We start from the raw sequence: 115,343 nt of genomic DNA on the forward strand, positions 1-115,343 counted from the left end.
TTAGGGTTTTAGTGTATCGTATCATTTCCATTGTTTAATGAGTGTTTAAATCAATTGTATGGTGCTGAGAACTTTCCATCTGTTACCGTCAGATATTCATCTCCGGCTAATAACCTGAGTTTGCCCGAGAATGTGCCTTTTACGCCCCATTTGGTAAGGCTGGTGATGGTCATGGTAAAGCTGCTGCCCTCCAGGTCGCCACCATTGAATATGGTGGTACCAACAATTTTTCCGTCTTTCATTTGCTGTATGTAATATTTACCTGCAAGCAGTAAGCCGGGCGCGCTGTTAGAAACGTAGGTGCCTTCCTTAGCCCCTTTATCAATCTGCATATCAATGCCAAAGCCGGTAACCATATCCGGCTTTTCCCAGCCGCCAATAACTACAAAGTGTTCCGTATCGGTAGCAGGTTTATCATTAGCGTTAACGCCGTAATTAAATTCGTGTAGTGTTCCATTGATCTTGCAGGACATATAGGTTTCCTGTCCGCCGTTTGAACTACCGCTGCCTTTTTTACAAGCCGATAAACCGCTCAGGGCAAATACAAGCATGGTTATGCAGACAAAAAGTTGATGTGATAGCTTATTTTTCATATCAGTAGTGCATAGTGATACCCGGGCGGCCAGTAAAATGCCGACCGACCAGGTATCTGATAATAAAAGTTTAGGTATAATTAATTTAGCTTCACGGATATTTCCCCATCGTCCATTCCGTCGATATTCTTTTCCGCGAAAACATCAGGAGCGGCTTTTTGTAGCGCTTTCAGGATATCAGAAGTGGTACCGGTATGTTGTAAAACAATAGAAGAGCCGGACGCGCTGTATTTCATTTTGGTGCTTTGTACACCCTTTGCCGATTGCAGCTTATCATTAATAGCCTTTAGGGTAGAAAAATTAGCTCCGGCAATTTTTACGGTTGTTTTCTCGGTAGAGGTTCCATCTTTCTTTTTGCCAAAAAAGCCTAATATCTTTTCTCCGGTGCTTTTACTGCGGTCTGCGGTATGGCCTGCCCGGTCGGCCTTGTCAGTTGCCCGGTCTACTTTGTCTAAAATCGCCTGTGCCCTGGTAATCATCGGGCTAAAGAACAGCAGGCCTGCACAAATGATCATGATCTTTTTCATAGTTAATGGAGTTTTGGTGATAAATGTATTTTTGAAATGATTGAGTCTTAATTAATGATTGAGTCTTAATTAATAAGTATAATCCTTTGTAAGATCCGCTGACTTGGTAACCGTAAAGTCTTTAATGTCTTCCTTTACCTCTCCATTGACCTCGGCCTTGTAACTCACCTTATAAGCTGCGTCGCCCGGACTTAGGCATTGGATTCCTGCGCTGATAGTGGTAAGCGGTTTTATAGATTCAATTACATATGTATTGGTACTTCCGCTGAAATTGTTTTTACCAAGACTTATCGTACTCTGGTTATTTTGTATGGCCCCATTTACCTTCCAGACTGTGGCATCAGAGGGGTTATTGGTTAACCCTACCGTTACAAATGATAGATAGGCTGATTCAGGCGCGCCGGTAACGATTATTGTAAACTTCGCGGTACGCCCTCCGTTTGAAGGGTTATTCTCATTACTGTCTTTTTTACTGCATGCCGCCAGTACCGAAATAAAGCCGACCAAAGTGATGGCCAGTAACAAGTATTTCAAATTTGTTTTTTTCATGGTTTTCAAGTTAGATGATAGATAGACTGCAAAACTATCGGTTATAAAAACTTCATAAAATCCCCCAAATGGTGGCATTTTATCTACCCATTATTAGGTATTTTTTGGCTATTGTTGGCCTTTTTTAAGTTATTAGGCAGATATTTGAAACACACCTGCTATGCTGCCATGAAAACGATACTGTTATACTTGTTCTCTTTTTTAACCTTTACCGCTTTGGGGCAGCAACAGGTACCGCTGAATGAGAAAAAGCATGTTGATAGCCTGGAAAACATATTGGTATCAGGAAGTAACGATAGCGTAAAGGCTGTGGTCAGCTTTATGCTGGTGGAGTACTGGAAGTTTAAAGATACCACCAAAAGCAAAGCCTGCTTAACAAAGGGTAAACAACTTTCCGGAAACTCACCTTATTTAAAGGCCTTATCATACTTTTACGAAGGGCAATACTACTTTAACTGGAACACTACGAAAGCATCCGCGGCATTTACCGAAGCGCAAAAAGCGCTCGCCGCTTTTCATACGCCACAAGCTTACGCTAAGCTGGCCGCAGCATGGTATAATTATGCCATAATGAACAGAGGTAAGGGCTATGAGTTTATAGCAAGCATCACCACTCAAAAGGCACTCCCCTATGCCGAAAAGGCAGGTGATCAATCGATGATCGCTTTTTATTATGGCCAGCTATCAACTATTTTGATGAATAATTATCAGTTTGCCAAAGCTGATGATTACAATAGAAAAGCCATCGCTTTGCTGGAGAAGAAAGACCCTAAATCAACCAACTTGCTTTTTGCTTATTTGAACGGTGTGAGCATTAACTGTTACGCGGTAAAGTCTGCAGTTGCTAAACAACTACTACAGAAAGCCAAGGCCATGTTAGCGCCATATCCGGGTTCATTAAACTACACTTTGTATTATTATAACGAAGCGCTGTATTATGCCACTATTCAATCATACAAAGAAGCTATTGCCAGCGCCGATAAAGGGATTGTCCTGGCAACTAAATACAACCAGAAACAGTTGCTTCAGCAACTTTTGTTTCGCAATTATGAAGCTTATGTTTACTTAAAAGAATATGCTAAAGCCAAGGCTATTTTGTTGGGTATTGTGAAAGAAGGCACCATGCTGACAAGTGCGAATGATAAAGCGATGGTATATGGCGAACTGGCCAAAACCAATAAGCTCATGGGGAATTACCGTGACGCTTATGAATGGCAAAACAAACAACAGCTATTAACAGATAGCATGCAAAACAAGCAGTTGGGGCTTAAGATAAACGAACTGGAAACTAAATACCGCACAGCAGAGAGCCAGAAAAAAATCGCTCAACTGCAGGCCAGGAACCGGCAGGCTGAATTACGAACAAAAAACGAAAAGCTGTTTAACTGGCTGCTTGGTTCAGGATGTTTAACCTTAGTGGCTATCCTCACCATGGTGATATTAAACGCGAAAAACAACCGTAAACTGGCCGCCCAAAAAGAGATCAACTACCGCCAGCAATTGCTCGATTTGGAGCGTAAACAACAACTTAAAATTACCAAAGCCATATTGGATGGTGAGGAAAACGAGCGTGAACGGGTGGCTCGCGACCTGCATGATGGGCTGGGCGGTATGCTGGCCGGCCTTAAAATAGGCCTTACCGGTTTAACCGGTACTAAACAGGATTTTGCTGATGATAAAGACCTGTTACGCATTATTGGCCAACTGGATTCGTCTGTTACCGAGTTACGACGCATTGCAAGGAACCTGCTACCCGAAACTTTACTTAAATTTGGTTTGGAAGTAGCCTTAAAAGATCTCAGCGAATTTTATATGCGCGATGACCTGCATATTGATTTTCAGACCTTCCATATCAAAAAAGATATTCCTCTTAATGTACAGCTCAACATTTACCGTATTGTACAGGAATTACTCTCAAACGCTGTTAAACATTCCGGGGCTAAAACTATTCTGATACAATGCAGCCAGAACGACGGTGTATTTTTCATAACCGTGGAAGATGACGGAACAGGCTTTGAGCCTGAAGCGCTAAATACATGCAAAGGCATGGGGCTTGAAAATCTGAGAAACCGTGTTAGTTATCTGAATGGAAAATTTGAGCTGCAATCTGTAATTAATGAAGGTACTATTGTTAATATAGAACTCAACACCAATGCCGATGCCTAAACTAAAAACCGCTATTGTTGACGATCACCCGATTGTGATTGAAGGTTTGAAATCTTTACTTTCAAACGAAACGAACCTTAAGATAGTTGGTGGCTTCTATTCCGGTGAGGCGCTGTTGAGCTATTTAGATAGCCATGCGCTTGACCTCATCCTTTTGGACATTACCCTGCCCGATATGAACGGGATAGAGCTATGCCAAAAGATAAAGGCGGTATCATTAACTACCTGCATTTTGATATTAAGCAACCATACCGAACGCAGCATTATTATGCAGGCTATACAAAATGGCGCGAGCGGATACCTGCTCAAGAACAGTTCAATAGAAGAGTTACGCCATTGTATCATCGAAGCGGTCAATGGCCAAATCTGTTACAGCAGGGAAGTAATGGAGATCATCAGCCGGCCTTCTAAAAATGAACTATTGGGCTCGCCAAGGCTCACACGCCGCGAAAAAGAGATACTTGCGCTAATAGCGGCCGGTAAAACAAGCCAGGTGATAGGACAGGAATTATTTCTGAGTCCGCTAACAGTAGATACACACCGCAAGAATCTTATCCAAAAATTTGGGGTTAAAAATGTAGCCGAATTGATTATGGTGGCAGTACAGCAACAGATACTATGAATGCTTTATGATTTAGCTACTGTTCTTTAATGATCCGGTTAGCATAAGCCAGCCACTATTATTTGGTTAACCATTAAGGATTTCCTACCTTAACAAACCATTATTTGCCTTATGAAAAACTTCTTGTTGCTTATTAAATCAGCTTTGATATTCTGCTGCTTGGGGCTAACGGCCTATGCCCAGGAAGCAAACAAACTGCCCGTTTGGGCATTGGGCGGTTTTGAGCGCGAAACCACACTTAACCCCATCATCTCGCCGGATAGCACTACACGCTTTTTTGACCCTGTGCTAAAAAAATATGTTGGCTGGGAATCTAACGATACATTTAACCCCGGTGCGGCGGTGTATAAAGGCAACGTGGTGGTGCTTTACCGGTCTGAGGATAAATCCGGCGTTGGTATCGGCTACCGTACATCGCGCTTAGGATACGCGGTGAGTAAAGATGGTTTGCACTTTAAACGAGATAAAGCACCGGTATTTTACCCTGACAATGATAGCCAGAAAAAATACGAATGGCCGGGCGGCTGTGAAGACCCTCGTGTGGCGGTAACTGCTAACGGCACCTATGTGGTGTTTTACACGCAATGGAACCGCGATGTGCCCCGCCTGGGCGTAGCGACTTCGAAAAACCTTAAACACTGGACCAAACACGGGCCTATATTTGAAGATGCCTACAACGGCAAATTTTTGAATATACCGCACAAATCAGCATCTATTCTTACCCGGATAGTTAATGGCAAACAGGTGGTAGCCAAAGTAAAGGGAAAATACTGGATGTATTGGGGCGAGCTACATGTTTATGCCGCAACCTCAACTAACCTGGTAGACTGGACACCCGTGGTTAACCCTGATGGTAATTTAACAGAACTTTTCTCGCCCCGAAAAGGCTATTTTGATAGCGAACTTACCGAATGCGGCCCGCCAGCCATCCTTACCGATAAAGGTATTGTACTGCTTTATAATGGTAAAAATAAAGCCGGCGACGAGGGCGATAAACGTTTTACCCCTAATAGTTATTGTGCCGGCCAGGGCTTATTTGATAAGAATGATCCATTAAAGTTTATTACCCGGTTAGATGTACCCTTTATGCGGCCAATGGCATCATTTGAAAAAAGCGGCCAGTACCCGGCTGGTACGGTTTTCCTGGAAGGGATGGCTTATTTCAAGAAGAAATGGTTTTTATACTATGGCGCGGCAGACTCCAGGGTATGCGTAGCGGTTTATGACCCTGCCAGGCCCGCAAAACCGGATCCTATCAATTGAATAAACCTGCCTGATTGAGTTAATTGGCGATGCCCATAATTGGCCATAAAACTATTTCACCTGTCGTTATGTTGCTTGAGCATGCATCAGTCAGCAGTTACCCTCATTTTTCCACACCAGTTATTCAAGAAGCATCCGGCTGTTAACGCCGACAGCCCCGCTTACCTGGTGGAGGAACTACTTTTCTTTAACCAATACAATTTTAACAAGAAGAAACTGGTGCTGCACCGAGCATCCATGCAGTACTATGCCGACTATCTGAAAGAAAAGGCTATTAAAGTAGAATATGTTGAAGCGACTGAAAAGCATTGCGATGTACGCAAGCTCATCCCCCATTTAGCTAAACAGGGTGTTACTACTATTCACTATGCACACGTGACCGACGACTGGCTGCAAAAGCGTATTACAGCAGCATGCGAAAAGGCGGGCATTACGCCAAAAGTTTATCGTACACCAAACTTTCTTAACAGTACAGAAGATGTAGCGGATTATTTCGACAAGCGGAAAACCTATTTCCAAACTGACTTCTACACGGCACAACGCAAACAGCGCAATATTCTATTAGAAGGTAAAGACAAGCCCCTCGGCGGCAAATGGACCTACGATGTAGAGAACCGACAAAAGTTCCCAAAGAACGAAGTGGTGCCGATGCTAAACCCGCCAGACGATAACGAGTATGTTAAAGAAGCCTTAAAGTGGGTTGACAAGCATTATCCGGATAATTATGGTAACACCGCTTCGCCTTTCGGGAACATCGGCGGCTTTTACCCGGTTACCCACCAGCAAGCCGGGCTTTGGCTTCAGGATTTCCTGAAACACCGGTTTCAGAAGTTCGGCGTTTACGAGGATGCCATGGTCACCGGCGAAACTTTTTTGTACCACTCTATCTTATCCCCATTAATAAATACCGGCTTGCTGGACCCGCAGGAGGTGATAGACAAAACGCTCGACCATGCAGCCGAGAACGACATCCCGCTTAATTCACTGGAAGGTTTTATCAGGCAGGTAATGGGTTGGCGCGAATTTATTCACCTGGTTTATGAGCGCGAAGGGGTAAAACAGCGTACCAGGAATTACTGGGGCTTTAAACGCCGCATTCCAAAAACTTTCTGGACAGGAGAAACCGGCATCGTTCCGGTTGATACTGTGATCAAGCGCGTGCTGCATACGGGCTATAGCCATCATATAGAGCGCCTGATGGTTATGGGCAACTTTATGCTATTGTGCGAATTTGACCCTGACGATGTGTACCGCTGGTTTATGGAAATGTATATTGATGCCTACGATTGGGTAATGGTTCCTAACACCTACGGCATGACCCAATTTGCAGATGGTGGTTTGATGATGACCAAACCTTATATAAGCGGAAGCAACTACCTCATGAAAATGGGTAATTGGCCAAAAGGTGACTGGCAGGATACCTGGGATGGCCTGTTTTGGCGTTTCATGGATAAGCATCGCACGTTTTTTACGCAAAACCCAAGGCTGGGTATGCTCGTGAAATCATTCGACAAAATGGATGAAACAAAAAAGAAACGCCTCCTGCAAAATGCCCAAACTTTTCTAAGCGAATTGGATAAGCAGCTTCACTATTAAACGCTATCCGCTTCTTTATTCTCAGTAAGTAAGGATGCTGATAGTCCGGCGAGTCCAACGGCTAACAGTGTATTACGAGCCTGCTTGTTTTTGCTAAAGCCAAGCAACCAGGGCGATGCAGCCGCAAATATGCTTACGGTTAGGTCAATAGCTAAATGTGCTTTAAAAGGCAGGAGCTTTATCAACCCCCATTCTGCTTTTGTTAGCGCGGTATACGCCAGGGCACCACCGCCTAACAGCCTGCATAGCACTCTGGCTTTCTCATCTTTGTCAAAATCTGCTAACTCTGGCATTAGCGGTACCAACGCAGCATACATATAGTCGATAGCACCGTGCGCTTGTCTTGAAATTGGCTTTTTTCATCGTTTTCACTTTTTAAATTAACCCATCGCTACCACCACTGGTTTTTAAAATAAACTTTCAAAAAGTTTTGAAAGTTTAAAAATACACTTACCTTTGTACATGCAATTACCAGAAGCAAAGCAAAAGTTTATAGAAACGTGGGGCAAGTTAGGTTCTGAGTGGGGTATTAACCGCACTATGGCCCAGGTACATGCACTCCTGCTGGTAACGCCCGATGCTTTAACTACCGAACAGGTAATGGAGGAACTGAGCATCTCTCGCGGTAATGCCAACATGACCCTACGCGACCTGATCGGCTGGGGCCTGGTAGAAAAGCAACTGAGGCCAGGTGAACGTAAAGAATACTTTTATGCCGATAAAGATATCTGGAACATTGCCCGCCAGGTTGCCAAAGAGCGCCGCAAGCGCGAACTGGAACCGGTATTGAAAACACTGGAAGAACTGATACAGGTAAAAGGCGATAAAAATGACCCGGAGTTTAAAACTTTTCATAAATCCATGACGGACATCAACAAAATGTCTAAAAACGCTGACCGTATGCTTGATACCATGCTTCAAGCAGATGAAAGCTGGTTTTGGGGATCGATATTTAAAATGTTCAAATAGGACATTTTTTTTGCTCACTATATTTCATTTTTTACTGAAAATTCAAAATTTATAAGTAACACTATATATCATGAAAACCCTTGGCAATTACACTATACTTTACGATGCCGAATGCCCCATGTGCAATATCTACACTAAAGCATTTGTAAAAACCGGTATGCTTGATAATACCGGCAGGGCGCCTTACCAGGAGTTGGCATCTGATGACTGCCCGCTCGTAAACCGCCAGCGGGCGGCAGATGAAATAGCACTGGTTAACCGCCAAACCGGAGAAGTTACCTATGGTATAAAGAGTTTATTTAAAATATTGGGTAATGCATGGCCGGTTTTTAAAGGCTTATTTAATTCCGCTCCTTTTGTTTGGCTAATGAGCAAAGTGTACGCTTTTATCTCTTACAACCGCAGAGTAATTATCCCGGCAAGAAACGAGAGTTATATTTACCAACCTACCTTTAAACTCCGCTACCGCGTAGCTTACTTGCTTTTCACCTGGTTTATTACTGCTTTTATACTTACCCGCTACGCACCCTTATTACAAGACATGGTGCCGGTTGGCGGTGTCTATCGCGAATATCTCATTTGTGGCGGCCAGATCCTATTTCAGGGTGGTATTATCAGCCTGTTGGTCAAACAAAAACGTTGGGAATATCTGGGTAACATGATGACCATTTCTTTTGCGGGTAGTATATTATTATTGCCAATTGTATTGCTTAGCGCTGCTATTGGCATGCATCCGCTATTCTACACCCTTTACTTTCTGTTGGTAGCCGGCCTCATGCTCCTCGAGCATATCCGAAGAAGCAAAATCATGGGCATAGGCTGGCGGCTAACCATTACCTGGGCAATTTACAGAGTAGCGGTGTTAGGTACTATTTTGTTTATTTAATTCTATTATCATGAAATTTGATAAGATCATATTAGCCGGAGGCGCCGGTAGCCTTGGCACTACACTGGCGCGTTATTATAGCGACAAAGCGCGTGAAATAATTATCCTAAGCCGCAAACCTAAAGCCGCGCAGGGTAACATACGCACCGTTGTTTGGGATGCCAAAACAGCCGGTGATTGGGTAAAGGAATTGGATAATTCAGACCTGCTTATCAACCTATGCGGAAAAAATGTGAATTGCCGTTATACCGAAAAGAACAAGGCTGAGATATTAAGTTCAAGGCTGGTGCCTACCCGTTTGCTTGGTGACGTGATAGGAAAATTACAAAACCCTCCCGCCCTTTGGCTCAACGCGGCATCAGCAACTATATACCGGCACGCTGAAGACCGCCCTCAGGACGAAGAAACCGGTGATATTGGCTACGGCTTTTCAATAGACGTCTGCAAACAATGGGAACACACTTTCCTGGAACAGCAAACGCCTCAAACACGTAAAGTTGCGCTACGCATAGGCATTGTGTTAAGCCAAAACGGCGGGGCTTTCCCAGCACTTTGTAATTTGGTTAAGTTTGGTCTTGGTGGCAAACAGGGCAATGGCAACCAGTATGTAACCTGGATACATGAGCAGGATGTAGCCGCCGTTACCGAATGGATCTATGATCATCCGGAATTGACAGGGGCCATTAACGTAACATCACCAAACGCTTTAAAGAATACCGAATTCATGCATGTCATTTGTAAAGCTTATGGTATCTCATTTGGCCTGCCCTCTCCTAAATGGTTGTTAGAAATCGGCGCGGCAATCATCGGTACCGAAACCGAACTGGTGCTAAAGAGCAGATGGGTCTACCCGAAAAGACTTTTAGATAGCGGTTATCAATTTCAATATCCAGAGGCAGCCCATGCTGTAAATGATTTAGTAAGTATATATTAGTATTTAACTATTCCTTATCATGACTCATACAATTAAAGGATTTGTTTTCCCAAACCTGCTTGGCATAGCAGTTATTGGCATAACCAAGTATTTCATCACCTACCACAGCAATGTAGGTGGCATATTCATTTTTTCAGAATTCGTTATCGTCCCTTTGCTCATGGGTATCACCAGCGCGTGGTTCTGGCGAAAAAAAATATTAGGAAGAACCACCTCCGCGCTGTGGGCTCTCTACAATACATTAATAGCATGCCTGCTAAGCGCTATATTTTTGGGCGAAGGTTCTATTTGCCTGGTTATCGTTTCGCCTTTACTTTTTGTATTTATATGGTTGGGACAATTAGCAGGCCAGGCCATGTTCAAGCGAAATAATCAAAAGCTTAATTCCAGCATCATTTTAATACTTTTCGCCATTTTCGTGACAGACTCACTATCAAAACACAGTTATGAAAACATGGTAGCTGATACCATGGTGATAAATGCCCCTCCGGCAAAAGTATGGCAATACGTGGTAGCCTATAAGCGTATTGAGGCTAAACCTAAATTCTGGCTATTTAATATCGGCATGCCCAGCCCGGTGCAGTCAACCGCAAGCGGGTTTTACGTAGGTGCCAACCGTAAATGTATATTCAGCAATGGCTATGTATTCGATGAAAGGATTTCCACCTATGACGAGAACCGCAACCTCGTTTTTGACATTACCGAGCAACCCCGTGATCCGGAAATAATGGGTCATATTGATATCCTGCGAGGCCAGTTTCTTCTAAAAGATAACGGCGATGGAACTACCACCCTAACCGGTAACAGTTGGTATAAATTATACGTTTTCCCGGTTTGGTATTACGATATCTGGGCAAAGAGTATTACCCGGAATGTTCATCTTCGCGTAATGGAACATATTAAGCAATTAAGTGAGGCCAATTAATGTTCCTGTTTATAATCAAATATTTCGGTTTTCTTAAACATGTCCCGGGGCTGCCACATGTATTTGATGGTTTGCTGAGGCTCTACACGCTATTATTTAATTTCCGCTTATTGGAGGCAATAGATGAAATTGAGGCCGAGTTGGTCACGTGGGAAAACGTCACTACATCATTACACAAATACGGAGGCTTACAGTTCAATTATAATGGTAAAGAGCTTGGACATATTCACAGCAACGGTTTACTGGATATGCCGCTTAGCCGTATTGTTAAGCAGCGATTGATGCTACAAGACAAACGTGTAAAAGATCACCACAGCTTTGTTAATTCGGGTTGGATAAGCGTTTATATGAACAGCCCCAAAGACAGCGTATTGGCGATAACGTTATTTAAAACAAGTTATCAGCAACTTCGAGATAGAGATCTATGTTTAACGCAAAAAGAAACGCCCTGCTAATTAGCAGGGCGTTTCTTTTATTATTTTGATAGGCGCTTGCCCATCTGGTAATCGTAAGGCGGTTTAAGGCCCAAAAGGTTTTCTACAAAGTAATCCCAGCGGCGGCGCATCATGTAGGGCGAATACACACCGTAACCGTGCGCGCTATTAGGGAATATCACCAGGTCGAAGCTTTTGTTGGCTTTTTCCAGGGCTTCTACCACCAACAGGGTATTATAGGGCGGAACGTTATCGTCCATCATACCGTGTACCAGCATCAGTTTACCTTTCAGGTTCTTAGCCCAGGTTTGGTTGGCCTGCGCTTCATAGTCTGAGTTTTCAACCAAACCATTGTAGCGTTCGCCCCAATCGTCCTCATAGTTACGGTTATCGTGGTTGCCCGATTCTGAGATACCTACCTTAAAGAAATCAGGGTAGCGGAACATAGCCGTTGCCGTTGCAAAACCACCGCCCGAGTGCCCCCATATACCTACTTTAGTAGTATCTATAGGATATTTGGCTGATAGCTGCCTGATGGCTGTGATCTGATCCGGCAGGGTATTTTCGGCCATGTTACCATAGCTCATATCATGAAAGCTTTTTGAACGCAGCGGGTTGCTGGTACCCTCAATAGCTACTACAATAAAGCCCAGTTCGGCAAGTGCCTGGTTATCGTTACGTGATGGCCCAAAAGACCAGTTGCCTATACTCCCGCCCTGAGGACCAGGGTAGATATAATCAATCACCGGATATTTTTTACCGGCTTCCATTTTGGTTGGGGTAAAAACCAGGCCGTAAATATCGGTAGTGCCATCATGCGCTTTAACTTTTACAGGGATGGGCGCTTTCCAGCCGGTGGCAACCAGTTTTGATATATCTGCCTTCTCTAAGTTACTGATCAGTTTCCCGTTCAAATCACGCAATACGCTTACCTGCGGCACATCTGGCTGTGAGTAGGTATCTACAAAATATTGCTCATCGGGCGAAAAACTGATCACGTGGTTACCAGCCTCCGGCGTAAGCAGGGTTAGTCCTTTTCCGTTAAATCCTATTTTGTACAAATGCGCGAAGTAAGGGTTACCCGGTTCGCGGCCATCGGCCATAAAATAAAGTAAGCGCTTTTTCTCATCAACTTTAAGCAGTTTGGTAACTACCCAGTTGCCTTTAGTGATCTGGTTCTTTAACTTACCGGTTGTAGCATCGTACAAATACAGATGCCCCCAGTTATCGCGCTCAGAAAACCAGATAATTTCTTTTGAAGCAGGTAAGTAACGCCAGTTGATGGCACCCCAGCCCGATTCATATTGTGTTTTTACGGTTTCCTCAAATACATCACGCACAACGCCGGTTTGTGCATTGGCAATGCGGAACTTCTCGTTCTTATGATCTCTTGATGTAGAAACGAAGGCAAACTCGGTGCCATCGGCTTTCCAGTCGACATCATCCAGGTTGCCGCTGCTGGCAATATCATCGCTCAGGGTAGCGCGGTGCGGGTCAGGTGCTATGTTAAAACGTACCACCTTCGGATTCTCTACATCAATGATCACGCGCTCGATCATGGTGATGTCCTTATCTCCCGGCAGCGGATATTTCCATGCTTTTAAAGTTGGTTTGCCTACGTTGGTAGTCACCAAATACATATCGCTTGATTTGCGCTGATCCTGCTGAAAGGTGGCCACCTTTTTTGAATCAGGCGACCATGAAACTATGGGGCGGTCGCTGTGCGTCCAGCCGGCATTATCAGTGGCGTAGCCATAATCTTTAACGCCATCGGTAGTTAATTGGGTAGCGGCATTGGTAGCCACATCGCGTACCCACAGGTTGTAATCTTTAATAAAAACGGCTTTCTTCCCATCTGGCGACAATACTTCATTACCGCCGCCGCGCGCCGCACGCCCGCTAAGGCGTTCCGCTCTGCCTGTAGCATTGGCAGTAGTATCTGCGCTTACCTGGTTGGTTTTTTCATCATACATCCACTTCTTACCGTCAGCGGTAAAGGTAACATACCTGCCATCTGCACTATATCCAATCCTGTCGAAAGGGAGTTTATCACCATTATATGTTTTACCGGTGGCTGATGATAACGCGCCAGCCAGCTTGGATGCATCAAATGCTTTACTGCGGGTTTTCTTAGCAGGGTCTACCAGTACAAACTCAGGCCCATTGGCGGTATTTACCTTGTACCAGAATTTCCCGTTAGGCAGCCAATTGGCCGTAACGCCAGCCCGGTAAACCAAAGGCATGGTATTATAAGAAAGAAAGGACTCGGCATGCTCGTAATCTTTAGCTGTTAAAGCCCCGCCTTGTTGGGCTTTAACGCTTATACCAAGCGCAATAGCTGCAGTAGTTAATAAATATTTATTCATTATACGGTCTGATAGTTTAGACCTAACAAAGTAAGGAAAAATCTTACTTTATTGCAGTTACGCTTCGTATAATGATTGTTACAACCCGCTACAGTTGCTTTACAAAAGCAAAGCCCGCCACACCATTGGAGTAGGTGGGCATAATAAGACTGGTTTTATGTTCGTCTTTGCTTTTAAAAAGTTTGTTGCGGAACAGCGGATAAATAAGATATGCCGCCTTGGTAGATAATATACCGAAACCGGCCCCGGCTATAATATCACTAAACCAATGGTCGCGGTTGTAAACCCGTAAAATAGCGGTAGCGGTGGCAAAAGAGTAACCGGCGATACCATACCAGATAGATTTTTCGCTGTACTCCTGCGCCATAAATTCAGCCGCGGCAAAAGCATTACCCGAATGGCCCGACGGAAAAGAATAATAATTAGAACCGTCCGGACGTAAACGATGCGATATTTTTTTGATACTGAAAGTGCTTAAAGCCATAATGCCTTCAGACATACCAATGAGTATGGTACGGTCGATAAAGGTATTTTTGCCATGGATACCGGCCAGGTTTAACCCGTAAACCATTACAATTGGCGCATATTGAAAGTAGTTTTCAATATGATAATGAAAATTGGGCGAATCTTTTATCAGATCGTCATAAATGCTGTAATCCAGGTTACGGATAGCTTTTACCGGGAATGATAAAACGCCATAGGTGACAAATACCGCCGGCGGTATAAACGATTCCAGCTTACTATGCAACTTTCGAACAGTATCGGGCAGTGCCAGAATACTGGCTGAATCCACTTTGGCGGTATCTGTGCGTTGTGCCCTTACTTCGGTAAATGAACACCACAGCAATAACATTATGTATATAAACTTTCTCACGATTTAAATTTACAATATATTAATACATAATGTTTTGGTGAGGATGAAATAAAAAAGGAGGATCCTTGCGATCCTCCTTTTAAGATAACCAAATATGAAGTAAACTATTAGAACCTGTAGCTGATAGATAAACGATAGTTACGCGGCGCTTCTGCCTGGTAATAGTACGATTGCAGATAGGCATAATAAGACCCGCTGTATAAATATTTATTCAGGATATTGAAGGCGTTAGCTGTAATACGCATTTTGCTTCCCTCCCAGAATAAGCCACCATCCAGCTTAAAATAGTCGGCCATTTTAAGCGGTGCAGGCGCATCTGTTGTACGGTCGCCCAGGAAAGTGAAACCACCCGCTACCCCGGCGCCTTTTAAGCTACCTGCAAGCAGTTTATAGGTTAACCAGGCGTTAGCGGTATGCTTGGCAAATGAAGGTACGGTTACGTTGGGGACTACAGCGCGTGTTACTTTTGAATCAGTATAAGCATAGTTAGCCGTTACGTCAAAGCCGGGGGCTATCTCGCCACGTATATCAAACTCAATACCCTGGGCGCGTTTCTGGCCTAAAACAACGCTTAAACCTGCGTTAGGGTTAGCATTAGGGTCGGCTGTGATCTCATTATTTTTTAATATGCGGTAAACGGCTAAAGTAGTATTCCATTTGCCATCGGCCCAGTCTCTTTTTATACCAAACTCCAGGTTATTACCGGTAAGCGGTTTTACAGTACCCGTTGCCAGCCTGCCAACCTGAGGGGTAAAAGCCTGGTCATACAATCCATAAACGGCAGTTTGATCGTCTATTGACGCACTCAGGCCAATGCGAGGAGTAAAGTGCTTGGCTGTAGGCTCGGCACCACCATAGTTAGAGTTTTTAATATAAGTGTAACGCCCTGCCAGGGTTAAACGCAGTTTGTTTTCAAAAAAGCCCAGTTCATCCTGCACGTATAAACTACTGTAATTGCTTGCAATATTCCCAAACCCTGCCGCGGCGCGCGCCTCAAGGTTAAGGCTGCGGTCAAAAGTAGGATAGCCGTTTGGCGGCACACCCAGGTTAGGGTTACGCGGGTCAAACATCTGGTTTTTGTTGTCTAACTGCCGCGACTGGTTATAATCGGCGTTGTAAACTTTATTGCCTAAATCTATACCCGCCAAAATTTTATGTACCACCGAGCCGGTAACCACTTTACCGTTTAAGAACGCCTGCCCTAATGACATGGTACTTTTAGCATCCCAAATACCTACGCTACGGATATATCTTCCATCGCGGCCCACACTATCGGCCCACATAGAATAGCCGTTTTGGCCATAATAATAGTAGGCTGCTTGTGCGGTAAGTTTCCAGTTGTCACTCAACTGCGTTTGCATATTCAGTGTAACGCTATGGTCGTTGATATTGGTTGGTGGCAAGCCTGAGGGTAAAGCCGTAAAGCTTTGCGGATATTGCGCATAACCATTAGGGCTAAATACATAGTACGAACCTACGTTAGACATGTTGGCACGCTGGTAAACATACTCTGCGGTGAGCTTGGTTTTATCATCAACCTGGTACGATACTACAGGTGCTACCACATAACGGTTGTTAAACTCATTGGCACGGAAAGAACCTTTGTTTTGCCCCGAAAGATTTAAACGATAAAGCAGCTTGCCATCATTACTTAATTTACCATCCAGGTCAAGCGTAGCACGGTTTAGGTTATAGCTGCCGGTGGTATAGCTAAATTCGCCTTTGGTTTGGCCCGTAGGCTTTTTGGTTACCACGTTGTATAAACCGCTTGGATCGCCGCTGGAAAGCATAAAGCCTGCCGGGCCTTTTACAAATTCAATATGGTCAACAAAGCTCATATCTTCGGTAAGCGGCCCCCAAAAGGAATTTACTACGTTAAAACCATTCCTGAAAGCCTGCACCTGCGAACCACGCATATTAATATTAGTATAAAGATCGCCCCAATGCTCCAGCCTAAAGGCGCCGCTCACGTTTCTTACCAGGCCATCGCTCATACTGATGATCTGCTGTTCTTTTAAAGACTGGCTGGATACCACCTGAATATTTTGTGGAACCTGCAGCAGAGGCTCCTGCAAACGAAGCGACTGTGATGGGTTATCCATTTTAACGCTGTTGCTGCGCGCGTTGATCATTACCTCTTTTAATTGCGAGGTACTGAGGTCAAGATTAAAATTAATGCTGGTATTTTGCCCGGCGACTACAGTTACATCTTTTTCGCGCGGCGCCATGCCGATAGCTGAAACCACTGCCGTGTAAGTGCCGGGATTTACTCTTGTAATGCGATAGTGGCCCTTATCTGTTGTTGAAGCGCCATACGATGTACCTTTTAAAGCCACAGTTACATACGCTACCGGGCTACCATCAGTAGCGGTTATTATACCGCTTATGCTGCCATGTTGTTGCTGCGCAAATGCGGCAGCGGCTATTAATATTGCTGAGAGGAGGGATAAAATTTTCTTCATGCCTTATTTTGAATGATTCTAAACAGCGGCAAAGAAACATCAAAATAAGATGAATGTCAATAGTTATTTGTAATTAATCTAAATAAAATCAAAGTAGGTTATAACCCCGCGTTGTTTATTTAAAAATCAATCATGCGGCCCGCTAACAAAATTAAACTCCTTTTCAGCGTCAAATGGTACGTATACACGTCGCCATGGGTCGTTGCCACGCATTTTCCATATATGCCCGGTGCCGGTAGTATCCATGGCTACCAGTACCTCGCCGGGGTTAAGTGTAAAAGTTTCGCCGGTATGGGTAGTAAAATCAAGTACGCCTGCAAGGCAAATAACATATTGGTTGGTGGGCGCGGTATGCCAATCAAGAAACGAATGCGGAGCGGTTTCTTTAAAACTGATGCTGTTAGCATCATACGCAACCGCGTCTGTTAAATGACCGGTTTGCACGTGGGAATGGCCGTCTTCGCCGGTAGTAAGTAGATAAGCTCTGATCATGTTGGGTTTGTTAATTATCCGTTGGCTAAAGCCAACGGCAATGATTATTAAAAAGCCTCGTTCAGCCCCAAAAATAAACCATGAGCGCCATATTTACCCCATGCATAATCTATACACAGGTTGGTACGGGTAGCTTTATTAAATAACACCCGCAAGCCTGCGCCACCGCCAGGTTGCCAAACACTAAATAGCTTGGTGCCCAAATCATCATTTGCAGTTTGAAGGCTAAAAAAGGTAACGCCACTTAAAAATTTATTCCGGAGGATAGGGAATCTATACTCTACCTCCGTATCCATGTATTGGGTACCTTTGAAGTACGTTACGGTATAGCCCCTGCCGCTCCTGAAGTTAGGGTCGCGGCCAGTACCTGGTAGCTCGAGGTAAGGCAAAGCGCCGCCTACTACAAACGTACTCCAGTTCCAGAAAGCGAGCACATGCTCGGGATGGCTCGACGATAGACTGAAATACTTACGAAAATCTGTTGTAATGATGGCCGCATTGCGTGTACTGCCCAGCCATGTTTGGTTAAGCCTTATGCCGGCATCAACGTACATGCCTTTGTAAGCACGATTCTGGTTATCGCGGGTAGTGTATTGGATATTAGCCAGGAAACCATTAGCCGCGTAATGGTCATTATCGAAACCATTACGGGCATTGTAAATACGATAAGGTGTCAGCACAGAATCGGCGTTGAATTTATCATATATCTTACGCCGTATATCAAATGATACCCCGGCGCCTACAAATAAGCCTTTGTCTATCTGCTTATATACCTTTTCACGAAAGCTGTAGTACTGCGCGTTTAATACATAAGGTTTACGCCCCGGGTTACTCAGCACCAGGTTTTCGGTAGTGCTGTTATCGGCGTTACCTATGCCAATGCCAAAGTCGGGTGTTACGGTTTTAGCTGCTACCAGGCTACCCTGAAAATTCCACTTATTGCCCGGTGTATAAACGTTATGGGTAAGGTAAAAATAAATTATATTTTTTGTGGTGATGGATGCCGAAGTAGCCGCTACGGAAAGTAAAGTATTAGGATCACTACCCAATACTTTTCCCGCCACGGCCTTAATACCTATTTGTGTACCAATACTGGGGTTAGATGCCAGGTTGGGGATGATGGTAATACCAGATGATTTCTTTTTTACGCTATCAGCCTTTTTATGAGGGTGAAGAATGGCTTTTACCAGGTCGCCAAAATCATACTGTCCGGCGGTGTTGTCCGGCTTAATTATCTTTTTGCCTTGCTTTCCCAGCGAATCAGCCTTTACCGTATCTGCGGGTGTAACCTGGGCATAACCCTTATTCCCTGCTATTAAAAACAGGATAATACAACAGCTTAAAAAATATCTGAAAACTTTATCCAAAATAGTATATGTTGATGAGCTGTTATTAACAACTTATCCTGCATAAAGTTAGCTGCAATTTTATTTTAGACATTATCCCGACAAACAGGTAAAATTTATCGGCGATAATTATCCTATTCAGCAACAACCAACTACATCTTGGTTTGGTTTATAGCCAAACACCTGCTCGTTATAAAGCAGGTGTTAACATGGGCATTTTTACCTTGTAACGATAACCGCCGGGCAAGGCGTCTTCTTCTTTTAAAAACTCATGGCCTTTTTTACTCAGCCAAAATGTTTGTGTAAAACGGGTGCCCGCGTGTTCGCCTTCGTTTACCAGCTTCCAGCAATCAACCTTATGCCCGTCATAAGTAGTTAACACTTCGCTGCCCGTTACCTTGTATAAAACATATTCGGGTTTGCCGAAACCGGCATCGTAAAAATTAATGGCAAAACTTTTTCCGGCGGCAAGCGGCAGCATCTCAAATGTTTCAATATCCAGGTTCCAGTTAAAACATGGCTCGTTAAAATCCATCTTAAAATCTTTTTTGGTGTTATTGGCTACTGTATCAGTGCCTGTTATAGACATGGTGCCCCAATTGTAGGCTACCTTTTTACCGTTAATCGTTTCTGAATGATATATGGCAGAAAAATCGCTCATACGATTTAATGAGTAGCCGGTACGATAGCTAATGGTATCGCTGCCGTACCAATGCTGGGTAGTGGCAAACACCTTTTCGTTATTGCGCGTGATGATCTGTGTGTTTCTGAGCCATAGCCAAAACCGTAATACTTTAGGGTTTCTGTCCGTTTTAAAATATACCATGTACTGCCTAAGTCCCGGTTTAAGGCTGGATGTATTTAAACGATGATCCTTAAGCCTGATGGTATCTACCTTTTGGGCGAATGAAGAAACTGGCCGGGCCGCTAAAAATAGAGTACCAATAATTAACAATAACGAAGTGGTGAGTGATCTGTACAACATAATGATATGGATTAATGATGTACAAAGCTGCATGGAGCAGCCTTCTTTCGCATATTCCGTTCAATACTTTCCTGCTTATTTTTAATTGGCACTGGCCGTATTTCAATAATCGCCGTGACTGTGTTATAAGGCTGATTTTTAGTGATCGGTTGAAAAAATAGCACGGATCGTTTAAAAGCGCCTTTGAAATATAAAAAGCTTAGTACTTTTAAAGATGACTGTAAAGTTTAAACCCTCCTTAGTGCAGATGCAGTGGTTAGTGTGGGTAGTGATCTACCTCATGCTATTCCTATCGCTTACCGCTATGGATGGCGTTTTCCAGGCCGCGGTATACGCGCTGCTGAACACTGCTTTTTACGCTGCCATTATTTACGGCAATATTTCATGGCTCTTTCCCAGGCTGTATCAAAAGGGGAGCATTGTATGGTATGTGCTTTCTGTTATTGCGTTTTTACTGGCCGTAGGATTAATAAGGGCTGTGTTAACAGTAAATATTTACAACGCTCTTTTTGCCGCCAAGCCCGAACCCATGAGCATGAAGGCTATCACCAGCTTTGTATTGGGCGGCATAACGGTCTTCTTCTTCAGCTTTGCTTTTCGCCTGGCACTGGCATACTTTACGCTGAAAGAACAAGCTGCTAAGGCCATGGCGCAAAAGGCCAGCGCGGAGCTGGACCTGCTTAAATCACAAGTGCAACCTCATTTTTTATTTAATACACTCAACAACATTTACTACGAAGCATACATGGAAGCCCCGCGTACAGCCGCCCTGATTGAGCGACTGGCAGATGTTATGCGGTATTTTGTTGACGAAAGCCCGAAAAGCCTTGTAAGCCTGAACACCGAGGTGCAATTCATAGAAAACTATATAGCGCTGGAGAAAATAAGAATACGGTATGCTTTAAATATTTCATTTGAAAAGCAATACAGCCCAAACCTAAGCATCCCCCCTATGCTACTGATGACATTTGCGGAAAATGTTTTCAAACATGGCATTGATAAAAGCAGCAACGACAATAGGGTGTCTTTATCGCTAACAGAAAGTAACGGGCGTTTGATATACACCGTAAGTAACACGATGCCACAACAGGAGATACCCAGCCTTAAAAGTGGATTGGGTATAGCTAATCTGGAAAAACGCTTAGCCATTTTGTATAGTAACAATTTCGAGTTGCATACATCAAACAACGGCGAAGTATTTACAGCTACACTTAACATCCCGCTGGCATGAGTTTGAAGTATATTATTGTTGATGATGAACCAAACGCGGTTAACCTTTTAGAAGTTTTGCTTGGCCAGGTAACTGACTGGCAACTGCTTGGCAAGTGCTATAACGGTATAGAAGCGCTGGAAATGTTAAAGCATCACAAGGCCGATCTGATCTTCCTGGATATTAATATGCCCCACCTCACCGGTATAGAATTAGCCGGACTGCTGCCACCCGAAATCAAAATTGTATTTACTACCGCTTACTCCGACTACGCGGCGGAAAGTTATACCTTCCAAACAATTGATTATTTACTTAAGCCTATCACCCTAAAGCGTGTTTTAGCAGCCAAACAAAAAATAGAAGCGGCTTTTGCCAAAGCTATGCCGATTGCTCCCAAACAGGAAACAGGGCCCGAAGCCAACTATTTTTTTGTAAAATCGGGGAAAACTATACGTAACATCCTGCTGGATGATGTGCTGTACTTTGAAGGCGAAAAGGAATATGTAAGGCTGGTTACACCTACAGAACAATTGCTTATTTATCGCCGCCTAAAGGATATTGAAGAACAGCTATCCCAGCCTTTTATGCGTGTACACCATTCGTACATCGTAAATACCCGCCTTATTACCAAAGTGCAGGATAATCATATTTATATAGGTGATAAACAAATACCCATTAGCACCAAGTTCCGTGACGACTTTATGGCGCTAATAAAAAAGCGGATGTTTTGAGATTAAGACTCTGTCAGTTCGCCGCGGAGGTCTTTCTCCAGACAACGCCGTACCTCGATAGGGTCATTGATCTCTCCAAGCAGATACATCATTTTGGTAACAGCCGCCTCAAAGGTCATGTCATAACCGCTGGCAACGCCAATATCTTTTAACTGCTTGCTGGTTTCGTACCGGCCAAGTTCAACCGTGCCCACCTTGCATTGCGAAATATCCAGGATAACCTTACCGGCATCAATAGCGTTTTTAAGCAGGTCAACAAACCATTGGTCGGTAGTAGTATTACCGGCGCCAAAGGTTTCCATCACAATACCGCGTACATCGGCGCCTAAAATTGTTTCTACCACTTTAGGGCTGATACCCGGGTACAATTTAAGCACGGCCACATCGCTTACCAGATGGTTATGTATCTTCAACGGGCCTTCTCCCGGCTGCCTGATATCATTTGGGCTAAAGCGTAAATGCACACCCGACTCGGCCAGTATAGGATAATTAGGCGAGCGGAACGCCTCAAATTTTGATGAATTGTATTTGAACGCCCGGTTTCCCCTGAAAAGCTTGTAATCAAAATAGATACATACTTCAGGTACCCGCGAACGGTCGTTCTTTTTAGCTTTCGCTATCTCAATGGCTGTCATCAGGTTTTCCTTCGCATCGGTACGTACCGCGCTTATGGGCAACTGCGAACCGGTGAAAACCACTGCCTTGTTCAAGTTTTGCAGCATGAAGCTCAGGGCTGATGCTGTAAAGGCCATGGTATCCGAACCGTGTAAAATAACAAAGCCGTCCACCTCATTATAATTAGCCTCAATAAGTGATGCCAGCTCGCCCCATATCTCGGGGTTCATGTTAGATGAGTCGATAATATGCTCGAAAGAGTGCACCTTAATTTTACAATTAAGTTTCTCCAACTCAGGCACATTATCCATTATCTGCTCAAAATTAATGGGAACTAATGCTTTGGAAACAGGGTCGCTCATCATACCTATTGTCCCTCCGGTATAGATGATCAAAATCTGGCTCATGTAGTAGGATTACTGGTGTTACAGCGTCAAATATAATTATTTAAATGCCAAAAACGGCCCTTGAGTTACGTGTTGTTACCTCGGCTACCTCTTCTATAAATAAGTTTTTAATGTCCGCTACCTTCTGCGCTACGTAAATAAGGTAGGCGCTCTCATTGGGTTTCCCCCTGTAAGGCACAGGTGTAAGGTATGGCGAATCGGTTTCCAAAACAATGTGTTTCAGGTCGATATCCGCGACTACCTTGTCCAAACCGGCATTTTTGTAGGTAACCACACCACCAATACCCAAATAAAAACCCAGGCCGGTAATTTTTAGCGCCTGTTCTGTTGTGCCTGAGAAACAATGAAAAATACCGCGGAGATTATCGTCTTTTTCTTCCTGCAATACCTGGTATACCTCATCAAACGCGTCGCGACAATGGATTACTATGGGCAGGTTAAGTGTTTTAGCCCATTTGATCTGCAGCTTAAAGGCCTGTATCTGCTCGTTAATAAAGGTTTTATCCCAATACAGGTCAATACCTATCTCGCCTATGGCATAAACCGGGTGGCGGTGCAGCGCGGGTTGTATGACGGCCAGTTCTTCTTCCCACGTTTCCTTTACGGAGCAGGGATGCAGGCCCAGCATGGCATAACAATTATCCGGGTAGGCGGTGATCAGATCAGACATTAACGGCACCGAGGCAACATCCACATTAGGCAGGAATAAACGTTCTACACCATTTTGCAGGCATCGTTGCATCATTTCCGCCCGTTTAGCGGCATCTGTTTCATAATAAAGATGGGTATGCGTATCTGTTAGTACCATGGTGCAAAAATAACAAAGCCTTCCATGAGGGAAGGCTTTGCTGTGTCATTTTAATTTTTCTTTCTGGTAGCGGTACGCTTTCTGGTGGTTGCTTTCTTTTTAGTTGCTTTAGTAACAGGCGCGTGTTTTACCCGCACTACCTTTACCAACTCAACATCAAATATCAGCGGTGAGTATGGCTGGATATCCTGCCCGGCGCCGCGCTCGCCATAAGCCAGTTTTGAAGGTATGAGGAAAGTTGCCTTTGAACCTTCGTTCAGCAGCAATAAACCTTCATCCCAACCTGGTATCACCCGCCCTGAACCCAGCGCAAAGCTGATAGGCTCATAGGTACGGCCTGGCTGCTGTAGGCCGCCTGCTTTGGCATCCGCTTCAATGCTGCTGTCAAATACTTTTCCATCCAGAGTGCGGCCGGTGTAGTTAACGTATACCGTATCGCCATTTAAAGGCTTAGGCTTGATACCCTTGCTTTTAATAACATATTTTAAGCCCGACGTGGTAGTAACCGGCGCAAGCTTATTGGTGGCGATATATTTGTTCAGGTTTTCCGCTTCGGCAAGTTTAAGCTTTTCGGCCTCGACTTTCAATTTAGCCATGGCCGCGTTGCGTTCTGCCATAGCTTCTTCCAGCGTTTGCGCCTTTAATATTTTAATGTTAAAAAACACATTGCCGCCTTTAGTGAAGATAGCCGGCATTTCGGTTTCGTGGCCTTTGAAAATCGAGTCGACAGGTACCTTTACAAAGGCGCTATCGTTTACGCTCATCAACTGGAAAATATCCATCAGGTCGGCAGGGTTGCTGCTTGCCCTTATCTGCGCTTTTACCGGCTGGCCTTGTTTATAGGTACTAAATAATATTGAATCCTTATCGGTTTTTTGTACCGCCTGGAAGCTGATCACATCATTCACTGCCAGTTTGCGGCCCGGTTGGGCAGGAAAAATTTGGTACTCTACGCCATGAGCTGCTTTTTTTAACTGAGCCGATGCGCTAACTGCCGTTAAGGCAAAAATTATGGTATAAAGGGTCTTTTTCATGATCACATAAAAAAGCCCCCCGGCAAAAGCCGGGAGGCTATGTATACATTTATAATATTATCTGGCCTGTGGCATCATCATTGGCTGTGGCCTCTTAGGTGCATTAGGATCAGTTTTTATAATATTTACTATCTCGATATCAAAAGTAAGCGGAGCAAATGACGGGATAATACCGTTGCCTATACCCTGCTCGCCATAACCTAATTCTGATGGGATAACAAAAGTAGCTTTCGCGCCCTTGTTAAGCAATAACAAGCCTTCATCCCAGCCGCGTATCACGCTGCCCTCGCCTACTTTTACTTTAATAGGTTTGTACTCGCGGCGGGCATCATAGGTTTTAGCCTGTTTAGCATCTTCTTTAATGCTGCTGTCAAATACTTTACCGTTAAGCAACCTGCCGGTGTAATTAATTACGGCAGTATCGCCTGCAACGATATTAGGGCCCGAACCCGGCTTGGTGATCTGGTACTCTAAACCTGAAGCAGTTTTAGTTACATTCAGTTTTTTATCAGCAACAAATTTTTGCATTTCTGCAGGCTCTTTTTTAGCAGCGGCTTCTTTTAAAGCTTTGAAATAATCGCTGATGTGCGCCTGGAAAACCGGATCGGTAGTGCTGCCTCTTGGTATTACTTTTTCAACCTTAATTTCGTAAACGATGTATTTACCTTTAAAGCCCGGAGGTTTAGGAGCGCCTTTTTTAAACATCGAATCAATGTTCACTTTAATAGTAGCGCTATCGCCTTCGCTTAACATTGGGAATATAGAAGTAATATCACCTTTATTTGGCGATTTTTGATATACCAATGGTGCAGGCCTGCCCAGGTCATAGGTGCTGCCGATCACTGAATCCGCTTCGTTTTTTAGGATCAGGTTGATGCTGGCAAAGTCGCCGGGTTTAATGTTAGGTCCTGATTTATCAGTACGGATATTGTAAAGCAAACCGCCATCGGCCTGTTTAAAACCGCTTTTGCAGCCCGCAAATCCTAAAGCGGCAACAGCCATGATCATTAAGTTCTTTCTCATGTTTTGTTTAAATGTTATTGTATTAATAGTTTTTTATATTCGGGTAGTATCAATTTCAATTGGGCAACGGTATCATCCAATGATTTATCGGAATGGCCGCCGGCCGCGTTTCTGTGGCCGCCACCATTAAAGTATTTTTTACAGATCTCATTAGCCGGGAACTCCCCTTTTGAGCGCAGCGACAGCTTTACCCTGTCAGTACGTTCAACCACAAAAGCGGCAAGGCGCACGCTGGCGATAGATAAAGCGTAATTTACAATCCCTTCCGTATCGCCGGTATTAACATCAAATCGTTGCAGATCTGCTTTATTAACAGAAATGATAGCGGTATTGTACTCGGGCAAAATCTCCAGGCAGTTGGCCAGGCAGTGGCCCAAAAACTTAAGCCTGTTTTCTGACGCGCTGTTGTAAACCAGTTCATGAATGCGCGAGTTGTTGGCGCCGGCGTCAATAAGATCGGCCACAATGCGGTGTACCGCAGATGTAGTATTAGGTAAGCGGAATGATGCCGAATCCGTCATGATACCGGTGTATAAACAAGTAGCCACATCTTTATTGATCAAAGCCTTGTTGTTAAGCTGATCGGTGATAAAGGTGTACACCAGTTGCGCGGCCGCGCAGGCATTTATATCCCAGTGGCGGTAATCGTCAAAATCTTCGGGTTCCAGGTGGTGGTCTATCATCACCTTGTAAGCGCTGCTTTTACGTACTTCTTCGCCCAGCTCGTTTATACGGCTCAGTGAATTAAAATCAAGGCAAAAAACCATCTCCGCTTCGGCAACCAGCCGAGCAGACAGTTCCTGGTTGGCAGTGTAAATGATCACCTCTCCATTTCCGGGCATCCAGCTCAGGAAATCCGGGTAGTCTGTAGGCGTTATTACATGCGTGTGGTGCCCCTGCTGTATGAGATAGTTATATAAACCCAACGAAGAGCCCATAGCATCCCCATCCGGTTTATGGTGGGTAGTGATCACTATTCTGCGTGGCTGGGATAAAAAATCTGTAAGCGAGGCTAAATCCAACATCAAATATTAAAGCTTTGCAAAGCTAAATAAATTAATGATATACACATACAGTATTTTAAGGCGCAGGTTTTAAGTTTCAGTTATAAAACGCTAATTTTGCGCCTCTTAATTAAAGCACATTATAATGGCAACCAACAGAACTTTTACCATGATAAAGCCGGATGCAGTTGCAAACGGCCACATAGGCGCAATTATTGACCAGATCACTAAAGCCGGTTTCAAAATTGTAGCCCTTAAATATACCGCTCTTACCCCTGAAAAAGCCGGTGAGTTTTACGCGGTACACAAAGAGCGCGGCTTTTACAACGACCTGGTTACCTTTATGTCATCAGGCCCGATAGTAGCGGCTATTCTTGAAAAAGAAAACGCTATTGAAGATTTTCGCAAGCTGATAGGTGCAACCGACCCAACTAAAGCCGAAGAAGGCACTATCCGTAACCGTTTCGCTAAATCAATTGACGCTAACGCTATACACGGTTCAGACTCTGACGAGAACGCCGCTATTGAAGGTAATTTCTTCTTTTCAGCTTTCGAGCGTTTCTAAGATTGTAAAACAAAAAAAACAGGCCGCAAGAAAATAACGGCCTGTTTTTTTGCTTTATACATAAACTTGTCTATCTTTACAAAACACAGATAATCTGTGTTTTAATCATCCTCAAAAAGCCATGAAAACTGTATTCAAGTACATTATCTACGCCATCATCATCATCGGCATTGTAGTGGCTTCAATGGATGTTTTCAGAAATCACCCCGAAGCACAATTCGCTTTTATTTTCCCGGGAATATTCCTGCTCGCTTTTTCTCAGATCATGGATGACAGTATGCGTAAGGTTGGCCATCGCCTGCGTTACTCGCGCGGCAGGTAACTTCTATAAAAAGATAATTTCCTCTATCAGCACTGCCTTCGCCTCGTCATTTATTTTTTGAATGATCTGGCTGCGCATCATTACCAGCTCGTTTTTTATTACTGACGACTCAATCCGTACAAAAAGCTTTCTATCTCTTATAAAAATCTCACTCGTACGGTTAGCTACACTTTTACCCACAAATTCTGGCCAGGCCGCAATAACATGGGTTTCGTCATAACGGCGCTTAATTTTATACACGTTAAGCATTTGCTCAATGGCTTCTTTAAGCGATTTATCGTTGGCCTTACGCATTAATATTTCCCTCCGTTACCTTAAATATTTTAACGTTTACATTTATCTTATTAAATATGCCCTGCACGCGCTCCATGCTGGTATCGGTGATCAGCACCTGCCCAAAATCGTTATTAGATACCATTTGCATCAGCTTGGTAACACGGCTATCGTCCAGCTTATCAAAAATATCGTCAAGCAGCAGCAACGGTTTAAAGCCCTTTTGCTGATCCAGGAAGGTATATTGCGCCAGCTTAAGGGCAATTAAAAAAGATTTTTGCTGCCCCTGTGAACCAAACTTTTTCATCGACATACCATGTATATTAAATTGCAGGTCATCCCGGTGGACGCCCAGCGTGGTACGCTCCATGATACGGTCGCGCTCTGTATTCCTTTTTAGCAGCGCCCCGAAACCCTCGTTCAACAAAGGCGATTCATAAGCCAATTCAACTTGTTCCGCGCCATCGCTTATAAACTGGTAATGCCGGTTAAATATGGGCGTAAAGGCCTCCATAAAAGCACGGCGCTTTTCAAATATCCTGGTGCCCGATGCTGCCAGCTGTTCATCAAAAATGCTCAGCAATTCAAGGTCATAACGGCCGGTATCGGCAATTTGCTTAAGCAGGCTGTTACGATTGGCTAAAACCTTATTATAAACAATCACCTCGTCCAGGTACCTGGCATCCGTTTGTGATATCACATTATCTATAAACTTGCGGCGCTCTTCGCTCCCCTCAATAATAATACTGATATCATAAGGCGATATCATTACGAGGGGCAAAAAACCTATATGGTCAGCCAAGCGCTGGTAGTCCTTTTTGTTTCGCTTAAATTGCTTCTTTTGGTTACGTTTAAGTCCGCAGGCTACAACCTCCTTATTGCCGTTCTTCTCAAAAACCCCATTGATCATAAAAAAGTCGGCCCCTTGTTTGATCTGCTGGCTATCAATAGGGTTAAAATAGCTCTTGCAAAGAGACAGGTAATGCACGGCGTCGAGCAAGTTGGTTTTACCAGCCCCATTATTGCCTATAAATGCGTTCACCCCTTCGGCAAGCGAAATTTCAGCTTCATTATAGTTTTTAAAATTGATGAATGAGAGTTGCTGCAGATACATAGTAACAAAGCAAATTTACGCTTTTTAATCGGTAACAGCATTAAGGCAATGCATCATGCCGCAAACACAAACTATGGTTTTTAAGTTATCCGAATATTATTTTCAATTGTTACAAATTAAACTTTGTTACCGTAATACCATCACATAATAAAACTAAGTACTATGAAAAAATTATTTCTATTAGCCGCCATTCTTGTTACCACCGCGGGTGCTTTCGCGCAAACTGCCGACCTGCGTCGTAAGATAGAGGTTACCGGCATTGCCGAACAGGAAGTTACCCCCGATATTATTAACGTAAGCATCGCGCTTAAAGAATACATGAATGGGAAGACCAAAGTAACCATTACTCAACTGGAACAACAACTGGAAAAGGCCGTTGCCGAAGCAGGTATACCGAAAGAGGATTTCACTATCAATAGCCTTTCATCGTGGAACTATGCTACCGAGAAAAAAAAGAACCCCGATTTTTTAGCAAGTAAACAATACGGCATCAAATTCAGGGATCTGAACAAGTTTAACCAGCTTATCAGCAAGATCGATCCGAAAGGCATACAGTCTACCAATATCGACAGCTACGATTATTCGAAGATAAACGAATTAAAAAACAAGCTTAAACTGCAGGCCCTGCTATCAGCACGTGATAAAGCCACCTTCCTGGTGAACGGCCTTGGCGATAAACTGGGCAGCGCCTTAAGCATCACAGAAAGCGATAACAGCAATTTCCCGCAGCCGCGTACGGTGATGTACATGGCCAAAGCTAATATGGCCGCAGACAGCGCCGTGCCTGAATCTGATATTGACGTTCGTAAAATTAAACTGAGCTTCCAGATCAACGCCGTGTTTGAAATAAAATAACCACCTCCTTATAAATTGCAGAACGGCAGGCTTAATAAATCTGCCGTTTTCTTTTATACAAACATTTAAAAATCGCGGGCGTTGTTATTTTAGTGTACATTTAATTATTACCAAAATGAAAGCATTGAAATTTATAGCAGCAATACTGCTCATATCGGCATCATTAACCGCGTGTGGCGACCGCAGCAAGGCCACCCTTGGCGGCACCCAGGATACTGTAGCTAAAGCAGGTACCGGTGACCCTAACAACACTCATGCTAATGACTCAACGAAAACCGACAGCATGAACAAAGTAAACAAAGGAAACGCTCAACCCGAAGGCCACAGCGGCGTAGATACCGCTTATGAAAGGCCGGTGCATTAAGGATAACTATTTGGTTATTAATACGTATTAAGGTTGATATTGTAAAGTTTACCTTTTAACTTTGCAGTACCCCAAATTAATTGACCATGATACGTTCACGTTCCAAAAAAGTACTTTTGGTAGCGCCCGATAGCTTTCCCTCCCGGCTATTGGACCAATATGAAAACGTGAACCATATTTCGGCTGTGACAGCTATATTCCCGTCTATACATGAGTTTAAACCAGATGTGATCCTGTTTGACCATGCCCATATGAACGAACATATGGAAAGGGTATTACGCAGGCTGCGTTCAAACGTGTTTTATAAAAACATCAGGATATGCTGCTACAAACACACCGAAAGTGTGCGCAACGATGCCACGCTTAAGGTACTGGGCGTACATCACATGATCTATCATGATGACCTGCAAAAGGTATCAAAAAGTAAACATGCTTTAAACGCCATCAACCAGATTATTGATACTTCCCTGCTTAAATGGCTGGATGGTGTGGGCAATTAAATACGCGTTGCTTTCTATCAATCATTTTACATCCCTGTAACACATTTATAATAAATAGCTGTTAAACTTGCATGCTTTTTGGCATAATTGTTTACCGCTTATTAACAGCTTGTTAGCCAATAATCCCAGACTGCTTAAATCTATCAGCATCTATGAAAATAGGAATTGTTTGTTATCCTACCTTTGGCGGCAGCGGCGTTGTAGCTACAGAACTGGGTAAAGCTCTTGCCGACAGGGGCCATCAAATACATTTTGTTACTTACAACCAACCTGCCAGGCTCGATTTTTTTTCGGAGAACCTGTATTACCATGAGGTTTCTGTAGCGCAATACCCTTTGTTTGATTATCCCCCATATGAAATAGCGCTGGCAAGCCGGCTGGTAGATGTGATAAGGTTTGAAAAGCTGGATATTTTGCACGTACATTACGCCATTCCGCACGCGTCAGCGGCGTTTATGGCTAAACAGATACTGGCTACCTATGGCATCAGCATCCCGGTAATTACTACGCTGCATGGTACCGATATTACACTTGTAGGGCAGGATAATACCCTTAAACCGGTGGTTACGTTTTCTATCAACAAGTCTGACGGGGTTACAGCGGTATCAGAGCACCTTAAGGCTGATACCTATAAATATTTTAAGATTGAGAAAGATATACGCGTTATCCCCAACTTTATTGACATGAACCGCTTTAGCCTTAAACCTAAAGATCATTTCAAAAAAGCGATAGCGCCCAACGGAGAAAAGATACTGGTACACACCTCTAACTTCCGTAAAGTTAAACGCACGGAAGACGTAATAAAGATGTTTGCCAAAGTGATTGAACAGATCCCGGCGAAATTGCTGATGGTAGGCGATGGCGGCGAACGCTCGGCCTGCGAAAAGCTAAGCCGTACTTTGGGCATAAGCGAGCATGTGCGCTTTTTAGGGAAACAGGATGCCATTGAAGAAATATTATCTGTTGCCGATCTGTTCCTGATGCCATCCGTATCGGAAAGCTTTGGCTTGGCCGCCTTAGAGGCGATGGCCTGTAAAGTGCCAGTAATAAGCAGTAACGCCGGTGGCCTGCCCGAACTTAATATTGATGGTGTTACCGGTTACCTGTTAAATGTTGGTGATGTGGACGCGATGGCCGAGAAAGCCGTATATATCCTTGAAGACGAAGAACGCCTTGCACAGTTTAAAGAAAACGCCCTTGAGCGTGCCAAGCAAATGGAGCTAAGTAATATTATGCCGGTGTATGAAAGCTATTACGAAGAAATTATTGCAAATAGTAAGCTATAAATAATAACTTTTTGGCTTGATTTATGTTTATGCAATTATATTAAACATATTATCATATATAAGTTATGAAAAAAATATTCCAAACAGCAGTTGCTATATTAGCCGTATCCTTTATTTTTTCGGCCTGCTCATCCACCCAAAACACTCAAACAGGTGGTACATCCGCTATGAACGTGTCCCGGGGTAAATTTGTAGGCACCTGGGTTTGTAATAGCGTAAGCTATAACGGCCTTCTTCCGGGTGCAGTTCAAAATGTTTTTGACCAGGCGCCTCCGGCAGCGTTTGAAGGCAGTACCTGGAAGCTTACCAATAGCGGTAACGGCATGTATTCGCTAACCAACGGCCAGTCACAAACTATTTTTTGGTCGGTATACAACGGTAATGGTGCCACACAATTCCAGTTCAAAAAAATATACCAGGGCGATAAAGCAAAAAACGTTCAGGAGGGGTATCGCTTAAACGTTGGCGCCATGACTGGCACCAACATGACCTTGTTATCACCTGTACCAGTAGGCAACGGCATCGGCTACATTGTATATACTTTTACCAAACAATAATAAGAGCTTAATTTTAGCCAGCAAAAAGCCCGGAGCGCATAAACGTTCCGGGCTTTTTCATTTAACGTGAACCTCGTTACTCTGCCGATGCGAATTTGAGGCAAACCGGATTGCCAATTTCTGCACGGCTAACTACCTGCATAATTCTACCTGTTTCAGGGTCAAGCTTAAATACAATAATGCTGTCAGAATTTTGGTGGGCCACTAAAAGAAACCTTCCGGTTGGGTCTATCACAAAATTACGCGGCCCTTTGCCACCCGATGGTTGCCTTTGAAGAAAGGTAAGTTCACCGTTTTCCTGGTTAATAGAGAAAACAGTAATATCATTGGCATCGCCTCTGTTGCTGGCATACAAAAATTTGCCATTGGGCGAAATATGGATATCCGCGGCGCCGGTTTGGCCGGTAAAGCCATCAGGCAGCAGGGTTATTTCCTGGCGTTGCTTTAATTTACCATTATCGTAATCAAATAATATGACTGAGCTACCCATTTCTGTAATGAGGTACAGGTATTTCTTGTCATTAGAAAAAACAAGGTGACGCGGACCATCGCCCGGCTTAACCTTTACAAATGGCGGGTTGGCAGGCATTATCGGGTTATCTTTACCCCCTTTATATTTAGTGATATTTACTTTGTCTGTCCCCAGGTCGGTATAGAGCACGTATTTTTCATCGGGCGATAAAACAGCCGTATGTACGTGCGCCTTCTCCTGGCGGTCTTTGTTTGGTCCATGCCCATCATCACGAATGGTTATTACCGCCTGTTCAATAGACCCATCCTTTTTTAATGGCAACACGGCGATATTACCACCTGAGTAATTAGCTACAAACAGGTTTTTTTGATCCTTATCAACCGAAATATAACAAGGCGCCCCACCCATGGTAGACTGCTTATTAATAAAGTCAAGTTTGCCTGTTTTGGGTTCGAAATGAAACGCGCTTACTTCGCCCTGATCATTCTCGTTTACGGCATACACAAATTTATTGTTGTTTGACACTGTGAGATAAGAAGGATTGCTTACTCCATCAATTTGATTGAGGTAAGCCAGCCTGCCGCTCTCGGTATAAAAACGGTAAACACTTATCCCTTTGCTTGTACCGCTGGTGTACGTACCCACAACAAGATCATATGACTTTGGCCCCATATTCTTTTTCTGAGCAAAAATTAGCCCAGGAGCAAGTGCCAAAACAGTTAACAGTACTTTTTTCATAGATGCCTTTATTTAAAATGCCGTTTAATTAATGCAAGGTACTAAAATGCGGTTATTAATTTTAACCTGCAGAAATCCCTATAAATAATTAAAGCGCCCATTAGGCGCTTTAATTATTATACTAAATGTTTTAACTGTATTATTTCCTTTTCTTCCAGGAATCTCCAACGGCCCCTCGGGAGATCTTTTTTAGTAAGATTGGCGTAAACCGATCTATCCAGCTTTACTACCTCGTAGCCCAGCGATTCGAATATGCGGCGAACAATACGGTTTTTACCACTATGTATTTGTATACCTACTTCGCGCTTGCTGCCACCTGTAACGTACGATATACTGTCAGGCTTAATAAAGCCATCTTCCAGTTCAAGGCCGAACGATATTTTATTCAAATCGCCCTGGGTAAGGCTCTTATTCAACTCCACATTGTAAAGCTTAACAATATTATTACGTGGGTGCGAAAGTTTGTCGGCCAATTCACCATCATTGGTCATCAGCAATAAACCGGTGGTGTTCCTGTCCAAACGGCCAACGGGGTAAATGCGTTCGCGGCTTGCTTTTTCTACCAGGTGCATCACGGTACGGCGCTCCTGCGGATCATCAGTAGTAGTGATGTAATCTTTAGGCTTGTTCAAAAGCACATACACCATTTTCTCACGTTTAAGCGGCTCGCCATTATAACGTACCACATCCTTAAACGGATCAACCTTGTAACCCAATTCTGATACCACCTCACCGTTCACGCTGATCACACCTGCTTCTATCAGTTCGTCCGCTTTACGGCGGCTGCAAATGCCGGCGTTAGCGATGTAACGGTTCAGCCTCATCAGGCCATCATCCTTAGCTTTCGCAGCAGGGGCGTTTTTACGGCCACGCATGGTTCTTGATGCACCTTCGCTTTTATCGCTAAAGTCCCTATCCTCACGTTTCCTGTAGCCCGATGTTGTGCTTTTAAAATCTTTTTTACCGGTGCTGTTGGTGTAACCACCACGGTTTTCGCCAAAAGAGCGGCGTTCGCCAGTTTGGGGCTTGTCACCGAATGGCTTGCTTTTACCAAATCCTTTTTTGCCACCGGCTTGTTCGCCGTAGCTACCGCGATTGGTACGTACACCCTCGGCATTACGTGTACCATAAGGGCGCTCGCTACTTTCAGGTTTCCCGCTGTAGGGCTTCCCTTTTGGTGCAAACGATCTTCTGTCGCCTGATGACGATGCATCAAAGCTTTTCCCCTGTTCGTTATCTCCGAACGAGGCTTTGCGAGAAAATGGTTTTGGATTGGTTGAAGTTTGCCTTCTGTCGCCGTAAGGCTTTTTACCTGCATCACGACTTCCATAGGGAGCGGAAGAAGAGGTTTTTTTGTTGTTATCGGCACCACTTTTCGAGTGTCCCTGTTGCCTGTTTGGCCTGTCTTCGCGACTACCGGCTGGTCTTTTAAATACCATAATTTTTTGTTTAGCGCTTTCGCAGCGTGAGGGGCAAAATTACGATTTTTAAGCCAATTATCAGCCCAAAAAAACTTTTTTTTAACTAAAGCAAAAACGGCGTTTAAAGCACTTTAAACGCCGTTTTTTAGACTATTTTAAAATTCTCAAAACACTAAGCACCCACTAAGTGTTTGATAGTCTGCTTCATATAACGTACCTTTGTGCCCACATTTACCCAATGTTTTAATTAATGGATAAAAAAGAAATGAGAAAAAAACACTTAATTACGTGCTCCGTAATCGTAGTGATGGTTATCATTTCCGCACTAAACATTTTCAGTACAACACCGGTAGTTCCGGCAGTAAAACACATTAGTTTTATTCCTTCTTCCATCCTGTTCAGCAAGCCCGTTGAGATGGTTGAGGATGCTTACAATTTTGCTGACGAAGCACTACCGCTTGACGACAAAAAAGTAGATTTTAAATTAAAAAAATCAATAGCCAAGCACAAATTCAGAAACATTCAATCAAATGTACTGCATGCTAAGGCCGATAAACTCTTTCCAATTATCGAGCCAATTCTTAAAGCGTATGGTATACCTGATGATTTTAAGTTTGTGCCACTGGTTGAATCGGGTTTACGCGAAGGTACATCACCTAAAGGCGCACGGGGCATATGGCAGTTTATGCCAGGCACCGCACGTACTTACGGCCTAAAAGTTAACCGCCGTACGGACGAACGCCTCAACCTGCGTAAATCAACCGTGGCGGCCTGCAGGTATATTAAAGACCTGTACAACGAGTTTAACAGCTGGACGCTGGCTGCAGCCGCTTACAACAACGGTTCTATTAAACTGGAACGCGCAATTAACAGGCAAAATGAGGATAATTACTTCCGTATGAGCCTTAACCGCGAAACAGGATCGTACGTTTACAAGCTTATTGCCATGAAGGAAATCATCAATAAGCCAGAGAAATATGGCTATAAAAACTTTTATAGCTATAACCAAAAACCACTGCCCTTTTTGGCGGCAGCATACAACAATTAAGTAATTGTATAAATTACGGAGCACATTAAAACAAAAGGCCCCTGCCAGTTGGCGGGGGCCTTTTGTTTTTTACCGATATCCCGGTTATAAAGATGGAATATGTGTTTAAGCGACAAAGCTTTTGTTTAAAAGCAAATGGGGCACCTTGAAATACTATTCAGGCGGTTCATTACTGTTCCCTACTACCGTATTTTTGCTTACTTTAACATTCCCGGTACGCTTTAATACGCCCCAGGTAGTGAGTTCGCCTTTTAACGCTTTACGAATAGATTTAAACAGGATGTAATACATTAGCTGCCTCCATATAAACCTTTGAGGTATCAGGTAAACGAGTTTACCATATGGTTCTTTTTCCATCCGGAAGGCAATAGCCCCTACTATAAAATCTATCAGGAGGAAGGCAACATAAAATATCAGCATTTTCTCGGGGTGGCTACCAAATAGCCCCAGGATCATGATTAGATCGGCAAGGGGCGAAAACAGCGGCAGTATGATCTGGAAAATAAGGATGTTGGGCATACCCACCATGCCGAAATAGCTGTACTTTTTGTTAAACAGCGCGTCGCGGTTCTTCCAGAAACTTTGTATAACCCCGAAACTCCAGCGGAAACGCTGTTTCAGTAACGCGCTAAGCGTTTCCGGTGCTTCGGTATATGCTATAGCTTCGGCACAGTTCTTTATCACATAGCCTTCTTTTAGTATGCGCATAGTAAGGTCGCAATCCTCGGCAAGGGTATCATAAGTAAACCCGCCCGCCCTGAAAATAGCCGCTTTACGGAATGCGCCAATAGCACCCGGCACCACCGTAATACTGTTGATGATATCAAATGCGCGGCGGTCCATATTCTGGGCTGTTATGTACTCAATAGACTGCCATTTGGTAACAATGTTGGTTTCGTTACCTACCTTAACCGTACCGGCAACAGCACCTATCTGCTCATCGGTAAAATAGGTCATGAGGTGATAGATGGCATCTGTTTTCAGCTGGGTATCAGCGTCAATACATATTACATACTCATTTACAGCGTGGCTTATACCGAAGTTAAGGGCCGACGCCTTGCCCCCATTAGGTTTGGTTAGCACCTTTACCTGCGGATGCTGCGCATAGGCTTCGCTTACTACTTTATAAGTGTTGTCTTTCGAGCCATCATCAACAAAAATAATATTGAAAACAGGATATTCGGTTTTTAATAAGCTTTCAATGGTTTTAATAGCGGTAACTTCCTCATTATAAGCCGGCACGATAATACTTACCGGGGGCAGCTTCCGTGCAGTATTCTTTATTTTTTTATTATCCGCGAATTGTCTTGTAGCCAATATACCTATCAATATGATACGCCCGATAGCCAGGAAGATAGCGGTTAGGAACACGTAAAAGAAAAAGCGATTCCCCAGGAAAAAGCCTACTACCACTATATCATAATACTTACCCCAAAAACTTTGCTCGTCTTTTGCGACGGGCATCAGTTCTATCTTCTTTTTATCCAGGATATCGGCAATGGTGGTAAACTCATAACCGTTCTTTTTAAAATACTGGATAATAGCCGGCAGGGCTTTTACCGTTTCTTCTCGGGTATCGCCACCGGCATCATGCAACAGGATCATACTGCCATTACCCTTTTGGCGAATGGTGCGGGCAATAATACTATCTGCGGTAACGCCCGGCTGCCAATCCCAAGGGTCTATAGACTCACCAATGGTGATATAACTTTGCCTGCGGCTCTCGGCCACCGGTATTACCTCGGCCAGCGTTTGCGGCTCTGCATCGGCATTAAAAGGCGGGCGGAACAGTATAGTGCTGTGCCCTGTAACCGACTCTATCAATTTCCGTGTCGCATTCAGCTCCAGATTTACGCGTTCCAGGCCAATAGTAGAAATATCCGGATGGAAGAAGGTATGGTTCCCTATCTCGTAACCTTCATCATAGATACGTTTGAGGATAGGTATATTTTTTTCGACCATTGAGCCTACCACAAAGAACGAGGCCGGCACTTTTTCTCTTTTTAAAATATCCAGTATCCGGGGGGTGTATTCAGGATCGGGACCATCATCAAAAGTTAAAACCACTTTACCCGGCTTATAACCATATTTACGTATTACGTATTTGGTAGGTATGGTTTTATAATACTGGCTGGTAATGATATAATTGTTCGTATCCAGCTTGATGTCGATCTCGCCCTTGTTAGGTACCGTGATTAGATCAAGTACCTCACCGTCGCCTGCGTAACTGATGTTATTGTTAAGCCCTACTGTGGTTAAGCGTTTGATCTCTAAGCCGGTTTTCTTTAAAGAATCCAGCGAAAGGTTCTTTTGAAAGAAGGTCCACAAACGCGGGTCTTCTCCGCCGAGGCGCCAAAGGGCTACACCACCGGTTGCCCAGTCATCGGCCATGCGCATCACGTTAAAGTTGGTAGCGGCATCGGCAAAATAAACGGTATGGTCAAGGCCATCGTTACCCAGGTAGGTATAATGCGAATTAGCGGAAGTGGGATCAAATACGATCTTTTTATTTTTTTGCTGAGCTGTACCTATGGCTTGCTGGTAGCCTATGGACTGGCCAACGCTGCCCTCGGGCCAATCGTAACCGCCGCTTGCCAGCGTCAGGATCACCTTTTCGCTGGGGATAACAGAACAAACGTGGTCAAGTATCTCTTCTACCCAATGCTGGTGCGATACATCGCCGGAGTTGGTACCATCATTATGCTCATCAATGGCCATTACAAACAGGTAGTCGTTTACATGCTGTAAGCGCTTCAGGTCGTACTCCTCATCATCGGGCCAAACGTTTTGCGTTACCAGCAGGTTGTTAGCTTTGAAAATCCGGTACAGATCGTTCTGAAACGCTATGTATTCCTTGCTATTACGGCTTTTAATATCTTCTATCTCAACGTTTACACCGCTAAAATTATAGTGGTGCAAGGTATTAACCATGCTGTTAATAAAAGCCGTGCGCAGTTTTTTACTCTTAAAAATACGCTCGACATCTTTGGTATCAAACTCGCCTGTTTTATTATCAATATTTACATAATTGGAGAGCGTTACCAACACCTGTTTTTTATAACGCTTGTTCACATTGATCAGCCCGGTATCAATTGCGGTTTTAAGCGTATCGGCATTGCGCGAAAATGAGAAACCCTCAGACACGATCATGTCCAAGTGCGGCATACTTTCAACCAGTGAGGTATATGCCTGCGACTCCCAAGCTTTATAAAAAGCCGCGTTAATACGTTTAGCGTTATTAGGGTGCTTTAACTGGTGCAGCCTGCGCGCACGGGCAAGTTGCTCAATCTCGGCTTTCTCAATCTTGAAATCGCGGTATCTTTTAGATTTTTTGAAAGCGTTAAGGTCTTCTTTGGCAATACGCTTAGGCACCGGGTCCAATACCGGCAGGGCCGGATATTTAGTTGAGGTAACGGTTACTATGGCCGCGATTACGCCCACTACAAAAACGATGAGTAATAAACGGCTTATCCATTTAAACCGGTTCCACCTGCCGGGGTCATCTGCCTGAAATATCTGCCTGTTGTTTGAGGACATGTAAGGATTTTAAAATGACAAGGTTAATACAAACAATACATTATTTGTGTTGCTTATCCGGCTCTATTCTGGAAAAATCTATTCCGCACTTGCAATTTGTACCGCAGCCTTTTTTAGCGAACAGGTTTTTATAAACCATTCGACCGATATAAATAACGGCGGCAACAAATAGCAGGGCTATAATTAACAACTGTATGTTCATGTCACAAAAATAATACTAATAGTATATACGTATAGTATGTTTAAAAAGTATGCAGGTTACTTATGCATAAATGCCACGGTGCCGCCAACCCAATCAAAATCTTTATTATACCGCACCCCTATCATTTTGCCACGGCTTAATCGGGCGAGGTTAACGGCTAATGTTGGCTTGGTACGCCCATTAGGCCAAAGGTACAATAATCTTAGCTCAGCCTTTACACCTCCATCTGGTGATTGTATTACCGGCACATAATCTACCTTCTCCTGTAATATCCAGTTTTCGGGGTCGGATAAATTAGCTACATCATCATCCATCACATCAATCATAACACCTTGACCGGCAAAACTGAATAAAGGTTTAAGCACATAATTTTGCAAATCATCCGGGATAGCAGCCAATTTGCTTACGAACTGTGTTTTGGGCACGTATTTACCCTTTAGAAAGGGCATAGTGTACTTACTGATACGGTAAAACCAGTTAGGATGTGTTATCCATTCCACATCCAAGGGTTTGCGTATATCAACCACTTTACTAAATATCTCCGGGTCGTTCCCTATTTCATCAAATATCAGGCGGTTGTAAATACGCCTGATACGTTTTTTATCGCCATTTACAGTGTGGTAGAGAAGCTGATCGCCTTCCTGTATCAGGTCTGTAAGGGAAATTACCGGCGTACCGATATATTTTTCTGTAAGATAAAAATCCACAGCGGTTTTTTGATCGGGGGCGTTTACATCCATTAATACCACCTCGTCGGGTTGATAAGGGCCAATAATAGTTTCCCGGAGCAGATCGAGATAACTGCTTTTGCTTAAGCCATTAAAAAAGATGGTTTGGTTACCGGGTATATTAAACGTGTGCCGGTAGCGCTCACCAAGATGTAACTGAAAACCGTACAAGGAAGGGAAACCCTGCATCTCTATCAGCTTGGGGACAATATTACCTGCATCATCTTTACAAACGCCAAAGTCTAAAGCAATAAAATGCGGGTGATCGTTCTCGTTAACAACCCGCCACTTATCGGGTATGGCATGTTCGCTTAGTTCTTTAAAGCCGGGCGCAGTGATGACATCTATGATCTCCTGACCTGCTTGTATTAATTTGTCCCGGAAATCATCGGTAAGGAAAACCGGTGTTTCTGCCACACGGAATTCTACCGGTTTGCGCAAGCCCGCATTGAGGTCAACCAAAAAATCAGCATATTTTTCTTCGGTGAAGTTTTGGTTAAATATGGTTCTGATAGATGGGTTCATGGGGTACTGATTTTATTAATTATTAACAAGTTATGTTATTGCGAGCGATAGCGCGGCAATCTTGTTAGACACGTTAAACTGACCATGTAATTGCCGCGTCGCTGTCGCTCCTCGCAATGACATATATATATATATATATATATTAGTACGCGTTATCTCACGCTCTTTCCTCTACCTTCTCATACTTCAGCAACGCCTTATCCAAAAAATTGGGAATAATGGTGTGCTGTGTATGTACTATCTTATCAGGGTCTTCCAGCCGCTCTATCATTTCGCTGTATTTGGCTTCACCGTGTTCTGCTATTACATCGGCTTTTTTGTCTTCGCGTTGTAGCAACATACTCATCCCGTGTGCATCAGCCTCCGGGTGAAACTGCGTTGCAAAAAAGTACGGACTAAACCTGATGGCCATCATGGCACGCGGTAAGTCAACATATGGGCGTTCTTTTTCCAGCGCAACCAACTCCATACCTAAATCTTTAAAACGTTTTTCATCAGGATTGATCACCTGCCAGCTGCGCGAATCGACAGCGTAGAAAGGATCGCTCAATCCTTCAAATACATGCTCATTATTACCATTACCAACAATGTGCACAGGCAACACCCCGAATGACGGCGAGCGGCGTGTACTGATCTCGCCCAAACCATATTTACGGCACATTAACTGGAAAGAATGGCATACAAAGAAAACATGTTTTTTATCATCGCTGTTGCCCTGGTTATGATCTTCCAGTTGGTCGATCAGGTTAAAATAATTGTTTTCCCAAACGCTACCCTTGCTATCCAACGGACTACCCGGGCCGCCACTTGAAATATAAGCATCAAAGCCCAGGTCCGGCACCTCTGCCTTACCACGTACATCAAAAACCTGGTAGCTTAAATTTAAATCATGCTGTTTTTTATAGCGCTCCAGTATCTCCCGGAAACCCCGCATCCCCTCATTTGCTACGCCATCGTACAGGTCTAATATGGCTACTTTTATTTCCGGTTTTATGTTCATAAGCTTTTATTAATTAGCCCCCACTCAGCCCTCTCCAGGGGAGAGGGTATAACTTTTTATAAAGTCCTCTCCTTTGGAGGGGATTTAGGTGAGGCTTTAAATCCCTTTTAATGTTTGTGATGTGATATAGTCAACCACATCTACAAAGTTATTACTTTGGTTGTAAACAGCCAGTTGCCTATCGGCACCAGTGCCATGCTCCAGTATCTTGTGCACATAGGCCAGATCATCGCGCGAGCCAAGCTCATCAACCACATCGTCAACAAAGTCAAGCAGCTCTAATACCAGCGAGCGGGTATTTACTTCCATTTCCTTACCGAAGTCTATCATTTTTCCATCAATGCCATACCGTGCTGCACGCCATTTGTTCTCATTGATCAAAGCGCGGGAGTAGTTAATAAACTTCATATTCTGCGACCGTAGTTTATAAAGCTTGGCGCACAACGCCTGGAATAATGCTGTAAAGGCGATAGTTTCATCAACCAGCATAGGGCAATCGCAAATACGGAACTCAATGGTTTCAAAAAACGGATGTACACGGATATCCCACCAAATCTTTTTGGCATTATCAATACAATTGGTTTTTACCAGTAACTTGATGTACCTGTCATATTCTTCTATACTGCTAAAATAATCTGGGATGCCCGTTCTCGGGAATTTATCAAACACCTTGGTACGAAATGATTTAAAACCTGTGTTACGACCTTCCCAAAATGGCGAGTTGGTTGATAGTGCGTACACATGCGGCAAAAAATATCTAACTTGGTTGGCAATATGTATAGCCATATCACGCGACTGTATGCCCACATGCACATGCAAACCGAAAATGAGGTTTGAGCGTGCGGCTTCCTGCATCTCATCCACTATCTCAAAGTAACGCGGATGGTCTGTTATGAGCTGATGTTGCCAATGCGAAAACGGATGCGTACCGGCAGCCCCTATGCGCAAGCCAAGGTCGCCGGCAAGTTGTGCCACGGTGCCGCGCAGTTTGGTTACTTCGGCACGGGCCTCTTGCGTATTACTGCAAATGTGCGTACCCACCTCAACCACGGCCTGGTGCATTTCGGCCTTCACCTGGTCTTCATGTATCTTTTGCGCACCATCAACAATCTTTTGCTCGTGCGAGGTAAGCTCCCTGGTCACAGGGTCAATCACCATAAATTCTTCTTCAACACCTAAGGTGAACTTGTTCATAATTGGTTGTATCAGCTATTGCTATTTCGAACGAGTAAGACGGAGAAATTTTCCCACCGGAAATATCGCGGGCAGAGGATTTCTCTCTATCGTTCGAAATGACAATTTTGTTTACTTTTTCGCTTTTTTAGGTGCTGCTTTTTCAGCAACAACTTTCTTAGGCTTTTCTTCTTTTGCTGCAGCGGGCTTCTTAGGTGCCGCTCTCTTTTTTGCCTTGCCTTCTTCGGCTATAGTATGGTCTATCGGGCCTTCCGTTACCGGGTTGGCATGCAGGCTGATATTCTTTGCCACGTACAATTCTTTGCCTGCAATTGATGTTTTCAAATACTCGCCCCAGGTAAGATTATCTCGGTCGTCTCTCTGCTTTTTGGCGCGTTCAATGGCATAGCTTGCTGCGGTCTCAACTACCCAATCAAAGTTCTCCTGACCAACACTGGTTACTTCCGCATCAGGCGCGGGATTGCAGAAGTCGATAGCATAAGGGATGCCATCGCGCACGGCAAACTCAACGGTATTAAAATCGTAGCCTAAATACTGGTTAAGGCGCAATACATAATCGGTAATGGTTTCCAGCATTTTTTTAGATGCAGGTGCTTTACCATGCTCATAACGCAGATGATGCGGGTTGCGCGGCTCGTACTGCATAATGCGTACGTGCTTGCCGCCAATGCAGTAGCAGCGGAAATAATCATCAAAGATGATCTCTTCCTGCAGCAGCATTACCAGTTGCCTGGTTTCGGCAAATTTCGCCCAAAGATCTTCGGCATCGCTTATCTTGTATACATCGCGCCAGCCGCCGCCGTCAAAGGGTTTCATGTAGGCCGGGAACCCAACGTAGTTAAACATGGCTTCCCAATCCAGCGGGTAAGCCAGGTTACGGAACGATTTATCTGTTGTATTATCCGGATGATCTTTCGAGGGCAGCAACACCGTTTTAGGTACCGGAACACCAATCTTGGTAGCCAGGGCGTTGTTAAAAAACTTCTCGTCTGCACTCCACCAAAACGGATTATTGATAACCGCTGTACCGGTGATAGCGGCGTTTTTGAGCGATGCACGGTAAAAAGGCACATCCTGCGATATACGGTCAACAATCACAGAGTAACCAAGTGGCTCGCCTTGTAGCATTTTATCAATGCGTACAAATTCGGCACTGATGCCTTTCTCTGCCTTTTCATTAATACGATCAACAAATGCCTGCGGAAATGAATTTTCCTGCCCGAATAAGATGCCTATTTTTTTCATAGTAATGTTTTGTAAAATCCTAAATTCTAAACGCTAAATCCTAAAATCTAAACCCTAAATTCTAAAAGGGATTCGCCTTTAAATCTTTCTCCTAATCTCTGATCATCAATCTCTAATCACTTTATTGTCGACAAATAATGCGGGAACATCTCGCGCCAGATGGGCCAGTCGTGCTTGCCCTCGGGGCGAATATCCAGCCAGTGACTGATGTTCTTATTGTTTAAGATATGAGATAGCCTAAGGTTATATTCCTTGCAAATATCCCAGTCTGATGTGCCCAGTATGATATTCATTTGCCACAGCGCCCAGTTGTCGCTGCCGGGCAAGTAATCTACCGGGTTGTTATAAAATACGTTGTCATCATAATAACCATCGGTAAACATTTTGATATCAAAAGCGCCGCCCATGCTAAACAGGTGCCCAACTTTTTCGGGATGTTTAAAGGCGAAGTTGGCTGCATGGTAACCGCCAAAACTGCACCCCGCAACAGCCACTTTGCCTACACCAGTCTCATGCATAGCGCAGGACGCCAGTTCGTCGAGCAGCATTTTATCGTACCAGGCATATCGGCGAGCCCTATCGGCCGGGTGGATTCCCTTATCGTACCAGGTGAGGCCATCAATGGTTGCCGGGCAGTATATCTTTACCAGGCCTTCGTCAATAAACCACCGCACGCTGTCAATTAGGCCATGCTCTTTATTTTGATAGTAAGCGCCAAGCGTGGTGGGGAATAACAATACCGGGTAACCTCTGTCGCCAAAAACAAGCATCTCCATATCCATGTTCAAATTTGGCGAGTGCCAGCGATGATACTGCTCTTTCAATGCGGTTAACTTTTGTTAGGTAAGTTAAAGTGTTTGCCCATTAATGTCAACAGTATGCCAAATAATTCTGTTTTAAGCAGTTCATAATGTTTTAAAACTTACTTTTGTACCCTTAATTTACAACCCTATGTACTACAGTACAGAAACGGAGATCATGATAGAAGCACAGGAACTTGTAGTTACCTCCAATATATTAAACCGCGACGTTACCTGCACCCTGCTTAAACCGCAGGCTGATGCCGTAACCGAACCTTTGAATTTATTACTGCTTAACGATGGCCAGGAAGTTAACGCCCTTGGTTTGATTGATACCCTTGAACAACTTTACAACCGCAACAGTATAAAGCCGGTACTAATTGTAGCCATACATGCTAATGACGACCGCTTGCAGGAATACGGCGTAGCCGGAAAACCCGATTTTAAAAAACGCGGTAGCAAGGCCACCCTTTACACGCAGTTTGTTATAAAAGAGCTGATACCATTTATTAAAAAAGAAACCGGCGTAGAAGAATTTGAGAGCACAGCCATTGCCGGATTCTCTTTAGGCGGATTATCAGCCTTTGATATTGCATGGAATAACCCGCAGGTTTTTGACAAGGTGGGCACTTTCTCCGGCTCGTTTTGGTGGCGAAGCAAAGACCTGGGTAAGGGCTACACCAATGACGACCGCATTATGCACAGCGTTGTCAGGAACACCGCAACCAAACCCGAACTGCAATTCTGGCTGCAAACCGGCACCAAGGACGAAACCGCAGACCGCAACAACAACGGCATTATTGATTCTATTGACGATACAATTGACATCATCAAAGAACTTTTAGCCAAAGGTTATGAGCGTGGCGATATCCAATACCTCGAAATGCTCAACGGCACCCATGATACCGCCACCTGGGGAAAAGCCATGCCAAAATTTTTGTGCTGGGCATTTGGTAGGTAGTTGGTTGCTGCCTGTGGCCTGTTGGTTATTTTAATACACTAACCGCCCGTTCCATAAGATGAATATAGCATTTGCAGAACAACAGGAACACATTAATAATAAGGCGCTTACAAAGAATAGCTGATAAACACAGCAGCCACTCCAACGCCATATTGAAGCCCCCAAAGCATTATTTTGGTTTTAACCGGGCGTTCCGCGCGGAACGCCCGTGTGGATACACTAAGTAGCCCTTACGTTGGCAACAATCAGGCATCATTGGCTATCTTGTTAAGCATTCCCCTGAAAATAAAGTAATGGAAGGGTAGCATGGAGTACCAGTATAAACGCCCCCATAAACCCAGCGGGCGAAACGTTGCCGTTTGCTTCACACAGTTATCATTCACTATCTTAAACTCCAGCCAGGCCTCACCGGGCACCTTCATTTCGGCGTACAGCAGCAGACGTTTTTCCTTGCGGCTGCTATGGATAACCCGCCAAAAATCAAGCACCTCTCCGGCTGATACCTCGCGGGCATTCTTACGCCCCCTGCGCAAGCCCACCCCGCCAAACAGCTTATCCAAAAAGCCCCTGAACTCCCAAAGCCAGTTGGCATAGTACCAGCCCGAACGCCCACCGATAGAAAAGATACGATCCAGAGCTTTCTCGGGATCCTTGGTCTTCTGGCTCTGCTTATCACGGAATACCCCATACTCCGGCACTTTAATGTAATGCGAGAGGTGCTGACTAAACTTGTCGGTAAAGGCCGAATCGTTCCAGCTGGAAAGCACCATATTCTGTTCGATCTTGTCAAAAGCAATACGGATAGCTTCTTTGTAAGGGATAAGGGCGATGCCCAGTCGTTGCGCAAGATCATTTGGCCTGCCCACTACATCTACCTTCATGCTATCCACTAGGTTTTTTGCCAGCGGGTAAGAGGTAGAGGTAACAAAGTACAACCAGTATGATGACAGGCGCGGCGTCATCACCGGTACGGTAAATATCCGTCGTTTAAGCTTACGCACCTCTGCAAATTGCAGCAGCATTTGCCTGTACGTAAGGATGTCCGGTCCGTAAATATCAAAATTTTGGCCGTAGGTATCTTCTCGGCCGGCCACGCCGCATAAAAACTGCACTACGTTGCGTATAGCAATAGGCTGGCATTGGGTATTGAGCCATTTTGGCGCTACCATAACAGGCAGCTTTTCTACCAGGTCGCGAATGATCTCAAACGACGCGCTGCCCGAGCCCACAATAATTCCGGCCCGCAGCGCAGTTACCGGCACCCGGCCTTTTTCCAATATATCTTCCACCGCCTTGCGCGAAAGCAGGTGCTGGGATAGCTTTTCTTCGTTAACAATGCCGCCCAGGTATACCAGTTGTTTGGCTTGGGTGTTATTGAGAAACTCCACAAAATTTTGGGCCGACTTTTTTTCGTTTTCAGTAAAGTTACTGCCCGACATGGAGTGCACCAGATAATAGGCCACATCAAAATCGGTGGGCAGGGCGTTCAAACTTTCAGCATCCAGCAGATCGGCTTCCGCTATGGTGAGCTTCTGGTCTTTAAAATCCTCTATGTTAAAACGCGCTTTATCGCGCATTACACCAATTACCTCGTGCCCCTGCTCTAATAATATCACCAGCAGGCGTTTACCGATATAGCCGCTGGCACCCGTAAGCAAAATCTTCATACCTGTGCAACAAGGGATTAGGGAGGATGTTTAAGTTAGATTTGTTTTTATGTGGTACTTGGCGCAACCTTGCTTAAAGTCGTGGTTAAAACCCTTTTCTGGCAGTATCTTAAGCGTACCGCAAGCACAGCATAACCACTAATTTATGAGTTTTTACCATCATCTTATAATAACAGTGGTTTGTTAGTGCCGAAGTGTAAATTACCACCATAAAACCTCATTCACATGTTAAAAAAATCGTTCAGGACACTCGCGATGCTGGTTATGGCATCAACCGCTTTTTCTTGTAAGACCGCCGAAAAAGCACATCAGAAAAAAGTAAAATCCTTTGTAGGCACCTGGAACGACGCGGACAACCCTACTAATAAGATCGTATTTAACGCCGACGGAAGATTTTACAACATCAACACTGAAAATGGCTTACAGATAGTTACACACAGTGGTACATTCAAAATTTTATCCGACAGTACCTACACCTTAAACATTACTGATGCCCGGCCCAATGCCATGTACGACTTAAAAGGCAGGCAATATGCCAACCATTATGCTTTAAGCAGCGGCAAAAAAACCATGAAGATAAACGGCGTTGTTGACGGCAGAAACGGGGTAGCACCGCTTGCCTGGAGCACCAATCTGGTAAAGGTGAATTAAACTGGATTATTGAACTTCGGCGGGATATTATGGTATCCTGCGCTGCACGAAGTTCGTTCATTAGAAGTTGTAATTCATCTAATTACTAAGCAATTCCATCCGCTGGTGCCATTAAGCAAAATCTATACAAGATAAAAAGTCCTTAGGAATAGTATTTAGGGAAATAGTGTATTATAGGTTTGAATAAATCAACTACTTAATACACATAAAATTAACTAAATGTTATTGCATCAAATAAACGCCCAATTATCTTCTCACTTCCTAAAACGTTCCAGTCTAATCCGACCACATCCAATAAACTTGGACTATAATTAAACACATCATGCTTTGTCACATTATACCAAATGGGTAGGACAAGTTTGGATTCTTCTAATATTTGCCGTGTAAATATTGTATTAAATTCCGTTTTCGTCCATCCACCATTATTTATGAAGTCTGGGCTTATAATCAAAATACATTTTTTTGACTCCTTTAAACCTTTCTCGATCGAGTCTCTAAGACTATCCCCTATTTTTAATGAAAATTCGTCATACCAAATGGGGCAAAGCAGCTTTTGTAAACCAATTGCAATAGGTCTAGCTACGTTTATTTTATCTCTTGAGTCGTGACTTATAAATGCCAAAGGCTTTTCCCATTTACTTCGCTCTTGCGCAAATATTGGTGTTCTCACTTGTAGTTTAATATCAAATTTTTTAGCACTCTTGTAAAGCGATGATATCTTTTGCGCAGATAAATTAAAGTCTGTGTATAAAAAGATTCGTCCACTTCCATTTAGCTGAGTTGAAGTTATGGAAATTGGGGAACCAAAGTAATTGACTTCAATATAAATATTACTTCCATTTACAACTTTAGCTACGCCTGGGTGATACCTTGGATGTGGCAACCTAATTTCATTAGTTTTAATTTGAAGTTTCTGTCCAAAAATGTCCCGAAAGAGCATCTCAAATGGGAAATTAATATCCTTTATAAAAAATGCAAAGTATGCTACTTCAGCGGTAAAGTCATAAAGTAAATATCCATGCAATGGCTGTTGCTCTACTGCAAGCTCTATGTTTATCCTAAAGCAATTGTCGAAATCTTGTTCGTAATATTCTTTAATCGTTGCCAATCTTTGCTATTTGATTGCAATATACAAATTGACTTTTTCGATCACGTATTAAATTATTCGCTTATTATCACTTGAATCAAAGTATTATCAAATAATTAAGTCAAAATCAATCATTTGTAAAAAGCCGAATGTGTTTTCTTATCCGGTAAATTAAGCGTATCTTTGCGCAAAATTTATAAGGCCGCATTTCATGCAAAAAATCAGAAATATTGCGATCATCGCACACGTTGACCACGGTAAAACCACCCTGGTTGACAAAATTTTACACAGCTGCGCCATTTTCCGCGACAACCAGGAAACCGGTGAGCTTATTCTTGACAATAACGACCTGGAGCGCGAACGCGGTATCACCATCGTGTCTAAAAACGTATCGGTACGTTACAAGGATGTGAAAATAAACATTATTGATACCCCGGGCCACGCCGACTTTGGTGGCGAGGTGGAGCGTGTATTGAAAATGGCCGATGGCGTATTACTGCTTTGCGATGCTTTTGAAGGCGCCATGCCGCAAACACGTTTCGTAACCCAAAAAGCTTTGGCTTTAGGCCTGAAACCAATTGTGGTAGTTAACAAAGTAGATAAAGAGAACTGCCGCCCCGAAGAGGTTTACGAGCAGATATTTGAATTGTTCTTTAACCTTGAAGCCACCGAAGAACAGCTGGATTTCCCGGTGATCTACGGTTCATCAAAACAAGGCTGGATGAGCACCGACTGGAAAACTCCTACTCAGGATATTTTCCCGTTGATGGATGCCATCCTGGAGAACATCCCTGCCGCGCCTGAAAATGAAGGTACGCTGCAAATGCAGATCACCTCGTTAGATTACTCGTCTTTCGTAGGCCGTATCGCTATTGGTCGTGTGGCTCGTGGTACCATCAAAGAAAATATGCCTGTGTCACTGGTAAAACGCGATGGTAAAGTGGTTAAATCGCGCATTAAAGAGCTTTACACTTTTGAAGGCTTGGGTAAGGTAAAAGCTACCGAAGTAAAATCGGGCGATATTTGTGCTGTTGTAGGTATTGATGGTTTCGAGATCGGCGATACCATTGCCGATTTTGAAAACCCGGAACAACTGGAGGTAATCAAAATTGATGAGCCTACCATGAACATGCTGTTCACCATCAACAACTCACCTTTCTTTGGTAAAGAGGGTAAATTTGTTACCTCACGCCACGTACGCGACCGCCTTTACAAAGAGATGGAGAAAAACCTGGCGTTAAAGGTTGTAGAAACCGATTCGCCTGATTCATACCTGGTATATGGCCGTGGTATCCTTCACTTGTCGGTACTGATCGAGACCATGCGTCGCGAAGGCTACGAATTACAGGTAGGCCAGCCGCAGGTAATTGTTAAAGAAATTGACGGTGTAAAATGCGAGCCGGTTGAAACCCTGATCGTTGACGTGCCGGGCGATGTTGCAGGTAAGGTAATTGAGTTGGTTACCCAACGCAAAGGCGACCTGCTGGTAATGGAGCCAAAAGGCGACTTACAGCACCTTGAATTTGAGATCCCATCACGCGGTATCATCGGTTTACGTAACAACGTATTAACCGCTACTGCCGGTGAAGCTATTATGGCGCACCGCTTTAAGGCTTACGAGCCCTGGAAGGGCCCAATCCCAGGTCGTTCAAACGGTGTATTGATCTCTATGGAAAAAGGCCAGACAACGGCTTACGCCATTGATAAATTGCAAGATCGCGGCCGTTTCTTTGTTGACCCTGGTGTTGACATTTACGAAGGCCAGATACTGGGCGAGCACATCCGCGATAACGATTTGGTGATCAACGTAGTTAAAGGCAAGCAGTTAACCAACATGCGCGCCTCAGGTTCTGACGATAACGTACGTATCGCGCCGGCTATCAAATTCTCGCTTGAAGAATCAATGGAGTATATCCAGGCCGACGAATACATTGAGGTTACACCACAAAGCATGCGCTTACGTAAGATCTACCTAACCGAGAACGAACGTAAAGTAAACGCCAAAAAGTTTGTGAATCAATAATTGGTTAGATAAAACCATAAGAATGAAGATACAAGAGCCGGTGAATATCACCGGCTCTTTTTATATATTTACAAAAAATAAACCTTACACATGAATAAACTATTTACCCTGTTGCTTATACTTATAGCTGTTAGCGCGGGTTCATGCGTTAAAAACGCAGACGTACAACCAGATTCCATTACGCTTAATTATACCGACCTCACCCTGCAGGCAGGCAGCGGGAAACAGTTACTGGCATCGCGCTATGATGCCACACAGATCATCTGGACATCGTCTGACAGTACCGTAGCGTCTATCAATGAAAAGGGCGTAATTATGGCGCTAAAAGAGGGTACAACCTTAATGACGGCCAAGAGCAAGCAATATAACGTTACCGCTACCTGCACGGTAAAGGTTACTCCCCTGATTGTTGAGGGTAAAGATATTGGCATAGGTGCCGATGGTTCGGTATTTATTATAGGTACCGATAGTACATCTGCAAGTAGCGGATATAGTATTTCCAAATTGGTTAATAACACCTTAACCAAGCTGCCTGATTGTGGCGCTGTAAGGGTTGCTGTTGACCCCAAAGGCATGCCCTGGGTAGTCACCAAATCACATAGTATATTAAAATACAATGGCACTACATGGGTTGCTTTGCCCGGCACTGCTACAGATATAGGCATTGGTGCTAATGGGGCGGTATATGCCATTGGTAATATTGAAGTATCGCCTACGGGTGGTAACAACATCATGCGCTGGAATGGTACAGCATGGGAAACCATGCCTGATTGCGCGGGTACACGCATAGCCGTAGCACCTGATGGCACGCCCTGGGTAGTTAATAAATCTAACCTTGTTTACAAGTATACGGGCAACTATCTGTGGGATCCTATGTATAACGTTTACGCCTATGACATAGGTATAGGCGCTAACGGAGCTGTATTTGTAACAGGTATGAAGCTTGGCAGCAATGATATACACGTATACCAATGGAACAACTTCAACTACGACTGGACAGATCTGAATGTTTTGGGCGGCACCAACATTTCTGTAACGCCCGATGGGCATGCATGGTGGCTTGATAAAAATAATATCCTCCAGAAACGATAATTAATAAGTAGCAGAGCCCGGCAAACCGCCGGGCTCTGCTTTTTTTATACATTTGTGCAGTAGATATGCGCATACCCCATATTCCCGGATTTGATAAGCAGGCTTTAAACAAGTATTTTAAAAATACCGGGATGGCTTTTATTGGCAAGGTGGGCAGTTTGGTAATTACCATGCTGGTAAATATCCAGATAGCCAATTACCTGCACTCCGAGCTCTTCGGTATCCTTAATGGCGCTATTACCTATGTGTATTTTTTCCAGGCGATAACATCATTAGGGTTAGACCAATATATTGTTAAAGAGCTGCATCAGCACCCCGAAAACCGCGACCGCATACTGGGCACCTCATTCAGGTTAAAATTATTTGCAGGGTTGCTGGCGTTACCGCTTATTTTTCTGGCCTACCACCTGTATCCGGCAAAAAGCACGCCTTACCTGTTTGTATTCATCTTGTCGTTTACAGGCGTTATCCAGTCTTTTAATATTATCGACCCCTATTTCCAATCGCAGGTACAATCCAAATATATTATGCAGGTACAGGTTACTGCCTACCTCATTTCCGCGTTTATTAAGCTGATGCTTATTTATGTGTTTAAAGCCCCTGTGTTATGGTTTGTGTACGCGTTTTTATTTGATTGGATATTGTTATCGGCAGGGTATATCATTACCTACCGGCACAACGGCTACAGCATTTCAGGGTGGAGTTTTAACAGCAAACTCGCGCGTAAGCTGGTATCGTTTTCATGGCCACTCATTATATCAGGCGTTATGGTTTCCGTTTATATGCGTATAGACCAGATCATGCTGCAAAACATGCGCAACGCTTCTGAAGCCGGAGCCTATGCCACGGTAGTAAGGTTTAGCGAGGCCTGGTATTTTATACCATCTGTAATAGTAAGCACGCTCTTCCCGGCCATTTTAAATGCCAGGCGTGATGACATAGAACGATACAAACGTCGCCTGCAAAACCTGTACGACCTGATGGTTTACATCAGTTTACCGGCAGCTATTGTAATCAGTTTCGCGGCACCGCTGATATATAAACTATTTAAACCCGAATATGCCAGCGCGGCACCGGTGCTGGCAGTGCATATATGGTCGGGCGTGTTTGTTTTTTTGGGTGTAGCCAGCGGCCAGCAGCTCATCGCGGAAGATCACGCGCGGCTCAGTTTTATACGCACCGGTTTTGGCGCTATCGTAAACATCATATTCAACTTATTACTTATCCCTACAATGGGCATGATGGGTACAGCCATCGCTACGCTTATTGCCTATGCCTCGTCTACCCTTTTCGTTATTTTTATACCAAAAGTGAGCAGGCAGGGTGTAATGATGTTTAAATCATTATTCTTTATATCATTGTTGCGCAAAATCACAAAAAAATAAGTCTAAGCGAATTACCACTTAGACTTAAGATTTACCGATAGGTGTTATTTCTTTTGTAAGAGCATTATAGATTAAGATTTCTATAAATTAAATGAGAGGCATTAACAGTCCACGGATGACCGTTAGGATCTACGGTTACATTTACACCGCTACCTAAAGCTGTATCTGTCCAGCCTGTACCATTCCATTTCGAAATTTTATACCCTCCTGTAGAAGAAACAACAGTTGTTCCTGAAATATATACAGCACCATTAGCACCAATTCCAATGTCAGTTGCAGTACCGGGCATCTGTATCCATAAGTTTCCGTTATATTTATAAATCAGGTGAGATTTATTTACCACCCATGGCGTACCCTGTGCATCAACAGCTATACGTACGCCGGCCGCGCCAGGCATAACTGTCCAGCTGCTTCCATTCCATTTCAAAATTCTGAAACCTCCGGTTGGAGACACTGTGGTAGTGTCAGTTATAAAAACCGAGCCGTTGGCGCCAATACCGATATCTGTAGCAGTTCCCGGCATTTGTGTCCATAAGTTTCCGTTGTATTTATAAATGAGGTTAGATTTATTTACCACCCATGGTGTACCTTGTGGATCTACGGCTATTTTAACACCAGCCGCGCCAGGCATAACTGTCCAGCTATTTCCGTTCCATTTTAAAATTCTGAAACCTCCGGTTGGAGATACTGTGGTGGTGTCAGTTATAAAAACAGAACCGTCAGCACCTGCGCTAATATCCGTACCTGCTCCTGGTAACAATTCCCAGACATCAGCAGGAGTGGAAGCTGTTTTTAAAGTAATGTTTTCTGGTTTAGATACCGCTCCAACTGTTTTAGAGTTTTCTTTTTGGCATGCTGTAAAAAGAACTGCCAAAGATAATCCGTAGAGAATAATTTTTGCTTTTTTCATGTTTAATAAGATTAAGGTAAATCGAAAACAATTTAAAAATTAATCTTTAATTGATTGTTAATCAAAAATTAAATTCCGATTAGAAGTTTAATTTAGCCCAATAAATTATTATACAGTATAATTTTTGTCATACGATTATTTGTTATTTTCACCCTTTCAAAAAATTACAAAACGTTGAGTACCTTTTCCTCCCTTATAAAAGTTTTAACCAAACCTGCGCACCTGCGCGCATTGCTATCATTCAATAATAAAGGCTATTTAACGGATATCGGATGGTTCAAGGCTTTTGACAGCCGATCGCCGGTTGATGCCGACGGGAACCCCATTCCCTGGGTTACTTATTCTTTTATTGATTTTATAAAAGATAAACTCAGCAAACAGCTTAGCATTTTTGAGTTTGGGTCGGGCAACTCCACCTATTTTTACGCGAAATATGCAGGCAGCGTAGTTTCTGTTGAACATGATAAACAATGGTTTGACAAAATTGTGCAATCCGGGAAAAAACCCGCCAACGCGGAAATGATCTACTGTGAACTGGTACGTGATGGCGAATACTGCCGTGCCCCGTTAAAGCTGGACAAAAAATTCGACATTATTATCGTTGATGGCCGCGACCGGGTAAACTGCTGCAAAAAAGGGATTGAAGCCCTAAGCGAAAACGGCATCATGGTGCTTGATGATTCGGAACGGGAAGCTTATAAGGAAGCTGTTGATTTTTTAACTAGCAAGGGTTTTAAACATTTGCTTTTCAGCGGCATATCTCCCGGTCTGTTTTATCGTAAATCAACTTCGGTATTTTATAAAGCGGATAACTGCCTGGATATATAGGTTAACGTCCGGCAAAACTCTTTAAAAACTAAACCTTGTTACCCGCGCATAAATCATCATCCTTACTGTTTTTACGCTACCTATTTAAAGTTGCTGTAAGTAGTGGCATCGCTGCGCTTCTGCTTTTATTTATTTGCCAAAATGTATTTGCGGCTAAAATCGCGACTACCGATAATCATCCCTTAAATGATTCCACCGCCGGAAAATTAAAGAGATTAAGGGCTGCCGGGAATTGTTACGATGTAAATTGGACTACCTGGCCTTCTCAAAACAACATAAACAGTTTAACCGGTAGTATAATTGATGCTGATGGTACACCGATCAGCATTAATATGGTGGCGAATTATTCATTTGGCACCACGCCATCTATCTATTCATTTAGTAGCAGGCTTAGCGGTTATCCATCAGCCATACCCAACGCTACGGTTCCAAAAACGGAATGGGCTGCAGGCGCGGGCGGTACAACTACAATGTGCTTCTCAAGGAAAGTTACCAATCCGGTTCTTTTATTAGCTTCATTGGGTAGCTCAGCACCTCAAAGTGCTTCGCTTGATTTTTCTACTCCATATGTTGTTTTATATGACGGCGGTGGAATGGTTTATAATAGCAGCACAAAAATTACTGGTACCGAAGGATATGCCATAATCATGTTTCCGGGAGATTTTACCTGCGTAACCATTAACTCAACCACACCGGAGAATTATACCAATTTAACTTGGGGTATAAGACCACAACCTTTCAATATTAACATAAATGATGGCGCGGTAACTTGTGGCAGCACCACTGTAACAGCAGACGGCGGCGTTTCCTATCATTGGAGCGGCGGCGACACACCGAATCAGCCAAATAACACTTTTCGTACGAGCGGCGTTTATACAGTTACAGTAACCAACGCGGCGGGTTGTGTAGCATCGGCATCAAAATCAGTTACCGTTTATGAAGGAGTGCCGTTAATCACCGGATTTTCGGTACCCGGGCAAGTTGCGCCTGCCACAATAAATCAATATGATAAAACTGTAGAAATTACCGTTGCCGATGGCACTGACTTATCAGCTTTAACACCCCAAATTACCACATCTGATGCTGTAAGTGTTATCCCTGCGATAAACACTACTCAAAATTTTAATACGCCCGTTAACTATACGTTAAGCAATGTTTGTGCTAATGTATTTTACAAGGTAACTGTGAAAACACAAACTGTTGTTATACCTATTAGCGCATGCCCGGCTACCCCGGTTACTATGGCAGGGGCAGAGGTAACGCCGCCCGTTAGCAATTTTTTATGGCAAAGAGAGGAAGCGGGCAATTGGGTAACAGCCGAAGGAATTTCCAACACAGCAAATTATATCACTAATGCTCCTTCAAATTTAACCGGCTTTGATATCATCAGAAATTACCGGCGGGTTGTAAACAAAGGGGGAATTATAACCTATGATTCATACTACCGGTTAACTACCAACGCAACAACAGCACAAAATGTAATTTCTGTTGATAAACCGGTTACCTGCGGTACAGGTATCCAGCATATTTATTTCACCGGTAATGTCCCTAAAGGTTACTTGGGGTATTCATCCTATCAATGGCAAACCAGCGCGGATGGTATGAATTGGCAAAACGCAACTAACGCTATTGCACAAAACTGGGCATTAAGTATTGTGCTTTCCAATAAGTTGTGGGTTAGGCGTGTTACTAAAACCGGCGATTGCGAGGCTTACAGTAATGCTGTATCAATTGATTATATAACGGGCCCTACTACAGCTGACGCCGGCCAGCCAGTTACACTGTGTAACCTAAGCTCTTACACGCTACAAGGCAATAATCCTCAAACAGGAGAAACGGGCACATGGTCTGTAACATCGGCAAGCGGTTATAATCCTTTCAATGCATCCAACATCCATGATCCTCATGCAGTGATAAACGGCCTGCCTGCAAACACGCAATTGAATTTTACCTGGACCATTACTAAGCCAAACTGCGATGAGGCAAGCAGCGCTTCGGTACTTATTACAAATGGTATCAGCAGCAGCATAACAGGTTTTTCTGTCCCGGGGCAGAACAGCCCGGCAATTATTGATCAAACTGATCATACCATAACGGTTTCTGTATCACCACTAATCGATCGCGCGCACCTGACACCAACAATCACCACCGATAATGGCACACTTATTCCGGAATCAGGTGTAGAACGTGATTTTACATCTCCGGTAAATTACACCCTGTCCAATGTTTGCGCCAATGTCACTTATAAAGTTATTGTTACCCAAATTGTACCGGAAGTATTAAACATTTGCCAAGACGCTTTTAACATCCTTTTGCCCGGGACGGATGTAAACGGCGCAACATACCAATGGGAAAAGCTCATCAATGGCACCTGGCAGTCGGTTGGTAGCGGTGGTAACAACTCTGATTATATTGCACCTATTTCGGGAGGCTCTTCGGCAATAGTAGTAGAAAGCTACAGGCGCAGAACAATAGCTAATGGCATAATTAACTATCAGCCCTACATAAACGTCAATATTAACCCGCAGATAAATAATAATACTATTAGTGGGAATACCAATGTGATATGTGCAACAGGCTCCAGAAATGTAACCATATCCGGTACTACGCCAACAGGCGGCAATGGCATTATCACTTATAAATGGCGCGTAAGTGCTGACAATGTAAACTGGCAAATTTTAGACAACACCAACGGAAAAGATTATCAGTTTATATTTAACGCAACAACAAAACAATATTACTCAAGATTAGCCTTATCAGGAAATTGCCAAACAGCGAGCAACACCGTAATAATTGATTATGCAGGTAATGTAACGGTAAGCACGGTAAACGTTTCGCCATTATCATGCGGACAAACGCAGGTGACATTAAACGGGAAACAACCGGGCAGTAATGAAGAAGGTACCTGGAGCCTGGAGGGCCCGGAGGGGTATAATCCGTTTAACAATGAGAATGTCCATAACCCGCTTGTTACATTAAACAACGTTCCGCCTGACGTGGATATTAAATTTACCTGGACTATTGCACAGCAAATTTGCGGCGCATTTTCAAAAGGCAGCACCTCGGTACACATTAACAGTAACCCAATTGCTAATGCAGGTAACGACGTTTTAATTAAGAATGGTGAGAAAACAACGCTCAACGGTAGTGTAAGCGCTAATTCAACCTTTTTTTGGTCGCCGGCCAATGGCTTAAGCGACCCAACCATTTTAAACCCGGTAGCATCACCTGTTGAAACCACCGTTTATACACTTACAGCCACAAATGCTGCCGGATGCAAAGCCTTTGCGAGTGTAAAAATCACCGTAGATAATGAACTGCAAATACCTAACACAATAACACCTAATGGCGATGGAATAAATGATACCTGGGTAATAAAGAATTTGGAAAATCATCCTAAAGCAAGCATTCAGATATTTACCCGGTCGGGCACCCTGGTGTATTTTGCGAAAGGTGGTTCAAAAAAATGGGATGCCATCTATAACGGTAAAAAACTACCTGCCGCTGTATATTATTATATTATCACTTTAGATGACGACAACGCAAAAAAAACAGGCTGGGTAACAGTTATTTATTAATATTGTGCTATGGAGGCATCACAACTCAGCGGCAACGTTAAAACCGCTTATGATGAGTTTTATAAAAAGCATGATGAGGACTGGCGCATGCTTGGCGCCAAGTACAAGGCGCAGCATATTATAGAGGTATGCGGCGGTCTGCAATTTAAAACGGTGCTGGAAGTAGGTGCCGGCGATGGCAGTATCCTCAAATACCTGTCTGATGCCGGTTTTGCGCCGGAATATCATGCGGTTGAAATATCCGACAGCGGCGTTGAGCATATTAAGAACCGCCATATTAACGGCCTCGCTTCTGTGCAGGTATTTGACGGCTATAAGCTACCCTTTGCTGATAATAGCTTTGATCTTATTATTCTTTCGCACGTATTGGAGCATGTTGAACATGAGCGCCTGCTGCTGCGCGAATTAAAACGTGTAGCCCGCCATTTTGTAATAGAGGTGCCTATTGATTATAAAACCAACGTAGATAAGCGCATAAAGCATTTCCTGGCTTACGGGCATATTAATGTGTATACGCCCACCTCGTTACGCTATTTGCTGCAAACCGAGGGTTTTGATGTAAAAAAAGATCTTACTTCTATTATAGCGCCGGAGGTAACCCGCTTCAATACTTTTGTCAATCAAAAGAAACCGGCCAATTTGTTCAATCAGCTCAAAATATCGGCCGAATACCTGGTTAAGAAAACGCTGATCGGCCTGATCGCGGGCATGGGCGAAAAGCTGGCCAACGCCTACACCGTTTTATGCACCAAAACCGATAAACAGGCCGAGATATTTTAAATAACTTTGCCGGGTACCATTAATTGATCCAATTGAACGCCTCCCCTGCTCCTATAGCGCTATTTGTATACAACCGGCCTGCGCATACGCTCGAAACACTCTCGTATCTGAGAAAAAATGAATTAGCGGCGCAATCAGACCTGTATATATTTTCTGATGGGCCTAAAAGCGAAAAAGATGCCGCCAATGTAGCGGAGGTCAGGAAGATAGCTGCTGAAGTATCGGGCTTTAAAACGGTAACCTTAATCGCTCGCGAGCGCAACATGGGACTGGCCAACTCGGTGATCAGCGGGGTTAGCCAGTTGGTGGCAACACATGGCCGAGTAATTGTTTTTGAGGACGACCTTATTTCATCACCCTATACTCTCGAGTATTTTAATGACGCCCTTAACCATTACCAGGACGAAGAAAAAGTGATGCATATCAGCGGTTATATTTTCCCGCTGGAGAACGCCCACCTGCCGGAAACATTCTTTTTCCGCGCGGCATTAAGCTGGGGCTGGGCCACCTGGGCACGCGCCTGGAAAAACTTTGAGCCCGATGTCGATCAACTCATCAGCCGTTTTGATGACGAGAAGATAAAACAGTTCTCTATAGAAGGCACCATGAACTTCTGGAAACAGATACAGGACTTTAAAGCAGGCAAAAATAATTCTTGGGCTATACGCTGGTACGCTTCGGTATTTCTTAACGGCGGGCTTACCTTAAACCCTTCGCAATCGCTTATCCACAACATCGGGCATGATGGCAGCGGCACCCATTCTAATATAGAGCATATGTACGGCGTAAAACTGGCCGGGCACCGCATCACACAGTTTCCGGATAAAGTTGAGGAAAACACGGTGGCCTACCAGGCTATCAAACACTTCCTTAGCCGCCGCAAAGGCAGCCTCTTACAGCGCATGGCACGCTTCGCTAACCAACTCATAGTTAAATACTTTTCTAAAAAATAGCTTTATTAACATTCGGGCATGTATTTTAATATTTGTTAATAAATATTATTAAAATATATAGTCTACATAATATATAGATATTATATTTGTGTAATTATTATCTATCTCTTCAACCAATTGTTCTTTATGATAAATAATGAGGTCAGTAAAAACACATAAAGAGAAAACCAGACGTTTTCTCTTTTTTGTTTCCGAAACATTGGCGCCGTTTTTTGTGTTAAACAAATAAATGCTAAACCAATGAAAGAAGATAAAGATACCGCCCCCGCAGAAAAAGATGGCAAATATGAGTTTGATATACACTACTCGGGCCGCGAGCTGCACTGCAAAGTAGAAAAGGAGCAAAACAAGCTAAGCGTGCAGATAGATAACAATATCAATGCCGAGCTTACTGTACAGGAAGATGGCTGCCTGATACAAACCGGCGGCTCCGACCTGCCCGACTCGGCCATAGATTATATCAAGAAACGCATTTTAGGTTAGTTTTTTTCTGCCTGTAACCAAGAGCACAAGTAATTTGTGCTCTTTGCATTTTATAGCATCCAGCATATTCCTGCTTATGACCATTCAATACCTTAACCAAACGCTACGTATACTCCTGCTTTTTATTCTCACTTTCGCCGTATTGTATTTTGGCGCCGTAGTGCTTATACCGCTTACCTTTGGCCTGGTATTGGCCCTCCTATTGCTACCCCTCGCCTCCTGGCTACAGGCAAAAGGCCTGGGTAACGGCCTGGCGTCAGCACTCAGCTTGGTTAGTTTAATAGCGGTTGTAGCGGGTATAGTTACGTTACTGCAGTATCAGTTAACCGATCTGCTTGACGATCTGTCTAAAATAGAACAACGCGTTAATGAACTGATCGAAAGCACTAAGGATTACATACAGCAGCATTTCGGAGTATCACACAAGGAGCAGCAAAAGATCATTAAAGAACAGCAGGCGGGTGGCATGGGGCAGGCGGCCGGTATGGTTACCACGCTGTTAGGCTCACTGGCAGGTATACTGGTTGATACCATTTTGGTACTGGTTTATACCTTCCTGTTTATCTTTTATCGTGCCCATTTCAAAAAATTCATCCTGCGGCTGTTTAAGGCTGATGACCGCCCAACTACCGAAAAAGTGCTGGACAACTCCGGCAAGGTCATACAAAGTTATCTGGGTGGCCTGGCCATGATGATTGTTATGCTTTGGATAATGTATGGCATTGGCTTTACCATTGTAGGTGTTAAAAACGCTATATTTTTCGCCATTTTGTGTGGCATATTGGAGCTGGTACCCTTCGCGGGGAACATTACCGGCACATCCATTACCGTGCTGATGTCGCTGGCGCAAAGCAGCGATACCAAGATTGTGTTTGGGGTGCTCATTGTTTATGGCTGTGTACAGTTATTGCAAACCTACGTACTGGAACCCATTGTGGTGGGCGACAGGCTAAACATCAATCCGCTATTCACCATACTCATTATTGTAGTTGGCGAAGCGGTTTGGGGTATAGCAGGTATGATACTGGCTATACCACTGCTGGGTATCTTCAAGATCATTTGCGATAATTTTGAACCGCTAAATGATATCGGTTTCCTCATTGGCCCGCCAAGGGAAAAGAAAAGCGAGCAGGGTAATTTCATAACAAGGCTGTTTAAATCTAAAAAATAGCTTTATTTAGGCCTTTGATGGTTCTCATCGTTCCTTAATACATGAATAAAAACTTTCTACCGGGGCTTGTTTTTGCCATACTGTGGGCAACGGGTTCTGTTGCCGCTAAGTTTGGCGGCCGGTCAGCAGATCTACTATTATTGGCATCGGGCAGGTTTATCTTAACAGGCATTATTTTCCTGCCTTTGCTAATATTGCAAGGGAAACATCGCATATGGCCCAGGGATGGGGAATGGAGCAAGATATTTATTTATGGCTTGCTGAACACTACCCTCACGCTAGGGGCTTTCTTCGCCTCGCAAAAATATGTGTCAGCAGGCATCAGTATGTTGTTCCTCGCGGTAGCACCGCTGGTTATAGCGCTGTTTTCGGCAGTGTTACTAAAAAGGAAGCTTACACGCTTTGAGATATGCGGCATGCTGGTATCTTTCACGGGTTTAATCATCGCATCTTTCAATGAATTTAAAACGGCGCATGTAAGCTATCTGGGAATAGTGTTGCTCACCATTTACATGATCTCTTACGCGGCAGGCAGCGTTTATTTCTCAACGCTTAAACTTAATATGCCTAACGTGGCATTTAACCTGTGGCAAGTATTTATAGGCGGCTTAATGCTGCTGCCCTTTTGTGGCGTTTTATCACAATATCACATACGTCACTTCGATGCTAACCTGCTGTTATCATTGATCTGGATGATTATTGTGTTATCTGTATTTTCTAACCAGTTATGGTTATACCTCATCAGGCAGGACCCTGTAAAAGCTGCCGCATGGCTTTACCTGGTCCCTGTTTTTGGCTATGTGTACGGCTACCTACTATTAGGTGAAACAATAACTCCTTTAGCCTTGGCGGGTACCGCATTGGTGATAACTGGTTTGATCTTGTCAAAAAGAAACCGGGCTGTTGTGCCAGGAAGGGAATAATTACTTCCCGGCCATTATACCTTTTACGTTTACCGATATGGTGCTGGCATGTTTCATCCCCAGCGTTTCGCCGGGCAAGGTGGTCATAAACAATTTTAAATAGGTGTTCATGATACCTGTTGAAACCTTAATATAGTTAGCCTTTACATCTTCATCGCCCAGGAAAGGAACAAGCGGCCTGTTGTAATGCCACACGCCTGCCGAGTCAACCGTGGCTTCAAATGAATAGTTAAAATCCTGGTAAGCCTTATGGATCACAATATCATAGGTCGGGGTAAGGTAATCGTCATCGGTAGCGTATTTATTATCCAGCAGGCTGGGCTTGGTTTTACGCTTGGTTACCTTTAGGTTAGGGTTTTTACTGATCAACTGTACAGGGTTTGCCGCCGCGAAAGCCTTTTTAATATCGGCATTGGCCTTAGCTACCAGGCCACGCACAAACAGGGTATCTTTCCTGCTGGCGGCTTGCAAGTGCTTCAAATCCTTTCCGGTTCTTTTTATAAAAGGTTCCGAATAGAGTTTCATCACCACGCGCGACTTGTGTATATCTATCGAATCGCCCTGTGCCTCCAGTAGTTCAAAAGTAAGGCTATCCCTGCTCATGTTCTTCATTTTAAGGAAAGCATGGGCGATGTTAAAAACAGAATCGGTACCCAACGCCAGCGGGAAATTAAAGTACTGGTCTTTTACCGGGCTATACAATGCCGCCGAATCATCAGATACGAAACGCAGGCGCCAGTCGGGCGTTAAATGGTACCCATATTCGTTAAACGAGAGGCCGTTTTTTTGCCTGCGAGATACCTCTATAAAATTAATACCCTCTACGCTTTTAAAAGATATTTTAGGCTTTTCGCCATGCCCCGGGCCACTATCGCGGTATTTACAGGCGGCAAAAGCCAAAACAGCGGTAATGATTAATGGTAGTGCGTTTTTATACGTGACAGACATGCCGCTAAAATATGTATTTAATGTTATGAGCCCAAAACCTCTTCCAATACCTCGTGCGAGTTAATATTACCAAAGCCTTCGATATGCAGGGCATAGTACTCCAGAAGTTTGTTAATAAGATAACGGCGTTCGTCATTACTTAGTTTTACCTCATTCATACGGCCAAAGCCACACTGCAACAGCGCGTAGAAATTTTTGGTATGCGGGGGCGACAGATAGTTTAAGGTATCGGGCTTGTAATGCACAAATACGCCGTCTTTCATGTCAAAATAATCGGCCTGCTGCCCGTGCGGGTAAAACCCGAGGTAACGAGTAAGCTGCAGCAGGAACAACAAATGAAAATTAGCTATCCCCGTACTATGATGATCGAGCAGCTCAATGGCGTTAAATATAAAGTCGAACAACCGCTCATCCGCACTTTGCTGTTTAATAGCTTTGTAAAGCACCTCGTTCAGGAACATGGCGATACAGCTTTTAATGACATCGTAGGGCACAGTTTGTAATAAGGGCTGGTTCTTTAACTCGGATATGCGCTGCACGCTGCCGTTGGCCTTATGGTATACCACCATATCTACCAGGTGCAGCGGCTGCAGCATATTACGGCTTATTTTAGCACGCGGCTTTTTAGCCCCGTTGATGATGTATGATTGCAGACCGAACTTTTCGGTAAATATCTGCACCACCACGCTGCTCTCGCTGTAATCGGTAGTTTTAAAAACTATCCCACGGGTTTTATGCAGCATGGAAGAGATGGATGATCTTGGGTAAAAAAATAATACCGCCTGTTACCAGCGAAAACAAGGCTACCAGCAGCACCGCGCCCGCGCTGATATCTTTTACATGACCGGCCAGCTTATTATAATTAGGCGATACCAGATCAGTTAAAGCTTCAATAGCGGTATTGAGCATTTCGGTAACCAGCATGAGCATGATACAGAGGATAACCCACTGCCACTCGTTAACGTTGATTTGCAGGTACCAGCCAAGCAACGAAGCGGCTATAGCAGCAAAAACATGTATCCGGAAGTTTTGCTGGGTAGTAAAAGCATACCTGAAGCCTTTAAACGCGAAGCCGAAACTGCGGATAAGCTTTTTCATTTGGCGCGGACAGCTTTAAACTGGTTGTATAATAAGATAAGAAAGCTCACGCATCCGGCCAGGCCGAAACCTGCCGTGGCGCCGCGCACGATATTCATCATATCGTTATTATCCTTATTGGCGAAAAAGAATTCTACCCAAAACAATACGCATGCCACCGCCAGCAATATTACCGTACGCCTAACCTGGTTCTTCATTTAATAAATTATGAGCCGTTAAGCTGCAAATATACAACATTACATGTTGCGCCGGTATTGGCCACCTACCTCGTACAAGGCATGGCTGATCTGGCCTAAGGAGCAATATTTACAAACCTCCATCAGGCTGTTAAAAATGTTGCCGCCAGAAATGGCTGTTACTTGCAACTGCTTTAACAGGGACTCTGCCTTGTGCTGATTACGCTGGTGAAATTGATCCAGGTTGTGTATCTGGGCCTGCTTTTCCTGCTCAGTAGCGCGTATCACCTCGGCCGGCACAATAGTTGGCGACCCTTTTTTATTCAAAAAGGTATTTACACCAATTATAGGGTATTCGCCATTATGCTTGAGGGTTTCGTAGTATAACGATTCTTCCTGTATCTTACTGCGCTGGTACATGGTTTCCATTGCGCCCAATACCCCACCCCTGTCGTTAATGGCTTTAAATTCGGCCAGTACGGCTTCTTCAACCAGGTCTGTCAATTCTTCAATAATAAAAGCGCCCTGTATGGGGTTCTCATTTTTGGCCAGACCCAGCTCGCGATTAATGATGAGTTGTATAGCCATTGCCCTGCGCACCGACTCTTCTGTTGGTGTAGTAATAGCCTCGTCATATGCATTGGTATGCAGCGAGTTACAGTTATCATATATAGCGTACAACGCCTGCAGCGTGGTACGTATATCGTTAAAATCGATCTCCTGCGCGTGCAAAGAGCGCCCACTGGTTTGTATATGGTATTTGAGTTTCTGCGACCTGTCGTTCCCCTTGTATTTATTTTTGATAGCCTTGGCCCATATGCGCCTTGCCACACGGCCTATTACCGCGTACTCCGGGTCGATACCGTTACTGAAAAAGAACGACAGATTAGGCGCGAAATCATCAATATGCATACCCCGGCTCAGGTAGTATTCTACATAGGTAAAACCGTTTGCCAGTGTAAAGGCCAATTGGGTAATAGGATTGGCACCCGCCTCAGCAATGTGATAACCCGAAATAGAAACCGAATAAAAATTCCGGACTTTTTCCTGTATAAAATACTGCTGGATATCGCCCATCATACGCAGGGCAAACTCAGTTGAGAATATGCAGGTGTTTTGTGCCTGGTCTTCCTTTAAAATATCCGCCTGCACCGTTCCGCGCACTGCCGATATAGCCTGTGCTTTAATTTTTTCGTAAACATCAGCCGGCAGCACCTGGTCGCCGGTAAGGCCAAGGAGCATTAGGCCAAGGCCGTTGTTACCAGGGGGGAGCGCGCCGGTGGAAAATGCCTCACCTAAATCCTCTCCAGAGGAGAGGACTTTTCTGTCTGGTTGTTTATTTAGAACTTCAGTTATCTTTTGAATTACTTGTTCGGTATTATTCAGCACCTCATCATTATCGAACCTGATTACATCAAACCCTTCACCGTTTAATACACGCGTTCTAACCTCGTCTTGTTCTGTTGTTAGCTGGTGATACCCGCCATCAATCTCTATCACTAATCCTTTGGGGATGCAAACAAAATCTGCAATGTAACCATCAATCGCATGCTGCCTTCTTATTTTAAACCCGATTTGGTTATTTCTGAACCTTTGCCATAATACAGTTTCCGCATCAGTAGGGTTCTTTCGGTTATCCCTTGAGTTAGCTTTTAAAATTTCCCAAAAAGCGAGATCAGCGGTTTCGAAACCGCGCTTTCCTGACACAGCAGGCTTTAAAGCCCTCTCCTCTGGAGAGGGTTTGGGTGAGGCACCATACACCGGCCGTTGCAGCCCCTTATCATCATACATCTCTTTGAACTTAGCTTCAACCAGGTGTTGGAGGTTATTTTCAGTGATATACTTCTCGCATTGCTGGTCAATAGCGGCATTCATGAAAAAGCCGAGCAGCATGGGTGCCGGGCCATTGATGGTCATGGATACCGAGGTTGACGGGTGGCACAGGTCAAACCCTGAATAGAGTTTCTTGGCATCGTCAAGCGTGGCGATGCTTACGCCGGAATTGCCTATTTTGCCGTAAATATCGGGGCGGGTATGCGGGTCTTCGCCATAAAGTGTAACTGAATCAAACGCGGTGGAGAGCCGGTGCGCAGGCTGCCCGAGTGATACGTAATGAAAACGCTTGTTGGTACGTTCCGGACCACCCTCGCCGGCAAACATACGGGTGGGGTCCTCACCTTCACGTTTCAGCGGAAAGACACCTGCCGCGTACGGGAACTCCCCGGGTACGTTCTCTGTTAACAGCCAACGCAAAACATCGCCCCAAGCCTCGTACTTCGGCAAAGCTACCTTTGGCACCTTCAATTGTGATAAAGACAGATAGTGCAGCGGCTGCCTGATCTCCTTATCGCGTACTTTGTAGATAAAATTATCGGCCTTGTATCTGGCAACTGTTTCCGGCCATTCTTTTAATAAGCGCCTGCAATCCGGGTGCAGATGCTCTTCGAGATGACGATAAATATCAGTGAGCCCATCCGACATTCGTTTATTCGATTCGGTACTATTCACCGTAGTTTGCCCTTTTAGGGTTTCAATGGTACCGTTTATTTGAAACAACTGCTGTGCTATTCGGCACTGTTCGTTCACCCAGTTGGTATAGGCAACGCTGCTTTCGGCAATTTCTGCCAGGTAACGTATCCTGTCAGGAGGTATGATATATATCTTTTCCGATTCACTTTTCTGCTCATCATCAGCTACCTTATTTTTCAGGAGCGAAACACCGGTTTTGTCCTTCACCGTTCGCATGAGTGCGGCAAACAGCGTATTCATCCCGGGGTCATTAAACTGCGATGCCATGGTACCGTACACCGGCAGTTCATCGTCTTTGGCGTCAAACAGCATATGGTTGCGCTTGTACTGCTTGCGTACATCGCGTATGGCATCCAGCGCTCCGCGTTTGTCAAATTTGTTCAGGGCTACCAGATCGGCAAAATCGAGCATGTCAATTTTTTCCAACTGTGTGGCAGCACCAAATTCGGGGGTCATTACGTACAGCGACAGGTCGCAGTAATCGGTGATCATGGTGTCAGACTGGCCTATACCACTGGTTTCCACTATCACCATATCATAACCGGCAGCCTTGCAAATATCAATTGCTTCCTGCACGTACTTGCTTAGGGCCAGGTTAGCCTGCCGGGTAGCCAGCGAGCGCATGTATATACGCGGGCTGTTAATGGCGTTCATACGTATCCGATCGCCCAGTAGCGCGCCGCCGGTTTTACGTTTGCTGGGGTCAACGGAAATAATGGCGAGCGTTTTATCGGTATGCAGCAGATACCGACGCACAATCTCATCTACCAGGCTTGATTTACCCGACCCGCCTGTACCTGTTATACCAAGCACCGGAATCCGGAGCGAAGTGCGGGGAACCGGCGTAGGGATATATTTATCCTGTTCAGCAGCGGATATAAGACGTGCAATTTGTTTAACCTTATCCGCACCCGCACCAATCTCTCGCTCTGTTAAAGAAAAATCACACTCCTGCATCATGTGGTTGATCATGCCCTGCAAGCCCATTTTGCGGCCATCATCCGGCGAATATATTTTACATATACCGTAAGCCTGCAGTTCGGTTATCTCATCGGGCAGGAAAACACCGCCGCCGCCGCCAAATATTTTGATGTGGCCGGCTCCGCGTTCCTGCAACAGGTCATACATATACTTAAAGTACTCCATATGGCCGCCCTGGTAGCTGGTAAGGGCTATGCCCTGCACATCTTCCTGTATGGCGCAATTCACAATTTCTTCTACACTGCGGTTATGCCCCAGGTGGATAACCTCGGCACCGGTACTTTGCAATATGCGGCGCATAATATTGATAGTGGCATCGTGCCCGTCAAACAAAGACGCGGCGGTAACCAGCCTGATTTTATTTACCGATTGATATGGGGTAATGCCATCCATGAAAACGATGATTACATTGGTGTAAAAACAAAAATAGGTATTTATATGCACGCATAGCAATCGGCTGGCAAAACAAAAATGTTACAAAATTAATGATAGGTTAATTTTACGTTATAAAAACCATTACAACCCTAATTTTCAGAAAGTTAATTAATCAATAACTTCAATTTAAATCAAAGAATATAAAATTTTAACACCAATAACTTTTGTTTAATCTAAAATTAATTAGATTTGTCATGTGATGCAACCCCAAAGTCATGTTGACTGCATTGCCATACATATACCTTTTGATACCCCTCTCTAATTGCTATTAATTAAACACTTACTGTTTACCGTGTACAGCTATGCTTAGGCGCGCAGGTTTGCGCCGTGCATCAAAGAATATAAAACGCTATTTGTTCTTTATAAGATCAGTTAATTAGTTAAGCAGCCTTCTTGAGCGTAGGGGGCTGTTTTTTAATTATTTATACTTAGTTAATTTAATTTTTATGAATAGGAGTGTCAAATATGAATAGACTACTATTACTCACTTTTTTACTTTTTAACGCGGCCATTGTTGCAGCACAAAACAGAACGGTTACCGGTACGGTAACTGCAGCTGCCGACAAAGGCATATTGCCCGGCGTAAGCGTACGCGTGAAAGAAGCGCAGGCGGGCACCGTTACCGATGCTAATGGTAAATACACCATTAGTGTGCCTGCAAATGGCGCCACACTGGTTTTCTCATTTGTTGGCTTTGCCTCACAGGAGGTACCTATTAACGGCCGCAGCACAATTAACGTAGCCCTTGGCGAAAGCAGCCAGCAACTGGGCGAAGTTATCGTAACGGCATTGGGTATTTCGCGCCAGGAGAAATCATTGGGTTATGCAGCCCAGCAGATCAAAGGCGAAAACCTGACCATGACCCGCCAGCCCGATTTTAATACCGCTCTTGCCGGTAAAGTGGCCGGTGTGCAATTGTTGGGTGGTTCGGGTGCTAAATTTGGTGCCTCAACCATACGTATCCGTGGTATTAACTCATTACAGGGTGGTAATCCTATCTACGTAGTTAACGGCGTTGTTACTGATCCTAACGCTATTAATAATGATGACGTGGAATCACTTACCGTGTTGAAGGGCCCTGCCGCGACTGCACTGTATGGCCAGCGCGCTTCTGAAGGCGCCGTGGTAATTACCCTTAAGAAAGGATCAAAAAAAGGCATTGGCGTTACCGTAAACCAAACCACCACGCTTGAGCGTGTTTACACCCTGCCTAAATACCAAAACGAATACGGTGGCGGTACCAGCCAGGATTGGAATGTTTACAACTACCAGGCCGGCGACCCCGAATACCTGAAAGGTTTCAACGGCATTAAGTATTACGATTATTCTGTTGATGAGAGCTGGGGCCCTAAAATGGATGGCACCCTGTATGCTCCGTGGTATTTCTGGGATCCGTCAAACCCGGGCTTTGGTAAACTAAAACCTTTTGTTGCGCAGCCTAACAACATCCGCGATTTTTACCAAACCGGTGTTACAACCAACAACAACGTATCTTTCTCAAAAGGGGGCGATGATTACAATACCCGTATCTCATACACCAACTTAAACCGTACCGGTGTAAGCCCTAACACCAAGCAAAGGCGTAACAACCTTAGCTTTAATGGCGATGTTAAACTAACCTCTAAATTAACGGTTAGCGCCAACATCAACGTTTTCCAGGAAAATTTAAAGAATGTACCTGCAGAAGGCTACGGTACGCAAACATCAGGCTCATTTAACCAGTGGTTCCACCGCGATATTGAGATGAACCAATTGAAAAACTATCGCAGGCCTGATGGTACTTATACTACCTGGAACATTACCGCCCCTACGGACCTTACCCCAAAATTCTGGGATAACCCGTATACCGAGGCTTACGTAAATACTGCTGAGGCCAACAACAACAGGCTTTACGGTAACGTAACCGCGTCATACAACATCCGTAAGGATCTTAAATTCTCGATCATCGCGCGTGGTGATTATTTAAACCGCGATGCCAACAGTCGTGTAGGTTCATACACCATTAACCCTGATGCCTACAATGAAGACAGCTACCAGTACAAAGAGTACAATTATGTGGCATCTTTAGAGTACGATCACATGTTTGGTAAAGACCTTTCTTTCCGTGCGGGCGCCTTTGCCGAATCAAGGGAAGACGTTACTAAATATCTATCATCAGGAACCAATGGTGGTTTATCAGTACCTGAGTTATATACCGTAGGAAACTCGTTAGACCGCCCAAGCACCACTTCTATCCACTCTACTAAAGTGGTGAACAGCGCTTACGGTTACACCTCATTTGGTTATAAACAGTTCCTGTACCTCGACCTGAACATCCGCAACGACGTATCTTCGGCCCTGCCAACTAACCATAATTCTTACTGGTATGGTGGCGCGTCTGGTTCATTCGTGTTTACAGAGTCTGGGCTTATCCCTAAAAACGATGTGCTTACATTTGGTAAGTTAAGGGCTTCTGTAGCTAAAGTAGGTTCCGACCTTCCGCCTTATCAGATTTTTCAAACGTATACCTTAAGCACAACGCCTTACGGCAGCAGCCCGGTACAATTTGTACCTAACACTTTGCCTAACGCCAATCTTAAGCCAACTTTGTCAACGTCTTATGAGTTAGGTACCGAGTTGCACTTCCTGAAAGGCGACCGCATCCGTTTTGATTTTAACTATTACCACCGTAACACTAAAGACCAGATCCTTAACCTGCCGGTTAACGGTAATACCGGCTACAGTGCGGTTGCTATCAACGCGGGTTCAATTATCAACCGCGGTATAGAGATCTCATTAGGTGGCACACCAGTTAAAACCAGTGATATTACTTATGACCTTAACTTCAACATAGCGTTTAACCGTAACAAGGTAGCAGCGCTGTATCCGGGCTTTAACACCTTGCGTACCTCTCCTGAAGGCGGTGGTGGTTCAACCATTTCCGGCTACCAGGCTGCAGGCTCAACAGGCTTTGGTTTCGTAGGTTCACCAAGCTTTTCTGTTAACAGCGTGGTAGGCCAGCCTTATGGCCAGCTTATCGGCTCAGGCTTTTTAAGAGATGCCTCAGGTAATGTTATTGTTGATGCAGACGGTTATCCTGAACGTAACGATAACGTAAACCTGGGTAACATCCTGCCTAAATTTACCGGTGGTTTCACCAATAACTTTAACTACAAAGGTATCAACTTCGGTTTCTCAATTGATTACCAGTATGGTGGTAAATTTGTATCGGTAACACAACAAAACCTTGCCGGTTCGGGTCTTGCCCTGTCAACTGTTGGTAACAACGAGAATGGTGTACCCCGCAGAAACGATCCATCGGTAGGTGGCGGTAGTCTGGTAAAAGGTGTACATGAAGATGGTACGCCAAATACCACTTACGTTGATACACGTACCTTAAATGAGCAATACTATAGCCAGATATGGGAACAGTATACTTATGATGCTACCTATATTAAATTAAGGGAAGTAAGCATTGGCTACAATTTACCTAAGAGCTGGTTTGGCCGTATCCCGTTACAGTCGGCCCGTTTCTCTATCGTGGCGCAAAACCCATGGTTAATTTACACCAAAGCAAGAGTTAAAGGTATTGACCCATCACAACTGCAAACCTCTTTCTATGAAGGCGGCCAGTTGCCTGCAACACGTACCATTGGTTTCAACCTTAATTTGAACTTTTAAGAATTAGAGATTTATGAAGAAGTTTTTAAATAAAGTTTTAGTTGTTTTTATTGCCGGTGTAGCGTTTACATCGTGCAAAAAAATAACTGACGATATCAACATCAGCCCCAACCAGCCTGCCAACCTCTCTACCGGCTACGCGCTTACCAGCGCAATCCAGTACATAGGCGGTACAGGCGGCGGCGGTGCCACAACCAACATTAACAGTTATGCCGGAGAGCTGTATTCACAGTATCTGTCTGAAACGCTTTACACAAACGAATCGAGGTTTGTACTGGCACAGTATGATTACCAGGGATACTATACCGGCCCGCTTACCGACTTAAAACAGATCATTGATTTTAACACCAATGAAAAAACCAAAAGTTTGGGTACTACGCTTAAGTATGGTTCAAACGCAAACCAAATCGCTTCTGCACGTATCCTTAAGGCATTCATATTCCTGACCATGACGGATCGTTGGGGCGATATACCTTACTCGCAAGCCTTACAGGGAAGCGCTAACTTAACGCCCAAATTTGACGCGCAAAAAGATATCTACACGGATCTTTTTAAAGAACTGACCGAAGCACAGGCGCAGTTTGATAATGGCGCGCCACTGGCAGGCGATATCCTTTTTGGCGGCGACAATATTAAATGGAAACACTGGGCAAACTCGTTACGCGCCGTTATGGCCTTACGTTTAAGCAAGGTTGACCCTACGACAGGCGCCGCTGAGTTTAAAAAAGCGATTGCCGATGGCGTAATGACTTCTAATGACGATAACGCTACGTACAATTACCTGGCAGAGCAAAATAACGAGAACCCTTATTTCGGTAACTATCGTAACCGTTATGACTACGCCGTTAGCGACCAGGTGGTAGACCGTTTAAAGGCCAACAATGACCCACGCCTGCCTGTTTACGCGCAGCCAACATCAACAGGCGGTTACGCGGGTTTACCTTATGGCACATTTGCCGACGCGTTAAAAGCTTACAGAATAGGTAACAGGAACGTATCTCAGGGCATTTTCAGACCGGGAAACATTTCACAAATTGGTATTGCTTACTCTAATCAGAGCAGTCCAACTACCTGGACAAGCTATGCGCAAACCCTGTTTGTAGAAGCCGAAGCCGCGCACCTTGGCTGGATTCCCGGAGGCGATGGCGCCGCTGCTACCTATTATACACAAGGTATAACTGCGTCGTTAGAGCAAAACAATGTGGATGGTGGTTCCATTGCTGCTTATTTAACTCAGCCTGGTGTAGTGTTTAACGCGGCTAACGCTGTTGAACAGATCATTACACAAAAATGGATCGCCAATTACCTGGGTAACGGCTGGGAGTCATGGTCGGAATACCGCCGTACCGGCTTCCCAAGGCTGCTTGACCCTGTGCCAAGCGCAGCCAATGCCGATAAGCATATCCCACGCAGGCAGCAGTACCCGCAATCGGAAAACGACCTTAACAAGCAAAACTACAACGAAGTTATTGCAAGGCAAGGCCCGGATGCGTTATCAACCCATGTGTGGTGGGATAAATAATCCAATTATTAACCTGAATATAAAGGGTGGCAAGCTTTCGCTTTGCCACCCTTTTTGTTGTATAAAAGCGTGGTTCCGCACATCCTCGAATCCATGAATTTGCACATCCTTAAAATCCGTATCTTTGCCCTATCATGATGTTAACCAACCAGGCAGGTGTAAAGTGGGAGAAGGGCTACAATAATTACGGCCCCTGGCTTCGCGAGAAGTATAAGGGCGCGCGTGTATTTAAGGTGATTGTAGATGGTGGTTTTACCTGCCCCAATCGTGATGGCAGCAAAGGTTATGGCGGTTGCACTTACTGCAACGTGGATTCGTTTACGCCCTCTGTAAGCCGTAACGCGCCAACCGTTCGCGAGCAGGTAATGGAAGGCATGGAACGCGCCCGTAAAGGCAATAAGGCCGATAAATTTATTATCTATTTTCAGCCTAACACCAATACCTACGCCCCGGCGCATTACCTTAAAATGTTGTATGATGAGGCGCTGAGCTACGGCACCGAAGATATTGTGGGCCTAAGTGTGGGCACCAGGCCCGACTGTATCGACTTTGAAAAAGTAGCGTTACTGGAAAGCTACACCGACCGCTTTGATGTTGACCTGGAAATGGGTATGGAAAGCATCTACAACGATACCCTTGCCCAAATTAACCGTGGCTGCAGTCATGATGAATTACTGAAAGCTCTTAAACTGGTAGAGAACAGCCCGCTGGATATTTGCGTGCATACCATTTTTGGCCTGCCCGGCGAAACGCGCGATATGATGCTGGCTTATGCCGAAGAGATCAATCGCCACCAGCAGATCAAGTTTGTAAAATTCCATCACCTGCATATTGTTGAGGGCAGTGTAATGGGGGTAAAATACAAGCGCGAACCATTTAAACTGTTCGGACTGGATGAGTACGCCGATTTCCTGTGCGATCTGCTGCCCCGTGTAAGGCCTGATATTGTGATACAGCGACTTTTTGGCCTAAGCGATCGCGAACTGCTCATAGCGCCCAACTGGGGGCTCAAAAAAAGTGAAATACAGTACCGCATAGATCAGCGCATACTTGAACGTGGCGTGGTACAGGGGAGTGCTTTGTAAATATGCAGATGTACAAATTTCAATTGTGCAGATACTTTTGAAACTCGTATTCCCTATTTCTCTAAGCCTGCTTTAAACAATTAGCGCTCAAAATCCTTAATTCATCGGTTGACGTAAGTCTGAAAATTACGGTTGGTATTTGGTTTGTATAACTTATACGAACATTTTACCGTAAAAATTAATTTCAAGATTCTGTTTTGGCGCAAAAACCTTTACAAAACTATATTCCGGCACTAACCGGGGTGCGCGCGCTGGCGGCATACCTCGTATTTATTTCGCATTTTGCCTGGGTTTTTGATGAAAAATTTCCCCGTGGTGTGCAACGTTTTCTTAACGAGTTTCACATCGGCGTTACTATTTTCTTTGTTCTTTCGGGTTTTTTGATCGCTTTCAGATATTTTGATAATTTTAAACTTACCGGCGACTGGTTTAAGCAATATTTAAAAAACAGGGTAGCGCGCATATACCCTATGTATTTCCTGCTTACGGCAGGCGCGTTTATTTATTACTACTTCACCCGCGACCCTAAGATCATTAACGGCTTCGGCAGCCCGGTTGGCTTGTTCTTCATGAACATCACTTTTATACGCGGCTTTTTTGATCAGTTAAAGTTTACCGGTATAGCGCAGGGCTGGAGCCTTACCGTTGAAGAATGCTTTTATTTCTCGGCTCCATTTATCTTTTACTTCGCTAAAAAGTACCATAGATTTTGGCTGCAATGGGCGGTGGTTACACTGTTTGGCGTTGGGCTGGTTATGATATTCAGAAACGTTAACTGGTATGGGTTCTTTGGTAATTTTACCTTCATGTTCCTGTATACTTTCCTGGGGCGTTGCTTTGAATTTTTTGTAGGTATACAGCTGGCGCTGATCGTTAAACGGAAACAGGCACAAATAACCGGGCAGGCAAAAACCTGGTTCACTTACAGCGGCTTCGCGCTTATATTTGTTTTTGTAGGAGTAATGTCGATATTGCCTATACCAAAGGGCGAGGTTGCCGGCCTGCACCACCCTATCGGCATCATCACCAATAACTATTTACTGTCTACCTCCATCGCTATCTTTTTTTACGGATTGCTCACCGAGAGTACCTTACTTAAGAAAATATTAAGCCTCAAATTTGTGGAGCTGCTGGGCAAAAGTTCGTATATCTTTTACCTCATACACCTGGGCTGGATGTATGACCTTTTACACCATTACCTCAATAAATGGAATGACGACATTTTTGAACTTTATGATAAATGGGGCAAGGATTGGATATCGCCTTTCCAATATGATAATTTAAACGTGCTTTACGCCTTTATTATACTCAACGGGGTAGCAATACTACTGTTCAGGCTGGTTGAAGAACCATTGAATCATTATATTCGGCAGTCGGATTTTTTGATCAAGAACAAGCCACGCAACCCTGATAATGATTCAGCAGCAATTAAAGCGTAAGCCCTTACACAACTATGGTGAACAGATCAAACAAGATATTTTTTTTATCAATACTGCTGTTAAGCTTTACTAGTCTTGGCGCCCTTGCGCAGGATAATGACGAGCAGGGCATTTCAACCGTGCTAACCGCCGGCAGCAAGAACGCTATTTTCGGCGACCATGCCAGCTATACCTTCGAGGTAAAAAACCCGACCAATACCCCTCAAACAGGTACGGTATCCTACCAGATCACGCAACACGGCAAGAGCATTAAAACAGCATCGCAAAAGGTAAACCTGGGTAAACAAAGTTCACAGAAATATAATTTTGACCTCCCCTCGCTCCCATCGGGTTTTTACAAGGTAAACTTTATGGTGAACGTTACCGAGTATGATGATACCACCCGCAGGGTTTTTGGCATACGGCCCGATGAGATACGGTCTAAATATTCCAAGCCTGCCGATTTTGATGCGTTCTGGAATAAAGCCAAGGCCGAACTGGCCGCCGTTAAACCTCAGTTTAAAATAACGCCCATGCCTAAAATGAATACCGATAACCGTAAGGTATTCCTGATAGAGATGCGCTCGCTGGATAATTACCTCATTAAAGGGTGGATGACCGTGCCTATTAACCGCAGTGCCAACCATAAGTTCTCGGTACTGCTGGGCTTACCCGGTTACCAGGTAAACCTGGCGCCCATTACCGGCCTTGATGAGGACCTGGCCATTATTACCCTTAACGTGCGCGGGCAGGGTAACAGCCGCGGGCCTATTGATACCCGCCGCGATGAATTTATTTTTTATCGTATCGAAGACCGTGATAAATATGTTATGCGCGGCGTTATTATGGATTGTATACGCGCCATAGATTTTATTTACGCGCAGCCCAACCTCAAGCACGATAACATATTAGTATCGGGTGGTAGTATGGGTGGCTTCCTGGCTATGGCCACAGCCGGGCTGGATAAACGGGTAAATTTATGTTCGGCGCAAAACCCCATTCTTTGTGATGTAAATAACCTCGATGGCGAAGTTACCTGGCCTATAAACGATATTAAGAAATACATACGCACACAGCCCGGCCTTACTTTTGAGAAAGTGCTGAGCAACCTTAATTATTACGACGCTAAAAACTTCGCGGAAACCATTACCTGTCCCATGATCATGGGGATAGGCTTGCTTGACCCCTACGCGCCGCCCTACAACGAGTACGCCGCGTATAACGCCAAACCGGGAAATAAACGCATAATGGTATTTAAGGACCTGGGGCACGAGATATCACAAGCATATAAAGACCTGGAAGGCCGCTGGATGCGCGATCACTTTGCCTTATTTTAATAAAGCCTATGAACAAACTTAAAACTAACTATAAAATCTTTATCATCGCGGCTGGCTTTATAGCCCTGGCATATGGCAACGCGCGGGCTGGGGGCTTCCCGGTACGCCCTAAAAGGCTTATCCTCTCGCCATCGTTCAGTTACTTTTATGCGAACAGCGGCTGGGACTCGCTCCGCAGAAAAACCCCTTTCGCCAATGAAGGGCAATTTGAATCCTTAGGCTTTTCGCTGTATGCCGAGTATGGCTTAAGCAGGCGCTTTACCCTGGTGGGGCTGTTGCCATATGTGCATAACACGTATGAGGATACTAAAAGCAAAACTGTAAGTTCGGGCCTTACTGATCTGGAATTGGGCTTACGCTATTACCTGGCCAACATTAATTATATTTATTACTTCACCATACAGGGTACCTACATCACCCCATTATACCAGGACCTTAGATTGGGCTACCGCGAGCAGGGCGCCGAAATAAAGCTGGCCTTTGCCGGCAGCGGCAAAGTGTTGGGTAAAAACTATTATTTTACGCTTGAAAATGGTGTCCGCCAATACTTTGGCCCCGACGGGCCAACGCAGGACCGTTACACCGGCACCTTTGGCCTCACGCTTGACAGGCGTTTCCATCACCAGGTATCGGTTTCGTTAGGCGGTTTTTACTCATCAAGTAGTTTTACCCGCTTTTCGCCTATACAGGCCATCAACAAAAATTTTGCTTTTAACCAGGCTTCGTTTACCTACGGCTACACTGCCAACAGGTATTTATCGGTTTTTTTAACCGGGGGCCATTTTATAAACGGGCGTAATACGGGCAATGGTACCACCGCGTCGGTATCGGTATTGGTTAAGCCTTTTAGATAATATTTATGATACTGAGATTTATTTTTGCCTTTATACTTTTACCCTTTTGCTGCCTTGCGCAAACGGCAGAAACCTATATCGGCGTAGGTAATACTGAAGCCAATATTAAAAACTACCGCCAGGCCATTACCGATTTCGGCAAGGCCATACAGCTGGAACCCAACAACGCAAAAGCATATTTTTACAGGGGAAACGCTTATAATAACCTTAAAGAGGCGGATAATGCTGTGGCCGATTATACCAAAGCCATACAATACGACCCCAACAATACCTTCGCTTATTTTTACCGTGCCAACATCAATAACGAGCGTGGCCGGTACGCCGAAGCCATAGCCGATTTTGATAAAGCTATTGCGCTTAACCCACGGGCGGATATGTACCACTACCGTGCTAACGCCAAAGCCAGCATGGGCAACCACCAGGGCGCGGTTGACGATTTTACCAAAGCCATAGCGCTTGACCCTAAAGACCCGTCGCTGTATGAATACCGCGGCGTGGCTAAGGCCAACTTAAAAGATAATGAAGGTGCCATTGCCGATTATGATAAGGCCGTTGCGCTCGACCCTAAGAACTCCGACCTGATCTATTACCGCGCCAACTCAAAAGGCAACATAGGTGATTACAAAGGTGCTATTGCCGACTACACCGCCGCCTTAGCGCTCAACCCTAAAAACGCCGAAGCTGTATTTTACAGAGGCAATGCCTACGGCAACCTTAAAAACTACAGCGCAGCCATAGCCGACTATAAAAAAGCCATCAGCCTGAACCCGAAACTGCCCAATATTTATAAATACCTGGCCAACGCACTAAGTAATAACAACGATAAAAAAGGCGCTTTACAATATTTCGGCGAAGCTTTAAAAGCCGACCCAAACAACGCCGACCTGTATTTATATGATGGCTTGGTAAGATATAACCTGAACGACAACGAGGGCGCCCTGGCTGATTTTAACAGATCCATAGAACTAAAACCAACATCAGAAGCTTACCAGAACCGCGCCGACCTTAAACTGGGTATGCGCAACTTCGGAGAAGCAAGGGATGATGCCGGCCAGGCTATTGAACTGGATGCCAAAAATAGTTATGCCTACATCAGCCGTGCCCGTGCCAGCCTGGAATTAAAAGATACTACAGCCGCTTTAACCGACCTGAGTCAGGGTATCAAAATAAATCCTTCTTATGATTATGCTTATGTAATGCTGGGCAACATTGCCGCGGGCAGGCATCATTACGACGAGGCCATTGGCTACTACAACAAGGCCCTCAGCTTGAACGCAGCCGATCCTGAAACTTACCTGAAACGTGCCGAAGTGCGCAATAAAGTGAGTGACCGATTTGGCGCGCTGGCCGACTATAAACGAATAGCCACGATTGATAAGGATGATGATAACCTGCGGTCGAGGTTTACCAGGTCAATGGTTAATGCACGGTTCTACAGCGAGAGCTTACCTGTATTGAACACTTTGATCACCAAGAATGCTAAAAACGCCAATTTGTATGTGGAGCGGGGTATAGCCAAACAAAACACCGGCGATCTGCAGGGTGCGATAACAGATTATAACTACGCGCTTAAGTTGGATACCGCTTCGGCAATGGCTTATGTTAACCGTGGGAATGCCAAATTTGAACTAAAGGACAATACGGGCGCCCTGGCAGATGTAGCTAAAGGCATTAAACTGAATGAAGGACTGGAAGACGCTTACTTTACACGCGGACAGATACGCCTGGCTACTAAAGATTACCAGGGCGCAATTGATGATTTTAATAGCGTAATATTCATCAACATGGAAAACATTGACGCTTACGCGTGGCGCGGACTGGCACGCAGCCTGGCTGGTGATATGCAACGCAGCAATCTCGATTTTAATTATGCCCTTAAGATAGAACCAAAAAACGCGACCGTATACTTACTACGCGGGCAGGCACGTGTGTACGCCAAAGATTTGGGCAATGCTTGTACCGATTTTAAACAGGCCATAAGCCTGGGCTCGAAAACCGCGGTTACAGAGGCAGCTAAATATTGTAAATAAAGGCAACAGCAGGCTACATTTTGCCGAATAACTGTTCTACAGCCTTAACGCGGTAATTGAAAATATCCTTTACCTTTTTGCCCACAAATGCCTTGTTGGCTATGGTGCCGAATATGCTGTAAGGGATAGCGTAATTTAAAATGTCTGTCATTTCTATACCGCCGGGTATTTCCTTAAAATGATGCTGATGGTGCCATAGGGCATAAGGGCCAAAACGCTGCTCATCCACAAAATACTGCCTATCTGCAACGTGGGTAATTTCTGTCATCCAGTTCATCTTGATTCCCAGTAAAGGCGATATTTTGTACGTAATGATCATACCTGCATACATCTTCGTGTCCTGAGTGTAATCAGACGTTACTACAAACCGCATATCAGGCGGTGTTATCTTCTGCAGGTTTAACGGCGATGAGAAAAAGTCCCAGGCCTCATCCATGCTGATGGGTATCTGCTGTGTAAATTTAAGTGCGTATGTTTTCACGTTTGCATTAACAGGTTATCTGAAGAATTGTTGTATTGCTTAATTGTTTGGCTTTCAATATTATTGATTTATTATTCAAGGAACAACAATATAACCATCTAACCATTAATCAATCAAACATTAACAATAAAGCGATAGAACAATCAACCTGAAATTACAATCCGTTCGCTTCGGTAGCAACAGGCAGGTCGCGGCGGCTCCACTCGCTCCATGATCCTACATATAGTTTTGGGCCATGTATGCCCGCGTACTCCATACCCAGCAAAGTATGCGTAGCCGTAACGCCCGAGCCGCAGTGCACAATTACATTTTCGGGTTCTACTCCTTTAAAAGCGCCTTCATATAAAGTTTTAAGTGCCTGGGCTGTTAAATATTTCCCTTCCGGCGAAAGGCTGTTACTGTAAAACAGGTTTACCGCACCGGGTATGTGCCCTGCCACCAGGTCTAAAGGTTCAGTATGGCCTAAGTAACGTGCCCCTTCCCGCACATCAATTACCACGTGGTTATCCGCGCGGGCAGCCTGTTTAACTTCGTCAATGTCCACAGTGTTTTTATATTCATCAGCCACCGGGTAAGGTGCAGCCGCGGGGGTTGGCTTGTAGGCTTCGGTATTGAGTTCCACTCCCTTGTCAGTAGCCGCTTTGAGTCCGCCGTTAAGCACTTGTACGTTATCATGTCCTATCGAACGTAACATCCACCACAGCCTCGCTCCGCCCATGGCGGCGTTCTTATCGTCATACACAATCACATGGCTTTCGGGAGTAATTCCCCAGCGTTGCAGGGTTGCGGCAAAATCAGTAAGGGCCGGTAAAGGGTGACGACCGCCAAATGCCGGTTCTTCAGGATGCGCGGCCAGGTCATCATCCAGCGAAGCAAAAATAGCCTTTGGTAAATGGCCCTGTAAATAGCGCTCATGGGCGTTTGCCCCTGCACGTACGTCGATCAGTACAACTGCGGGATCAAATATTTTAGGGTCGGTTATTTCTATTAAAGGGGACATGGTGGGTAGAGATAAATGGTTAGAGATTAGTCATTGGAGATCAGAGATCAGGTTTCAGTAATAGCAACCAAGCCTCTGCCTGCCTAATTAACGGCAAGTTAGAAAAAGCAAGGCAAATTTAAAACGATGCTAACTAATCCGTAATTAACAAATCTTTAATCTCTACCCACTACTGCACTATCTTGTTAGCGCAGCACGAACTGGCAAAAGCTTCGGGCTTGGCTTTAAACACAAAGCCCATGCTCAGGATGTAACCCATAGCCTCGTGCAGGGCCTGGTTACTTTTAAACATAGGGTTGGTATTAATGTCAGCATGTACTTCCAGATCAACATCGTACAGGTCAAGCAGGTCGCAAAGTTTGTATGCAATGTCAATAGATTTTTGTACCTCGTGCAGCATGCGCTCTTTGATGCTCATTTTTTGCGATGTACGCTCCTGGTGGATAAACATGAAAGCGCCCCGCTGCTCACGGATGAATACGATGACGGTAGCAAAATCCGTAACCGTGCCTTTTACCTGCGAATCGGTACCAATGCATACTTTAAGCTTGTTGCCCAGGTTGATTTCCCGTTCAATAGCTGCCTCTACCTCTTCCAGAATGGGTGTCTGGATCACCTCGCCGCTAAATTTTCTCCAGGTCATAAAAATTGGGTTTAGTTAATTTTTAATATTGACCCGTTACAGGTCTATAAAAATAAGCGATAAACTATTTTATAAACGTTATCTCCGGGTGATTTATTTGTTAACATTGATTTGATTATTAACATGTTATAGGCAAGCATTAAACTATGGCAACACCCGGAAAGCGAATGGCGGTTCAATTAAGTGATAGTAATTAAGGCGAAGGGCAAGTACACATATCCAGGCCAAATTTAAATAGGCAAAAATGGCGTTGCCCAACGCTCATAACTTGCTAAAAAACAAACCCAAACTTTAATTTGGTAAAAGCATTGAAAACCGTATTTTTGCAGACTTAATTTTAAAATACAGATGTCAGCAACCGAGGTGAAAACAAAAACTGAAGCACAGAAAAGCAGTGTTGTAAAAAGCGGCAGTTTTGTTCAGGAAAACCAAAAAAGCTTGTTATTTATTGCAGCAGCCATTGTTGTAATGATTGTTATTTATATAGCCTACCTTAAATTATACCTCGGCCCAAGAGAGAGTACCGCTGCTAACCAAATGCACGTAGCGCAGGATTTTTGGGCAAACAAAGAGTGGGACAAAGCCATTAACGGCGATGCCGGCTACCCTGGCTTTAAAAAGATCATCAGCGAATACAGCAACACTAAAACCGCTAACCTCGCTTATTTTTACCTGGGTACCGCTTATTTAAACAAAGGCGAATACCGCCAGGCTATTGAAAACCTTACCAATTTCCGCAGCGACGATAACATGGTGGCCGCTGAAGCACTTGGCGCTACAGGTGATGCTTATGTTGAGCTTAAGGATTACGACAAAGCCGAAACTTACTTTAAGAAAGCTGCCGATAAAGCTTCAAATAAATTCCTTACTCCTTTTTATCTGAAAAAACTGGGTTTGGTTTATGAGGCTAAAAAGGACAATAAAACCGCGGCAGAAACCTACAAAAAAATTAAAACAGACTACCCGGAAAGCCCTGAGGCGCAAAGCATTGATGCTTACATAGCACGTGCCGAAGCCCGTTCATAATTACGGTTTCCTGTAAATGATAACATAATGCCTGCCCAAAGCAGGCATTATTTGTTTAAAACTTATATTTACCACGTAAAACATCACGGGCAACCATGCCTGCTTATTATTTAAGATCAAATGGCCACACAGTTAAAAAACCTTTCAGATTTTTCAAGCGGCGGCGAAATACCATCAGCCGAAAACTTTAGCTTTGGCATTGTGGTAGCCGAATGGAACGCCGAAATTACCAACGCGCTGTACGAGGGCGCTTACAACAGCCTGATCAAGTATGGCGCCAAGCCCGATAACATCCATTCTTACCCAGTACCCGGCAGCTTTGAGCTTACCACCGGCGCAGAGCTACTGTTAAAAAATAAAAAACTGGATGCCGTTATTACCCTTGGTTGCGTTATACAGGGCGAAACCCGCCATTTCGATTTCATTTGCGATGCTGTAGCCAACGGCGTAACCAATGTTGCCATAAAATATTCAAAACCTGTTATCTTTGGAGTATTAACTACCGATAACCAACAACAGGCAATTGACCGTAGCGGTGGCAAACATGGTAATAAAGGCGACGAGGCTGCGGTAACGGCTATTAAAATGGCTAAACTAAACGAAACCTTACAAGCCCGATAACGTACAAATACTAAGTTATAAGCATACATGAAAAAGATCTTTTACATCGCTATTGTAGCACTTGCCCTGGGCAGCGTGGCATCATGTTCAAACAAACTTTGCCCGGCTTACGGTTCATACCCTAATCACCGTTAATCGGTTTTTCTGCAAAAACCAAAGTAGTTTTACACTGTTTTTACTTATAAGAAACTTTATAAGCTTATTTTTGCAGCATGGAATGGACAAAGTTGGAAACCGCTGATCAGCTGGAGAATATCAAGAACAAAAAAGGTTACAGCCTTATTTTTAAACACAGCACCCGCTGCTCTATCAGCATGATGGCCAAGCGGCGTTTTGAGATGGATTGGGATAGCTTGCCGGCTGATATGCCTCTTTATTTCCTCGATCTCATCAAACACCGTGATATTTCCAACCAGATAGCACAGGATTTTTCTGTTTACCACGAGTCGCCGCAGATGTTATTGATCAAGGATGGCGAGTGTGTATTGGACCAATCACATAGTTCCATATCTGTAAATGAGGCCGTAAGTGTGATGGCTTAATGAAAGAGAATCAAGACTATTAGATTCAGGAACCAAGATATTGAAAACTCCGCAGGCTACACCTGCGGAGTTTTTTAGTAAGAGCCATTCCGTTTATCATGAAGCATCTACCCTACACCTTGCATCGCATAAATTAGATTCTTCGCTAACGCTCAGAATGACAAAACTAAATAACTTGTCATGCTGAGGAACGAAGCATCTGATCTATCGCATATATTAGATTCTTCGCTACCGCTCAGAATGACAGAAACTCACATTATCGTTTCTGCGTAATATTCATTTACAGCCGGGGTGCATCTACCTTGTTTTTAACTATTTTTGTAACATGATTGATTTGCCAGTAGTACCAGCAAACCCGCCAAAACGTAAACCTGATTGGTTAAGGGTGAAGCTGCCTGTAGGGAAAGAGTACGCGCATGTGCGCGGCTTGGTAGATACGCATAAACTGCATACCATTTGCGAAAGCGGCAATTGCCCCAATATGGGCGAGTGCTGGGGCGCCGGTACCGCAACATTTATGATACTGGGCAACATTTGTACACGCTCCTGCTCATTTTGCGCGGTGGCTACCGGCAGGCCTTTGGCTGTAGATATGGACGAGCCTAACCGCGTGGCCAATTCGGTAAAATTAATGCAGGTAAAACACTGCGTAATTACCTCGGTTGACCGCGACGACCTAAAGGATGGCGGTTCTATCATTTGGGCCGAAACCATTAACGCTATACGCCGCGAAAGCCCGCAAACCACACTGGAAACACTCCTGCCCGACTTTAGGGGCATATGGGATAACCTGGACCGTGTAATTGCCGTACGCCCTGAGGTAGTATCGCACAACCTGGAAACCGTACGCCGCCTTACCCGCGAGGTACGTATACAGGCAAAATACGATCGCAGCCTGGAAGCCCTTAGCCGGATATCAGCGGCCGGCCTGCGCACCAAATCGGGCATTATGCTGGGATTGGGCGAGAAGGAAGAAGACGTACTGGAAGCAATGGACGATCTGTTAGCTGCCGGTGTACACATTTTAACTTTGGGGCAGTACCTGCAACCTACCCGTAACCACCACCCAGTAGTTGACTGGATACACCCCGACCAGTTTGCCGCATACAAGGAATGGGGCTTAAAAAAAGGATTTAAGTATGTAGAAAGCGGGCCGCTTGTGCGCTCCTCTTACCACGCGGAAAAACATTTGTTTGATATGTGATGTTTCCTTGCTATCTTTCAATACTTTGAGTCCGAAAAGAAAAATATCACTACCAGAAGAGGAGCTTATACAGGCCATGCAGCGCCGCGAGAAGATCGCCGCTGAAGCTTTGTATGATATGTATTCCGCGTCATTATATGGTGTTATCGTCCGTATTGTTATTCATGAGGAACTGGCCGAGGATGTTTTACAGGAAACATTTATAAAAATCTGGAATTCTTTTAATTCTTACAGTGCCGAAAAAGGGCGTTTATTTACCTGGATGGTCAATATCGCCCGGAATTTATCTATTGATAAGGTACGGTCCAAGGATTTTAGGAATCAGGGAAAAAACCAGGAACTCGAAAATAACGTAACTTTCATAGACGAACAAAGGAATACCGTTTACAACCCGGAATTGTTGGGTATCAGGGATATGGTTGCAAACCTTAAGCCTGAACAAAAATCCATTCTCGACCTGGTATATTTTAAAGGTTACACACACGTTGAAGCTGCCGAAGAGCTGGGTATACCGCTTGGCACCATCAAAACGAGGTTAAGAATGGCTATTCAGCAACTCAGAAAATATTTTAATGAATAGTGGAAGACGTTAAGGCATATATTGAATCGGGCATACTGGAGCTTTATGTTTTGGGCGATATCAGCCCGGAAGATAAGCTGCAGGTGGAGCAAATGGCCGCTCAATATCCTGATATAAAAGCCGAACTTGATGACATAGCGCAATTAATGGAACGCTATGCCGGTGAACATGCCATTGAGCCTGCTGAGCAACTGCGCCAGAAAATAATGAACAGCCTGCTGGTTAACCTCGGCGACGATAGAAATTTCATTAAACAGCGCAAGCATACAGATGAGGAAGAGTTTGAGGACGATAAGATCATAACCCTACCGCAGCGCAACCAGTTTTATAAGTATGCTTTTGCCGCCTGTTTAACCTTACTCCTCATCAGTATATACGGGTTGGTTAACCTTTATAGTAAGCTACAGGACTCAAACACTCAGATAGCAGCCCTTCAGGCTGATAAAACCCGCTTTGCCAACCAGGTTAACCTGATGGACAGCCAACTGGATATGTATCGCGACACCAGCTTTAAGGTTCTAAAACTAAAAGGTATGCCAAAGTCACCCGGTGCGGCTATGGTACTGGCCTGGAGCCCCGTTAACAAAAAGGTAATGGTAGATGTACAAAGCATCAAACTGCCGCAGCATGACAAGCAGCACCAATATCAACTATGGGCATTGGTAAAAGGCAAACCAATGGATATGGGGGTTTTTGATAACCCGACTGGTACAGACACCGCCGGTGTAAAGGAAATGAAAAATGTTGCCCTGGCCGATGGCTTTGCCGTAACGCTTGAACCAACAGGTGGTAGTATTAATCCATCGCTTGATCATATGGTAGTAATAGGGCAGTTCTGATGTGGTGATATAAGCTCGCGTAGTCTATTATATGTTACCCTGCGACCATCCCACTATGACATATAAATGTTAAAATCTGTTAAACAAGGCTGATATTATACAAACAAACCAATATTTCACGTTGTTATTGTAACGTATGACTTAAAAAAACGTCATATAGTTACTTAATTAGAAGTATTTAGTTCTTTATAAGATCAGTTAATAGTTTAAAAAGGCGAATGTTGATACTTGCATTCGCTTTTTTTATGCCGTTAACTTTGCCATGGTTGCCGGCAATTGTTGTATTACGTACTGCGGCAATACCACATGCATACGGTTTGGCAAAGCCAGCTCATCTCCCGCCCTGCCGTGCAGGTATACACCCAGCAAGCAGGCATCTTCCGGTGTATATTTTTGAGCCAGCAAGCCGGTAATTACACCGGTTAACACATCGCCCATCCCCCCGGTAGCCATAGCAGGGTTTCCTGTAGCATTAAAATATAATCTCCCTTCTGGGGTGGCGGTTATGGTATAATCGTTTTTAAGAATAATATTTAATCCCATTTCCTGAGCTTTCTTCTTGGCTGTCTGGATACGCTGCCACCAGTTATGGTGCAGGCCAAACAAACGGTCAAACTCTTTCATGTGAGGGGTTAATATACTTCCGGCAGGTATCTTGTTTAACAATTCCTGATGCTTGCTCAATACATTTAACGCATCGGCATCTATCACTACAGGTTTTGTGTAATTTTCGAATACGGCTTTTAATAATTGAAGCGTACCATCTTCGGTACCTAAACCCGGGCCAACGGCTATTACGCTGTATTTATCCCATTCTATATCGGGCAGTTCACCTTGTTTACGTAGCAAAGCCATTACCTCAGGCATAGCAGAGTTAAGAGCTACCAAACCACTCTGCGGAACACAAGCAGTGGTAAGGCCTGCTCCCACATGCGCACAGGCCGATGAAGCCAACAATACCGCGCCCATGGTTTCGTCCTTACCGGCTATTACCAGCGCATGGCCATAAGTGCCTTTGTTACTAAAATGCTTACGGGGTTTGGCTATAGCCCGTATATCGCGCTCCTGTACATAATAATAGGGTGTATTTACCTCGTTAATAAATTCCTGGCTCAGTCCTATATCCACCACTTCAAAGCAGTTAATATGCGGACCCGACTCAGGCAACAGGAAATTTATTTTAGGCTGCTGAAAGGTGATCACCAGATCGACGCGGAGCACTAATGCACCCGTTGCAATTTCGCCATCCGTATAAAAACCTGTAGGTACATCAACAGCAACCGTGGTTTTGTTAAGGCAGTTGAGGCATTTAACAAGTGTTTGATAATGGCCGGTTAGTGGTTTATTAAGCCCGCTGCCCAGCATAGCATCAATAATGAGCGAAGCCGATTCCGAATAATCATCTGCCACATGGGTGAGTTCTGTTACCGGTATGTTGGTTGCCTTAATAAGATTGAGATTAGTATTAAAATCGCTGCTGGCCTTATCTGAAAACCGGGTGATGATCACTGAAAGCTGAGTATAACCATGGTCGACAAGCAAACGGGCAATAGCCAGTCCGTCGCCTCCATTATTACCTGTACCGCAGTACACCGCTATACTTTGCTGCTTATCCTGAAAATGATTGATGAACCAGCCTACAAAAGCTTTTGAGGCGCGCTCCATCAGGTCGATAGAAGTTACCGGCTCGTGGGCAATGGTATAAGCATCCGCCTCGCGGATCTGATTTGAAGTAAGTAAAGGCAGCATATTAACCTAAAGATAGGATTAATCGCTTTTGTTTTAAAGATAAACTACAGGGTTAAACCTCCTGCCTGAAACGCTCCAACAGGTTGCGTACATCCAGTTTGGCATCGAGGTCCTCGGCGTCGGTATGATCGTCGTCTTCTGTTTCCTGCTTAAAATCGTCGGGGTTATATTTAAATATCTTCCAGTCGTTGTTGTGATATTCCAGCGCGGTAAGGCTTTCCACCCAATCGCCACTGTTAAGGTAAGTAACAGAACCTGTTTTTTCGGTAGACTGTATCTCCCGGATCTCGGCATGGTGTATATGTCCGCAGATCACGTAGCTGTATTGCTTTTCAACCGCGAGGTCGGCAGCGGTTTGCTCAAACTGGTTAATAAACTTTACCGCATCCTTAAATTTCGCCTTAACCTTTTGCGAGAAACTCATTTTAGGTTTGCCCATCACGGTAAGCAGCCAGTTGGTAAAGCTGTTAATAAGGATAAGCGTATCATAACCAACCGCGCCAAGTTTGGCCAACCATTTGGAGTGCTGCATGGTAACGTCAAACACATCGCCGTGGAATATCCAGGCTTTACGGCCATCAATATTTAACACTATTTTATCCAGCAGTTGAAAAGTACCCAGGTTAAAATCAGTGAACTTACGCAGCATTTCATCATGGTTACCGGTAAGATAGTAAACCGGCACACCATCGGTAACAAATTTAAGTATGCGGCGTACCACCTTCATATGCGCCTCGGGCCAGTATGATTTGCTGAACTGCCAAATGTCAATAATATCCCCATTGAGGATAAGCATTTTGGGCTTTATACTTTTAAGATACTTGAGGAGTTCTTTTGCGTGGCAGCCGTAGGTGCCCAGGTGTATATCAGATATAATTACAATATCAACTTCGCGCTTTGCCATTCAAAAACAGGCGGACCGGCATGGCCCCGTCAAATCGTTTTTTAAAATACCGGCTGGCGGTGCTAACGGCTCAGAAAGATTTCTCTTCCTCGTCGTCTTCGTTCACCTTTAGTTCGTAAGGGCTTAGATAGAATGCACCGAGCAATACCAGTAATCCTATTACAAACAAGTAAGTAAATTCAAGATTCATCTTTCCTTATTTTTACAAATGTCGGGCAATCAAATTATTACAACGTTAAGACTGCGTTAAATGTAAAAGGTTACATCCCAGCGAATAAATAATTTTGCAAGCGGTTAAACAGTCCTAACAGCGGTTAAAAATAGCCACTGCAGATGAAAAGCGCATGAAAGGGAATGTTAATTTCTGTTAAAGCTTTCGCGTATACGCTCCAGTTGCTTTAAATGGTGTTGCAGGTGTATACGGATAAATTTGAGCCATTGCCCCGCGTTTAACATACCCATACGGGGATGCTTGTAACGCCATTGCGGTTTAGCATTTTTAATGGTGCCAACAATGCCATCTATCCGCTTACGCACTTTCACAATCAGGTTTTTGGCTTCTTCTTTATCAATGCGTTTTACATCGGCCTCCATCTCGGGCGATGCCTTTACTTTAAACGGCGGGAAACTGCCTGTGAGTAATATATAATATCCTGCGAGTGTGGGGCCGTCTTTGGTTGGTGGGCAAACATTATTTGTACAACGTTCCAACGCTATGCTGGCTTTTAAAGTAGCCTTGAGGACATGATCATACACTTCGGCATAGCTCCAGCCACCGTTTAATGGTGTTTGAATAAAACGCTCATCGCTGATATCATCTATAAGGCGGCGGTAACGATTAAGGGCTTCGTCAATAGCGCGGCGCTCGCTGGCAATATTCATAATATTAAAGTTAACTCTTTTAAATGATGAATTTGTACAGGCACATCCGCCGGTTTTTCTGAGCGCATTGGGTTAAAGTAAATGGCATCCATACCCACGCCGATGGCGCCGCGTATATCAGCCTCTATGCTATCGCCAATCATTACACTTTCTTGTATTATAGCGCCTGCCAACGCCATAGCATGATGAAATATGCCGGGGTCGGGCTTGTTAACGCCTACATCTTCGGAAATGATGATGTGCTGAAAATACCGTTCCAGGCCGCAGCCGTTTATTTTTAACCGCGACGCGTCCTTAAACCCGTTTGATATCAAGTGCAGGGTATACTTATCCTGCAAGTAGGCCAGGGTTTCATGCGCGTGCGGGAACAGGTTAGTTTTGGTGGGGCAAAGCTTTACATAAGCATCCTCAAAATCGGCAGGGATGCTATCTGGCGATAAGCCCAATTCGGTAAAAGTACTTTTAAAGCGGGCCTCACGCAGCTCATCTTTGGTGATCTCCCCCAAATGGTATTGCGCCCACAAACGATGGTTATGGCGGGTATACGTTTCAATTAAAGCCACCGGCGACTGCACCCCTATTTCTTTTAAATTGTAGCTACCGTACAGCTCATGCAGCGTTTCCTCCGCGTTTTTATCAAAATCCCAAATGGTATGGTCAAGGTCGAAGAAAATATGGCGGTATGGTTTCATGGTAGTTATTAGTCAATAAATTCAAGGATATCTCCCGGCTGGCAGTTAAGCGTGCGGCAAATAGCTTCTAAAGTTTCAAAACGTACGGCTTTGGCCTTACCTGTTTTAAGGATTGATAAGTTAGCCATGGTAATGCCTACTTTCTCGCTCAATTCGGTAAGCGATATTTTTCGCCTGGCCATCATCACATCAAGATTTACTAATATGGGCATTACTATACAGTTAAATCGTTTTCCAGCTTTAATGTTTGGCCTTGTTTAAAAGCTTTAAACAACAGCAAAAATACGGTTCCGGCAATTAATAACGGCCATAAACCCGACCATATAGAAGGGTTCAACATGAGATCGTCAGTGAAATAATTACTAAAAATTAACCGGCTTAAACCTACAAGCAGTAGCGTAATTAGCGGATAACTCAATAAGCTAAAAGCTATTAGCTTTAACCTGTTCACATTTTGCGTGGTGAAAGTGAGCCCCTTTGATACATCTATAATAAATTTTAAGAATGCCCCGACCAGGTAAAATATACATACTATAAGCGAAACCCCTATTACCATCAGGATGATATTGCATATATTTTTAGCAGCAGAGCTAACCGGTATCATGACGCAATTTTCCTTCGTGTTATATCTAAACTTTACAGGCTCATCAACCTGCCGGATGGTAAAGTGCTGCCCGTAACTTTTTTGGATAACTTTATCATTTATCCATTTACGCACATATGCCTGCCCTCCCTCCATGTGAAACTTACTTTCAGTTAACCCTGTATGGTGATAAGGCTGCGGATTAAGCTGCCAGGCGGGTAGCTTGATATAATATTGGGAGGCGGATCTTATCCTACCTGCATTATTCGTGATAGTGCAGGTATCGCAAAACTGTCCCTCAGCAGTAGCCATTATCCAACCTGACTTCGCCCCACTACCCGCTAACCACTCGCCGTTCTTGAGATCGCGTTTCATTTGAATTAGTTGCCGTGCAACCTGATATTGATCATACGGCAAATTGGCGGGGGGTTCTGGGTCTGTAGGTGGCAGTACGTTTTCTGCCGTAAAAGTTTGTTCAACTCTCTTTTGCCCTATAAACCTACCATTCGTGAACAAATAGTAAGCTTCGGCCGCTAAAAATGCGAATACAACAACAAGGGTAAGATTTACCAGGCGGTTAGTAGTAAGGTTACGTTTCATGATTTGTGATGGTTGTATCACAAATGTATAGTAATATTATTTATATACAATATATTTTTATCGAAAAACAATAAATTAGTTATTAGATTATACTTTATTCAATAACATCAAAATGCATATAGATCAACATCAAATTCGATTTTTAATTCCCGGGCTATTTTGTTATATCTATTATATAAATGTACCCAAGGAGTGCTTTCGCCATTGCCTTTATAAACTTTGATGGCGCAAGCAAATTCGCTATAGTACTTAGAACATAAATTCTCAAATGCGGCCCTGTTATCTTCGATAATATTGAGTAGGGTACTCATCTGATCTTCAAAAGAAGCATGCATGCTTAAACCACTATCTATAGACCAAAGGTTATTGGGCCAAACTGGCGAGTCAGGACGTTTTAGATTTCTCGGCTGCCCCTTTACTCTAATATAAGTGGGTACCTGGCCTGTCATTTCGCTGATCTCATCATGGTTTATATCATCAAAGTCAACGATAAGTAGCCGCAGGTCTACGACATTTGATTTAATCTTTGCTTTCATTCTAACGCCTTTACGCCTTCTCCCCGAAAGCCAGATCCCCGGCATCGCCTAAACCCGGTACAATATAGGCCTTGCTGGTCATTTCGTCATCAACGGCGCAGGTCCAGATACGGGCTTTAGGCAGGTTGGCCCTTACATGCTCAATTCCTACGGTACTGGAGATAACAGCCGCAATGTGGACGGTTTTAATATCATACAAAGCCATCAGCTCTTTACATACCAATATCAGGCTTTGGCCGGTAGCCAGCATGGTATCACAAATGATCAGTACGCGACCGCTAAGGTCGGGGCTGGAGATATGGTTGAGTTGAATGGTAAAATCGCCGTTTTTCTTTACTTTCCTGAAAGCGGTGACAAATGCAGAAGGTGCTCGGTCGAAAAAATTGATAAACCCCTGGTGAAAAGGAAGCCCAGCACGCATAATGGTAGCAATAACCGGCTCATTGGCAGGCATATTTACGGTGGCTATACCCAGGGGCGTTTGCACTTCTGTTTCGGTATAGGCCAATGTTTTACTGATCTCGTAAGCCAGTATACCACCCAGACGTTCCTGGTTTTGCCGGAAACGGAACTTATCCTGCTGTATACTTTCATCACGCAGTTCGGCTAAGAACTGGTTGGCTATACTATTGGTTTTGTTGAGGATAAAAGGCTGTGTTGCTGGCATGGTTAAAGATACATAAGCCTTGTTAAATCTTCCCGAGGAAATACTTTATTTTTAAGTTGACTCACCCCTGCCCCTCTCTGCTTCGCAAAGAGGGGTATTTTTATCCTCTTTCGCACAGCGAATAGAGCGTCGGCCAGCGTAACACAGCCGGAATGAGTAAAAATCTTTCCTGAGGAATGACAAGAAATTCTTCACCCTCTTTTGCGAAGCAGAGAGGGTGGGCCAGCGTAGCGCAGTCGGGGTGAGTAAAAAATGTCGGATACAGATATCCCTGCTGACATACACTTGTCACTAAGTGTTACGAACATTGCATCGTCAAAATCGTTATCACTAACCGGTTAACGGTTAATTTACTTAACGTTTATCTGTATTTTTGTTAAACGCATGGATTTTAAAATAACTTCTCAATACGTACCAACCGGCGACCAGCCCAATGCCATAAAACAACTGGTAGAGGGCGTAAACAGCGGCGAACCCTTCCAAACGCTCCTCGGAGTAACCGGCTCGGGTAAAACGTTCACTATTGCCAATGTTATTGAGCAAACGCAGAAGCCTACGCTCATACTCAGCCATAATAAAACCCTCGCCGCGCAGCTGTATGGCGAGTTCAAACAGTTCTTCCCTGATAACGCGGTTAATTACTTCGTGTCCTATTACGATTATTACCAGCCGGAAGCGTTTATACCTTCATCCAATACTTACATTGAAAAAGACCTGCAAATAAACGAGGAAATTGAGAAACTACGCCTGCGCACCACCTCGGCGCTTATGAGCGGCCGGCGCGATGTGATTGTGGTTTCATCCATATCATGTATATATGGTATGGGTAACCCGGAAGACTTTGCGGCTTCAGTATTTAAATTCGCGGTAGGCACACGCATTAGTCGCAACGCCTTTCTGCACCGCTTGGTGGAGATACTTTATGCCCGTACTACCGCCGATTTTAAACGGGGCACCTTCCGCGTAAAGGGCGATACGGTAGATATATTTCCGCCTTATCTGGACTACGCTTACCGCATATCTTTCTTTGGCGACGATATTGAGGAACTCAGTTCATTTGACATTTCTACCGGCAAAACGATTGAAAAAACCACGCACATGGTGGTATACCCTGCCAACCTGTACGTGGCGCCGAGAGAACGTTTCCAGCAATCTATTTGGGCTATACAGGAAGAACTGGAAGCACGTAAAAAGCAGTTTATTGACGATCAGCGCTTCCTGGAAGCTAAACGTTTGGAAGAAAGGGTAAACTACGACCTGGAAATGATACGTGAGCTGGGGTATTGCAGTGGTATTGAGAACTATTCGCGCTTTTTTGATGGTCGCCAGCCCGGTATGCGCCCCTTCTGCTTACTGGATTATTTCCCTGATGATTACCTGATGGTGATTGACGAGAGCCATGTTACCGTACCCCAAATACGTGCCATGTATGGCGGCGACAGATCAAGGAAAATATCGCTGGTAGATTATGGCTTCCGTTTGCCGGCGGCAATGGATAACCGCCCGCTTAACTTCCAGGAGTTTGAGCGCCTGGCGCCACAAACTATTTATGTAAGCGCCACACCTGCCGATTTCGAGCTGGAAAAATCGGGAGGTGTGGTAGTAGAGCAGGTGATACGCCCTACCGGTTTGCTTGACCCGCTGATTGACGTGCGCCCGGTTATTAATCAGGTTGATGACCTGCTGGACGAGGTAGATAAAACCATTAAAGCGGGTGACCGCGTACTGGTAACTACCCTCACCAAACGCATGGCCGAAGAACTGGCCAAGTATATGGACAGGCTGGGCATTAAATGCCGATACATACACTCAGAAGTTAAAACCCTGCAAAGGGTGGAAATACTCCGTGGCCTGCGCCTGGGAGAGTTTGACGTACTGATAGGTATTAACTTGCTGCGCGAGGGATTAGACCTGCCCGAAGTATCATTGGTAGCTATATTGGATGCCGACAAAGAAGGTTTCCTGCGTTCTGAACGCTCGCTGATACAAACTATAGGCCGTGCCGCCCGTAATGACCGCGGCCGGGTGATCATGTACGCGGACACGATCACTGAATCTATGCAGATAACCATGGAGGAAACGGCACGCCGACGCGAAAAACAGATCAAGTACAACGAGGAACATGGTATTGTGCCAAAAACCGTTGGTAAAACCAAATCTGAAATTATGGAGCAAACCTCTGTGGTCGACTTTAAGGGCGGCGTACAGCAGGCTTATGTAGAAACTGAAGTAGCTACGCTTGCTGCCGACCCTATTGTACAGTACATGACCAAGGCTGATCTTAAAAAATCTATCGAAAATACCCGCAAGGATATGGTGGCTGCCGCCAAGAATATGGACTTTCTGTTGGCGGCCAAGCTGCGCGATGAGATGTTCGCCCTTGAAAAGATGATGGAAGAAAAATTTAGCTAACAGGCTGACATTATATTAAAACGGCCCCACATAAAATATGCGGGGCCGTTTTACATTTTTCCATTTAAGAAGGTTAATTAAACCATGTAATTCCAGCCATGAGTATCTTCGGCGCGGCCATATTTAATGGCATCAAGCGTAGTAAATACTTTATTAGAGAATTCGCGTGTGGCAGGATCGCTCAGGAAAAATTCTTCGCCATCCACCACAAATGAGGCTACCGGAGCTATAGTTGCGGCTGTGCCAGCGCCAAAAGCATCGGTTAGTTTACCGTTACGTGCGCCTTCGGCCAGTTCTGCAACAGATACCTTGCGTTCCTCTACGGTTATTCCCCAGTCTTTCGCCAGCGTAATAACGGTATCGCGAGTAACGCCATCTAATATAGTATCTTTCGCTTCGGCGGTAATAAGTTTACCATCAAGCAGAAACATAGCGTTGGCTGCGCCCATTTCCTCTACATATTTATGTTCTTTAGCATCGGTCCATATCAATTGGTCAAAACCTTCCTGCGCGGCTTTGCGGCCCGGCAGCATAGATGCGCCATAGTTACCCGCAGCTTTCGCGTAACCCATACCACCTTCGGCAGCGCGGGTATAATAAGTTTCAATTTTAACACGCAGCGGTTTTGAAAAATATGGACCAACAGGGCCAATCAAAACAATGAATTTATACGTAGCCGAAGGGGTAACACCCAGATAAGGGTCAGCCGCAAACATGAACGGACGTATATACATCGCATGGTTCTCTTTAGCAGGGATCCAATCTCGGTCAAGGTCAACCATTGCAGCAATACTTTGTACAAACACATCTTCGGGCAAAGTAGGCATGCACAGACGCTCGGCAGATTTGTTAAAGCGGGCGGCGTTTTTCTCAGGGCGGAAGATGGAAACCTTGCCGTCATCATGCTTATAGGCTTTAATCCCTTCAAAAAATGCCTGCCCATAGTGCAGCGCCGAAATTGCAGGGCTAAGAGAGATAGGGCCATAAGGCAAAATCTCAAAATTCTTCCACTCTCCATCAGCATAGTCGGCCACCAGCATGTGGTCAGAAAACACTTTACCAAATGGCAGGTTATTAAAATCTGTTTCTGCCAGGCGCGAATGCGCGGTCTTTGTTATTTTGATATCCAATGTATCAGTCATGGCTGTAAGTATTGATCAGAAAGTGCCAAGATAGGGAATTTTAAATAAATGTTGCGGAAACAGCAGCCAAAGGCGCATTAAGCTTACGTCTAACATCTACGCAAAGCTCGGTTTCCCGTTAAAATATTTATCTTTGCATATGATAAAGTCCATGACAGGGTATGGCATTGCCACTTTTGATGCCGGCAATGTAAAATATACCGTCGAGCTTAAATCTCTCAACAGCAAATTTCTCGAACTATCACTGCGCCTGCCCAAAATGTTTTCCGAAAAGGAGTTCCAGTTGCGCAACGAATGCAGCAAGCAGATTGAACGCGGAAAAGTTAACCTCAGCATTACTGCAGAGCAAACCGGAGCCAACGTTAAAGCTGCCGGGATTGACCGAGACCTGCTTATGCACTATTATAATCAGCTAAAAAGCGTAAGCGAGGATGTTGGAGAACAATCAGCCAATTTATTCCAATTGGCGCTGGGTTTGCCCGAGGTGGTGAAATACGACGAGGAAACCGTTAACGAGGATGAGTGGAAACAGGTGGAGAAGACCTTTCAGCAAGCTTTGGCCGCCTTTCAGAAATTCAGAAGCGACGAGGGTAACGTGCTGGAAAACGATATTAAACAACGTATCGCGATCATCCTGAATAACCTTGCCGCTGTTGAACTGGCCGAGCCTAAACGCGTACCGGTTATCCGCGAGCGCCTGAACCAGTTTTTGAGTGAAGCCGTTGGCGTTGATAATGTAGATAAGAACCGCTTTGAGCAGGAGTTGATCTACTACATAGATAAGCTGGATATCACCGAAGAAAAGATAAGGCTGAAAAGCCATTGCGAATATTTCCTGGAAACCCTTAAAGCCGCCGATGCCAATGGTAAAAAACTGGGCTTTATTTCGCAGGAAATAGGCCGCGAGATCAATACCCTTGGCTCAAAAGCAAACGATGCCGATATCCAGAAACTGGTGGTAGGCATGAAAGAAGAGCTGGAAAAGATTAAAGAACAATTATTGAATGTTTTATAAGCAGTTTTAAGGTTAAATGTTGTAAGGTTGAAATGTTAAACTTAGTAAGCTTGCAACATTTCAACATTGTAACCTTTCAACTTTCCAACAATAATGAAAGAAGGAAAACTCGTTATATTTTCGGCCCCTTCGGGCGCAGGTAAAACAACCATTGTGCACCGCCTGCTGCGCAAAATGCCCGAACTGGAGTTTTCTATTTCGGCTACAACCCGCCAACCGCGCGGAGATGAGCAGCACGGAAAAGACTACTATTTTATTAGCAAAGAGGAGTTTTTACACCGTATTGCCAAAAAACAATTTGTTGAGTTTGAAGAGGTTTATACCGGTACCTTTTACGGCACGCTTCGTACCGAAATAGAGCGTATATGGCAAACCGGCAAAACCGTAATATTTGATATTGATGTAGAAGGTGGCATGCACCTGAAACGTAAATACCAGCATCAGGCCCTGGCTATATTTGTGCAGCCGCCATCATTAGAGGTGTTGATTGAACGCCTTACCGGTCGTGGTACTGATAGTACCGAAAAACTGCAGGAGCGCTTTGCCAAAGCCGAAAAGGAGCTGAATTACGCACCTCAGTTTGATATTATCCTTAAAAATTACGATCTTGAAACTGCTTGTAAAGAAGCGGAAGATCTGGTAAAAAATTTTATTAGCCTCCCGGCCCCCTAAAGGGGGAGTGTTTTCAATTCTCATTGAATTACCGGGGTAACATTTACATTTTATTCCCCCTTTATGGGGGTTAGGGGGCACTATGAAGATCGGTTTACTATTCGGTTCATTTAATCCTATCCACATCGGGCATTTAATTATAGCTAACTACATGGCCAACCATACCGCTTTGGATAAGGTTTGGCTGGTGGTATCGCCGCAAAACCCGTTAAAAAAATATGGCGACCTTATTAACACTTATGACCGACTGGAAATGGCCAAACTGGCCACCGAAAATGCCACCAACATCTCCGTTAGCGATGTGGAACTAAAGCTGCCTCAACCCTCTTATACCATTGATACCCTCACGCATTTAAGAGAAAAATACCCCGAGCACGAATTTGCCCTTATTATGGGTTCTGATAATTTGGTGACCCTGCACAAGTGGAAAAACTACAAACTGATCCTCAGAGATTATGAAATATTTGTTTATCCACGCCCTGGTTATGAAAATGCCGAATTTGCTTCGCACCCATCCGTAACCATCACCATGACACCGCTCATGGAACTTTCGGCCACGTTTATACGCCAATCCATCAAAGAGAAAAAAAACGTGCAATATTTCGTGCCTGACCCTGTACTTAAATTTATTGACAGCAAAAGCCTTTACAGGTAACTACCTATTTGCAGTGAGTACTGAATACGATAATGACTAAATATGTTTATCAATGAAAAAAGCGCCTTATATTATATAAGGCGCTTTTTTCATTGAATGTTATTGAAAGCTATTCTTCAACCATCTCGCTATTCGGATAGCTGGCTTCCGGAGTTTCGTGTTTAAAATACCGTTTCTGGTTGATCAGGATCATGATCACGCCGATAGAGATAGCGGCATCGGCCAGGTTAAATACCGGGCGGAAAAAGATAAACTCCTCACCCTTCCAAATAGGGAACCAGTTAGGAAAATGCCCGGTAATCAGCGGGAAATAGAACATATCTACCACACGGCCGTGAAACCAGCCCGCATAATGATAAATTACACCGTAAAAGGTAGAATCAATGATGTTACCTACCGCACCAGCCAGTATAAGCGCTACCATCATAATTAAGCCCCTATGATATTTATGCTTAATAAGATGTACCAACGCGAAACCAATACCTATTACCGCTACAATACGGAAAATAGTAAGGGCCAGTTTGCCAAAATCGCCACCCAGTTCCATACCAAAGGCCATCCCGTTATTTTCAATATAGTGGAGCATGCCCCGGTTGCCCAGCAGGTGTATCTCACCCGGCTCACCCGGTATCATATGGGTTTTTACCCATATCTTAATGATCTGGTCTAAGAGGATAATAAATGCAGCGGTTAGAAAAGGTTTTGTATAAGCAGCCTTCATCTATTGCTTTAATTTAGCTTCCATGGTTAGGGTAGTGTGCGGCACGGCACGCAGGCGTTCCTTAGGTATCAGTTTACCGGTTTCGCGGCAAATACCGTACGTTTTGTTCTCTATACGCACCAGGGCAGCTTCTAATTGCTCAATAAACTTCTTTTGGCGGGCAGCCAGCTGGTTGATCTGCTCCTTCTCAAGGGTAGCCGAACCATCCTCGAGCGTTTTGTAAGTACCGGCGGTATCATCAGTACCATTGGCATTAGGCGAGCTTAATGATGAGGCCAATGCAGCCAGCTCTTCTTTTGAACTGCGCAATTTTTCCTGAATCAATTCTTTGAATTCTTTCAGCTCGGCATCAGAATACCTTGTTTTTTCGTTTTCCATTTAATTCTTTGTTATAGCAATCAATATCTCAAATTCATCAATAACCGCTTTATCAGCATCAGCCAGCGCATCAGCAGGTGTTATGCTATCTGCCAGTACTTCCGCGCTAATGTAAGCGTTGTTATTTTCTATAGCTTTCCATATTTCGGCATTGGCATTAACCTGTACCGCTATACGGTCGGTTACCTCAAAACCTTTGCTTTTACGCAGGTTTTGTACACGATTTACAAACTCACGGGCGTAACCTTCTTCTTTCAGTTCTTCGGTAATGGTAACATCCAGCGCTACGGTAAGCTTACCCAAGTTGGCTACCTGCCATCCCGGAACGTCCTCGGCGATAATTTCTACGTCAGATGGTAGTATAGCGTATTTATTATCAAGTACCGAAATACTACCGTTTGTTTCCAACTCGGTGATCTGGTCTTGTGTAAAGGCAGTTATAACAGCCGCCACATCCTTCATATCCTTGCCCACTTTAGCGCCAAGAGCTTTAAAGTTTGGCTTTATCTTTTTCTTGATGAAACCTGCAGTATCGGTGATGTACTCAATATCCTTGATATTGGTTTCAGACAGGATAAGCTCTTTAACCTTTTCAACCTGTAATTTAAAGTTTTTATCAAGAATAGGCAACAATATCTTGCTTAAAGGACGGCGAACCGGCACCTCTATTTTCTTACGCAGCGATAATACCAGTGATGAAATATCCTGCGCCAGTTGCATACGCTCTTCCAGGGCTTTATCAACCAGGTCAGCGTGATACTCCGGGAAGTAAGCCAGGTGTACCGATTCAAATTCCTCTTTACCGGTTACGCTGTTCAGGTCGGTGTATAAACGCTCAGCAAAGAACGGCGCAATAGGCGACATTAACTTACTGATGGTAATTAAGCAGGTATAAAGCGTTTGGTAGGCAGATAGTTTATCATCAGAGTTATCTGATTTCCAGAAACGGCGACGACCTAAACGTACGTACCAGTTACTCAGGTGCGCGTCAACAAACTCTTGTATAGCGCGGGCGGCCTTGGTAGGCTCAAAGTCGGCATAGTAGCCATCAACCTCCGCGCTCAAAGTATTTAATAACGATAATATCCAACGGTCAAGCTCGGGACGGCTTTCTATCGCTATCTCTGCTTCCTCATACTTAAATTTATCGATGTTTGCGTAAAGCGTAAAGAACGAGTAGGTATTGTACAACGTACCAAAGAACTTACGACGCACCTCGTCCAAACCTTCGGTATTAAACTTCAGGTTATCCCATGGCGATGCATTGCTGATCATGTACCAACGCGCGGCATCGGCACCAACCTGTTCAATGGTCGCGAACGGATCAACACCATTGCCTAAACGTTTAGACATTTTGTTACCGTTTTTATCCAACACCAAACCGTTCGAGATAACGTTCTTGAACGCGATACCACGGTTGCCAACCTTCTCATTAACGGCTTTTACTTCATCACTTGCTTCGCTTAGCATTACGGCTATGGCGTGCAGGGTAAAGAACCATCCGCGGGTTTGGTCAACGCCTTCCGCAATGAAATCAGCCGGGTAGGCTGCTTCAAATTCTTCTTTATTCTCGAAAGGGAAATGCCATTGCGCATATGGCATGGCACCGCTATCAAACCAAACGTCAATAAGGTCTGTCTCGCGGATCATTTTGTTGCCGGTTGATGATACCAGTATAACATCATCAACATAAGGGCGGTGCATATCTTCCAGCTTAAAACCAGCCGGCATAAAGCCTGCTGCAATAGCTTTCTCTATCTCGGCATTCAGCTCGGCTATAGAACCGATACATTTCTCTTCGCTGCCGTTTTCCTCGCGCCAGATAGGCAGCGGGGTACCCCAGTAGCGTGAGCGCGAAAGGTTCCAGTCGACCAGGTTTTCCAGCCAGTTGCCAAAACGGCCGGTACCGGTGCTTTCAGGTTTCCAGTTGATGGTTTTGTTCAGCTCCACCATCTTATCCTTAACGGCAGTGGTACGGATGAACCAGCTATCCAGCGGATAGTAAAGTATAGGCTCATCAGAACGCCAGGAGTGCGGGTAGCTGTGTTCGTATTTTTGTACGTTAAATGCCTTGTTCTCTTCTTTCAATTTGATAGAGATCAGCACGTCGGTCGGTTTAAAATCCGCCTCGGCGCGCTCGGCATCCGTATAGTACTCTTCTTTTACGTAACGGCCTGCAAAGTCAGACACTTCGGCAACAAAGCGGCCTTGTTTATCAACAAGCGGCACATCCTTACCGTTCTCGTCCTTCACCATTACCGATGGTACGTTGTTCTCTTTACATGCCCTAAAGTCATCCGCACCAAAAACAGACGCGGTATGTACGATACCGGTACCATCGCCGGTGGTAACAAAGTCAGCAGGGATAACGCGGAAAGCGTTTTTCTCCAGGTCTTCATTAGTTACATAAGGCATTAATTGATAGTAATGAAGACCTACGAGGTCGCTGCCTTTACATTCGCCGGCTACCTGCCACGGGATAATTTTGTCGCCGCCTTTGTAATCATCAAAAGAAGCGTTTTCGCCATCGGCTTTAAAGTATTTGCCAACCAGCTCTTTAGCCAATACCACACAAACTGGTTTGTAAGTGTATGGGTTAAAGGTGTTGATCTTTACGTAAGTGATATCCTCACCAACAGCCAGAGCACAGTTTGATGGCAATGTCCATGGAGTGGTCGTCCAGGCCAGGATAAACACATCAGTATTTACACCATCGAACAGGAACTCCGAGTCGCTATCGCGCTTTACTTTAAACTGCGCAGTGATAGTGGTATCCTTCACCATTTTGTAGGTGCCCGGTTGGTTCAGCTCGTGTGAGCTTAAGCCCGTGCCCGATTTTGGCGAGTACGGCTGTACCGTATAGCCTTTGTACAAAAGGTCTTTTTTGTAAAGCTCCTTCAGTATCCACCAAAGGGTTTCAATGTACTCATTCTCGTAGGTAACGTACGGGTTCTCCAAATCAACCCAGTAGCCCATCTTCTCGGTAAGGTCGTTCCACACGTCAGTGTAACGCATTACCTCTTTACGGCAGGCGTCGTTATATTCCTTAACGGTGATCTTCTTGCCGATATCGTCTTTAGTGATGCCTAAGGCTTTTTCAACCGCCAGTTCAATAGGCAAGCCATGGGTATCCCACCCACCTTTACGTTTAACCTGGTAGCCCTTAAGCGTTTTGTAACGGCAAAAAATATCCTTAATAGAGCGGGCCATTACGTGGTGAATGCCCGGCATACCATTCGCACTCGGCGGGCCCTCATAAAAGGTATAAGGGTTGCTTGCAGGGCGACTGCTGATACTTTTTGAAAAGATGTTGTTCTGTTTCCAGAATTCGAGAACTTCTTTACCCGTTTTCGATAGATCTAATTGCTTATATTCCTTGTACATCAATATGTTCGACTCGAATTTTAAAGGTTGCAAAAATAGTCAATTTAATTGTGAATAGCGGTAAATGAGGTATAAGTTTTATATGCTGACTCACCTCCTCCCAGCGAAGCGAAGTCGGGATGAGTAAATGGGCGTTGCCTCCGGCCGCGCTATCCGCTCATACGCGCACAGGCGTTAGCCGCATGGCCGGTAACCGCTGCTATCGCTAACGCAAACCTATCATCGTGTCATTGCGAGGATCGAAGCAATCTCACGGGATAAGCACGCCGGTTTTGCTTCTGAGATTGCCGCGCTATCGCTCACAATGACATGATTAGAAGCCGGGGTGAGTAAAATTCCTATATTTGAATAAAACCCTTACATATGAAAATAAACTCTATAACTACCATTGCCGCTGCCGCCCTTTTTGCAGGATGCGCCGGCAATACGGATAAAAGCCAAAATACCACTGCCGATACCGGCCTCGCGGCTGATATTAAACAACACATAGCTGTGCTGGCTAACGACTCGCTCCTGGGCCGTAAACCTTTTACTAAAGGCGAAGAAAAGACCATCAATTACATTGCCTCCGAATACAAAAAACTGGGGCTTGCGCCGGGAAACAATGGCAGCTATTTCCAGGAGGTGCCTATGGTAGAGATTACCTCAAGCGCTAACGATATGGCCATTAGCGGCAAAACCAGCATGGACCTGAAACCGGGTGTGGATTTTGTGGCCTCGACCCGTCGCGAGCAGGATACCCTAAGCTTAAAAAATTCGCCGCTGGTATTTGCAGGTTTCGGCGTGGTGGCGCCAGAATTTAAATGGGACGATTATAAAGGCCTTGATGTTAAAGGCAAAACGGTAATCGTGCTGGTGAACGACCCCGGCTTTAAAGCGCCTGAAAAATTATTCAAAGGCGATACCATGAGCTACTACGGCCGTTGGACCTATAAATACGAGGAGGCTGCCCGCCAGGGCGCAGCAGGTGTAATCATTGTTCACCAAACCGAACCGGCAAGCTATGGCTGGCAGGTGATACAAAACAGCTTTGCAGGTGCAAAACTTTACCTGCAGCAGGCCGATAAACACATGAACCGCTGTAAGGTTGAGGGTTGGATAAGTGAAGAAGCGGCAACCAAATTATTAGCTAGCGCAGGCATAACCGGTAATATCCGCGACTATGCGCGCCGTAAAGATTTTAAAGCGGTTGACTTAGGCAGCAGCGTTTCGCTGTCGCTGAAGAATAAATTAAAGTACTCTAAATCCAATAACGTAGTTGGTATAATAAAAGGTAGCGAACACCCTGATGAAACCATCCTGTATACCGCTCACTGGGATCACTTTGGCGTGGGTAAGCCTGATTCTAAGGGTGACAGCATTTACAACGGCGCAGTTGACAATGCCAGCGGTGTAGCCGCTATTTTGGCCGTGGCTAAAAAGTTCGCGGCGCAAAAAGAGAAGCCGAAACGCTCTATTGTTTTCCTGGCGGTTACAGCAGAAGAACAAGGCCTGCTGGGTTCAGAATATTATGCTACGCATCCTATTTACCCGCTTAATAAAACCGTGGCTGATCTGAACATTGACGCTTTATCAGACTTTGGTGAAACCAGCAATTTTTCCATCACCGGCAAAGGGCAGAATGACCTGGATGATTATATCATAAAACTAACTAAAGCTAAAGGCTGGGATGTTGTGGGCGATGAAAACCCCGGCTCGGGCAGTTACTACCGGTCTGACCATTTTAACTTTGCCAAGGTAGGCGTGCCGGCTTTAGATCTGCACAATGGTGCAAAAAGCATTAAGCGGGGCGAAGAATTTGGTAAAGAAAAACTGAAAGAGTATAACGATAAGCGCTACCACCAGCCGTCAGACGAGTACAGTGAGGCTATGGATACTAAAGGCATGGCACAAACAACCGAACTGATGTACCAACTCGGCGTACAATTGAGCAATGAAACTACCTTCCCGGGCTGGAAAAAAGGTTCGGAATTTAAGGCCGTGCGTGACCGTGCAATGGGCGGCAAGTAGTTTTTTAGAGTGAAGAACAAAAAAAGGATCGCCATGCATGTCTTCATGGCGATCCCTTTTTGTATTATAATTTATCGATCCTAACCCATTGCATACCCGCTGCGATAGCAGCCTGCACACCCGGCTCGCCATCTTCAAATACAAGACATTGTTCGGGCGGTACACCCAGCTGCGCGGCGGCGGCCAAAAAAGGGTCGGCATAAGGTTTCCCGTTCGGGGTATCACCGGCGCATACCAATACCTCAACCAAATGGCGAATACCTAACACCGTAAGCGTTTTTTCCACCGAATTACGGCTACCACCTGATACTACACCTATACGTATTTTACCGGCATGGTTCTTTAAATGGTTTACAACATAGTCAATAGGTTGGGTTTGCTCTATAAATTCGTTAAAGAAAAGGGCATGCTTACGCGCGGTAAACTCAGCCGGATCGAAATTGGTTTTATAGCGCTTGTTTATCTCATCAATAACCTTAATAATAGGCAGGCCCGCAAACTCATCAATAATATCGCCCTCAATTACTACTCCTTCATCTGCCGCTACGCGTATATAGCTTTGCTTATGGGCTCCCATATTGTCGGCCAGCGTTCCATCGCAGTCATATAAAAAAGCCTTGAAATCGCCCGATGATAGCTTAGTAAGGGCCTTATATTTTTGAAGAGACATCTTTTCCATTTCTGCTGCAATTATAATAAATCTCTCAGCACAGCAATGTAAAAATACTACCACAACTATAGGCTATTAGTTTAGTATGAAATATACAATAGCACAAAAAACGCCCCCCAAATAGTCAGAAAAGCTATTTAGGGTAATAAATTCCACCCTGCATGTAGTCATATGTCTACATCCCAATAATTGCTGAGCATAATAATTAGTTAATTGACGTGTTACTAATTATAGATTAAAGTATAGCGCACACAAGGAAACAACTTTAAGTTGTATGTAAGTTTTTAAGGCACGGCTATTGCCTTAGTTATATCAACCAAGTAATAAAAACATGGAGCATCTATTTTCAACTTTACTACATTTATTTGTTGTAGTTATGATGGTGGGGTTTGTAGTAGGCGGAATTTTGGCCCTTACCGGAAGTTTTGACCACTGGACAGAACGTTATCGATTAAAACAACGTCGTCGTAAATTAATTCGCGAGAATGAAATAAAAAAAGCACGCGTTGCCAACATGCCTAAAAGAAACGGACAGCAAGTTGCTGATATACGAAACCCTAAAACAAATAATATTTATCGTATGCAACGTTATGTTGCTTAATTAATTCTTACAAGCCCGGCTGTTAGCCGGGCTTTTTATTTGCACCTATAAAAAAGATTTTAAATCCTTGAACAACCGTAACAAAAAAGGGTGGAGCAATATGCTCCACCCTTTTTTGTTGTATTCAGGCTGACGCCTTATTAGTCAATAATGCTTACTTTAAGCATATTGGTTTTTCCTTGTTTTACAATTGGCACTGCAGCGGTATTAATTACCACATCGCCGGTTTTAAGCATTTGCTCCGTTTTAAGTATAGCGTTTACATCGGCTATGGTTTGGTCGGTACTTTCCAGCTTGTCATAGTAAAACGCGCGTACACCCCATACCAGGCTCAGCGCGTTAAGCAACTGCCTGTTTGATGTAAAGATATAAGTACCTGCTTTAGGGCGATAGCTGGATATTTCAAAAGCTGTATAGCCAGAGGTGGTCATAGATACTATACCTGTAGCATTAGTATGCTCGGCCAGGTAAACGGCAGAGCCACAAAGCGCGTCGCTTAAGTAGTTTGGAGAAGCCGGATCGGTATTTTCAGCTTTTTCCGCGTTAAACGGATAGCCCAAATCTTCAACGTTACGCACTATTTTTGCCATGGTTTCAATGACAATTACCGGGAACTCACCAACAGATGTTTCACCGCTAAGCATTACCGCGTCTGCACCGTCCAATACAGAGTTGGCCACGTCATTTACCTCGGCACGGGTTGGGCGCGGGGTAGTGATCATTGACTCCAGCATCTGCGTAGCAACAATAACCGGTTTTGAAGCATCGCGGCATTTTTTGGCGATCATTTTTTGCAGCAGTGGTACTTCCTCAAGCGGGCACTCCACACCCAGGTCGCCACGGGCTATCATTACACCATCGGTAGCGGCGATAATATCATCTATATTATCAATAGCCTCAGGCTTTTCAACCTTAGCTATTACACGGGCACCTTTGCCGCTTTCGCGGATAATACGTTTCAGATCAATAATATCGGCACCGGTACGCACAAACGAAAGACCTATCCAATCTACATCCTGCTCCAGGGCAAAATGCAGGTTCTCAAGGTCTTCGGGTGTTAAGCTGGGGATAGACACTTTAGTATTGGGCAGGTTAACACCTTTACGTGATGTTAATATGCCGCCATGTACCACTTCGCACACCACGGTATCTTTACGGTTGGTGTCAATAACACGCAATTGCAGTTTACCATCATCTAAAAGGATGATCTCGTTTGGCTGCACATCCTGCGGGAAACTTGGGTAAGTAATATATATCTGGTTATCATCACCAATACATTCATGCGTGGTCATGTTAATGCGGCTGCCGTTAACCAGGTGTATACCACCATCCTTTACCAGGCCAATACGAATTTTGGGGCCCTGGAGATCGGCAAGAATACCCACGTTGGTTTTATACTCAGCGTTTATCTCGCGAATAATGTCAATTACTTTTTTGTGGTCTTCGGGCTTACCGTGCGAAAAATTGAGGCGGCAAACATTTAACCCGGCCCTTATCATTGCCAGCAGGGTATCTTTTTTGGCCGAAGCAGGCCCCATTGTAGCAACGATTTTGGTACGATTATAATAAAAATTCATATTCTCAGATTATATTCAGGCTATCAGAATCAATGTGTAATATCTACACATCCTTAAAAATTTTGGCTAAAATAACAGATTTTCCCGTGATTTTATTTTTTTTGGGTCAATCTTTACGGCGGCAACAATTTCGGGCATACGGTTCAACGCCGAAATGATGTTTTCCAGGTCTTCATCATCTATATAATTTTTGATCATTATAAAATAATCGGCCTCGCGCATTTCGGGTACAAGATAGCCTTCGGTGCCTTTATTTCCAATAAAATAGAAATCGGTTTCGGTACTTTCCCAACTGTAATGAAACAACGAGAAAAGTAATTCGCTGCCATTTAGGCTGTTATCAAGCACAAGATCAGCAGAGCGGGTAAAATTAAAATTCAAACATTTGTTTATATAATAACAAATACGATAATCCTTTAATGATGTAGTGATAGCGATCAATACAAAATCAAGGTCTATCTCAAACTTTAATACTTTTCTGTTCAAACGCCTTTAATTAAATGGATGGTCAAAAATACGAACACTTGCGTTAAGCATAAAGTTTTAATTAACCGCAGCCGCAAAAACTTACATTAACGTATTAAAGCCATATAATAAGGCCTATTTATAGTTTCAATTACGGCAAGGGACAAAGATAACAGATGGATACGAAACTTATGTTATTTATAACCAGTTAATTACAACACTTTAAAACAGATATAAAATAATTTATTACTCACCACAAAATCATTACTTTTGGGCGGTTAGGTATTCGACGCAAACCTTTTATAATAAACAGGTGTTCTGTATTTATTGTCTAAGTTTTTGCAATTTGATATTTAACATAATTTATTTTTCTTTGCACTGAATTTATTAATCATTAAACTATTAAGACTATGTCTGATATCGCTTCAAGAGTAAAAGCTATTATCGTGGAAAAACTGGGTGTTGACGAAAGTGAAGTTACACCAGAAGCAAGCTTCACCAACGATCTTGGTGCCGACTCTTTAGACACCGTGGAATTAATCATGGAGTTTGAAAAAGAATTTAACGTGGCAATTCCTGATGATCAGGCTGAAACTATCGGTACTGTAGGCCAGGCTATTGCTTACTTAGAAAAAAACGTTAAAGCTTAATTTAAGGCTCCTTAAAGTTAATAAATGGAGTTCAAAAGAGTTGTTGTAACCGGGCTTGGAGCGCTTACTCCTATTGGTAACACTGTTGCAGATTACTGGAATAGTCTTATTAACGGAGTAAGCGGCGCTGCCTTTATTAAGAGTTTTGACGTTACCAATTTCAAAACTAAATTTGCCTGTGAGGTAAAGAACTTTGATGCAGATGGTTTCCTGGGCCGCAAAGATGCCCGCAAATTGGACCCGTTTGTGCAATACGCCTTATTCTCAACAGAGGAAGCAGTTAAAGACGCCGGTTTAGATTTCGAGAAACTTGATACCAGCCGTATAGGTGTTATATGGGGATCAGGCATTGGTGGTTTAAAGACCTTTTTAGATGAGGTGACCAATTTCGCCAAAGGCGACGGTACACCTAAATTTAATCCGTTCTTTATCCCTAAAATGATCGCCGATATTGCACCGGGCCATATCTCTATCAAATATGGTTTGCGCGGGCCAAACTTTACTACGGTATCTGCCTGTGCTTCATCAAACAATTCGCTTATTGATGCTTTTAATTACCTTCGCCTTGGGAAAGCAAACATGTTTATTACCGGCGGGTCTGAAGCTATCATAAACGAAGCTGGTATTGGTGGTTTTAACGCCATGCACGCGCTGAGTACCCGTAATGACGACCCTGCGACCGCATCGCGCCCGTTTGACCTTGACCGCGACGGATTTGTTGCAGGTGAAGGAGCCGGTACCATCATACTAGAAGAACTGGAGCATGCAAAAGCCCGTGGTGCTAAAATTTACGCGGAAATGGTTGGCGGTGGCATGAGTGCCGATGCTTACCACATGACCGCCCCTCACCCGGAAGGCCTTGGCGCTTCGCTGGTAATGAAGGCAGCCCTTGAGGACGCAGGTTTAACGCCTAACGATGTGGATTATGTGAACGTACACGGAACATCAACTCCAATTGGCGACCCGCAAGAAGTTAAAGCCATCACCGATGCTTTTGGCGACCGTATCTACGATATCAATATCAGCTCTACCAAATCAATGACAGGGCACCTTTTAGGCGCTGCCGGTGCTGTTGAAGCTATTGCTGCTATATTGGCTATCCAAAACGATATAGTACCGCCCACTATTAACCACTTTACAGACGACCCTGCCTTTGACCCTAAAATTAATTTTACTTTTAATAAGGCGCAAAAGCGTGTGGTTAATGTTGCGCAAAGTAACGGGTTTGGTTTTGGCGGCCACAACGCGTCAGTTATATTTAAAAAATACCAGGACTAATTTTATTGGATGCCAATTAGCCGATTTTACAAGCTATATCTTTCTCCCAATAGAAAATACGTTAAGGTCTTAAAGAATTTGCTCGGCTTTGTGCCGGGCAATTTGTCGTTATACCGGTTGGCTTTTCGCCATAAGTCGGTTGCCCAAAACATTAAAAAGGGCGTAAAGAACAGTAACGAACGGCTTGAATTTCTGGGTGATGCAGTGCTGGGCAGTGTAGTAGCCGAGGTATTGTTTAAATTATACCCTTATGAGGACGAAGGCTTCCTTACTGAACTACGCTCTAAAATAGTAAGCCGAAACAACCTCAACCAACTGGCGCGCAAACTTGGCTTTGATAAACTGGTTGAATTTGACCCGAAGATCTTATCTAACGGACGCCAAGGCTCAGGCTCACTGCTTGGCGATGCCTTTGAAGCGCTTGTAGGCGCCGTTTACCTGGATAAAGGATACGATTTTACCCGCCATTTCCTGGTAAACCATATTATTAAAGCCCATATTGATATCCATACCCTGGAGCAAACCGAAACCAACTTTAAAAGTAAGCTCATAGAGTGGTGCCAGCGCCATGGCAAGGATATTACCTTCGAACTAACTACCAACATGGAGGGCGAAAGCGCCAAGTTATTTACCATACAGGTAAATATTGATGGCGATATATTAGGCTCCGGCAAAGAGTTTAGTAAAAAAAATGCCGAAAAACTTGCTGCGGAGAAAGCTTGTGCAGCGTTAGGGATTTGAGTTAGAGAATATTCTTCCTCGCAATGACGCATTTTTATTATGTATTTCCCCTCTTTAATACAATTTCTGCAACCGGTCTTCACCGCCGTTCTTTTTAAAATATTCCCACTGCTCTTTGGTGTGTTTAATGAGATCGTACTCACCCCATTGTTTTAGGTCTTCAAATGAGGGCCGGTAAAAATGCATAAACTGCTGTACTTTGGCGGAGTCAGTTTCGCCTGTTACCCGTATAACGAAAGGTTTATTATAGCGCTTATCTACCTCTGTGGCTTCCAGTTCCTGCTTTTGATAACGGGCAAATCGCCTCAAATTTTTGGCTTCTTTACCAAACAATTCATACAGACCAGTAAGTGGAGAGCCTCCTATGGGCAGAAATGTGGTAACCGGCGGTTTACCATCAAAATATAAACCTTTACTGCGATAGGTTTTCATGATGTCGGCCATTTCCTGCTTTTTGCTTTGCCCAACAATCCTTACCTCGCCCAGCTGCATCTCGGGCTGCATATACACCACCATGCCATAAGCCGAAGCTGTTTGCTTTTGCGGCGTAAAACCACTCTTGGTAAACAGCAGGGTATCGCCGGGCGCCGCGGTAATAGCAAAGCCACCCTGGGTATCACACAGTACAAAAACGTTGGTTTTTACATTGGTTACCGCAACACCGCTCAGCCTTTCTGATGAAATACGTTTATATATAGCGCCCTTGATGGTGGTTTGCTGCGCATGAGCAGCCATTACCCAACCCGACAAAGCGAAAAAAAGCAGAAGTAATTTAAAGCGCATAAATATCTAACGTAGTAAAACTACAAAATGTGCGCATGCCCAAATGTGAAAAAATGTTAAGTTTTAAAATCCCTCTTTATAAAAGCGCTTTGATCATTTATCAGCCTTTACATTATCGCAATGCCCATCATATCCACTTTGCTCTAACACCTCTTTGTACTTAGCCCTGTCAAGCAGCGTTTTAATTGCCTGCTGCTTATCCGCTTGCCGGTTGTAGTAAGCTTCACAAATGCGCATACCTATAAAATAGCCAAGATCGGCAGGTTTGTTCTTTATGGTACCAGTGTTATAGAACCATTGAGATACATCCTCGCTATTAATGCCTGACTTAAATTTATTCCAAAGCTCACATTCGTTCTCCAAACCATATTGATCTAAACCCGGTAAATGGCCATCATTTAAAATATAGGTTGATAAAAAGTTGGCACAACCCTCTCTCATAGCAATAGCCAGCAAATTATCGTCCTTTTTGTGGAACTGTTGGCCATGAACACTTTCGTGCATCACC

At 44.2% G+C, this 115,343-nt stretch carries 108 protein-coding genes (2 of these 108 only partly in view); 53 read left to right on the plus strand and 55 right to left on the minus strand.

Translation table 11 applies throughout. The annotated features are described in order from the left end of the window. From CKK33_RS00765 to CKK33_RS00780, 4 genes are all read right to left on the minus strand, one after another. On the minus strand, positions 1-31 hold the beginning of the coding sequence (locus CKK33_RS00765) for a hypothetical protein (RefSeq protein ID WP_095702269.1). 629 nt of this gene lie to the left of the window's left edge; 31 of the gene's 660 nt are visible here — the first part of the coding sequence; the start codon lies at positions 29-31; the stop codon falls past the left edge of the window. A gap of 19 nt (positions 32-50) precedes the next feature. Further along, positions 51-551 carry a hypothetical protein gene (locus CKK33_RS00770; RefSeq protein WP_095705703.1) on the minus strand — a complete coding sequence of 167 codons (501 nt, stop codon included), beginning with the start codon at positions 549-551 and terminating at the stop codon, positions 51-53. Positions 552-673: 122 nt separating this feature from the next. Next, positions 674-1,120 (minus strand): hypothetical protein, encoded by a 447-nt coding sequence (locus CKK33_RS00775; protein WP_095702270.1) that lies wholly within the window; start codon positions 1,118-1,120, stop codon positions 674-676. A 69-nt stretch (positions 1,121-1,189) separates the two neighbouring features. Further along, entirely contained in the window at positions 1,190-1,669 is a 480-nt protein-coding gene (locus CKK33_RS00780; protein WP_095702271.1) for a hypothetical protein, read from the minus strand. A gap of 168 nt (positions 1,670-1,837) precedes the next feature. Between CKK33_RS00780 and CKK33_RS00785 the strand changes: the two genes are divergently transcribed. The 4 genes from CKK33_RS00785 (at position 1,838) to CKK33_RS00800 (ending at position 7,316) form a co-directional block, all read left to right on the plus strand. Further along, positions 1,838-3,835, plus strand: a complete 1,998-nt coding sequence (locus CKK33_RS00785) for a sensor histidine kinase (RefSeq protein ID WP_095702272.1) — start codon at positions 1,838-1,840, stop codon at positions 3,833-3,835. Next, positions 3,828-4,457 (plus strand): response regulator transcription factor, encoded by a 630-nt coding sequence (locus tag CKK33_RS00790; protein WP_233138119.1) that lies wholly within the window; start codon positions 3,828-3,830, stop codon positions 4,455-4,457. Before CKK33_RS00785 ends, CKK33_RS00790 begins: the two co-directional genes overlap by 8 nt. A gap of 111 nt (positions 4,458-4,568) precedes the next feature. Next, complete coding sequence (locus CKK33_RS00795; protein ID WP_095702274.1) at positions 4,569-5,720, plus strand: glycoside hydrolase family 130 protein; 1,152 nt, start codon at positions 4,569-4,571, stop codon at positions 5,718-5,720. A gap of 81 nt (positions 5,721-5,801) precedes the next feature. Continuing rightward, positions 5,802-7,316, plus strand: coding sequence for a cryptochrome/photolyase family protein (locus CKK33_RS00800; protein WP_095702275.1), 1,515 nt, complete (start codon positions 5,802-5,804; stop codon positions 7,314-7,316). Here CKK33_RS00800 and CKK33_RS00805 read toward each other — a convergent pair. Then, on the minus strand, positions 7,313-7,609 hold the full coding sequence (locus CKK33_RS00805) for a hypothetical protein (protein ID WP_143822874.1): 297 nt from the start codon (positions 7,607-7,609) through the stop codon (positions 7,313-7,315). The two genes, CKK33_RS00800 and CKK33_RS00805, sit on opposite strands and share 4 nt — an antisense overlap. Positions 7,610-7,778: 169 nt before the next feature. Between CKK33_RS00805 and CKK33_RS00810 the strand changes: the two genes are divergently transcribed. The 5 genes from CKK33_RS00810 (at position 7,779) to CKK33_RS00830 (ending at position 11,485) form a co-directional block, all read left to right on the plus strand. Further along, positions 7,779-8,285, plus strand: a complete 507-nt coding sequence (locus tag CKK33_RS00810) for a GbsR/MarR family transcriptional regulator (RefSeq protein WP_095702277.1) — start codon at positions 7,779-7,781, stop codon at positions 8,283-8,285. A 70-nt stretch (positions 8,286-8,355) separates the two neighbouring features. Further along, on the plus strand, positions 8,356-9,171 hold the full coding sequence (locus CKK33_RS00815) for a DCC1-like thiol-disulfide oxidoreductase family protein (protein ID WP_095702278.1): 816 nt from the start codon (positions 8,356-8,358) through the stop codon (positions 9,169-9,171). Between the two features lie 10 nt (positions 9,172-9,181). Then, positions 9,182-10,105, plus strand: a complete 924-nt coding sequence (locus CKK33_RS00820) for a TIGR01777 family oxidoreductase (protein WP_095702279.1) — start codon at positions 9,182-9,184, stop codon at positions 10,103-10,105. Positions 10,106-10,124: 19 nt separating this feature from the next. After that, the gene (locus tag CKK33_RS00825) at positions 10,125-11,030 is read left to right on the plus strand and encodes a hypothetical protein (protein ID WP_095702280.1); all 906 of its coding nucleotides are present in this window, start codon (positions 10,125-10,127) and stop codon (positions 11,028-11,030) included. Continuing rightward, complete coding sequence (locus CKK33_RS00830) at positions 11,030-11,485, plus strand: luciferase family protein (protein ID WP_095702281.1); 456 nt, start codon at positions 11,030-11,032, stop codon at positions 11,483-11,485. Before CKK33_RS00825 ends, CKK33_RS00830 begins: the two co-directional genes overlap by 1 nt. A 20-nt stretch (positions 11,486-11,505) precedes the next feature. Here the strand turns inward: CKK33_RS00830 and CKK33_RS00835 are convergent, their stop codons facing one another. From CKK33_RS00835 to CKK33_RS00860, 6 genes are all read right to left on the minus strand, one after another. Beyond that, entirely contained in the window at positions 11,506-13,830 is a 2,325-nt protein-coding gene (locus tag CKK33_RS00835; RefSeq protein WP_095702282.1) for a S9 family peptidase, read from the minus strand. 88 nt (positions 13,831-13,918) lie between these two features. Next, on the minus strand, positions 13,919-14,704 hold the full coding sequence (locus tag CKK33_RS00840; RefSeq protein WP_143822875.1) for a phosphatase PAP2 family protein: 786 nt from the start codon (positions 14,702-14,704) through the stop codon (positions 13,919-13,921). A 107-nt stretch (positions 14,705-14,811) separates the two neighbouring features. Beyond that, on the minus strand, positions 14,812-17,166 hold the full coding sequence (locus CKK33_RS00845; RefSeq protein WP_095702284.1) for a TonB-dependent receptor: 2,355 nt from the start codon (positions 17,164-17,166) through the stop codon (positions 14,812-14,814). Positions 17,167-17,292: 126 nt separating this feature from the next. Continuing rightward, positions 17,293-17,658 (minus strand): hypothetical protein, encoded by a 366-nt coding sequence (locus CKK33_RS00850; protein WP_095702285.1) that lies wholly within the window; start codon positions 17,656-17,658, stop codon positions 17,293-17,295. 47 nt (positions 17,659-17,705) lie between these two features. Beyond that, a complete protein-coding gene (locus tag CKK33_RS00855; protein WP_233138120.1) occupies positions 17,706-19,025 on the minus strand; it encodes an outer membrane protein assembly factor in 1,320 nt (439 codons plus the stop codon). Positions 19,026-19,194: 169 nt separating this feature from the next. Beyond that, positions 19,195-19,989, minus strand: coding sequence for a hypothetical protein (locus CKK33_RS00860; protein WP_095702287.1), 795 nt, complete (start codon positions 19,987-19,989; stop codon positions 19,195-19,197). 214 nt (positions 19,990-20,203) lie between these two features. On the opposite strand from CKK33_RS00860, the gene CKK33_RS00865 reads away from it, so the two are divergent. Further along, positions 20,204-21,220, plus strand: coding sequence for a sensor histidine kinase (locus CKK33_RS00865; protein ID WP_095702288.1), 1,017 nt, complete (start codon positions 20,204-20,206; stop codon positions 21,218-21,220). Further along, complete coding sequence (locus CKK33_RS00870; protein WP_095702289.1) at positions 21,217-21,930, plus strand: LytTR family DNA-binding domain-containing protein; 714 nt, start codon at positions 21,217-21,219, stop codon at positions 21,928-21,930. Before CKK33_RS00865 ends, CKK33_RS00870 begins: the two co-directional genes overlap by 4 nt. Before the next feature lie 2 nt (positions 21,931-21,932). On the opposite strand, the gene CKK33_RS00875 is transcribed toward CKK33_RS00870, so the two are convergent. Genes CKK33_RS00875 through CKK33_RS00895 form a run of 5 tightly spaced genes read right to left on the minus strand, consistent with a single transcriptional unit; the run spans position 21,933 to position 26,842 of the window. Then, the gene (locus CKK33_RS00875) at positions 21,933-22,952 is read right to left on the minus strand and encodes an asparaginase (RefSeq protein ID WP_095702290.1); all 1,020 of its coding nucleotides are present in this window, start codon (positions 22,950-22,952) and stop codon (positions 21,933-21,935) included. A gap of 40 nt (positions 22,953-22,992) precedes the next feature. After that, a complete protein-coding gene (locus CKK33_RS00880; protein WP_095702291.1) occupies positions 22,993-23,760 on the minus strand; it encodes a TatD family hydrolase in 768 nt (255 codons plus the stop codon). Between the two features lie 50 nt (positions 23,761-23,810). Further along, the gene (locus CKK33_RS00885) at positions 23,811-24,794 is read right to left on the minus strand and encodes an FKBP-type peptidyl-prolyl cis-trans isomerase (protein WP_095702292.1); all 984 of its coding nucleotides are present in this window, start codon (positions 24,792-24,794) and stop codon (positions 23,811-23,813) included. Positions 24,795-24,851: 57 nt separating this feature from the next. Further along, positions 24,852-25,817 carry an FKBP-type peptidyl-prolyl cis-trans isomerase gene (locus CKK33_RS00890; protein ID WP_095702293.1) on the minus strand — a complete coding sequence of 322 codons (966 nt, stop codon included), beginning with the start codon at positions 25,815-25,817 and terminating at the stop codon, positions 24,852-24,854. 14 nt (positions 25,818-25,831) lie between these two features. Beyond that, a complete protein-coding gene (locus tag CKK33_RS00895) occupies positions 25,832-26,842 on the minus strand; it encodes a bifunctional oligoribonuclease/PAP phosphatase NrnA (RefSeq protein WP_095702294.1) in 1,011 nt (336 codons plus the stop codon). Between the two features lie 124 nt (positions 26,843-26,966). On the opposite strand from CKK33_RS00895, the gene CKK33_RS00900 reads away from it, so the two are divergent. Both CKK33_RS00900 and CKK33_RS00905 read left to right on the plus strand, forming a co-directional pair. After that, positions 26,967-27,386 carry a nucleoside-diphosphate kinase gene (locus CKK33_RS00900; protein WP_095702295.1) on the plus strand — a complete coding sequence of 140 codons (420 nt, stop codon included), beginning with the start codon at positions 26,967-26,969 and terminating at the stop codon, positions 27,384-27,386. A gap of 121 nt (positions 27,387-27,507) precedes the next feature. Further along, complete coding sequence (locus CKK33_RS00905) at positions 27,508-27,708, plus strand: hypothetical protein (RefSeq protein WP_095702296.1); 201 nt, start codon at positions 27,508-27,510, stop codon at positions 27,706-27,708. A 3-nt stretch (positions 27,709-27,711) separates the two neighbouring features. On the opposite strand, the gene CKK33_RS00910 is transcribed toward CKK33_RS00905, so the two are convergent. Then, entirely contained in the window at positions 27,712-28,002 is a 291-nt protein-coding gene (locus tag CKK33_RS00910) for a DUF721 domain-containing protein (protein WP_095702297.1), read from the minus strand. Next, positions 27,995-29,095, minus strand: a complete 1,101-nt coding sequence (locus CKK33_RS00915) for a DNA replication/repair protein RecF (RefSeq protein WP_095702298.1) — start codon at positions 29,093-29,095, stop codon at positions 27,995-27,997. Before CKK33_RS00915 ends, CKK33_RS00910 begins: the two co-directional genes overlap by 8 nt. A gap of 162 nt (positions 29,096-29,257) precedes the next feature. On the opposite strand from CKK33_RS00915, the gene CKK33_RS00920 reads away from it, so the two are divergent. The 5 genes from CKK33_RS00920 (at position 29,258) to CKK33_RS00940 (ending at position 32,657) form a co-directional block, all read left to right on the plus strand. Beyond that, positions 29,258-29,950 carry an SIMPL domain-containing protein gene (locus CKK33_RS00920; RefSeq protein WP_095702299.1) on the plus strand — a complete coding sequence of 231 codons (693 nt, stop codon included), beginning with the start codon at positions 29,258-29,260 and terminating at the stop codon, positions 29,948-29,950. A 115-nt stretch (positions 29,951-30,065) separates the two neighbouring features. Then, complete coding sequence (locus CKK33_RS00925) at positions 30,066-30,314, plus strand: hypothetical protein (RefSeq protein ID WP_095702300.1); 249 nt, start codon at positions 30,066-30,068, stop codon at positions 30,312-30,314. Positions 30,315-30,400: 86 nt separating this feature from the next. Beyond that, positions 30,401-30,814, plus strand: a complete 414-nt coding sequence (locus CKK33_RS00930; protein ID WP_095702301.1) for a hypothetical protein — start codon at positions 30,401-30,403, stop codon at positions 30,812-30,814. A 152-nt stretch (positions 30,815-30,966) separates the two neighbouring features. Next, positions 30,967-32,100, plus strand: a complete 1,134-nt coding sequence (bshA, locus tag CKK33_RS00935; protein ID WP_095702302.1) for an N-acetyl-alpha-D-glucosaminyl L-malate synthase BshA — start codon at positions 30,967-30,969, stop codon at positions 32,098-32,100. A 65-nt stretch (positions 32,101-32,165) separates the two neighbouring features. After that, complete coding sequence (locus tag CKK33_RS00940; RefSeq protein WP_233138121.1) at positions 32,166-32,657, plus strand: hypothetical protein; 492 nt, start codon at positions 32,166-32,168, stop codon at positions 32,655-32,657. Between the two features lie 76 nt (positions 32,658-32,733). Here the strand turns inward: CKK33_RS00940 and CKK33_RS00945 are convergent, their stop codons facing one another. Further along, the gene (locus CKK33_RS00945; RefSeq protein WP_095702303.1) at positions 32,734-33,867 is read right to left on the minus strand and encodes a lactonase family protein; all 1,134 of its coding nucleotides are present in this window, start codon (positions 33,865-33,867) and stop codon (positions 32,734-32,736) included. 116 nt (positions 33,868-33,983) lie between these two features. Continuing rightward, positions 33,984-35,306: a pseudouridine synthase gene (locus CKK33_RS00950; protein ID WP_095702304.1), complete on the minus strand. Its 1,323-nt coding sequence runs from the start codon at positions 35,304-35,306 to the stop codon at positions 33,984-33,986. A gap of 247 nt (positions 35,307-35,553) precedes the next feature. Between CKK33_RS00950 and CKK33_RS00955 the strand changes: the two genes are divergently transcribed. Further along, positions 35,554-36,336 carry a lytic transglycosylase domain-containing protein gene (locus CKK33_RS00955; protein ID WP_095705705.1) on the plus strand — a complete coding sequence of 261 codons (783 nt, stop codon included), beginning with the start codon at positions 35,554-35,556 and terminating at the stop codon, positions 36,334-36,336. 153 nt (positions 36,337-36,489) lie between these two features. Here the strand turns inward: CKK33_RS00955 and CKK33_RS00960 are convergent, their stop codons facing one another. The 7 genes from CKK33_RS00960 to CKK33_RS00990 form a co-directional block, all read right to left on the minus strand. Continuing rightward, complete coding sequence (locus tag CKK33_RS00960) at positions 36,490-39,873, minus strand: glycosyltransferase (protein WP_095702305.1); 3,384 nt, start codon at positions 39,871-39,873, stop codon at positions 36,490-36,492. 40 nt (positions 39,874-39,913) lie between these two features. After that, complete coding sequence (locus CKK33_RS19790; protein ID WP_095702306.1) at positions 39,914-40,075, minus strand: FeoB-associated Cys-rich membrane protein; 162 nt, start codon at positions 40,073-40,075, stop codon at positions 39,914-39,916. A gap of 56 nt (positions 40,076-40,131) precedes the next feature. Continuing rightward, on the minus strand, positions 40,132-41,328 hold the full coding sequence (locus CKK33_RS00970; protein ID WP_095702307.1) for a hypothetical protein: 1,197 nt from the start codon (positions 41,326-41,328) through the stop codon (positions 40,132-40,134). A 157-nt stretch (positions 41,329-41,485) separates the two neighbouring features. Continuing rightward, positions 41,486-42,328, minus strand: coding sequence for a type 1 glutamine amidotransferase (locus CKK33_RS00975; protein ID WP_095702308.1), 843 nt, complete (start codon positions 42,326-42,328; stop codon positions 41,486-41,488). Between the two features lie 96 nt (positions 42,329-42,424). Continuing rightward, the gene (locus CKK33_RS00980; RefSeq protein ID WP_095702309.1) at positions 42,425-43,522 is read right to left on the minus strand and encodes a carboxylate-amine ligase; all 1,098 of its coding nucleotides are present in this window, start codon (positions 43,520-43,522) and stop codon (positions 42,425-42,427) included. A 111-nt stretch (positions 43,523-43,633) separates the two neighbouring features. Continuing rightward, positions 43,634-44,767, minus strand: a complete 1,134-nt coding sequence (locus CKK33_RS00985) for a RimK family alpha-L-glutamate ligase (RefSeq protein ID WP_095702310.1) — start codon at positions 44,765-44,767, stop codon at positions 43,634-43,636. Between the two features lie 116 nt (positions 44,768-44,883). Further along, positions 44,884-45,591 carry an esterase family protein gene (locus tag CKK33_RS00990; RefSeq protein WP_095702311.1) on the minus strand — a complete coding sequence of 236 codons (708 nt, stop codon included), beginning with the start codon at positions 45,589-45,591 and terminating at the stop codon, positions 44,884-44,886. Positions 45,592-45,718: 127 nt separating this feature from the next. On the opposite strand from CKK33_RS00990, the gene CKK33_RS00995 reads away from it, so the two are divergent. After that, positions 45,719-46,528 (plus strand): esterase family protein, encoded by an 810-nt coding sequence (locus CKK33_RS00995; RefSeq protein ID WP_095702312.1) that lies wholly within the window; start codon positions 45,719-45,721, stop codon positions 46,526-46,528. 245 nt (positions 46,529-46,773) lie between these two features. On the opposite strand, the gene CKK33_RS01000 is transcribed toward CKK33_RS00995, so the two are convergent. After that, a complete protein-coding gene (locus CKK33_RS01000; protein WP_095702313.1) occupies positions 46,774-48,195 on the minus strand; it encodes an SDR family oxidoreductase in 1,422 nt (473 codons plus the stop codon). A gap of 225 nt (positions 48,196-48,420) precedes the next feature. Here CKK33_RS01000 and CKK33_RS01005 point away from each other — a divergent pair, with 225 nt between their 5' ends. After that, positions 48,421-48,846: a DUF4488 domain-containing protein gene (locus tag CKK33_RS01005; protein ID WP_095702314.1), complete on the plus strand. Its 426-nt coding sequence runs from the start codon at positions 48,421-48,423 to the stop codon at positions 48,844-48,846. A gap of 211 nt (positions 48,847-49,057) precedes the next feature. Here the strand turns inward: CKK33_RS01005 and CKK33_RS01010 are convergent, their stop codons facing one another. Beyond that, entirely contained in the window at positions 49,058-49,954 is an 897-nt protein-coding gene (locus CKK33_RS01010) for a toll/interleukin-1 receptor domain-containing protein (RefSeq protein ID WP_095702315.1), read from the minus strand. A 190-nt stretch (positions 49,955-50,144) separates the two neighbouring features. On the opposite strand from CKK33_RS01010, the gene typA reads away from it, so the two are divergent. The 3 genes from typA (at position 50,145) to CKK33_RS01025 (ending at position 54,433) form a co-directional block, all read left to right on the plus strand. Further along, a complete protein-coding gene (gene typA / locus CKK33_RS01015; RefSeq protein WP_095702316.1) occupies positions 50,145-51,956 on the plus strand; it encodes a translational GTPase TypA in 1,812 nt (603 codons plus the stop codon). A gap of 90 nt (positions 51,957-52,046) precedes the next feature. Beyond that, positions 52,047-53,048 (plus strand): Ig-like domain-containing protein, encoded by a 1,002-nt coding sequence (locus CKK33_RS01020; protein WP_095702317.1) that lies wholly within the window; start codon positions 52,047-52,049, stop codon positions 53,046-53,048. 65 nt (positions 53,049-53,113) lie between these two features. After that, positions 53,114-54,433 (plus strand): flippase, encoded by a 1,320-nt coding sequence (locus CKK33_RS01025; RefSeq protein ID WP_095702318.1) that lies wholly within the window; start codon positions 53,114-53,116, stop codon positions 54,431-54,433. Positions 54,434-54,497: 64 nt separating this feature from the next. Here the strand turns inward: CKK33_RS01025 and CKK33_RS01030 are convergent, their stop codons facing one another. Further along, a complete protein-coding gene (locus CKK33_RS01030) occupies positions 54,498-55,343 on the minus strand; it encodes a tectonin domain-containing protein (protein WP_095702319.1) in 846 nt (281 codons plus the stop codon). A gap of 174 nt (positions 55,344-55,517) precedes the next feature. Between CKK33_RS01030 and CKK33_RS01035 the strand changes: the two genes are divergently transcribed. The 7 genes from CKK33_RS01035 to CKK33_RS01065 all read left to right on the plus strand — a co-directional run bounded on the left by CKK33_RS01035 (position 55,518) and on the right by CKK33_RS01065 (position 64,059). Beyond that, a complete protein-coding gene (locus CKK33_RS01035) occupies positions 55,518-56,171 on the plus strand; it encodes an FkbM family methyltransferase (protein WP_095702320.1) in 654 nt (217 codons plus the stop codon). A gap of 35 nt (positions 56,172-56,206) precedes the next feature. Next, entirely contained in the window at positions 56,207-59,749 is a 3,543-nt protein-coding gene (locus CKK33_RS01040; RefSeq protein ID WP_095702321.1) for a gliding motility-associated C-terminal domain-containing protein, read from the plus strand. Between the two features lie 9 nt (positions 59,750-59,758). Continuing rightward, positions 59,759-60,529 (plus strand): bifunctional 2-polyprenyl-6-hydroxyphenol methylase/3-demethylubiquinol 3-O-methyltransferase UbiG, encoded by a 771-nt coding sequence (locus CKK33_RS01045; RefSeq protein WP_095702322.1) that lies wholly within the window; start codon positions 59,759-59,761, stop codon positions 60,527-60,529. Positions 60,530-60,561: 32 nt separating this feature from the next. After that, the gene (locus tag CKK33_RS01050; RefSeq protein ID WP_095702323.1) at positions 60,562-61,482 is read left to right on the plus strand and encodes a glycosyltransferase; all 921 of its coding nucleotides are present in this window, start codon (positions 60,562-60,564) and stop codon (positions 61,480-61,482) included. A 240-nt stretch (positions 61,483-61,722) separates the two neighbouring features. After that, positions 61,723-61,965, plus strand: coding sequence for a hypothetical protein (locus CKK33_RS01055; protein ID WP_095702324.1), 243 nt, complete (start codon positions 61,723-61,725; stop codon positions 61,963-61,965). A gap of 76 nt (positions 61,966-62,041) precedes the next feature. Next, positions 62,042-63,136: an AI-2E family transporter gene (locus CKK33_RS01060; protein ID WP_233138122.1), complete on the plus strand. Its 1,095-nt coding sequence runs from the start codon at positions 62,042-62,044 to the stop codon at positions 63,134-63,136. A 41-nt stretch (positions 63,137-63,177) separates the two neighbouring features. Further along, entirely contained in the window at positions 63,178-64,059 is an 882-nt protein-coding gene (locus CKK33_RS01065) for a DMT family transporter (protein ID WP_095702325.1), read from the plus strand. Here the strand turns inward: CKK33_RS01065 and CKK33_RS01070 are convergent, their stop codons facing one another. Genes CKK33_RS01070 through CKK33_RS19675 form a run of 5 tightly spaced genes read right to left on the minus strand, consistent with a single transcriptional unit; the run spans position 64,060 to position 70,184 of the window. Next, complete coding sequence (locus CKK33_RS01070; RefSeq protein ID WP_095702326.1) at positions 64,060-65,007, minus strand: hypothetical protein; 948 nt, start codon at positions 65,005-65,007, stop codon at positions 64,060-64,062. It lies immediately after the preceding gene. Between the two features lie 23 nt (positions 65,008-65,030). After that, positions 65,031-65,750, minus strand: a complete 720-nt coding sequence (gene recO / locus CKK33_RS01075) for a DNA repair protein RecO (RefSeq protein ID WP_095702327.1) — start codon at positions 65,748-65,750, stop codon at positions 65,031-65,033. Further along, entirely contained in the window at positions 65,740-66,105 is a 366-nt protein-coding gene (locus CKK33_RS01080) for a diacylglycerol kinase family protein (RefSeq protein WP_095702328.1), read from the minus strand. Before CKK33_RS01080 ends, recO begins: the two co-directional genes overlap by 11 nt. Beyond that, positions 66,102-66,302 (minus strand): hypothetical protein, encoded by a 201-nt coding sequence (locus CKK33_RS01085; RefSeq protein ID WP_095702329.1) that lies wholly within the window; start codon positions 66,300-66,302, stop codon positions 66,102-66,104. The genes CKK33_RS01080 and CKK33_RS01085 overlap by 4 nt, the downstream gene beginning before the upstream one ends. A gap of 39 nt (positions 66,303-66,341) precedes the next feature. Continuing rightward, positions 66,342-70,184 (minus strand): methylmalonyl-CoA mutase family protein, encoded by a 3,843-nt coding sequence (locus CKK33_RS19675; RefSeq protein WP_095702330.1) that lies wholly within the window; start codon positions 70,182-70,184, stop codon positions 66,342-66,344. Between the two features lie 507 nt (positions 70,185-70,691). Here CKK33_RS19675 and CKK33_RS01095 point away from each other — a divergent pair. The 7 genes from CKK33_RS01095 (at position 70,692) to CKK33_RS01125 (ending at position 82,132) form a co-directional block, all read left to right on the plus strand. Next, a complete protein-coding gene (locus CKK33_RS01095) occupies positions 70,692-73,886 on the plus strand; it encodes a SusC/RagA family TonB-linked outer membrane protein (RefSeq protein WP_095702331.1) in 3,195 nt (1,064 codons plus the stop codon). A gap of 13 nt (positions 73,887-73,899) precedes the next feature. After that, positions 73,900-75,408, plus strand: coding sequence for a SusD/RagB family nutrient-binding outer membrane lipoprotein (locus tag CKK33_RS01100; protein ID WP_095702332.1), 1,509 nt, complete (start codon positions 73,900-73,902; stop codon positions 75,406-75,408). Between the two features lie 134 nt (positions 75,409-75,542). Continuing rightward, positions 75,543-76,493 (plus strand): TIGR01212 family radical SAM protein, encoded by a 951-nt coding sequence (locus tag CKK33_RS01105; RefSeq protein WP_233138123.1) that lies wholly within the window; start codon positions 75,543-75,545, stop codon positions 76,491-76,493. 197 nt (positions 76,494-76,690) lie between these two features. Beyond that, positions 76,691-77,932: an acyltransferase gene (locus CKK33_RS01110; RefSeq protein WP_095702333.1), complete on the plus strand. Its 1,242-nt coding sequence runs from the start codon at positions 76,691-76,693 to the stop codon at positions 77,930-77,932. Between the two features lie 14 nt (positions 77,933-77,946). Further along, complete coding sequence (locus CKK33_RS01115; protein WP_095702334.1) at positions 77,947-79,248, plus strand: acetylxylan esterase; 1,302 nt, start codon at positions 77,947-77,949, stop codon at positions 79,246-79,248. An 8-nt stretch (positions 79,249-79,256) separates the two neighbouring features. Then, the gene (locus tag CKK33_RS01120; protein ID WP_095702335.1) at positions 79,257-80,102 is read left to right on the plus strand and encodes a hypothetical protein; all 846 of its coding nucleotides are present in this window, start codon (positions 79,257-79,259) and stop codon (positions 80,100-80,102) included. 5 nt (positions 80,103-80,107) lie between these two features. After that, the gene (locus CKK33_RS01125) at positions 80,108-82,132 is read left to right on the plus strand and encodes a tetratricopeptide repeat protein (protein WP_095702336.1); all 2,025 of its coding nucleotides are present in this window, start codon (positions 80,108-80,110) and stop codon (positions 82,130-82,132) included. Positions 82,133-82,145: 13 nt separating this feature from the next. On the opposite strand, the gene CKK33_RS01130 is transcribed toward CKK33_RS01125, so the two are convergent. From CKK33_RS01130 to CKK33_RS01140, 3 genes are all read right to left on the minus strand, one after another. Then, positions 82,146-82,613, minus strand: a complete 468-nt coding sequence (locus CKK33_RS01130; RefSeq protein ID WP_233138124.1) for an SRPBCC family protein — start codon at positions 82,611-82,613, stop codon at positions 82,146-82,148. 154 nt (positions 82,614-82,767) lie between these two features. Further along, on the minus strand, positions 82,768-83,613 hold the full coding sequence (locus CKK33_RS01135; protein WP_095702338.1) for a sulfurtransferase: 846 nt from the start codon (positions 83,611-83,613) through the stop codon (positions 82,768-82,770). 169 nt (positions 83,614-83,782) lie between these two features. Continuing rightward, positions 83,783-84,256 carry a ribonuclease H-like YkuK family protein gene (locus CKK33_RS01140; RefSeq protein ID WP_095702339.1) on the minus strand — a complete coding sequence of 158 codons (474 nt, stop codon included), beginning with the start codon at positions 84,254-84,256 and terminating at the stop codon, positions 83,783-83,785. Between the two features lie 348 nt (positions 84,257-84,604). Here CKK33_RS01140 and CKK33_RS01145 point away from each other — a divergent pair, with 348 nt between their 5' ends. The 6 genes from CKK33_RS01145 (at position 84,605) to CKK33_RS01170 (ending at position 89,068) form a co-directional block, all read left to right on the plus strand. Then, positions 84,605-85,282, plus strand: coding sequence for a tol-pal system YbgF family protein (locus tag CKK33_RS01145; RefSeq protein ID WP_095702340.1), 678 nt, complete (start codon positions 84,605-84,607; stop codon positions 85,280-85,282). A gap of 120 nt (positions 85,283-85,402) precedes the next feature. Then, entirely contained in the window at positions 85,403-85,903 is a 501-nt protein-coding gene (gene ribH, locus CKK33_RS01150) for a 6,7-dimethyl-8-ribityllumazine synthase (protein ID WP_095702341.1), read from the plus strand. 212 nt (positions 85,904-86,115) lie between these two features. Beyond that, positions 86,116-86,445: a bacillithiol system redox-active protein YtxJ gene (gene ytxJ / locus CKK33_RS01155; protein WP_095702342.1), complete on the plus strand. Its 330-nt coding sequence runs from the start codon at positions 86,116-86,118 to the stop codon at positions 86,443-86,445. 325 nt (positions 86,446-86,770) lie between these two features. Then, positions 86,771-87,649, plus strand: a complete 879-nt coding sequence (gene lipA / locus CKK33_RS01160; RefSeq protein WP_095702343.1) for a lipoyl synthase — start codon at positions 86,771-86,773, stop codon at positions 87,647-87,649. Between the two features lie 25 nt (positions 87,650-87,674). After that, positions 87,675-88,229, plus strand: coding sequence for an RNA polymerase sigma factor (locus CKK33_RS01165; RefSeq protein WP_095702344.1), 555 nt, complete (start codon positions 87,675-87,677; stop codon positions 88,227-88,229). Continuing rightward, positions 88,229-89,068 (plus strand): anti-sigma factor domain-containing protein, encoded by an 840-nt coding sequence (locus tag CKK33_RS01170; protein ID WP_095702345.1) that lies wholly within the window; start codon positions 88,229-88,231, stop codon positions 89,066-89,068. The genes CKK33_RS01165 and CKK33_RS01170 overlap by 1 nt, the downstream gene beginning before the upstream one ends. Before the next feature lie 243 nt (positions 89,069-89,311). Here the strand turns inward: CKK33_RS01170 and CKK33_RS01175 are convergent, their stop codons facing one another. The 8 genes from CKK33_RS01175 to upp all read right to left on the minus strand — a co-directional run bounded on the left by CKK33_RS01175 (position 89,312) and on the right by upp (position 95,681). Beyond that, positions 89,312-90,817: an NAD(P)H-hydrate dehydratase gene (locus CKK33_RS01175; protein ID WP_095702346.1), complete on the minus strand. Its 1,506-nt coding sequence runs from the start codon at positions 90,815-90,817 to the stop codon at positions 89,312-89,314. A 52-nt stretch (positions 90,818-90,869) separates the two neighbouring features. Beyond that, entirely contained in the window at positions 90,870-91,721 is an 852-nt protein-coding gene (locus CKK33_RS01180; RefSeq protein WP_095702347.1) for a UDP-2,3-diacylglucosamine diphosphatase, read from the minus strand. A gap of 357 nt (positions 91,722-92,078) precedes the next feature. After that, positions 92,079-92,603 (minus strand): DinB family protein, encoded by a 525-nt coding sequence (locus CKK33_RS01185; protein WP_095702348.1) that lies wholly within the window; start codon positions 92,601-92,603, stop codon positions 92,079-92,081. Next, positions 92,600-93,295, minus strand: coding sequence for a YjjG family noncanonical pyrimidine nucleotidase (locus CKK33_RS01190; protein ID WP_095702349.1), 696 nt, complete (start codon positions 93,293-93,295; stop codon positions 92,600-92,602). The genes CKK33_RS01185 and CKK33_RS01190 overlap by 4 nt, the downstream gene beginning before the upstream one ends. An 8-nt stretch (positions 93,296-93,303) precedes the next feature. Then, positions 93,304-93,507 (minus strand): helix-turn-helix transcriptional regulator, encoded by a 204-nt coding sequence (locus CKK33_RS01195; protein ID WP_095702350.1) that lies wholly within the window; start codon positions 93,505-93,507, stop codon positions 93,304-93,306. A gap of 2 nt (positions 93,508-93,509) precedes the next feature. After that, positions 93,510-94,478 (minus strand): DUF2975 domain-containing protein, encoded by a 969-nt coding sequence (locus tag CKK33_RS01200; RefSeq protein ID WP_095702351.1) that lies wholly within the window; start codon positions 94,476-94,478, stop codon positions 93,510-93,512. Positions 94,479-94,585: 107 nt separating this feature from the next. Beyond that, positions 94,586-95,014, minus strand: coding sequence for a DUF4279 domain-containing protein (locus CKK33_RS01205; RefSeq protein WP_158223370.1), 429 nt, complete (start codon positions 95,012-95,014; stop codon positions 94,586-94,588). A gap of 10 nt (positions 95,015-95,024) precedes the next feature. Further along, entirely contained in the window at positions 95,025-95,681 is a 657-nt protein-coding gene (gene upp, locus CKK33_RS01210) for a uracil phosphoribosyltransferase (RefSeq protein WP_095702353.1), read from the minus strand. Positions 95,682-96,065: 384 nt separating this feature from the next. Here upp and uvrB point away from each other — a divergent pair, with 384 nt between their 5' ends. After that, positions 96,066-98,093: an excinuclease ABC subunit UvrB gene (uvrB, locus tag CKK33_RS01215; RefSeq protein ID WP_095702354.1), complete on the plus strand. Its 2,028-nt coding sequence runs from the start codon at positions 96,066-96,068 to the stop codon at positions 98,091-98,093. 77 nt (positions 98,094-98,170) lie between these two features. Here uvrB and CKK33_RS01220 read toward each other — a convergent pair whose 3' ends face one another. Next, entirely contained in the window at positions 98,171-99,235 is a 1,065-nt protein-coding gene (locus CKK33_RS01220; RefSeq protein WP_095702355.1) for a branched-chain amino acid aminotransferase, read from the minus strand. 139 nt (positions 99,236-99,374) lie between these two features. Between CKK33_RS01220 and CKK33_RS01225 the strand changes: the two genes are divergently transcribed. The 3 genes from CKK33_RS01225 to nadD all read left to right on the plus strand — a co-directional run bounded on the left by CKK33_RS01225 (position 99,375) and on the right by nadD (position 101,577). Further along, the gene (locus tag CKK33_RS01225) at positions 99,375-100,250 is read left to right on the plus strand and encodes a YicC/YloC family endoribonuclease (RefSeq protein WP_233138125.1); all 876 of its coding nucleotides are present in this window, start codon (positions 99,375-99,377) and stop codon (positions 100,248-100,250) included. Between the two features lie 93 nt (positions 100,251-100,343). Then, the gene (gene gmk, locus CKK33_RS01230) at positions 100,344-100,922 is read left to right on the plus strand and encodes a guanylate kinase (protein WP_095702357.1); all 579 of its coding nucleotides are present in this window, start codon (positions 100,344-100,346) and stop codon (positions 100,920-100,922) included. 82 nt (positions 100,923-101,004) lie between these two features. After that, positions 101,005-101,577 (plus strand): nicotinate (nicotinamide) nucleotide adenylyltransferase, encoded by a 573-nt coding sequence (gene nadD / locus CKK33_RS01235; RefSeq protein WP_095702358.1) that lies wholly within the window; start codon positions 101,005-101,007, stop codon positions 101,575-101,577. A gap of 109 nt (positions 101,578-101,686) precedes the next feature. Here the strand turns inward: nadD and CKK33_RS01240 are convergent, their stop codons facing one another. From CKK33_RS01240 to ileS, 3 genes are read right to left on the minus strand one after another with little or no spacing between them, the layout of a single operon-like run. Beyond that, a complete protein-coding gene (locus CKK33_RS01240) occupies positions 101,687-102,298 on the minus strand; it encodes a lipoprotein signal peptidase (RefSeq protein WP_095702359.1) in 612 nt (203 codons plus the stop codon). Next, positions 102,299-102,676, minus strand: coding sequence for a TraR/DksA C4-type zinc finger protein (locus CKK33_RS01245; protein WP_095702360.1), 378 nt, complete (start codon positions 102,674-102,676; stop codon positions 102,299-102,301). Then, positions 102,677-106,060 carry an isoleucine--tRNA ligase gene (ileS, locus tag CKK33_RS01250; RefSeq protein ID WP_095702361.1) on the minus strand — a complete coding sequence of 1,128 codons (3,384 nt, stop codon included), beginning with the start codon at positions 106,058-106,060 and terminating at the stop codon, positions 102,677-102,679. Between the two features lie 363 nt (positions 106,061-106,423). On the opposite strand from ileS, the gene CKK33_RS01255 reads away from it, so the two are divergent. Next, positions 106,424-108,070, plus strand: coding sequence for a M28 family metallopeptidase (locus CKK33_RS01255; RefSeq protein ID WP_095702362.1), 1,647 nt, complete (start codon positions 106,424-106,426; stop codon positions 108,068-108,070). Positions 108,071-108,134: 64 nt separating this feature from the next. Here the strand turns inward: CKK33_RS01255 and CKK33_RS01260 are convergent, their stop codons facing one another. Continuing rightward, positions 108,135-108,749: an HAD family phosphatase gene (locus CKK33_RS01260; protein ID WP_095702363.1), complete on the minus strand. Its 615-nt coding sequence runs from the start codon at positions 108,747-108,749 to the stop codon at positions 108,135-108,137. Positions 108,750-109,071: 322 nt separating this feature from the next. On the opposite strand from CKK33_RS01260, the gene CKK33_RS01265 reads away from it, so the two are divergent. Then, positions 109,072-109,341 carry a hypothetical protein gene (locus CKK33_RS01265; RefSeq protein ID WP_143822876.1) on the plus strand — a complete coding sequence of 90 codons (270 nt, stop codon included), beginning with the start codon at positions 109,072-109,074 and terminating at the stop codon, positions 109,339-109,341. A 140-nt stretch (positions 109,342-109,481) separates the two neighbouring features. Here CKK33_RS01265 and pyk read toward each other — a convergent pair whose 3' ends face one another. Both pyk and CKK33_RS01275 read right to left on the minus strand, forming a co-directional pair. Then, complete coding sequence (gene pyk, locus CKK33_RS01270) at positions 109,482-110,918, minus strand: pyruvate kinase (protein ID WP_095702365.1); 1,437 nt, start codon at positions 110,916-110,918, stop codon at positions 109,482-109,484. Between the two features lie 66 nt (positions 110,919-110,984). Continuing rightward, a complete protein-coding gene (locus CKK33_RS01275) occupies positions 110,985-111,404 on the minus strand; it encodes an IPExxxVDY family protein (protein WP_095702366.1) in 420 nt (139 codons plus the stop codon). 389 nt (positions 111,405-111,793) lie between these two features. On the opposite strand from CKK33_RS01275, the gene CKK33_RS01280 reads away from it, so the two are divergent. The 3 genes from CKK33_RS01280 to rnc are packed head-to-tail and all read left to right on the plus strand — an operon-like array spanning position 111,794 to position 114,052. Next, positions 111,794-112,033, plus strand: a complete 240-nt coding sequence (locus tag CKK33_RS01280; protein WP_095702367.1) for an acyl carrier protein — start codon at positions 111,794-111,796, stop codon at positions 112,031-112,033. 24 nt (positions 112,034-112,057) lie between these two features. Continuing rightward, positions 112,058-113,311, plus strand: a complete 1,254-nt coding sequence (fabF, locus tag CKK33_RS01285) for a beta-ketoacyl-ACP synthase II (RefSeq protein WP_095702368.1) — start codon at positions 112,058-112,060, stop codon at positions 113,309-113,311. Positions 113,312-113,320: 9 nt separating this feature from the next. After that, entirely contained in the window at positions 113,321-114,052 is a 732-nt protein-coding gene (rnc, locus tag CKK33_RS01290; RefSeq protein WP_095702369.1) for a ribonuclease III, read from the plus strand. A gap of 54 nt (positions 114,053-114,106) precedes the next feature. On the opposite strand, the gene CKK33_RS01295 is transcribed toward rnc, so the two are convergent. Together CKK33_RS01295 and CKK33_RS01300 are read right to left on the minus strand one after the other, a co-directional pair. Further along, entirely contained in the window at positions 114,107-114,835 is a 729-nt protein-coding gene (locus CKK33_RS01295; protein ID WP_095702370.1) for a hypothetical protein, read from the minus strand. A gap of 93 nt (positions 114,836-114,928) precedes the next feature. Beyond that, a protein-coding gene (locus CKK33_RS01300; protein ID WP_095702371.1) for a hypothetical protein crosses the window boundary here: on the minus strand, positions 114,929-115,343 show its end. Its footprint extends 548 nt past the window's final position; only the last 415 of its 963 coding nucleotides appear in the window; its start codon lies off the right edge, out of view; the stop codon is at positions 114,929-114,931.

The sequence above is a fragment of the Mucilaginibacter sp. MD40 genome (genome assembly GCF_002288635.1).
Classification (GTDB): Bacteria; Bacteroidota; Bacteroidia; order Sphingobacteriales; family Sphingobacteriaceae; genus Mucilaginibacter.

What these genes read in the sequence shown, in the direction of transcription:
- CKK33_RS00770 (WP_095705703.1), bottom strand. Translation starts at nt 551, where the DNA reads ATGCTTGTATTTGCCCTGAGCGGTTTATCGGCTTGTAAAAAAGGCAGC.
- CKK33_RS00775 (WP_095702270.1), bottom strand. Translation starts at nt 1,120, where the DNA reads ATGAAAAAGATCATGATCATTTGTGCAGGCCTGCTGTTCTTTAGCCCG.
- CKK33_RS00780 (WP_095702271.1), bottom strand. Translation starts at nt 1,669, where the DNA reads ATGAAAAAAACAAATTTGAAATACTTGTTACTGGCCATCACTTTGGTC.
- CKK33_RS00785 (WP_095702272.1), top strand. Translation starts at nt 1,838, where the DNA reads ATGAAAACGATACTGTTATACTTGTTCTCTTTTTTAACCTTTACCGCT.
- CKK33_RS00790 (WP_233138119.1), top strand. Translation starts at nt 3,828, where the DNA reads ATGCCTAAACTAAAAACCGCTATTGTTGACGATCACCCGATTGTGATT.
- CKK33_RS00795 (WP_095702274.1), top strand. Translation starts at nt 4,569, where the DNA reads ATGAAAAACTTCTTGTTGCTTATTAAATCAGCTTTGATATTCTGCTGC.
- CKK33_RS00800 (WP_095702275.1), top strand. Translation starts at nt 5,802, where the DNA reads ATGCATCAGTCAGCAGTTACCCTCATTTTTCCACACCAGTTATTCAAG.
- CKK33_RS00805 (WP_143822874.1), bottom strand. Translation starts at nt 7,609, where the DNA reads ATGCCAGAGTTAGCAGATTTTGACAAAGATGAGAAAGCCAGAGTGCTA.
- CKK33_RS00810 (WP_095702277.1), top strand. Translation starts at nt 7,779, where the DNA reads ATGCAATTACCAGAAGCAAAGCAAAAGTTTATAGAAACGTGGGGCAAG.
- CKK33_RS00815 (WP_095702278.1), top strand. Translation starts at nt 8,356, where the DNA reads ATGAAAACCCTTGGCAATTACACTATACTTTACGATGCCGAATGCCCC.
- CKK33_RS00820 (WP_095702279.1), top strand. Translation starts at nt 9,182, where the DNA reads ATGAAATTTGATAAGATCATATTAGCCGGAGGCGCCGGTAGCCTTGGC.
- CKK33_RS00825 (WP_095702280.1), top strand. Translation starts at nt 10,125, where the DNA reads ATGACTCATACAATTAAAGGATTTGTTTTCCCAAACCTGCTTGGCATA.
- CKK33_RS00830 (WP_095702281.1), top strand. Translation starts at nt 11,030, where the DNA reads ATGTTCCTGTTTATAATCAAATATTTCGGTTTTCTTAAACATGTCCCG.
- CKK33_RS00835 (WP_095702282.1), bottom strand. Translation starts at nt 13,830, where the DNA reads ATGAATAAATATTTATTAACTACTGCAGCTATTGCGCTTGGTATAAGC.
- CKK33_RS00845 (WP_095702284.1), bottom strand. Translation starts at nt 17,166, where the DNA reads ATGAAGAAAATTTTATCCCTCCTCTCAGCAATATTAATAGCCGCTGCC.
- CKK33_RS00850 (WP_095702285.1), bottom strand. Translation starts at nt 17,658, where the DNA reads ATGATCAGAGCTTATCTACTTACTACCGGCGAAGACGGCCATTCCCAC.
- CKK33_RS00860 (WP_095702287.1), bottom strand. Translation starts at nt 19,989, where the DNA reads ATGTTGTACAGATCACTCACCACTTCGTTATTGTTAATTATTGGTACT.
- CKK33_RS00865 (WP_095702288.1), top strand. Translation starts at nt 20,204, where the DNA reads ATGACTGTAAAGTTTAAACCCTCCTTAGTGCAGATGCAGTGGTTAGTG.
- CKK33_RS00870 (WP_095702289.1), top strand. Translation starts at nt 21,217, where the DNA reads ATGAGTTTGAAGTATATTATTGTTGATGATGAACCAAACGCGGTTAAC.
- CKK33_RS00875 (WP_095702290.1), bottom strand. Translation starts at nt 22,952, where the DNA reads ATGAGCCAGATTTTGATCATCTATACCGGAGGGACAATAGGTATGATG.
- CKK33_RS00880 (WP_095702291.1), bottom strand. Translation starts at nt 23,760, where the DNA reads ATGGTACTAACAGATACGCATACCCATCTTTATTATGAAACAGATGCC.
- CKK33_RS00885 (WP_095702292.1), bottom strand. Translation starts at nt 24,794, where the DNA reads ATGAAAAAGACCCTTTATACCATAATTTTTGCCTTAACGGCAGTTAGC.
- CKK33_RS00890 (WP_095702293.1), bottom strand. Translation starts at nt 25,817, where the DNA reads ATGAGAAAGAACTTAATGATCATGGCTGTTGCCGCTTTAGGATTTGCG.
- CKK33_RS00895 (WP_095702294.1), bottom strand. Translation starts at nt 26,842, where the DNA reads ATGTTGGATTTAGCCTCGCTTACAGATTTTTTATCCCAGCCACGCAGA.
- CKK33_RS00900 (WP_095702295.1), top strand. Translation starts at nt 26,967, where the DNA reads ATGGCAACCAACAGAACTTTTACCATGATAAAGCCGGATGCAGTTGCA.
- CKK33_RS00905 (WP_095702296.1), top strand. Translation starts at nt 27,508, where the DNA reads ATGAAAACTGTATTCAAGTACATTATCTACGCCATCATCATCATCGGC.
- CKK33_RS00910 (WP_095702297.1), bottom strand. Translation starts at nt 28,002, where the DNA reads ATGCGTAAGGCCAACGATAAATCGCTTAAAGAAGCCATTGAGCAAATG.
- CKK33_RS00915 (WP_095702298.1), bottom strand. Translation starts at nt 29,095, where the DNA reads ATGTATCTGCAGCAACTCTCATTCATCAATTTTAAAAACTATAATGAA.
- CKK33_RS00920 (WP_095702299.1), top strand. Translation starts at nt 29,258, where the DNA reads ATGAAAAAATTATTTCTATTAGCCGCCATTCTTGTTACCACCGCGGGT.
- CKK33_RS00925 (WP_095702300.1), top strand. Translation starts at nt 30,066, where the DNA reads ATGAAAGCATTGAAATTTATAGCAGCAATACTGCTCATATCGGCATCA.
- CKK33_RS00930 (WP_095702301.1), top strand. Translation starts at nt 30,401, where the DNA reads ATGATACGTTCACGTTCCAAAAAAGTACTTTTGGTAGCGCCCGATAGC.
- bshA (WP_095702302.1), top strand. Translation starts at nt 30,967, where the DNA reads ATGAAAATAGGAATTGTTTGTTATCCTACCTTTGGCGGCAGCGGCGTT.
- CKK33_RS00940 (WP_233138121.1), top strand. Translation starts at nt 32,166, where the DNA reads ATGAAAAAAATATTCCAAACAGCAGTTGCTATATTAGCCGTATCCTTT.
- CKK33_RS00945 (WP_095702303.1), bottom strand. Translation starts at nt 33,867, where the DNA reads ATGAAAAAAGTACTGTTAACTGTTTTGGCACTTGCTCCTGGGCTAATT.
- CKK33_RS00950 (WP_095702304.1), bottom strand. Translation starts at nt 35,306, where the DNA reads ATGGTATTTAAAAGACCAGCCGGTAGTCGCGAAGACAGGCCAAACAGG.
- CKK33_RS00955 (WP_095705705.1), top strand. Translation starts at nt 35,554, where the DNA reads ATGAGAAAAAAACACTTAATTACGTGCTCCGTAATCGTAGTGATGGTT.
- CKK33_RS00960 (WP_095702305.1), bottom strand. Translation starts at nt 39,873, where the DNA reads ATGTCCTCAAACAACAGGCAGATATTTCAGGCAGATGACCCCGGCAGG.
- CKK33_RS19790 (WP_095702306.1), bottom strand. Translation starts at nt 40,075, where the DNA reads ATGAACATACAGTTGTTAATTATAGCCCTGCTATTTGTTGCCGCCGTT.
- CKK33_RS00970 (WP_095702307.1), bottom strand. Translation starts at nt 41,328, where the DNA reads ATGAACCCATCTATCAGAACCATATTTAACCAAAACTTCACCGAAGAA.
- CKK33_RS00975 (WP_095702308.1), bottom strand. Translation starts at nt 42,328, where the DNA reads ATGAACATAAAACCGGAAATAAAAGTAGCCATATTAGACCTGTACGAT.
- CKK33_RS00980 (WP_095702309.1), bottom strand. Translation starts at nt 43,522, where the DNA reads ATGAACAAGTTCACCTTAGGTGTTGAAGAAGAATTTATGGTGATTGAC.
- CKK33_RS00985 (WP_095702310.1), bottom strand. Translation starts at nt 44,767, where the DNA reads ATGAAAAAAATAGGCATCTTATTCGGGCAGGAAAATTCATTTCCGCAG.
- CKK33_RS00995 (WP_095702312.1), top strand. Translation starts at nt 45,719, where the DNA reads ATGTACTACAGTACAGAAACGGAGATCATGATAGAAGCACAGGAACTT.
- CKK33_RS01000 (WP_095702313.1), bottom strand. Translation starts at nt 48,195, where the DNA reads ATGAAGATTTTGCTTACGGGTGCCAGCGGCTATATCGGTAAACGCCTG.
- CKK33_RS01005 (WP_095702314.1), top strand. Translation starts at nt 48,421, where the DNA reads ATGTTAAAAAAATCGTTCAGGACACTCGCGATGCTGGTTATGGCATCA.
- typA (WP_095702316.1), top strand. Translation starts at nt 50,145, where the DNA reads ATGCAAAAAATCAGAAATATTGCGATCATCGCACACGTTGACCACGGT.
- CKK33_RS01020 (WP_095702317.1), top strand. Translation starts at nt 52,047, where the DNA reads ATGAATAAACTATTTACCCTGTTGCTTATACTTATAGCTGTTAGCGCG.
- CKK33_RS01025 (WP_095702318.1), top strand. Translation starts at nt 53,114, where the DNA reads ATGCGCATACCCCATATTCCCGGATTTGATAAGCAGGCTTTAAACAAG.
- CKK33_RS01030 (WP_095702319.1), bottom strand. Translation starts at nt 55,343, where the DNA reads ATGAAAAAAGCAAAAATTATTCTCTACGGATTATCTTTGGCAGTTCTT.
- CKK33_RS01045 (WP_095702322.1), top strand. Translation starts at nt 59,759, where the DNA reads ATGGAGGCATCACAACTCAGCGGCAACGTTAAAACCGCTTATGATGAG.
- CKK33_RS01055 (WP_095702324.1), top strand. Translation starts at nt 61,723, where the DNA reads ATGAAAGAAGATAAAGATACCGCCCCCGCAGAAAAAGATGGCAAATAT.
- CKK33_RS01060 (WP_233138122.1), top strand. Translation starts at nt 62,042, where the DNA reads ATGACCATTCAATACCTTAACCAAACGCTACGTATACTCCTGCTTTTT.
- CKK33_RS01065 (WP_095702325.1), top strand. Translation starts at nt 63,178, where the DNA reads ATGAATAAAAACTTTCTACCGGGGCTTGTTTTTGCCATACTGTGGGCA.
- CKK33_RS01070 (WP_095702326.1), bottom strand. Translation starts at nt 65,007, where the DNA reads ATGTCTGTCACGTATAAAAACGCACTACCATTAATCATTACCGCTGTT.
- recO (WP_095702327.1), bottom strand. Translation starts at nt 65,750, where the DNA reads ATGCTGCATAAAACCCGTGGGATAGTTTTTAAAACTACCGATTACAGC.
- CKK33_RS01080 (WP_095702328.1), bottom strand. Translation starts at nt 66,105, where the DNA reads ATGAAAAAGCTTATCCGCAGTTTCGGCTTCGCGTTTAAAGGCTTCAGG.
- CKK33_RS01085 (WP_095702329.1), bottom strand. Translation starts at nt 66,302, where the DNA reads ATGAAGAACCAGGTTAGGCGTACGGTAATATTGCTGGCGGTGGCATGC.
- CKK33_RS19675 (WP_095702330.1), bottom strand. Translation starts at nt 70,184, where the DNA reads ATGGATGGCATTACCCCATATCAATCGGTAAATAAAATCAGGCTGGTT.
- CKK33_RS01095 (WP_095702331.1), top strand. Translation starts at nt 70,692, where the DNA reads ATGAATAGACTACTATTACTCACTTTTTTACTTTTTAACGCGGCCATT.
- CKK33_RS01100 (WP_095702332.1), top strand. Translation starts at nt 73,900, where the DNA reads ATGAAGAAGTTTTTAAATAAAGTTTTAGTTGTTTTTATTGCCGGTGTA.
- CKK33_RS01105 (WP_233138123.1), top strand. Translation starts at nt 75,543, where the DNA reads ATGATGTTAACCAACCAGGCAGGTGTAAAGTGGGAGAAGGGCTACAAT.
- CKK33_RS01115 (WP_095702334.1), top strand. Translation starts at nt 77,947, where the DNA reads ATGGTGAACAGATCAAACAAGATATTTTTTTTATCAATACTGCTGTTA.
- CKK33_RS01120 (WP_095702335.1), top strand. Translation starts at nt 79,257, where the DNA reads ATGAACAAACTTAAAACTAACTATAAAATCTTTATCATCGCGGCTGGC.
- CKK33_RS01125 (WP_095702336.1), top strand. Translation starts at nt 80,108, where the DNA reads ATGATACTGAGATTTATTTTTGCCTTTATACTTTTACCCTTTTGCTGC.
- CKK33_RS01135 (WP_095702338.1), bottom strand. Translation starts at nt 83,613, where the DNA reads ATGTCCCCTTTAATAGAAATAACCGACCCTAAAATATTTGATCCCGCA.
- CKK33_RS01140 (WP_095702339.1), bottom strand. Translation starts at nt 84,256, where the DNA reads ATGACCTGGAGAAAATTTAGCGGCGAGGTGATCCAGACACCCATTCTG.
- CKK33_RS01145 (WP_095702340.1), top strand. Translation starts at nt 84,605, where the DNA reads ATGTCAGCAACCGAGGTGAAAACAAAAACTGAAGCACAGAAAAGCAGT.
- ribH (WP_095702341.1), top strand. Translation starts at nt 85,403, where the DNA reads ATGGCCACACAGTTAAAAAACCTTTCAGATTTTTCAAGCGGCGGCGAA.
- ytxJ (WP_095702342.1), top strand. Translation starts at nt 86,116, where the DNA reads ATGGAATGGACAAAGTTGGAAACCGCTGATCAGCTGGAGAATATCAAG.
- lipA (WP_095702343.1), top strand. Translation starts at nt 86,771, where the DNA reads ATGATTGATTTGCCAGTAGTACCAGCAAACCCGCCAAAACGTAAACCT.
- CKK33_RS01175 (WP_095702346.1), bottom strand. Translation starts at nt 90,817, where the DNA reads ATGCTGCCTTTACTTACTTCAAATCAGATCCGCGAGGCGGATGCTTAT.
- CKK33_RS01180 (WP_095702347.1), bottom strand. Translation starts at nt 91,721, where the DNA reads ATGGCAAAGCGCGAAGTTGATATTGTAATTATATCTGATATACACCTG.
- CKK33_RS01185 (WP_095702348.1), bottom strand. Translation starts at nt 92,603, where the DNA reads ATGAATATTGCCAGCGAGCGCCGCGCTATTGACGAAGCCCTTAATCGT.
- CKK33_RS01190 (WP_095702349.1), bottom strand. Translation starts at nt 93,295, where the DNA reads ATGAAACCATACCGCCATATTTTCTTCGACCTTGACCATACCATTTGG.
- CKK33_RS01195 (WP_095702350.1), bottom strand. Translation starts at nt 93,507, where the DNA reads ATGCCCATATTAGTAAATCTTGATGTGATGATGGCCAGGCGAAAAATA.
- CKK33_RS01200 (WP_095702351.1), bottom strand. Translation starts at nt 94,478, where the DNA reads ATGAAACGTAACCTTACTACTAACCGCCTGGTAAATCTTACCCTTGTT.
- CKK33_RS01205 (WP_158223370.1), bottom strand. Translation starts at nt 95,014, where the DNA reads ATGAAAGCAAAGATTAAATCAAATGTCGTAGACCTGCGGCTACTTATC.
- upp (WP_095702353.1), bottom strand. Translation starts at nt 95,681, where the DNA reads ATGCCAGCAACACAGCCTTTTATCCTCAACAAAACCAATAGTATAGCC.
- uvrB (WP_095702354.1), top strand. Translation starts at nt 96,066, where the DNA reads ATGGATTTTAAAATAACTTCTCAATACGTACCAACCGGCGACCAGCCC.
- CKK33_RS01220 (WP_095702355.1), bottom strand. Translation starts at nt 99,235, where the DNA reads ATGACTGATACATTGGATATCAAAATAACAAAGACCGCGCATTCGCGC.
- CKK33_RS01225 (WP_233138125.1), top strand. Translation starts at nt 99,375, where the DNA reads ATGATAAAGTCCATGACAGGGTATGGCATTGCCACTTTTGATGCCGGC.
- gmk (WP_095702357.1), top strand. Translation starts at nt 100,344, where the DNA reads ATGAAAGAAGGAAAACTCGTTATATTTTCGGCCCCTTCGGGCGCAGGT.
- nadD (WP_095702358.1), top strand. Translation starts at nt 101,005, where the DNA reads ATGAAGATCGGTTTACTATTCGGTTCATTTAATCCTATCCACATCGGG.
- CKK33_RS01240 (WP_095702359.1), bottom strand. Translation starts at nt 102,298, where the DNA reads ATGAAGGCTGCTTATACAAAACCTTTTCTAACCGCTGCATTTATTATC.
- CKK33_RS01245 (WP_095702360.1), bottom strand. Translation starts at nt 102,676, where the DNA reads ATGGAAAACGAAAAAACAAGGTATTCTGATGCCGAGCTGAAAGAATTC.
- ileS (WP_095702361.1), bottom strand. Translation starts at nt 106,060, where the DNA reads ATGTACAAGGAATATAAGCAATTAGATCTATCGAAAACGGGTAAAGAA.
- CKK33_RS01255 (WP_095702362.1), top strand. Translation starts at nt 106,424, where the DNA reads ATGAAAATAAACTCTATAACTACCATTGCCGCTGCCGCCCTTTTTGCA.
- CKK33_RS01260 (WP_095702363.1), bottom strand. Translation starts at nt 108,749, where the DNA reads ATGGAAAAGATGTCTCTTCAAAAATATAAGGCCCTTACTAAGCTATCA.
- CKK33_RS01265 (WP_143822876.1), top strand. Translation starts at nt 109,072, where the DNA reads ATGGAGCATCTATTTTCAACTTTACTACATTTATTTGTTGTAGTTATG.
- pyk (WP_095702365.1), bottom strand. Translation starts at nt 110,918, where the DNA reads ATGAATTTTTATTATAATCGTACCAAAATCGTTGCTACAATGGGGCCT.
- CKK33_RS01280 (WP_095702367.1), top strand. Translation starts at nt 111,794, where the DNA reads ATGTCTGATATCGCTTCAAGAGTAAAAGCTATTATCGTGGAAAAACTG.
- fabF (WP_095702368.1), top strand. Translation starts at nt 112,058, where the DNA reads ATGGAGTTCAAAAGAGTTGTTGTAACCGGGCTTGGAGCGCTTACTCCT.
- rnc (WP_095702369.1), top strand. Translation starts at nt 113,321, where the DNA reads ATGCCAATTAGCCGATTTTACAAGCTATATCTTTCTCCCAATAGAAAA.
- CKK33_RS01295 (WP_095702370.1), bottom strand. Translation starts at nt 114,835, where the DNA reads ATGCGCTTTAAATTACTTCTGCTTTTTTTCGCTTTGTCGGGTTGGGTA.